The 83,501-nt window shown below is 71.5% G+C and carries 66 protein-coding genes and 1 pseudogene (1 of these 67 cut by a window edge); 39 read left to right on the forward strand and 28 right to left on the reverse strand.

Annotated features, from left to right (window positions below; all coding sequences use genetic code 11):
• On the forward strand, positions 1–1,976 hold the 3' portion of the coding sequence (locus GWK25_RS12565) for a S8 family serine peptidase (RefSeq protein WP_308404222.1). It extends 1,414 nt beyond the left edge of the window; the window shows 1,976 of its 3,390 coding nt (coding positions 1,415–3,390); its start codon lies beyond the left edge, outside the window; the stop codon is at positions 1,974–1,976.
• Between the two features lie 84 nt (positions 1,977–2,060).
• Here GWK25_RS12565 and GWK25_RS12570 read toward each other — a convergent pair whose 3' ends face one another.
• Both GWK25_RS12570 and GWK25_RS12575 read right to left on the reverse strand, forming a co-directional pair.
• Positions 2,061–2,645, reverse strand: coding sequence for a TetR/AcrR family transcriptional regulator (locus GWK25_RS12570; protein ID WP_215449964.1), 585 nt, complete (start codon positions 2,643–2,645; stop codon positions 2,061–2,063).
• A 92-nt stretch (positions 2,646–2,737) separates the two neighbouring features.
• Entirely contained in the window at positions 2,738–4,057 is a 1,320-nt protein-coding gene (locus tag GWK25_RS12575; RefSeq protein ID WP_215449966.1) for a jacalin-like lectin, read from the reverse strand.
• Positions 4,058–4,304: 247 nt separating this feature from the next.
• Between GWK25_RS12575 and GWK25_RS12580 the strand changes: the two genes are divergently transcribed.
• Together GWK25_RS12580 and GWK25_RS12585 are read left to right on the forward strand one after the other, a co-directional pair.
• Positions 4,305–6,017, forward strand: coding sequence for a PHP domain-containing protein (locus GWK25_RS12580; protein ID WP_215449969.1), 1,713 nt, complete (start codon positions 4,305–4,307; stop codon positions 6,015–6,017).
• 14 nt (positions 6,018–6,031) lie between these two features.
• Entirely contained in the window at positions 6,032–6,538 is a 507-nt protein-coding gene (locus tag GWK25_RS12585; protein WP_215457344.1) for a hypothetical protein, read from the forward strand.
• Positions 6,539–6,643: 105 nt separating this feature from the next.
• Here the strand turns inward: GWK25_RS12585 and GWK25_RS12590 are convergent, their stop codons facing one another.
• The 6 genes from GWK25_RS12590 to GWK25_RS12615 all read right to left on the reverse strand — a co-directional run bounded on the left by GWK25_RS12590 (position 6,644) and on the right by GWK25_RS12615 (position 15,610).
• Positions 6,644–9,541, reverse strand: coding sequence for a glycoside hydrolase family 2 TIM barrel-domain containing protein (locus GWK25_RS12590; protein ID WP_215449972.1), 2,898 nt, complete (start codon positions 9,539–9,541; stop codon positions 6,644–6,646).
• A 20-nt stretch (positions 9,542–9,561) separates the two neighbouring features.
• Positions 9,562–10,437 (reverse strand): carbohydrate ABC transporter permease, encoded by an 876-nt coding sequence (locus GWK25_RS12595; protein WP_215449974.1) that lies wholly within the window; start codon positions 10,435–10,437, stop codon positions 9,562–9,564.
• Entirely contained in the window at positions 10,434–11,402 is a 969-nt protein-coding gene (locus GWK25_RS12600; protein ID WP_215449975.1) for a carbohydrate ABC transporter permease, read from the reverse strand. Before GWK25_RS12600 ends, GWK25_RS12595 begins: the two co-directional genes overlap by 4 nt.
• Positions 11,403–11,422: 20 nt before the next feature.
• On the reverse strand, positions 11,423–12,682 hold the full coding sequence (locus GWK25_RS12605; RefSeq protein WP_215449976.1) for an ABC transporter substrate-binding protein: 1,260 nt from the start codon (positions 12,680–12,682) through the stop codon (positions 11,423–11,425).
• A gap of 248 nt (positions 12,683–12,930) precedes the next feature.
• The gene (locus GWK25_RS12610) at positions 12,931–14,232 is read right to left on the reverse strand and encodes an ROK family transcriptional regulator (RefSeq protein WP_215449977.1); all 1,302 of its coding nucleotides are present in this window, start codon (positions 14,230–14,232) and stop codon (positions 12,931–12,933) included.
• Positions 14,233–14,362: 130 nt separating this feature from the next.
• Complete coding sequence (locus GWK25_RS12615; protein WP_215449978.1) at positions 14,363–15,610, reverse strand: FAD-binding protein; 1,248 nt, start codon at positions 15,608–15,610, stop codon at positions 14,363–14,365.
• A gap of 179 nt (positions 15,611–15,789) precedes the next feature.
• On the opposite strand from GWK25_RS12615, the gene GWK25_RS12620 reads away from it, so the two are divergent.
• Both GWK25_RS12620 and GWK25_RS12625 read left to right on the forward strand, forming a co-directional pair.
• The gene (locus tag GWK25_RS12620; protein ID WP_215449981.1) at positions 15,790–16,797 is read left to right on the forward strand and encodes a hydroxyacid dehydrogenase; all 1,008 of its coding nucleotides are present in this window, start codon (positions 15,790–15,792) and stop codon (positions 16,795–16,797) included.
• A 166-nt stretch (positions 16,798–16,963) separates the two neighbouring features.
• Positions 16,964–17,335: a hypothetical protein gene (locus GWK25_RS12625; protein WP_215449983.1), complete on the forward strand. Its 372-nt coding sequence runs from the start codon at positions 16,964–16,966 to the stop codon at positions 17,333–17,335.
• A gap of 221 nt (positions 17,336–17,556) precedes the next feature.
• Here the strand turns inward: GWK25_RS12625 and GWK25_RS12630 are convergent, their stop codons facing one another.
• The gene (locus GWK25_RS12630; RefSeq protein ID WP_215449986.1) at positions 17,557–18,945 is read right to left on the reverse strand and encodes an erythromycin esterase family protein; all 1,389 of its coding nucleotides are present in this window, start codon (positions 18,943–18,945) and stop codon (positions 17,557–17,559) included.
• A gap of 338 nt (positions 18,946–19,283) precedes the next feature.
• A complete protein-coding gene (locus tag GWK25_RS12635) occupies positions 19,284–19,496 on the reverse strand; it encodes a hypothetical protein (protein WP_215449989.1) in 213 nt (70 codons plus the stop codon).
• 166 nt (positions 19,497–19,662) lie between these two features.
• Here GWK25_RS12635 and GWK25_RS12640 point away from each other — a divergent pair, with 166 nt between their 5' ends.
• Complete coding sequence (locus GWK25_RS12640) at positions 19,663–20,985, forward strand: sensor histidine kinase (RefSeq protein WP_215449992.1); 1,323 nt, start codon at positions 19,663–19,665, stop codon at positions 20,983–20,985.
• A 43-nt stretch (positions 20,986–21,028) separates the two neighbouring features.
• Positions 21,029–21,688, forward strand: coding sequence for a response regulator transcription factor (locus GWK25_RS12645; protein ID WP_215449995.1), 660 nt, complete (start codon positions 21,029–21,031; stop codon positions 21,686–21,688).
• Positions 21,689–21,700: 12 nt separating this feature from the next.
• On the opposite strand, the gene GWK25_RS12650 is transcribed toward GWK25_RS12645, so the two are convergent.
• Together GWK25_RS12650 and GWK25_RS12655 are read right to left on the reverse strand one after the other, a co-directional pair.
• On the reverse strand, positions 21,701–21,868 hold the full coding sequence (locus GWK25_RS12650) for a TetR/AcrR family transcriptional regulator C-terminal domain-containing protein (protein WP_308404223.1): 168 nt from the start codon (positions 21,866–21,868) through the stop codon (positions 21,701–21,703).
• 40 nt (positions 21,869–21,908) lie between these two features.
• Positions 21,909–22,070, reverse strand: coding sequence for a hypothetical protein (locus GWK25_RS12655; protein ID WP_215449997.1), 162 nt, complete (start codon positions 22,068–22,070; stop codon positions 21,909–21,911).
• Between the two features lie 304 nt (positions 22,071–22,374).
• Between GWK25_RS12655 and GWK25_RS12660 the strand changes: the two genes are divergently transcribed.
• From GWK25_RS12660 to GWK25_RS12680, 5 genes are all read left to right on the forward strand, one after another.
• Entirely contained in the window at positions 22,375–23,700 is a 1,326-nt protein-coding gene (locus tag GWK25_RS12660; protein WP_215449999.1) for a radical SAM protein, read from the forward strand.
• A 213-nt stretch (positions 23,701–23,913) separates the two neighbouring features.
• Positions 23,914–25,446: a cellulose-binding domain-containing protein gene (locus tag GWK25_RS12665; protein ID WP_215450000.1), complete on the forward strand. Its 1,533-nt coding sequence runs from the start codon at positions 23,914–23,916 to the stop codon at positions 25,444–25,446.
• A 270-nt stretch (positions 25,447–25,716) separates the two neighbouring features.
• Complete coding sequence (gene rsgA / locus GWK25_RS12670) at positions 25,717–26,832, forward strand: ribosome small subunit-dependent GTPase A (protein WP_215450001.1); 1,116 nt, start codon at positions 25,717–25,719, stop codon at positions 26,830–26,832.
• Between the two features lie 146 nt (positions 26,833–26,978).
• Positions 26,979–28,355 (forward strand): AlkA N-terminal domain-containing protein, encoded by a 1,377-nt coding sequence (locus GWK25_RS12675; RefSeq protein WP_215450003.1) that lies wholly within the window; start codon positions 26,979–26,981, stop codon positions 28,353–28,355.
• A 5-nt stretch (positions 28,356–28,360) separates the two neighbouring features.
• Positions 28,361–28,879: a methylated-DNA--[protein]-cysteine S-methyltransferase gene (locus GWK25_RS12680; protein WP_215457345.1), complete on the forward strand. Its 519-nt coding sequence runs from the start codon at positions 28,361–28,363 to the stop codon at positions 28,877–28,879.
• A 34-nt stretch (positions 28,880–28,913) separates the two neighbouring features.
• On the opposite strand, the gene GWK25_RS12685 is transcribed toward GWK25_RS12680, so the two are convergent.
• Entirely contained in the window at positions 28,914–29,396 is a 483-nt protein-coding gene (locus GWK25_RS12685; protein WP_215450005.1) for a DUF456 domain-containing protein, read from the reverse strand.
• A gap of 45 nt (positions 29,397–29,441) precedes the next feature.
• Positions 29,442–30,425 (reverse strand): LuxR family transcriptional regulator, encoded by a 984-nt coding sequence (locus GWK25_RS12690; RefSeq protein WP_215450007.1) that lies wholly within the window; start codon positions 30,423–30,425, stop codon positions 29,442–29,444.
• 350 nt (positions 30,426–30,775) lie between these two features.
• Here GWK25_RS12690 and GWK25_RS12705 point away from each other — a divergent pair, with 350 nt between their 5' ends.
• Positions 30,776–33,151: a protein phosphatase 2C domain-containing protein gene (locus GWK25_RS12705; protein ID WP_374200608.1), complete on the forward strand. Its 2,376-nt coding sequence runs from the start codon at positions 30,776–30,778 to the stop codon at positions 33,149–33,151.
• A 446-nt stretch (positions 33,152–33,597) separates the two neighbouring features.
• Positions 33,598–34,083: an ATP-binding protein gene (locus GWK25_RS12710; protein ID WP_215450011.1), complete on the forward strand. Its 486-nt coding sequence runs from the start codon at positions 33,598–33,600 to the stop codon at positions 34,081–34,083.
• Between the two features lie 169 nt (positions 34,084–34,252).
• On the opposite strand, the gene GWK25_RS12715 is transcribed toward GWK25_RS12710, so the two are convergent.
• A complete protein-coding gene (locus GWK25_RS12715; protein ID WP_215450014.1) occupies positions 34,253–35,314 on the reverse strand; it encodes a DUF2637 domain-containing protein in 1,062 nt (353 codons plus the stop codon).
• 338 nt (positions 35,315–35,652) lie between these two features.
• Positions 35,653–36,471, reverse strand: coding sequence for a (2Fe-2S)-binding protein (locus GWK25_RS12720; RefSeq protein WP_215450017.1), 819 nt, complete (start codon positions 36,469–36,471; stop codon positions 35,653–35,655).
• Between the two features lie 246 nt (positions 36,472–36,717).
• On the opposite strand from GWK25_RS12720, the gene GWK25_RS12725 reads away from it, so the two are divergent.
• Positions 36,718–37,608, forward strand: a complete 891-nt coding sequence (locus GWK25_RS12725) for a GntR family transcriptional regulator (protein ID WP_374200609.1) — start codon at positions 36,718–36,720, stop codon at positions 37,606–37,608.
• 198 nt (positions 37,609–37,806) lie between these two features.
• On the opposite strand, the gene GWK25_RS12730 is transcribed toward GWK25_RS12725, so the two are convergent.
• Both GWK25_RS12730 and GWK25_RS12735 read right to left on the reverse strand, forming a co-directional pair.
• A complete protein-coding gene (locus GWK25_RS12730; RefSeq protein WP_215450023.1) occupies positions 37,807–38,583 on the reverse strand; it encodes a hypothetical protein in 777 nt (258 codons plus the stop codon).
• Between the two features lie 150 nt (positions 38,584–38,733).
• Positions 38,734–40,410, reverse strand: coding sequence for a PucR family transcriptional regulator ligand-binding domain-containing protein (locus GWK25_RS12735; RefSeq protein WP_215450024.1), 1,677 nt, complete (start codon positions 40,408–40,410; stop codon positions 38,734–38,736).
• Between the two features lie 274 nt (positions 40,411–40,684).
• On the opposite strand from GWK25_RS12735, the gene GWK25_RS12740 reads away from it, so the two are divergent.
• From GWK25_RS12740 to GWK25_RS43405, 6 genes are all read left to right on the forward strand, one after another.
• The gene (locus GWK25_RS12740; RefSeq protein ID WP_215450025.1) at positions 40,685–41,575 is read left to right on the forward strand and encodes a xanthine dehydrogenase family protein subunit M; all 891 of its coding nucleotides are present in this window, start codon (positions 40,685–40,687) and stop codon (positions 41,573–41,575) included.
• A complete protein-coding gene (locus tag GWK25_RS12745) occupies positions 41,575–42,204 on the forward strand; it encodes a (2Fe-2S)-binding protein (RefSeq protein WP_215450027.1) in 630 nt (209 codons plus the stop codon). The genes GWK25_RS12740 and GWK25_RS12745 overlap by 1 nt, the downstream gene beginning before the upstream one ends.
• A gap of 2 nt (positions 42,205–42,206) precedes the next feature.
• Complete coding sequence (locus GWK25_RS12750; protein WP_215450029.1) at positions 42,207–44,594, forward strand: xanthine dehydrogenase family protein molybdopterin-binding subunit; 2,388 nt, start codon at positions 42,207–42,209, stop codon at positions 44,592–44,594.
• A 325-nt stretch (positions 44,595–44,919) separates the two neighbouring features.
• Positions 44,920–46,365 (forward strand): NCS2 family permease, encoded by a 1,446-nt coding sequence (locus tag GWK25_RS12755; RefSeq protein WP_215450031.1) that lies wholly within the window; start codon positions 44,920–44,922, stop codon positions 46,363–46,365.
• 69 nt (positions 46,366–46,434) lie between these two features.
• A complete protein-coding gene (locus tag GWK25_RS12760) occupies positions 46,435–47,589 on the forward strand; it encodes an XdhC/CoxI family protein (protein ID WP_215450032.1) in 1,155 nt (384 codons plus the stop codon).
• A gap of 94 nt (positions 47,590–47,683) precedes the next feature.
• Positions 47,684–48,790 carry a hypothetical protein gene (locus GWK25_RS43405; protein ID WP_251828841.1) on the forward strand — a complete coding sequence of 369 codons (1,107 nt, stop codon included), beginning with the start codon at positions 47,684–47,686 and terminating at the stop codon, positions 48,788–48,790.
• A 48-nt stretch (positions 48,791–48,838) separates the two neighbouring features.
• On the opposite strand, the gene GWK25_RS12770 is transcribed toward GWK25_RS43405, so the two are convergent.
• From GWK25_RS12770 to GWK25_RS12780, 3 genes are all read right to left on the reverse strand, one after another.
• The gene (locus tag GWK25_RS12770; RefSeq protein ID WP_215450034.1) at positions 48,839–49,492 is read right to left on the reverse strand and encodes a class I SAM-dependent methyltransferase; all 654 of its coding nucleotides are present in this window, start codon (positions 49,490–49,492) and stop codon (positions 48,839–48,841) included.
• Between the two features lie 76 nt (positions 49,493–49,568).
• Complete coding sequence (locus tag GWK25_RS12775) at positions 49,569–50,024, reverse strand: SRPBCC family protein (RefSeq protein ID WP_215450037.1); 456 nt, start codon at positions 50,022–50,024, stop codon at positions 49,569–49,571.
• A gap of 503 nt (positions 50,025–50,527) precedes the next feature.
• Positions 50,528–51,877 carry a Gfo/Idh/MocA family protein gene (locus tag GWK25_RS12780; RefSeq protein WP_215450038.1) on the reverse strand — a complete coding sequence of 450 codons (1,350 nt, stop codon included), beginning with the start codon at positions 51,875–51,877 and terminating at the stop codon, positions 50,528–50,530.
• 65 nt (positions 51,878–51,942) lie between these two features.
• On the opposite strand from GWK25_RS12780, the gene GWK25_RS12785 reads away from it, so the two are divergent.
• From GWK25_RS12785 to GWK25_RS12805, 5 genes are all read left to right on the forward strand, one after another.
• A complete protein-coding gene (locus GWK25_RS12785; RefSeq protein ID WP_215450040.1) occupies positions 51,943–53,238 on the forward strand; it encodes an ABC transporter substrate-binding protein in 1,296 nt (431 codons plus the stop codon).
• The gene (locus GWK25_RS12790; protein WP_215450043.1) at positions 53,235–54,176 is read left to right on the forward strand and encodes a carbohydrate ABC transporter permease; all 942 of its coding nucleotides are present in this window, start codon (positions 53,235–53,237) and stop codon (positions 54,174–54,176) included. The genes GWK25_RS12785 and GWK25_RS12790 overlap by 4 nt, the downstream gene beginning before the upstream one ends.
• Positions 54,173–55,045 (forward strand): carbohydrate ABC transporter permease, encoded by an 873-nt coding sequence (locus tag GWK25_RS12795; protein ID WP_215450046.1) that lies wholly within the window; start codon positions 54,173–54,175, stop codon positions 55,043–55,045. Before GWK25_RS12790 ends, GWK25_RS12795 begins: the two co-directional genes overlap by 4 nt.
• 14 nt (positions 55,046–55,059) lie before the next feature.
• Positions 55,060–55,704 (forward strand): hypothetical protein, encoded by a 645-nt coding sequence (locus GWK25_RS12800; RefSeq protein ID WP_308404224.1) that lies wholly within the window; start codon positions 55,060–55,062, stop codon positions 55,702–55,704.
• A 77-nt stretch (positions 55,705–55,781) separates the two neighbouring features.
• Entirely contained in the window at positions 55,782–56,207 is a 426-nt protein-coding gene (locus GWK25_RS12805) for an ankyrin repeat domain-containing protein (RefSeq protein WP_215450048.1), read from the forward strand.
• Between the two features lie 3 nt (positions 56,208–56,210).
• On the opposite strand, the gene GWK25_RS12810 is transcribed toward GWK25_RS12805, so the two are convergent.
• Positions 56,211–56,585 carry a DoxX family protein gene (locus GWK25_RS12810; RefSeq protein WP_215450050.1) on the reverse strand — a complete coding sequence of 125 codons (375 nt, stop codon included), beginning with the start codon at positions 56,583–56,585 and terminating at the stop codon, positions 56,211–56,213.
• 152 nt (positions 56,586–56,737) lie between these two features.
• On the opposite strand from GWK25_RS12810, the gene GWK25_RS12815 reads away from it, so the two are divergent.
• Positions 56,738–57,229 carry a MarR family winged helix-turn-helix transcriptional regulator gene (locus GWK25_RS12815; RefSeq protein WP_215450052.1) on the forward strand — a complete coding sequence of 164 codons (492 nt, stop codon included), beginning with the start codon at positions 56,738–56,740 and terminating at the stop codon, positions 57,227–57,229.
• Between the two features lie 75 nt (positions 57,230–57,304).
• On the opposite strand, the gene GWK25_RS12820 is transcribed toward GWK25_RS12815, so the two are convergent.
• A complete protein-coding gene (locus GWK25_RS12820; RefSeq protein WP_215450054.1) occupies positions 57,305–58,321 on the reverse strand; it encodes a LacI family DNA-binding transcriptional regulator in 1,017 nt (338 codons plus the stop codon).
• A gap of 111 nt (positions 58,322–58,432) precedes the next feature.
• Here GWK25_RS12820 and GWK25_RS12825 point away from each other — a divergent pair, with 111 nt between their 5' ends.
• Positions 58,433–59,584 carry a Gfo/Idh/MocA family protein gene (locus tag GWK25_RS12825; protein ID WP_215450055.1) on the forward strand — a complete coding sequence of 384 codons (1,152 nt, stop codon included), beginning with the start codon at positions 58,433–58,435 and terminating at the stop codon, positions 59,582–59,584.
• Between the two features lie 28 nt (positions 59,585–59,612).
• Here the strand turns inward: GWK25_RS12825 and GWK25_RS12830 are convergent, their stop codons facing one another.
• The 3 genes and pseudogenes from GWK25_RS12830 to GWK25_RS44725 all read right to left on the reverse strand — a co-directional run.
• Positions 59,613–60,383 carry a GntR family transcriptional regulator gene (locus GWK25_RS12830; RefSeq protein WP_215450058.1) on the reverse strand — a complete coding sequence of 257 codons (771 nt, stop codon included), beginning with the start codon at positions 60,381–60,383 and terminating at the stop codon, positions 59,613–59,615.
• 105 nt (positions 60,384–60,488) lie between these two features.
• Positions 60,489–62,366, reverse strand: a complete 1,878-nt coding sequence (gene iolD, locus GWK25_RS12835) for a 3D-(3,5/4)-trihydroxycyclohexane-1,2-dione acylhydrolase (decyclizing) (RefSeq protein ID WP_215450061.1) — start codon at positions 62,364–62,366, stop codon at positions 60,489–60,491.
• 52 nt (positions 62,367–62,418) lie between these two features.
• A pseudogene (locus GWK25_RS44725) lies at positions 62,419–62,516 on the reverse strand (5-dehydro-2-deoxygluconokinase); the annotation flags it as partial.
• 328 nt (positions 62,517–62,844) lie between these two features.
• Between GWK25_RS44725 and GWK25_RS12840 the strand changes: the two are divergent.
• The 8 genes from GWK25_RS12840 (at position 62,845) to fxsT (ending at position 74,907) form a co-directional block, all read left to right on the forward strand.
• A complete protein-coding gene (locus tag GWK25_RS12840; RefSeq protein WP_215450072.1) occupies positions 62,845–63,861 on the forward strand; it encodes a sugar ABC transporter substrate-binding protein in 1,017 nt (338 codons plus the stop codon).
• Positions 63,862–63,868: 7 nt separating this feature from the next.
• Positions 63,869–64,945 (forward strand): ABC transporter permease, encoded by a 1,077-nt coding sequence (locus GWK25_RS12845; protein ID WP_215450075.1) that lies wholly within the window; start codon positions 63,869–63,871, stop codon positions 64,943–64,945.
• A gap of 8 nt (positions 64,946–64,953) precedes the next feature.
• Positions 64,954–65,853: an ATP-binding cassette domain-containing protein gene (locus GWK25_RS12850; RefSeq protein WP_215450078.1), complete on the forward strand. Its 900-nt coding sequence runs from the start codon at positions 64,954–64,956 to the stop codon at positions 65,851–65,853.
• 195 nt (positions 65,854–66,048) lie between these two features.
• A complete protein-coding gene (fxsA, locus tag GWK25_RS12855) occupies positions 66,049–66,204 on the forward strand; it encodes an FxSxx-COOH cyclophane-containing RiPP peptide (RefSeq protein WP_215450081.1) in 156 nt (51 codons plus the stop codon).
• A 33-nt stretch (positions 66,205–66,237) separates the two neighbouring features.
• Positions 66,238–68,826, forward strand: coding sequence for an FxsB family cyclophane-forming radical SAM/SPASM peptide maturase (locus GWK25_RS43415; RefSeq protein ID WP_308404225.1), 2,589 nt, complete (start codon positions 66,238–66,240; stop codon positions 68,824–68,826).
• Between the two features lie 126 nt (positions 68,827–68,952).
• Positions 68,953–69,663, forward strand: a complete 711-nt coding sequence (locus GWK25_RS12870) for a TIR-like protein FxsC (RefSeq protein ID WP_251829731.1) — start codon at positions 68,953–68,955, stop codon at positions 69,661–69,663.
• A gap of 4 nt (positions 69,664–69,667) precedes the next feature.
• Positions 69,668–70,921 (forward strand): FxsC protein, encoded by a 1,254-nt coding sequence (gene fsxC / locus GWK25_RS12875; RefSeq protein ID WP_215450084.1) that lies wholly within the window; start codon positions 69,668–69,670, stop codon positions 70,919–70,921.
• Positions 70,918–74,907 (forward strand): FxSxx-COOH system tetratricopeptide repeat protein, encoded by a 3,990-nt coding sequence (fxsT, locus tag GWK25_RS12880; protein WP_215450086.1) that lies wholly within the window; start codon positions 70,918–70,920, stop codon positions 74,905–74,907. Before fsxC ends, fxsT begins: the two co-directional genes overlap by 4 nt.
• Before the next feature lie 24 nt (positions 74,908–74,931).
• Here fxsT and GWK25_RS12885 read toward each other — a convergent pair whose 3' ends face one another.
• Positions 74,932–75,897: an alpha/beta hydrolase gene (locus GWK25_RS12885; RefSeq protein WP_215450088.1), complete on the reverse strand. Its 966-nt coding sequence runs from the start codon at positions 75,895–75,897 to the stop codon at positions 74,932–74,934.
• A 670-nt stretch (positions 75,898–76,567) separates the two neighbouring features.
• Between GWK25_RS12885 and GWK25_RS12890 the strand changes: the two genes are divergently transcribed.
• A complete protein-coding gene (locus GWK25_RS12890) occupies positions 76,568–78,073 on the forward strand; it encodes a hypothetical protein (RefSeq protein WP_215450092.1) in 1,506 nt (501 codons plus the stop codon).
• Here GWK25_RS12890 and GWK25_RS12895 read toward each other — a convergent pair.
• Entirely contained in the window at positions 78,045–79,841 is a 1,797-nt protein-coding gene (locus GWK25_RS12895) for a serine/threonine-protein kinase (RefSeq protein ID WP_215450095.1), read from the reverse strand. The genes GWK25_RS12890 and GWK25_RS12895 overlap by 29 nt on opposite strands.
• 159 nt (positions 79,842–80,000) lie before the next feature.
• Between GWK25_RS12895 and GWK25_RS12900 the strand changes: the two genes are divergently transcribed.
• Together GWK25_RS12900 and GWK25_RS12905 are read left to right on the forward strand one after the other, a co-directional pair.
• Positions 80,001–82,505 carry a SpoIIE family protein phosphatase gene (locus GWK25_RS12900; protein WP_215450098.1) on the forward strand — a complete coding sequence of 835 codons (2,505 nt, stop codon included), beginning with the start codon at positions 80,001–80,003 and terminating at the stop codon, positions 82,503–82,505.
• Between the two features lie 220 nt (positions 82,506–82,725).
• Positions 82,726–83,391, forward strand: coding sequence for a TetR/AcrR family transcriptional regulator (locus GWK25_RS12905; RefSeq protein ID WP_308010707.1), 666 nt, complete (start codon positions 82,726–82,728; stop codon positions 83,389–83,391).
• The last annotated feature ends 110 nt before the right edge of the window (positions 83,392–83,501 follow it).

Below are 83,501 nucleotides of genomic sequence, written 5' to 3' on the forward strand. Positions count from 1 at the left end.
AGCAGCATCCGAACTGGAGCGGGCAACGGATCAAGGCGGCGCTGACCGGCTCCGCGAAGCCGGGCCCGTACAGCTCCTTCCAGCAGGGCACCGGCCGCACCGATGTCGCCCGTGCGACGGAACAGACCGTCGTCGTGGAGCAGGGCCCGCTCGACTTCGGCCTGCGGCCGTGGCCGCACCACAACGACCAGCCGGTGACGAAGGAGATCACCTACCGCAACCTCGGCTCGGAGCCGGTTGTTCTCGACCTGTCCGCCGAGGCCGCCGGGGTGGACGGCAAGCCGGCCGCCGAGGGCATGTTCACGGTGGCGGAGCGGCGGCTGACCGTCCCCGCGGGCCGTGAGGCGAGCACCACGGTGACCGCCGACACCCGCGTCGGCGAGACCGACGGCTCGTTCGGGGGCGCGGTGAGCGCGGTCTCGTCGGACGGCCGGGTCTCGGTGCGGACCGCCATCGGTGTGGAGCGCGAGGTCGAGTCGTACAACCTCACAGTCAAGTTCATCGGTGACGACGGACGGCCGGCCACAGGCGGCTGGGCGGCGGTCGACGGCCGGGACAGCAACTCCTATGCGGAGCTGGCCGACGCCGAGGACGGCGAGGCCACCGTGCGCCTGCCCAAAGGCGGCTACGGGCTCACCGGGATCATCGACGGCGACGACGAGAGCAGGTCCCCCGCATCCCTGTTGCTGGCACCGGCCATCCGGCTGGCCGAGGACACCACGGTCGTGATCGACGCCCGCCGAGCCGAGCCCACCCGGATCACCGTCCCCGATGCGACGGCCGAGAACACCTACGCCCATCTCATCCTCGGCTACACCCGCTCGGACCGGAGCTCCATCCCACCGTTCCTCTTCGACTTCCCCGGGTTCGACAGTTTCAAGGTCGGACACCTCGGTCCCGAAGCCGCGCGGGAAGAGGCGTACGCCCAGTACGCCGGCTTCTGGCAGCGCCGGACCGATGGCGAGCTCCCGGTGAACTACCGCCTGGCGTGGAATCGTACAGGCGATCTGGCCGGATTCACCGACGACGTCGCAGCCAAGGAACTCGCCCGGATCGACCTCTCGGTCGGCAAGCCCGGAAGGGACACGGCCGCGCAGCTGGCCGCGGCACCCCAGCCCCCGCTCGACGGCCCGGCGATCGACTTCAGCACCCCCACCGCCCTCGAACTGCCGCTGCGGACCACCGAATACGTCCTCGGCAACGGCGTCCGATGGCTGTACTCCGTACACCCGCGTCAGTCGGGGAGCAGCCTTCTGGGCAGGTACAAGGCATACACGGCGGGCAGACGCTACACCGAGCGGTTCAACGCCGGCGTCTTCGGCCCGGCGCTGCCCAAGGGCCAGGACGAGCCGCGGTGGGGCAGCCCCGGCGCGGCGCGCAGCGGGAACACGATGCTCGCCTACCTGCCGGTGTTCGGCGACGGCGCCGGCCATGTCGGCATCGGCCCGGTCATCAGCGAGGAGACCTCCCTCCACGCCGACGGCAAGGAGATCACCGCAGACTCGCGCGATGGGAACGGCATCCTCCACTACACCCTCCCCGAGCGGGACAGCGGGTACAAGCTGACCGTCGACGTCACCCGGGACCCCGAGCTGTTCCCGGTCAGCACCCGCGTACGGGCGCAGTGGACGTTCCGATCCGCGCGCACGTCCGAGGGCAGCTGGACCCGGCTGCCGCTCTCCGCGGTCCGCTTCTCGCCCCGGCTGTCGCCGACCGGCACGGCGAAGGCAGGTGAACGGTTCGAGGTCCCCTTCATGGTGGAGGGTGCGGCCACGGCACGAACCGTCAAGAAGCTTTCGTTCGAGGTGTCGTACGACGACGGAAGGACCTGGACCCCGGCCAAGGCGGTCGGCGGTACGCATCTGTCGCTCGGCCATCCGGCCCGGCCGGGCACCGTCTCGCTGCGGGCCAGGCTGACCGATCGGGACGGCAGCACCCTGGTTCAGACGATCAACCGCGCCTACATCACCGAGTAGGCCCGACCTGTCCGTTCATCCGGGGGCCGGCCTCCATCGGTGTCGAGGAGGCGCTCACCAGCACCATGATCCGACTGCGGAGGGCTACGCCCGTTCCTGGTCGTCTCCGGGCCAGTGGGTCAGGGCCACGTGCAGCGCCTCCACGGCCCTGTCCCAGGACAGGCCCACGTCCCGGGCCGCGCCGAAACCGCCGCCGGCCTCCAGGGCGCAGTAGCCGTGGAAGGTGCTGCGCAGCAGGCGTACGGCGTCGGTCAGGTCGGGTTCGTCGAGGCCGTAGGCACGGAGCATTCCGTACGTGATCTCGGCGGTGCGGCGCAGGGCGGGGGAGTCGGTGACGAGGACCTGGTCGACGGGGAGCTGTGTCGCCGCGTACCGGCCGGGGTGGTCGAGGGCGTACTCCCGGTAGGCCCCGGCGAATGCGGCGAGCGCGTCCCTGCCCGCGCGCCCGGCCACGGCCTCGGCGATCCGGTCGATCATCTCGCCGCCCGCCAGCAGGGCGACCCGCGTCCGCAGGTCCTGGAGGTTCTTGACGTGCGAGTAAAGACTCGCGTCCTTCACCCCGAAGTGCCGCGCGAGGGCGGACAGGGTGACCTTCTCGAACCCGATCTCGTCCGCGAGATCGGCCGCGGCCTCCACGACCCGGTCGACGGTGAGCCCGGCACGGGCCATGGAGACCACCTCTTCACCTCGGGGACCCGGAACGCCAAGGCTACCGCCCGGCGATCAAGGGCCCGGAGGCCGTGCGACGGCTGGAGCGCAGGTCAGCCGATCGGCGCGTACAGGACGCCCAGCTTGTCGATCTCGTCGCCCGCGCGGCCAGTGAAGCCCACGATCTGCCAGCCGGACGGGGCCGTGAAGGTCTTCGTGTCCGAGGTGGCCGTGCCGGAGGCGAGGGTGCGGCCCTTGTCGGTGCCGAAGGAGGCGGAGAAGATCCGGGTACGGCCGTCCTTCTGGCCCTGCGTCAGCTTCACGGAGGTGAGGTGCTCGCCGGCGGCCAGGGTGAGGGAGGTCGCCGTGCCGCCGGTGCCGCCGTGGCTCAGCGTCGTACCGCCGTCGTGCGTGAGCGAGACCGCGTCGAGGCGGGAGGCGCCGCGCAGGGTCAGGGTGCGGGGCGAGACCGTCGAGGGCAGATTGTCGGCGTCGGTGTACGCGGTGCCGTGCGGGCCGCCGAAGAAGTCGCTGGCCCGCAGGTTCGAGTTGAGCTTCCAGGAGAAGTCGACCGTGTGCGGGAAGTGGTCGGAGAGGTTGCCGCCCGCGGAGTCGAGGAACTTGGCCCAGTCGTTGTTGTAGCGGTTCGCGGTCAGGTTCACCACGTTGCTGTCGCGGAAGAAGACCTTGTCGACGACCTCGCAGTCGTTGGTGGGGGCGGTCGTCGGGCAGACCAGCGCGTCGGCGCCCAGAGCGGGGGCGACACCGCCCTTGACCAACTGCACCCACGGGTCCGTGAGCCCGTTCTCCGACACGAGGGAGCGGATGTTGTCGCCGGTGCGCGTGTAGCGGGTGTTGGTGTCACCCATGACGATCACCGCGTTGCCCGCCGAGTTCGCCTTGATGAACTCCGAGAGCTGGGTGACGTTGGCGCGGCGGGCGGCGAGGGCCGCGTCGTCGGAGTCGGCGTTGGTGTGCACGTTGTAGAGGTCGACGAACACGCCTTCGGCGAGCCGGACCCGGGCCAGCGAGAAGCCCTTCGGGGTCAGGCAGTTGGTGCCGGTGCAGTTGTTCCACTTCACGCGCTGGAAGTCCTCGAACGCGTAGTCCGACAGCGTGTTGAGACCGTCGCCGAAGGGCACGCCGCCACTCGTGGCGGTGCGGTGCGGGTGGTCGTCGCCCGCGTACAGAGCCGCGTGGTAGTTGAAGTCCTCCTGGACGTTGACGATGTCGTACGCCCCGAGGCGCGGGGAGATCAGCGGGGTGTTCGTCGCCGGCTTGCCGGAGCTCAGCCCCTCCGGGAGACCGGCGACGTTGTACGTGAGCACGTTGAACGTGCCGCTGGTGGCGGCCGCGGCGGGGGTCGCGCCGGTGGTCGCGAGGCCGGTGACGGCGAGCGCGGCGGCCGCGAGGGCGCCGATCAGTCTTCTCATGGGGACTCTCCGAGGGCAGGGCAGGGGTGAGGAGAAGTTGAACGGTGTTCAGGTTCAATGTCAACTAGTGTGACGTGCAAGGTAAGTTGGGGAAACAGTGAGAGGCGTGGCGATTCGCCGTATCCCGGGAACCGGACGGCAACTCCCTGATCGTTTAACGTTCATGTTTCACCTCGATCCTCCACAGGCGGCGCGATCGCGTCGCGGAAGGCGGCCGCGGAAGGCAGCGGCATCCAGGAGGCGTTTCATGGGACACGGGCACGCGCACCACGGCCACGGGCATCACCACCACGGGCACGACCACGATCACGGGGCGGCGGCAGCCCTCCCCGCCGCCTTCGACACCTCCGTGCCCGACGAGGCGCTGACCCCCGAGCAGCAGTCGCGCCGCACGCTGCTGCGCCGTGCCGGTCTGCTGGGCGCGGGCCTGACCGCCGCGAGCGTCCTCGCCCCGGCGGCGACGGCCCCCGCGTACGCCGCCCCGAACAGCCGCAGACGCGGTGGCTTCCTGTGGCTGGCCGGCGACCACCACATCCACACCCAGTACAGCAACGACGGCAAGTACCGCGTCGTCGACCAGGTCCGCCAGGGCGCCAGGCACGGCATGGACTGGCTGGTCATCACCGACCACGGCAACGATACGCACGCCAAGATCGGTGTGGAGAAGGTCAACCCGGACATCAAGGAGGCCCGGGCCGCGTACGAGGACACCCTCGTCTTCCAGGGCCTGGAGTGGAACATCCCGGCCGCCGAGCACGGCACCGTCTTCGTGCACCCCGGCAGGAACGAGGTCTCGGTCCTCAAGCAGTTCGAGACCGACTACGACGGCGGTGTGAAGAAGGCCACCGACTCGACGCCCGCCAACGAGGCCCTCGCCATCGCGGGCCTCGACTTCCTCGCGGAGCAGGTCCGGCGGCGCAAGGTCAAGGACATCCTGATGCTCGCGAACCACCCCGCACGCAAGGGCATCGACTCACCGCACGAGATCCGCGCCTGGCGCGACGCCACGTCCGCCCGCCACCGGATCGCCGTCGGCATGGAGGGCGCGCCCGGCCACCAGGCCGCCGGCATCGAGAAGTCCGTCGGCATGGGCCGCGCCCGCGGTCTGTACGACGGCAGCCCGGGCGCCAACTCCTTCGCCGGTTACCCCCTGGAGAGCTACCGCACGTGGGGCGGCTTCGACTGGATGACCGCCACCGTCGGCGGCCTGTGGGACAGCCTCCTCGCCGAGGGCAAGCCCTGGTGGATCACCGCCAACTCCGACTCCCACAACGTCTACACGGACACCACCGAGCGCGGCGGTCCCGACAGCGACTACACCGCCAACGGCAAGCACACCGACCCCGTCTACAGCGGCAAGATCGACCTCACCGAGGGCGACTACTGGCCCGGCCAGTACAGCCGCACCCACGTCGGCGCCGACGGCTTCAGCTACGCCGCCGTTATGGAGGGCATCCGCGCCGGCCGCATCTGGGTCGACCACGGCCAGCTCATCAGCGGCCTCGACGTCCGCGTCCTGGGCGGCGGCCGCTGGGCCACCCTCGGCGGCGCCCTGCACGTCAAGAAGGGCACCAAGGTCACCCTGAGCGTCGACGTGGCGCTCGCCGGCGGCCCCAACTGGGCCGGTTTCGTCCCCGAGCTGGCTCGCGTCGACGTCATCCAGGGCGATGTGACGGGTGCGGCCGCCGACAAGGACACCTTCACAGCGCCGACCGCGAAGGTCGTGAAGTCCTACGAGGTGAACAGGTCCACCGGCACGGTCCGGCTCACCTACGAACTCGGCAAGGTCGACCGCCCGCTCTACGTCCGGCTGCGCGGCAGCGACGGCAACCGCTCGGCGGTCGGCGCGCTGGGCGCGGCCGTCGACCCGGCGGGCCCCGCGATCGACGTCGTCGGCGACGCCGACCCGTGGCGCGACCTGTGGTTCTACTCCAACCCGGTATGGGTCCTGCCCTCGTGAACGCGATCGTGGCCATGGACGCTCTCACCGTGGACGCCGGAGTCAGGGACCTGCGCGCGGCCGACCACCTGCTCCACTCGCTGGCAGCCGAACTCGACCTCCCCGAGGGCACGTTCGGCTGCACCCACCTCGTACGGGGGGACCGGCCACGGGTCGTCCTGTCCCTCGCGGTGCCGTCCCGGCAGCTCCTGAGCACCGTCCGGGAGCGGCTGACGGCCCGTGCCCCCGAGGTGGCGCCCGGCCTCCCGGACGCCATGGGGCGTGCCGTGATCTACCCCGGCGTCACGGCCCTGACCGGCACCCTGACGGTCGCGGACGTCCTCGACCGCTCCGCGATCACCCGGGTGGCGGTGCTGGGCACGCCCACCCGACCGTCCCCGGACACCCCGCTGATGACGCAGGACCACGTGCGCCCGTACTGGCAGGACGGCGAACTGGTCCTCACCACGATGCCGGCCGTCGGCGGCACCCTCGTCCCCTTCGAGGTCCCGGAACCGACACCGTGCTGCGCGGACCACTGAGCGCACCCGGAAACGCGGTGCCAGGGACGGGACGCGTCGTTCACCGGGCGAGCGTGAAGAGGGTGGGAGGCGGCCGACCCCGGCCGCCTCCCGCCCCTCGCCGCCCTACGACCTCGTCGCCGAGAACACGAACGAGAACTCCGTCGGCTCCGCCGGCAGGTGGTACTGCGGCAGGGGGCCCGGGCCGCAGGACTGGGAGCCGATGCCCATCTGGTCGTGGTCGAGGGTGACCCAGACCGTGTCGCCCGCCTGAAGGTCGGTCAGGTGCGCGGCAGCGTCCAGCTGTTCGGTGGTCCAGCGGCGGGCCGTGAACCCGAACTCCGGGTCGCCGTCGATCCGCAGACCGCCCAGCTCCACCCAGCGGACGTCGGGCCGGACGCCGTTCTCCTGCGGGCGGACGTACGGAGTCTGGAGGTCGTCCACCGTGGAGTGGTAACGGCTCACCATGGACGCCGACTTGGTGTCGGGGTAGCCCTCGCCGGGGCCGCCGCCGTACCACCTCACCGCGTTCGCCGACGACAGTCCGAAGCGGATGCCGAGCCTCGGCAGCGGGACGGTCCAGTCACCGTCCGGCTCCACCGACACGGTCAGCCTCAGCCGGGTGTCGTCGGCCGTCCACCGGTACGTCGCGCGCAGGCCGACCTCCCGCGCGGCCGGCGCCACCCGCGTCCGCACCGTCAGTGCCTCGGCGCCCAACTCCACTCCGTCCAGGCGGTGTTGCATGCGATGCAGGCCGAGATCCCGCCACAGCCTGCTGTAGCAGGTGTTGCCGTTCCACGCGCCCTCGTCGTTGTCGGTGGTCGCCCGCCACACGTCCAGGCGCAGCCCCGTCACCTCGACGCCGCCGATGGTCTTCAGCGCACCCGTGCGCACGTCGAAGGAGGCCGGGCCGAGATAGATCAGCCTCTCGCTCGCCGCAGGACCGTCACCCGGCACCACGGTCGGCAACGGCCGCTCCACCGCCGGGAGTTGGGTCCAGGCCACCTGGTGGTCCTTCCGCCCCCAGGCCGTGTCCTCGGCCAGCAGTGCCCGGACGGTCCACAGCGCCTCGCCCGCCGGTCCGCCGGCCGGCGGCTGCGGCAGCTTCACCTCGGCCGACTCACCGGGCCGGAGGTCGGGCACCGAGAGGGTCCCGGCCTCGATCGTCTTCCCGTCCACCTCGTACGCCCACTCGAAGGCCAGCGAGGACAGATCCTGGAAGTCGTACGCGTTGCGCACCCGGACCGTACCCGTGCCGTCGCCCTCGATCCGGACCGGCTCGATGACCTTCTTGAACTCGATCAGGCCGGGGGAGGGCGTCCGGTCCGGGAAGACCAGGCCGTCGCAGACGAAGTTGCCGTCGTGCAGCTCCTCACCGAAGTCACCGCCGTAGGCGTAGCCCAGCGTCGGGTGCTTGATGCCGTGGTCGATCCACTCCCAGATGAAGCCGCCCTGGAGGCGCTCGTGCGCCTCGAAGACGCGCTGGTAGTCGGCGATGCCGCCGGGGCCGTTGCCCATGGCGTGCCCGTACTCGCACTGGATGAAGGGCAGTTGGCGGCGCTTGTGGGTGCCGCCGTCCAGGCGCTTGCCGATGCGTTCGACCTCGGCGTGGTCGGCGTACATGCGGGAGTAGACGTCGGTGTCCCGGCAGTCCCAGTCGCCCTCGTAGTGCACCAGGCGGGAGCCGTCGCGGCCGTGGATCCACTCGGCCATGGCGGTCAGGCCCCGGCCGGTGCCCGCCTCGTTGCCGAGGGACCACATGACCACCGAGGGGTGGTTCTTGTCGCGCTCGACCATGCGGGCCGCGCGGTCCAGCAGGGCCGGGGTCCAGCGGTCGTCGTCGACGGGGTTGTCCCGCCAGTTCTGCTCGGTGAAGCCGTGGGTCTCCAGGTCGCACTCGTCGATCACCCAGAGGCCGTACTCGTCGCACAGGTCGAGGAAGGCGGGGTGCGGCGGGTAGTGCGAGGTGCGCACGGCGTTGAGGTTGTGCCGCTTCATCAGCAGCACGTCCTCGCGCATGGTCTCCAGGTCCAGCGCGCGGCCCTTGACGGGGTGCCACTCGTGCCGGTTGACGCCCTTGAAGAGGATCGCCTTCCCGTTGACCTTCAGCAGGCCGTCCTCCAGCACCACGGTACGGAAACCGATCCGCAGCGGGACGCGCTCGCCCGCCGTGACCAGCTCACCGTCGTACAACCGGGGCGTCTCGGCGGTCCACGGCTGGACCGGGACCGTCACCGGCTCGCCGGTGGCGACATCGATGTCGAGGGCGGGCACGAGGACCCGGCCGTCGACGTCGGAGTCGACGCGCAGGGTCCCGATGCCGCCGACGTGGTCGTAGGAGGCGTGCACGAAGAAGTCGGCGGCGCTGCCCGCCGGGCGGTGCAGCAGGGTGACGTCCCGGAAGATGCCGGGCAGCCACCACTGGTCCTGGTCCTCCAGATAGGAGCCCGCGGACCACTGATGGACCCGGACGGCGAGGACGTTCCCCGCCGGCTTCAGCAGGTGCCCGACCGCGAACTCGTGCGGCAGCCGGGACCCCTTGAACTCACCGATGTCCGTGCCGTTCAGCCACACCCGGGCGCACGACTCCACACCGTCGAAGCGGATCACGGCGCCACCGTCCGAGGGCCACCCGTCCGGCAGGTCGAAGTACCGCAGATGGTCACCGGTCGGGTTCTCCGACGGCACCCTGGGCGGGTCCACCGGGAACGGGTACAGGTGGTTGGTGTAGATCGGCGACCCGAAGGCCCCGTCACCCTGCATCACCCAGTGACCCGGGACGGCCACCCGGTCCCAGCCCCCGGCGTCGTACCCCTCGGCGGCGAACGAGTCGTCCTCCGCGTCGGCGGTCGGCGACAGCCTGAAGCTCCAGTCGCCGTTCAGCGACAGGGTCCGGGCGTCGGAGGACGCGTACCAGGCGCGGGGCGCGAGGGCTCCGCGGCCGGGCGAGACGTCCTCGACGTAGTCGACGGACGGGGTGGCGCCGCCGGACGTGGCGGTGGTGCCGCTGGTGCGGAAAGACATCGGTCTCCTTGCTTTGTTCCCTAGCCCTTGATGCCAGTCTGCGCGATGCCCTGCACCAGCCAGCGCTGGAGGAAGAGGAAGACGAACACCAGGGGCAGGATGGAAATGGCCGTCGCCATGAAGATCAGGTGGTAGTTGACGGTCTGGTTGGTCGCGTACGACGACAGGGCCACCTGGACCGTCCACGCGCTGGGGTCCTGGCCGATGACCAGGGGCCAGAGGAAAGCGTTCCACCCCGCGATGAACGTGATCGTCGCGATCGCCGCGAAGAAGTTCAGCGAGTTGGGCACGACGACCCGCCAGTACGCGCCCATGTAGCCGAGCCCGTCCACGCGCGCCGCCTCCTCCAGCTCCTTGGGGAACCCCAGGAAGTACTGCCGGAACAGGAAGCAGGTGAAACCGCTGAAGAGGCCCGGAATGATCAGACCGCGGTAGGTGTCCACCCAGCCGAGCGACGAGACGAGCACGAAGCTCGGCACGAAGGTCACGGCCGTGGGCACCATCAGGGTGGCCAGGACGGCGTAGAAGACCTTGTTCGCGTGCTTGTAGGGGATACGCGCGAGGCCGTACCCCGCGAGCGAGCAGATCAGCAGGATTCCCACCGTGTGCAGGACGGCGACGACCAGCGAGTTCCACATCGACTGGGCGAAGTCGACCGTCACGTCGTCGAACGGCTCGCTGACGTTGCCCCACTGGATGTCGGTGGGGAACCACTTCCACTCCTCGCCCGTGATCTCCGGGTCCGTCATGAAGGCGTTGCGGACGATCAGGTAGAACGGGACGAGGAAGAGCAGGGCGGCCACACCGGTCGCGATGTACAGACCGGTGTTGCCCATGACACCGCCGAGACGCTTGGTCCTCGCCGGCTTCCTGACGTCGGGTGCAGTGGTGGTCACTGGGACTCGTCACCCCTTCCGAAGCCCATGATCTTGCCCTGGAGCAGGGTCACGAGGCAGATGAGGGCGGTCAGGATCAGCGCACCCGCGCTGCCCGCGCCGTAGTTCTGGTTCTCGCCCAGTGCCATCTTGTAGAGCTCGACCAGCGGGGGCATGCCCCAGGTGGCCTTGCCGAGGAGGATGAAGAACTCGTCGAACGCCTGGTAGGCGGCGATGAGCAGCAGCAGGATGACCGCGGTCGACGTCGAGCGCAGCTGGGGCAGGGTGATGTACCGGAAGGTCTGCCAGCCCGGCTTGGCACCGTCGAGGGAGGCGGCCTCGTAGAGCTCCCGGGGGATGTTCTGGAGCGCGGCGAGGAAGAGGATCATGTAGAAGCCGGCCTGGAGCCACAGCCGGACGGTCACGATGACCAGCCAGTACCACGGCGGGTCGGGGTTGCCCAGCCAGGCGATGTTGTCGACACCGAACCAGCTGAGGACCGTGTTGGCGAGGCCGAAGCGGACGCCGTTGAAGATGGACATCTTCCAGATCAGCGCGGCGGCCGCGTAGCTGACCGCGGTCGGCAGGAAGAAGACCGAGCGGAAGAAGGCCCGCATGAACCGCAGCCGGTTCACCAGCAGCGCCAGCCCGAGCGACATCGCCCAGGTGGTCGGCACGATGAACGCGGCGAACACGGTGAAGGTGAGCAGGGAGTTCCTGAAGTCCGCGTCCGACAGGATCTGCCGGTAGTTCTCCAGGCCGATGAACTCGCTCGGCGTGACGGTGAAGCGTGCCTCGAAGAAGCTGAGGTACAGGCTCCAGCCGATGGGCACGAAGACGAAGATCACCAGGCCGATGAGGAAGGGCCCGGTGAAGAGCCAGAAGTTGAAGGTGCTGTTCGCCCGCAGGCCCCGCCGCGGCCGGTCCTGGGAGACCTTGGCCGGGGCGGGGGAGGAGGCGACCCCGCGTGTGGTGGTGGTCGACATGTCGAGATCCGTCCGGCGGCCTATCCGAAGAGCTTCTTGAGCTCGGTGTCGACCTTCTTCTCGGCGGCGGCGAGCTGGGCCTTGGGGTCCTCGTCCTTACGGACGGAGTTGGCTATGACGTCGTTGACCGCGGCGATCATCGCCTGGGTCCAGCCGATGTTGTCGAAGTGGCCGAACTCGTTGAAGAGCTTGACGCCCTCGGCCGGCAGACCGGTCTTCAGCTTGGTGGCGGACTCGGCGATGGAGGTGCGCGGCGGGATGTGGAAGCCGTAGGAGAGCGCCCAGTCCTCCTGGTACTTCTTCTGGTCGATCCACAGCCACTTGACGTATTCCTTGGCGGCCTCGACGTTGTCGCCCTTGGCGTTGACGAACATCGACCAGCCGCCGTTGGTGACCGACTGCTTGCCCGCCGAACCGACCTTCGGGAAGGGGAAGATGCCGATGTCGTCGCCGAGGGCGTCGATCATCGCGGGCATAGCCCACATGCCGCACCACTGGATCGCGGTCAGGCCCTGGGTGAAGGCCGACGGGTCCCACCAGTCGGTGGGTGCGTCCAGCAGCAGGTTGCCGCTGGTGAACAGCGAACGCAGCTGCTTCAGGCCGTCGGCGACCGCGTCCGTGTTGAAGGCGGGCTTGTTGTCCGCGGTGAGGGTGTCCGCGCCGGCCGACCAGATCAGCGGGTTCTGCACCGTGGTCATGTCGTTGCCGAGGAACGCACCCTTGACCTTGCTGGTGGTGAGCTTGTCGGCGGCCTCGATCAGCTCGTCGAGGGTCTGCGGCACCTCGATCTTGGCCTTCTCGAAGACCGAGGGACGGTAGAAGAAGAACTGCGGGTCGTCGATCATGCGGACGCCGTAGATCTTGCCGTCGACCGTGTGCGAGGCGATGTCGGCCTGGTTGAAGTCGTCCTTGACTGGCTCGATGATGTCGGTCAGGTCGGCCACCTGACCGCTCTTGATGAGCTGGATCTGCGGGTGGAACTCGAAGACGTCGGGCGCGTTCTTGGTGAGCAGCGCGGCGAACAGCTTCTGCTCGAAGTTGTTGCCCGTGATCCACTGCGTGGTCACGTTGGTTTCCTTGTAGGCCTTCGCGTACCGCTTGATCGCCTGCTCGGTGCCCGCCTCGCCGTACGCGTGGAAGTACTGCGTGAGGCCGGCGCCCCCGCCGCTGCTTCTGCCGGTGTTGCTGCCGCACGCGGCCAGTCCGCCGGCGGCGGCCAGACCCAGCGCGGCCCGCAGGGCGGTACGGCGGTCGAAGTTGCTGTTCCTGAATGCCGACATGCTGACGTCCTTGTCTCGAGTACGGCTGGGGCTCTACGCCCATGGCTCGGCGGCTCAGTGCCGAACGGCTCAGTGGCTCAAAGAGGCTTGCGGTGCGGGACGTTAACCTTCGACTAAGCCTTCGGCAAGGGGTTGGACGAAGTCTGTTCGAAGCGTTGTATTCGGTTCGGTGGCCCGAACGCCCGTGTGGCGCAAGGGGGTTGACGTGGGGGAGAGGGCCGCCGGGTCAGGGTCCGGCGGCCCTCGGCTCAGGGGTGTTCGGGCAGGTGGGCGCGGCCTTCGGGCTGCCCTCGGCGGCGTACGGCGGGCCGGCTGCGCGACGCGGTCGGCGCCGCCCGGGTGCCCGGTTTCTGTCCGACCGACTGCAGTGCGCCCTCCAGCGCGAACGTCGCCGCGCCCAGGCACGCCGGATCGCTCGGGATCGGGGAGAGCACGATCTCGGTGGCCGCCATCGGACGCGGCAGCGCGTGCCGGGCGACGGCCTCGCGCACCTCCGTGACCAGCGGCTCGCCCAGGGCGGCCGCGACCCAGCTGCTGAGCACGACGACCTCGGGATTGAAGAGGTTGACCAGGTCGGCGATGCCCGCGCCGAGATATCGGGCGGTGTCCCGCACCACCTTGACCGCCACGGGGTCGCGCCGGGCCACGCCCTGCGCCAGGGCCGCGATGGTGGCCGTCTGGTCCTCGGGGTGCAGCAGGGTGCTGCGCGGGCTCAGCTCCCGGAGGTTCAGCATGATTCCCGGGGCGCCCACGTACGTCTCCACGCAGCCGTGGTTGCCGCAGTGGCACAGCCGCCCGTCCAGCACGATCGTCGTGTGGCCCCACTCGCCGGCGCTGTTGCTCACTCCCCGGTGCAGCCCGCCGTCCAGGACGAGCCCGGCGCCCACGCCGGTGCCGAGGGTGATCACCGCGGCGTCCCCGCGTCCGCGGGCCGCCCCGAACCACAGCTCGGCCACCGCGACCGCCCGCAGCGGATTGTCCAGGTGGAGGGGGTAGGCGATGTGCTCGGTCAGCAGATCGAGCAGCGGCACGTCGTGCCAGTCCCAGTTGGGCGCGTACTCCGAGATCCCGGTGGCGCGGTCGACCTGACCCGGCACGCTCACCCCGACGCCGAGCACCCGGGCGCCCTCGGTGCCGGCCTGCGCGACCACGGAGCCCACCGCGGCGGCGACGTGCCCCACCATCTGCTCGGGCAGGCTCTCGCCGGGGCGGACGTTCTCCTCGGCGCGGGCCAGCACGTTCAGCGCCAGGTCGAACAGCTCGACGCGGACGTAGGTCTCCGCGATGTCGACGCCGATCAGCGCGCCCCCGGACGCGTTGACGGCCACCAGTCCACGGGGGCGCCCGCCCGCGGAGTCCTCGAACCCGACCTCGGTGATCATGCGGAGGTCGAGCAGTTCGCCGACGAGCGTGGCGACCGTGGCCAGACTCAGGCCGGTGGCCGCCGCCAGCTCCTGCCGGGAGGTGGGAGACTTGGCGATGATCTGGCGCAGCACCTCGTAGCGGTTGGCGGTGCGGATGTCGCGTGAGGTGCGCTTCACCGACGACATGATCCCCTCGATCCCTCCAGGCCATGACGAGGCCTGTCGCCCCGGCGCGGCGCCAAGGCTATGGGCAGGAGGTGCTTTCTACAAGGGGTTAGGAAAGGGGGTTTACGAAGTCCCCGACGGCTCGCTCGCCTCACATGCCGAGCAGGTCCCGTACGAAGGCGTTGCGGAACTTCCCCGCCGGGTCCAGGACTTCGGCCGACGCCCGGAAGTCACCCAGCCGGGGGTACAACGCCCGCAGCTCCGCCGCCGGAACCGTGAACACCTTGCCCCAGTGCGGCCGGGCCTCGAACGGCGCGAGCACCTCCTCGACCCGCCGGACCACGGGCAGCACGGGCGCCGGGTCCGCGATCCAGGTGAAGTGGAGCGCGACCGTGTCCCGGCCGTGGGCGGGACTCAGCCACTGCTCGTCGGCGGCGACCGTACGCACCTCGCACACCTGGAGCACCGGCGCGACGACATGCCGGACCCCGTCGAGCGCCCGCAGCGCCTCCCCGGCGAACGAGCGCGGCAGCAGATACTCGGACTGCAACTCGTCCCCGCTGCTCGGCGTGAACTCGGCCCGGAAGTGCGGCAGCCGCTCGTGCCAGGGGCCGGGCACCCCGAACTGCTCGGTGCAGTTCACCGCAGGCATCCCCGGCACCGGATGCATCGCCTCGGTCGCGGGCGCCGCCCACGGGAAGTCCGCGGCGGCCCGGTCCACGCGCTGCTTGACCCACGCCTGGTCGAAGCCGGAGTGCCGCCAGCGGGTGAAGAGACTGACGCTGTACGCCGCCCCCGAGACGGCGGCGAAGTCCAGCCCCGCCAGCGGGAGTTCACCGTAGACCCGCTGGCCGACCTCGAAGGCGGGTTCGAGGTCGAGGGTGAGCGCGGTGACCACGCCGAGCGCTCCGAGCGAGGTCACCGCCCCGCCGAAACGGTCGTCGCCGCGCGCGAGCGTCACCGTGGTGCCGTCCGCCGTGACCAGCTCGACCTCGCGCACCGCCGCAGCGAGCGGGCCGTTCGCGTCGCCCGAGCCGTGCGTACCGGTGGCCACCGAGCCCGCGACGGAGATGTGCGGCAGGGAAGCCATGTTGTGCAGGGCGAGACCGTGGGCGTGCACCGCGCGGGCCAGCTCCGCGTAGCGGACACCGCCGCCGACGCGTACGGTCCGGGCCGCCGTGTCCACCTCGATCTCCGGGGCCAGCCCGGTCAGGGACAGCAGCACGCCCCCGGGTCCCGGTTCCGCGATCTCGTTGAACGAGTGGCCGCTGCCCAGCACCCGCACCCTCTCGCTGCCCGCGACCAGGGCCCGCAGCGCGTCCACGGACCCGGGCCGGTGCAGCTGCCCGGCGGTGTATGTGATGTTCCCGGCCCAGTTGGTGATGGTCTCGGTCGTCATGCCTGATGCCCTCCGCTGGCCGTAGCTGTCGAGGCCATCCTCTCCGCCCCGCGCCGCCGCCGGTTCATTGACCTCCCCACGAGCCCCTGCCTACCGTAGAGACCGCTTACTGTCTCCCTGACCTCGCCCTCTCCGAGCCCGCCCAGCCCGCCCAGTTTCCCCAGCCGGAAGGCCCTTCCTTGCCCGAGCGTCCCCGCGCACTGTTCGCCATGACGGCCGAGAACGTTCCGCAGGTCTTCCCGCCGGACGTGCTGGCCCGCCTGCGGGAGACCGTGGACATCGACCCCGCCCTGATCGCCGAGGACTTCACCGATCCCCGGGTCCGGGCGGCGCTGGCCCGGACCGAGGTGCTGGTGACCGGCTGGGGCTGCCCCCGCATCGACGCGACGGTCCTCGACGCGGCTCCCCGGCTGAGGGCCCTGCTGCACTCGGCGGGCTCGGTGAAGGGATTCGTCACGCCGGCCGTCTGGGAACGCGGCATCACCGTCTCCACGGCCGCCACCGCCAACGCCCTGCCCGTCGCCGAATACACGCTGGCCATGATCCTGCTCGCCGGCAAGGACATCCTCGGCCGCCGCGAACGCCTGCGCGCCGAGCGCGTCTCGCCGGGCTGGGGGTTCGTCCCCGGCATCGGCAACCACGGCCGCCGCGTCGGCGTCATCGGCGCCTCCCGCATCGGCCGCCGCGTCATCGAACTGCTGCGCCCCTTCGACCTGCGCGTGAGCCTCACCGACCCCTACGTCGACGAGGCCGGGGCCACGGCCCTCGGCGTCCCCCTGCTTCCGCTCGACGACCTGCTGCGCACCTCGGACATCGTCACCGTGCACGCCCCCGACACCCCGGAGACCCACCGCCTGATCGACCGCCGCGCCCTGTCCCTGATGCCCGACGGTGCCGCCCTGATCAACACCGCGCGCGGCGCCCTCGTCGACCACGACGCCCTCGTCGACGAGCTGCGCGCCGGGCGTCTCTCCGCGATCCTCGACGTCACCGACCCCGAGCCGCTGCCCGCCGACTCGCCCCTGTTCGACCTCCCGAACGCATTCGTCACCCCGCACCTGGCGGGCTCCCAGGGCAACGAGGTCGCCCGCCTCGGCCTCGCGGTCACGGAGGAGGCGGAGCGACTGGCCGCCGGGGAGGAGTTGGCGTACGCGCTCGACCGGGCGGCGCTGGAGCGGACGGCCTGAGCGCTGGCCCCGGAGGCCGCGCCGCGGCCGTCGGCCGACGACTGCCGACTGCCACAAAGCTCTCACCAGCGGCTTTCGACCCTGGTCGAAAGGGGGCGCGAGCGTGCCTCGTGAGTCGGCAGGCTTCGGCGCGGGACACGCACGTACTGAGGAAAGGAACACGTCCATGAGGTTTCGATGGCTGGTCGCCACCGCCGGCCTGGCCGCCGCGCTCGGCACCACCCTCGCGGCGCCGTCCGCGTCCGCCGCGACCAACTGCTGGCGGCACGAGGACGGCATCAGGTGGTGGTGCAACAACGTGTCCGGCGCCTCGGTGTACGGATCGGTGGGCAACAACCACCTCTACCCCAACCCGAACCAGGTCGTCGGGACCATGAACACCAACCCGAGCTGGTTCTACTGCAAGCTGGACAACCAGGCATGGGTGGGTGGACCGCACCCGACCCGCTGGCTCATGACGGTCGCCGACAACGGCAAGCTCGGCTGGATGAAGGACACCGCCATCTACAGCGAGACGAACCCGCTGCGCGACTGCTGACTCCCGCGAGGCGCACCCGTCCGGGCCTGTGCGAGCGGCTGGGCCACCATGTCGTAGGACCCGTCCTCGGCCCGGCGGGCCAGGTCGTCCAGCACGGTGTCGCCGTCGAGGACCTGCGCGGTGAGCCGTTCCGTCAGCGCCGGGTCGGTGTCGCTGCCGGGCCCGTGATGCGGGTGCGGACCGGACGGCGCGGGCCGATGGATGTGCCGGGGACGGAGGTGTCAGGGAGTACCGAGGTAGGTGGTGGCCCGGACGTCGTGCAGGTGTATGAGGATGTCGTGGCCCTTGCCGAGTGCGGCCGTGTATTCCACGGGGTCGGGCCATCCGGCGCCGATGTTCCAGGTGACACGCTCCTTGTCCAGCCACTGGCGCACCGGCTCGGGAGCCGTGCGCATGTCGAGGATGTAGTCGTCCAGGCGGGCCTTGTCCAGGGTCTGTTCGTTGGAGTCCGGCTTCGCGCCGTCGACGTGGTAGGTGCGGATCACGTTGTCGTCGGTGCCGAACGCTTTGAAGGAGCCCTCGTAGAACGAGAAGCCGATGCCGGCGTAGCGGCTGCCCAGTGCGTCGCGGAGAAAGGCGCCCTGCGTCTTGGGGTACCGGGCGTCGAACGAGTCGTAGGACACGTGGGTGTTGTGGGCCGACAGCAGGACCTTGTTCCCGGTGTGTCGGTGCCACCACTCGACGTTCTCCGCCATCACCTGGTCGCGGAGCCTCATCATCGGGGCGATCTGGGCCTCGTCGCCGAAGTCGAAGGCGAAGCCCCTGGCCATCTGGTGGATGGCCAGGGCGTGCTGTGTCATCCACAGGTGGTTCTGCGTGTCACCGGGACCCGGGCGCTGTGCGCGCAGGAGGTCGTACACCTTCCCGGTCTGCTGCGCCCGCTCCTTGCGCTCGGAGAGTGGCAGCTTGGCGTACTCCTCGGCGAAGGTGCCGGCGTCGGTGGTCGGGGCCAGACCGCGGTACAACTCGGTCACCTGCTTCAGCAGTCGCGGGTATTTCCGGGACACGTGGTCGATGACCCGTGTGTACAGTTCCGGGCCGGCGTAGCCCATGTCGTCTCCCATGAAGCGGACCGGGTCGCCGGGGTGCTGGAGGTTGTAGTCCCGCATCCACGTGATGAGATCGATGTAGTCCTGGTTGTTCCAGATCCGGTAGGAACCCTGGAACTCCTCACGGGCGATGTCCTTGAGGTTGCCCCTGCCCAGTACCACGTACTCGTCTATCCGTACGCCGCTGCTCCAGGGGAGTTCCAGGCTGAAGGTCCGGAAGCCCTTCTTCTCGACCAGGTAGCGGAACACCCGGTGCTTCATGCGGAAGAAGTCCCGTGAACCATGGGTGGCTTCGCCCAGTCCCACCACCTCGGCGCTCTTGAGCATACGGCCCAGCACGTCGAGGTCCCGCAGACTGCCTGTGGGGTTCGTGGTCCGCAGAGGGTGGGAGCTGCGGTCGATCCCGGCCACGACACTCTCGCCATGCTGCCGGGCAGCGAATGCCTTCGAGGCCGGGGCCGGCGAACCGTGCGCCGTGGCGCCCACGGCGGGCGTGGTGGCCGCCAGCGCACAGAGGGACAGGAGGACCGAGGGAATGATCACTGCCTTGCGTTGCGTCATGCCCATAGATTTCCGTGCGCACGGGGTCCGTCACCAACCCATGTGCTGCCCATCTCCAGGTATCGCAGGCACTACCCGCGGACTGGGGCCACCGCCCGTACGCCGTGGCCTTGCCGCCCGGCGAAGCGGCTCCCGGGCGAGGAAGAGATGCCGCGCACGGCAAAGGGCCGGGCCCGCAGTACTGCCGGGCCCGGCCTGGGATCACGGCGCCGACGGCGCGCCGCACCCGCCACGGGTCGGAACGGCTGTGACGGCTCCGAAGAGGCTGCCGTCACAGCCTGATCAGCTGTTCTCCCATGGTTGGTTCTCGCGCGTCAGCCGATGCTCGCTTGCACAGTTCATCGCCGGCCCCGCAGGTTCCGTACGACGAGCGTGCCCACGCACAGGACGGTGACCGCGCCGCACACCAGGTGCACCCAGGTGTCGGCGTCACCGAAGGAGGCCGCCATGTTGGCGAGCCCACTGGCCACCACCACCGTCCACAGGAGAGCGCGGGCGATGTCCCTGGAGCCGAGCCGGTCGGCGGGATCGGGGGTTGTCGTGTGCTGCATGGGCTGCTCCCGGTGTCTCGTGGGGTGGTTCCGTCGTCGTCACCGACGCTATGGATCAGCACCCCCGGCAGCCGATCCCGCAGCCCGCCCGGTTCGGGGTACAGCAGGCTGTACTTCCTCGCCGCCCGGATGACGTCGAACTCGGCGACGGCATAGGGTCGTTCGTATGACGAGGGGCACGAGCGGGGCAGGCGGTGGAGCGGTGGAGCGACTCGACAGCCGCGAGAGCCTCAAGGACATCGCGCTACGGACCCTGAGTGCCGCCGGCCAGGCGATCGCGCAGCTCGCGTCCGGGCTCAACACGGCTCTGCTCGCCCTGCTGTTGCTGCTGTGCCTGACGCTCGCCGCCGTGACCGGCGTCGTGGGTGTCGGCCTGGTGACGGCGCCCGCGCTCCTGCGCACCCTGCATGCCCTGGCGGGCCGGGAACGGGCTCGACTCGACCGCTGGGGCCCCGAGGTCGCCGCCCCCGGGCCCCCGCCCGAGCGGCTGCGGGCCGCGCTCGTCGACCCCACCACCCGCCGTGAACTGGGTTGGCTGGTACGGCACTCGACTGTAGGGACGCTGCTCGGACTGCTTGGCGTCCTGCTGCCGGTCCTCGCCGTGCGGGACACCGCGTTCCCGCTGTACTGGACGCTCATGCCCGACGGTGCGACCGCCACCTCCGTGGGCATCGGGCACGCGCGCACCTGGCCGGACGCCTTCGCCGTGATGCTCCTGGGCGTGGGCTGGGTCGCCATCATTCTGGGCCTGGGGCCCGGTATGGCACGGCTCCAGTCGGGCCCCGGCCGGCGGCTCCTGTCAGCCGGCCCTGACGCGGACCTCTCCCTGCGTGTCGCGGAACTGACCGCCACCCGTGCCGCCGCCCTGGACGCCCACGCCACCGAACTGCGCCGCATCGAACGCTCGTTGCACGACGGCGCGCAGAACCGGCTCGTCTCCGTCGCCGTACTGATCGGGGCGTCCCGTCGCATGGTGGCCCGCGACCCGGCGGGCGCCGACGAACTCCTCGAACGTGCCCAGTCCGCAGCCGAACAGGCGCTGGCCGAACTGCGTACCGTCGCCCGCGGCATCCTGCCGCCGGTGCTGGCCGACCGGGGCCTCGCGGGCGCGCTCTCCGGGCTCGCCGCGGACTGCGCTGTGCCCTGCCGGATCGACGTGGACGTGCCCGAGCGCTGCGCCGCCTCCGTCGAGGCGACCGCCTACTTCGTCGTCGCCGAGGCCCTCACCAACATCGCCAAGCACAGCGGCGCCCGGCATGCCGTCGTCACGGCACGCGGCGGCCGGGGCCGGCTCCGGCTGTCGGTCGAGGACGACGGAAAGGGCGGCGCCGGGGCCACCCCCCGGGGCGTCGGCGCCGGTGCAGGAACCGGCGGCTCCGGGCTCGCCGGCATCCGTCGCCGGATCGCCGCGCACGACGGCGCCCTCACCGTGACCAGCCCGCCCGGTGGCCCGACCGTCCTGACTGTGGATCTTCCCTGTGGAATGTGACGGCCGAAGCCCGACCTGCGGAATCCGAGCCATGGAGCCTGACGTGCGGATTGTGATAGCTGAGGACGACGCCCTGCTCCGCGAGGGGCTCGGCCTGCTGCTGCGTGCCGAAGGGCTCGACGTGGTGGCCACTGCGGGGAACCCCGACGAGGCGCTGGATGCCATCGACGTACACAAGCCGGACGTCGCCATCCTGGACGTACGGATGCCGCCGACCCATACCGACGAGGGGATCGTCGCCGCGGTCGAGGCCCGGCGTCGACGGCCCGACCTCGCCGTGCTCGTGCTGTCCGCGTACGTAGAGCAGAGCTTCGCCACCGAACTGCTCGGCAACGGGGTGAACGGCCTGGGCTACCTGCTCAAGGAACGTGTCGGCCGTGTCGAGGAGTTCATGGATGCGCTCCGCCGCGTCGCCGGTGGCGGCACCGCCATCGACCCGGAGGTCGTCTCCCAGCTCTTCACCCGCTCCCGCCAGGACACCCGCCTGGAACGGCTCAGCCCTCGCGAACGGGACGTACTCGCCCTGATGGCCGAAGGGCTGGGCAACTCTGCCATCGCCGAGAGGCTCGTCGTCACCGACGGCGCCGTCCACAAGCACATCCGCAGCATTTTCGCGAAGCTCGACCTGTCCCCGACGGACCAGGTGGACCGCCGTGTCGCGGCCGTCCTGCGGTATCTGGAGGATGTACGGCGGTTGGCCTGAGGCGGTGGGCGGCTACGGCCACGATGTCGACGTTCCGGCTTCGGGACAGGGCCGGCAGGTCGGGGTGTACCTGGCGGGCATGGTCTGGACGGCCTGTTCGACGGCGTCGTGGATGTCGGAGGCTGCGGGGTTGCAGTCGGTCAGCAGCATGCGGGGCCACAGGACGCAGTTGGCGATCACGCCGAGGAACCGGTTCGCGGCGCTCGCCGCGTCGGGGACATCAGCGTTGCCCGCCGGTCTCCTCCGTCCGCCGCAGCCGCAGGGCGATCAGGTCACGGTCGTCGTCGAGGAAGAAGAACCGCTCCAGTTCCGGGCGGGTGGGCACCTCGGTGAACGTCCCGTACGCCTCGGCCCGCTCATCAGTTACCAATTCCACCGGCATGCGGCGGACGGCAGCCATGCCCCGACAGCGATCGAGGATCTTCCTCCGAACCCCCGCACCATGCCGATCGCGTGTGCTGGACGACCATGATCGTTATCGCCGGGATTCCTGTACCTCAACTACTCGCACCCCCACTCCCACCCGCACTCCCACCCGCACCCGCCGACGCACCCCTACCTCCCCGAGCTGGAAGGCGCCACGCCCCGAACCACCCCCCACCCCCTCCGCCCGACCGCCGGAGGCATACCGTGGGGAATGCGCGCGGGCGATCCCCGCGCGTCGTCGGGAGCGAGGAGACAACGGGATGGGTGGCAGCCGCACCGCACTGGTGGAGGACCTGATGGAGAGGTTCCCGCACGTGCCACGGGAAGCCGTCTTCAAGGAGGACCTGCTCAGGGGCGGCGTGGCATTCGACGCCTCCGCGCTGAGCGACAACGAGAAGGGCGAGGTCAAGCCGAAGTCGTACTTCATCTTCTCCTTCGACCACGGCACCCTCCCCGAGCTCGGCGAGGCCGCCCTGCGCCGCCCGCCGGAGGAGATCATCCTCACCGGCGGACCGTACGACCTGCGGCGCACGGTCGTCTCCGTACGCGTCAACCCGTCCTCGCCCTACCGGGTGGCCGCCGACGAGGACGGCCTCCTCGGCCTGTACCTCGACGGCAAGCGCATCGCGGACGTCGGCGTCCCGCCCATGCCGGAGTACTACAAGCACACCCTCTCCAACGGGAAGTCCGTGATGGAGGTGGCGCCGACCATCCAGTGGGGCTACCTCATCTATCTCACCGTCTTCCGTGTCTGCCAGTACTTCGGCGCGAAGGAGGAGTGCCAGTACTGCGACATCAACCACAACTGGCGCCAGCACAAGGCGGCGGGCCGGCCGTACACGGGCGTGAAGGACGTCGACGAGGTCCTCGAAGCCCTGGAGATCATCGACCGGTACGACACGGCGAAGACGTCCACCGCGTACACGCTCACCGGCGGCGCCATCACCAAGACGGTCGCGGGCCGTGACGAGGCCGACTTCTACGGCCACTACGCCAAGGCCATCGAGGAGCGCTTCCCGGACCGCTGGATCGGCAAGGTCGTCGCGCAGGCGCTGCCGCTGGACGACGTCAAGCGTTTCCACGACTACGGCGTGAAGATCTACCACCCCAACTACGAGGTGTGGGACGAGTACCTCTTCAAGATGTACTGCCCCGGCAAGGAGCGGTACGTCGGCCGCGACGAGTGGCACAAGCGGATCCTGGACTCGGCCGGTGTCTTCGGCGCGCGCAACGTGATCCCCAACTTCGTGGCGGGCGTGGAGATGGCCGAGCCCTTCGGGTTCAAGACGGTCGACGAGGCGATCGCCTCGACCACCGAGGGTCTGCGTTTCTTCATGTCGCACGGCATCACGCCCCGCTTCACCACCTGGTGCCCGGAGCCCACCACCCCGCTCGGCAAGGCCAACCCGCAGGGCGCGCCGCTGGAGTACCACATCCGGCTGCTGCAGGCCTACCGCGCCACGATGGACGAGTTCGGGCTGTCGTCGCCGCCCGGATACGGTCCGCCCGGACCCGGCCGTGCCGTCTTCTCCGTCAGCTCCTTCATGGACAGCCTCCCGGCCGTCGAGGAGGCTTCCGCCGAGTAACTCCTGGGGCGGTTGAGTCGATCGGGGTCGGCGTACGTACAACTCAACAGTGTGACCACTGGTAACCGCGTTTGAAGACGTAGCTTGTCAGTTGTGCGGGAAGCGTGAAAAGCTCTGGGCCATCGCAAGGTGGTCCCCCCAACTCCCTTGGATTTAAAGGGCAGTTGACTACTTTTGCCCACTTCCCCCCGCTCTGTTGGATGCAGGAGACCCATGCCCGACCTGCCGAAGCCCCAGGACGCCGCCGAGGCCGCGCTGTTCTCGGAGTGCTGGGACGCGGTCCTGTCGTACGCCGACCTGTGTACGTCCGGGTCGGCCGCGGCGACCCAACTGGCCACCGAGGCCTTCACGAACGGCATGCACGAGGCACAAGCCCTGGAGTACGAGTCGGGGGCCGACCGCGGTGCCGGACGGCGTGCCCTGCGCCTGCCTCGAATACCGTTCCTCCTGACCTGGGTCAGGACCAGCGCCGCCGCCTGGGAGGCGGGCGGCCAGGGCCACCGGCTCGACCCCGAGCTGCGCCTGTGGCTCAACTCGGACAAGGCCGCCCGCTACACCGGCCCGCCGCTGTACCGCCCCCTCGCGCTGCGTGCCCTGCGGGACATGCAGGAACCCGACGCGGCCCTGCTGTGGCTGGCCGAGGTCGAGTCGCTGCCGCTGGGCTCGGTGGCCCGCCGGCTCGGCCTCGACCCGGCGGTCGTCAAGACCGAACTCGACCAGGTACGGGCGCTGTTCCGGGACCGCTGCCACCGCGGCCAACTCGACGCGCCCCTGCACGCCGACTGCCGCACCTACGCCCGGCTGCTGGACGCGGTCACCCGCTCGCCCGGCACCGACACCCCCGAGGACCTCTCCCGCCACCTCGCCACCTGCGTGCAGTGCGCCGAGGCCGCGGCCTGTCTCGGCCTGCACGGCGGCGGACTGCCCGCCGCCCTCGCCAACGGTGTGATCGGCTGGAGCGGACTCGCCTACCTGGAGCGCCGCCGCCGCGCGGCCGATGCCGGACTGCTCCCCGGGCGCGCGGACTCCACCGGCACCGACCGGGGACTCTCGCCGGGCAGGGAGGCCAAGCCCCGGTTCAGCCGCAACGGGATGCTCGTCGGAGCCGGCCTCGTCTCCGTGCTGGCGCTCGCGGTCTCCCTCATGCCGTTCGGCGACGACGAGACCCTCGCGGAAGGCTCGTCCGCCGGGGACTCGTCGGTGGTGCAGCAGGACCCGAGGTTCCCGGTGACCGGGGCGCCGTCCGACGGCGGGTCGTCGGAGCTGCAGAGCACGACCCGGCCCGACGAGACCGGTTCCGGCGACACGGACGACGAGCAGGGCGAGGACAAGGACGGCGGCAACAGCAACGAGGAACCGCAGGGCGACGCCTCGACTCCGGCCCGGGTCACCCACCGGCCTGTGGACCCCGGCAAGCCCTCCGACGCCACCTGCCACGTCCGCTACAAGGTCGTCAACGAATGGCCCGGCGGCTTCCAGGGCACCGTCACCGTCACCTCCACCAAGGCCCTCGACGGGTGGCACATCGCCTGGACCTACGCGGCCGACCAGCGCGTCACCCAGATGTGGGACGGCACCTTCGACCAGGAGGGCACCAAGGTCACCGCCACCTCCGCCGACTACAACAAGACCGTCGCCGCCGGCGGCACCTTCGGCGTCGGCTTCCTCGGCATCTGGGAGGGCTACGACAACCCCGCCCCCGTGGACTTCACGCTCAACGGGGAGAAGTGCGACCGGGCGAAGTGAGCGCGGAACGCGACGCACGGAACGCGGCGCGGAAATTCGATTGACGGGGGCCCACGGGCCCCCGCTAGGGTGAGATCACCGAGCACGGCGGCCGTTCCGGCCGCCGTCGCCACGACGAGTGAGACAGGAGGTGTCGACCGATGGCTGTCATTGCGATGGGCGCTGCCCGCATCCAGGAATCCATCCAGTCCACCTCCGTGGCCACCGGCTGACTTCTCTCTTCTCCCGCGTCCGCGGACGCCGCCGGGCCACCCCTGTGAAGGGTCCCCCTTGTCTCTCTCCTCTTTCCCGGGCTCGTCCCTGTCGTCCTCCTCCCACCCCCTCGTCCCGTACGGCTGGGACACCTCCTGGGCGGACGCCTTCGCCCCGTACGACGCCGAGGGCCTGATCGCCGGGCGGGTCGTGCGGGTCGACCGCGGGCAGTGCGACGTCGTCACCGCGGACGGTCCGCTGCGGGCCGACACCACGTTCGTCACCCCCCACGACCCCATGCGGGTCGTCTGCACGGGCGACTGGGTCGCCGTGGAACCCGCGGGCGACCCCCGCTACGTCCGTACCTACCTGCCGCGCCGCAGCGCCTTCGTCCGCTCCACCTCCTCCAAGCGCGCCGAGGGACAGATCCTCGCCGCCAACGTCGACCACGCGGTCGTCGCGGTGTCCCTCGCCGTGGAACTCGACCTCGGCCGTGTCGAACGGTTCCTCGCGCTGGCCTGGGAGTCCGGGGCTCAGCCCGTGGTCGTGCTGACCAAGGCCGACCTCGTGCCGGACGCCGTCACCCTGGGGCATCTCGTGCAGGACGTGGAGACCACCGCGCCCGGCGTCCCCGTGCTGACGGTCAGCTCCACCCACGGCGAGGGCCTCGACGTCCTCGCGGCGGTGATCTCCGGCGGCACCTCCGTCCTCCTCGGACAGTCCGGCGCCGGCAAGTCGACCCTCGCCAACGCGCTGCTCGGCGACGACGTCATGGACGTCCAGACCACCCGCGACGTGGACGGCAAGGGCCGGCACACCACGACCACCCGCAACCTCCTCGCCCTGCCCGGCGGCGGAGTCCTCATCGACACCCCCGGGCTGCGCGGGGTCGGCCTCTGGGACGCCGAGACCGGGGTCGGGCAGGTCTTCGCCGAGATCGAGGAACTGGCCGCGGACTGCCGATTCCACGACTGCGCGCACCTCGCCGAGCCCGGCTGCGCGGTCCTCGGCGCCGTCGAGTCCGGTGAGCTGCCCGAGCGGCGGCTCGACAGCTACCGCAAGCTGCTCCGCGAGAACCAGCGCATCGTCGCCAAGAGCGACGCCCGGCTGCGGGCGGAGATCCGCAAGGAGTGGAAGCGGCGGGGCGCGCAGGGGCGCGCGGCGATGGAGGCGAAGAGGGGTGGTCTGCGGTGAGCTCCGGGTGCGGGTGAGTGGGGGCTTGTCGCGCAGTTCCCCGCGCCCCTGAAGGGCAGGGGCCGCGCCCTCTGCCCTTCAGGGGGCGCAGCCTCATGTCCGAATTCCGCCAGACCGGTGCCTGCGCGTCCTCGACACTTGAGGGCATGAAGGACGAGGACACCAGGTACGAGGCCGTGCGGAGCAGGGACGGCCGGTTCGACGGGGAGTTCTTCTTCGCCGTCGGGACGACCGGGATCTACTGTCGGCCGAGCTGCCCGGCAGTCACGCCGAAACGGGAGAACGTCCGCTTCTACACGACCGCGGCCGCCGCCCAGGGCGCCGGGTTCCGGGCCTGCCGACGCTGCCGCCCGGACGCCGTGCCCGGCTCGGCCGAGTGGAACGTGCGCGCGGACTCCGTGGGCCGGGCCATGCGGCTCATCGGGGACGGCGTCGTGGACCGGGAGGGCGTCGCCGGGCTGGCCGAGCGGCTGGGCTACAGCGCACGGCAGGTCCAGCGGCAGCTCACCGCCGAGGTCGGCGCCGGGCCCGTCGCCCTGGCCCGAGCCCAGCGGGCGCACACCGCCCGCGTCCTGCTGCGGACCACCACCCTCCCGGTCACCGAGATCGCCTTCGCGGCCGGCTTCGCCAGCGTGCGCCAGTTCAACGACACGATCAGGGCGGTGTACGCCATGACACCCAGCGCCCTGCGCGCCGACGCACCCCGGCGGCCCGCCGGCCCGCGGACGGCCGGAATACCGCTCCGGCTCGCGTACCGGGGCCCGTACCAGTCCACCGCCCTCTTCGACGTCCTGGCCGCCGAGGCCGTCACCGGCGTCGAGGAGACGACCGGCGAAACGGGTCACCGCACGTACCGGCGCACCCTCCGTCTCCCGTACGGCACCGGGATCGCCGAGGTCGACGAACGCCCGGGGGGCCGCCCCACCGGCCGTTCCGGCGGCTGGCTCGACGCCCGGCTCCATCTCACCGACCCCCGGGACCTCACCACCGCCGTGCAGCGGCTGCGGCGGCTGTTCGACCTGGACGCCGACCCGTACGCCGTGGACGAGCGCCTCGGCGCGGACCCCCGGCTCGCCCCGCTCGTCGCCGCCAGACCGGGGCTGCGTTCGCCGGGCACGGCCGACCCGGAGGAGTACGCCGTACGGGCGCTCGTGGGCCGCGCCGAGGTGGCACGGCTCGTACAGACGTACGGCAAGCGGCTGGACGCCCCGCAGGGGACGCTGACGCACCTGTTCCCCGAGCCCGTGGCACTGGCCGACGCCGACGGCCCGCTCGGCGCTCTCGCCACCGCCCTCACCGACGGCACCTGCCGCCTCGACGTCGGCGCCGACCGGGACGCCACCGCGGCGGCCCTGCTCGCGCTGCCGGGCCTGGACGCCCGTACCGTCGCCGCGATCCGCACCCGCGCGCTCGGCGACCCCGACGTGGCACCCCCGGGCGGGACCGCGCCGGACACCTGGCGGCCCTGGCGGTCGTACGCCCTCAGACATCTTCGGACACCGGAACAGGGAGTTCAGTCGTGAGCATCGTGAGCACCGAGCAGCGGACCTACTACACCGTCGTCGACAGCCCCGTCGGGCGGCTCCTCCTCACCGCCGACGAGTGCGGCGCCCTCACCTCCCTCTCCGTACCGGAGCAGAAGGGCGGCAGGGTCCCGCTGCCGGGCTGGCTGCGCGACCCGGCACCCTTCCGGGCGGCCGAGGAACAGCTCGCCGCCTACTTCGCCGGTGAGCGGAAGGAATTCCAGCTGGAGTTGCGCGGGGAAGGCACCGAGTTCCGGCGCCGGGTCTGGGCCGCGCTCGACGACGTCCCCTACGGCGCGACCATCACGTACGGGGCCGTCGCCGCCCGGATCGGCGCACCTCGCGCCGCCGTGCGGGCCGTGGGCGGCGCGATCGGCGCGAACCCCCTCCTCATCGTCCGCCCCTGCCACCGGGTGATCGGCGCGGACGGCACTCTCACCGGCTACGCCGGCGGCCTCGACCGCAAGCGCCTCCTCCTCGGTCTGGAGGGCGTGCCGGGCATCGCGGGGCGGACGGGAAGGTGACCGACAGGTCCTGCTCGCGGCTGCCCCAGCCGGTTCAGCCGCCGAACACCGTGCCCACCCACGCCCCCGTGACCAGCAGGCAGGCGAAGAGCTCCGCCAGGACGCTCGAACCACCCGAGCGCATCGCCGTACGGGTCGCGGCCCGTGCCGCGCCGGGGTGCCCCAGACGGAGCCGCTCGGACAGATAGATGCCGCCGACGAAGCCGGGGATCGCGCCGAGCACCGGGAGCAGGACGAAGCCCAGGAAGGCCCCGGCCCCCGCGTACACGCCCATCCGGGGGGTCGCGCCGCTCTCGGCCAGGCGCCGGGGCGGCAGGCCCCAGCGGACCGCCCGGGACAGGAGCAGCACGGTGGTCGCGCCCACCAGCACCCACCAGGCGATCGGGCGCGGTTCCTCCAGGGCCCACCACATGACCCCGGCCCAGACGAGCCAGGACCCCGGAATCCCGGGCACCAGCACTCCGCACAGGCCGAGCAGCAGTACGACCCCGACCAGCAGGAGTTCCCACGCTCCCATCTGCCCAGAGTGCCGGACCGCGGGAGAAATCGCAGGTCAGTGCTGTCAGTCCCGGGTCACCCAGGCCCGCTCGTAGGCGTGCCAGCCCAGCTGCAGCCGGGTCGTCACCCCGGCCAGCTCCATCAGACGTTTCACCCGGCGCTGCACGGTCCGCAGGCCCAGGTCCAGCTGTTTGGCGACGCTCGCGTCGGTCATGCCGGCCAGCAGCAGGGAGAGGATCTCCAGATCGGTGTCGTCGGGGGCGTCCGGGACGTCCTCGGTGACCCGGCCGGAACCCAGGCGCAGCGGGAGCGCCTGCCGCCAGACCGACTCGAACAGGCCCGACAGCAGCTCCAGCAGACCGCTCGCGTGGACGACGAGCGCGGCGGGCTCGGCAGTGTGCGTGGTGAGCGGGACCATGGCGAGCGTCCGGTCGGCGATGACGAGCTTCGTGGGCACCTCGTCCATGACCCGCACCCGCTCCTCCCGGCCCAGCGCGGCCGACAGCTCGGTGAGGCCGGCGTCCTCGTCCAGGACGGCCCGCTCCACCACCACGCGGTAACCGACGCCGCGACCGGTCGCCTGCTCCTCGGCGGGGTTGTTCTCCGGTCCCGAGACCGCGATGGGAGCGCCGGTGACCATCGCGCAGACCTCCTCCGAGGCCCCGAGCTGGAGCTGCAGGAAGCGCTGCGCTATCGCCGCCGAGCCGATCACCACCTCCACCAGGTCGTGCGCCGCGGGCTCGGCCGCGCTCGCCCGGTACTCCTCGGCGAGCAGCGCCGCCGTCAGTTCGGCCTTCTCCAGCTCGTGCCGCCGCTGGGTGAGCAGGGCGCCCAGGGCCACACCGGGGGGCGCGGCGACCCAGCGGCCGGGGCGCGCGGAGGACTGGGCGGCGAGACCGTGCCTCTCCAGTCGGCGCAGCGCGCGCTCGGTGTCGTGCTCCCCGAGCGTGAGCCGGCGCGCCAGGTCCGGTACGTCGGCGGCGCCCACGGCCACCAGGGCCCGGTACGCCGACTCGTGGGTCTCGTCGAGACCGATCGCTCCCAGCATCCGGCGACGCCGCCCCTCACTCGCCGCGCCCCTTCGGCGCACTTCCGCGTCGGCCCATCATCACCGCACCGGGCGTCCCGTCGGCAGGCGGGGTCACACTGCGCAATTCCCGGGCGCGAGCGAAGGGCTCCGCGGCGCGCTCCTGGACGCCGCCCTGCCCACCGGTTCCCGCATCCCCCGTATTTCCCCTATCTCCCCCATGTCCTCCCATCTCCCGTCCTCCTCCCGACTCCCTTGTCTCGCACCGGAGTTCGGCATGTAGTCCGACACGCCGACGGGCCGTCGGCTGCGTGGCCCGATTTTCCGGATGCCCCGTTTTCATACGGCTCCCGAGGTGGACAATTAGGGGCATGAGCCAGCAGGGGGAGAGGCCGACCGGTCACGAGGACGACTGGTGGCGGCAGTTGTACGACGACGCGAGCGGGGACACGGGCCCCTCGGTGGCGGCCGATTCCCTCGACGACCGCTTCGCCTCCGCGGCGAACACGGTCGGGGACGGGATGCCGGGTTCCCCGGGTGAACCCGGTGCGTCGACGCCGACGGATCCGGCCGACGCGTCGAACGCCTCGGGTACGCCGCCGCATGCGCGGGGAGCCTGGGGGGCGGTCCCGGGGACATCGGGAGCCTGGGCGGCCGTGCCGGGCACATCGGCTGCCAGAGGCGAGCCGGGAGCAGGGCCGAGCCGGACGGCCGGCTCGGGAAGCGGGCCGAGTGGATCGGGCGGTCCCGAGGGCGGCCCGGCCAGGGAGGGTGCCTCGGACACCGGGTCGACCCCGCCGAGCGTCCCGCGCACGACCCCCTACGGCTCGAACCGGCCTCCGGGGGCCCTCTCGGACCGGGTGCCGCCCCAAGGCTCACCGGGTGCTCCCACGGACCGGGTGCCGCCTAGGGAATCGCCGGGCGGCCTCGACGGGCGCGAAGGTCAAGGCCGAGGTGATGCCCCGGGCGACGGTGTCGGCGTAGGCGGCCGGGACGGCCTGAGCGGTCGTGGTGGTCTGGGTGGGCGTGCCGGTCGAGGCGGACAGGATGCCCCGGCCGGGCGGGACGGCCAAGGGCGTGACCCGAGCGGTCGGGACGCCCCGGCCTCCCGACCGGTCACCCCTCCCGACCCCGTACCCGCCCCGCCCACAGTCCCTCCGCGCCCCTCGTCGAGCCCTGCTGCCGTGTCGCCGGTCGATGCCGGCCCCCGTGGGTCCTCCGGGAGCGGGACCGGGACGGGGGCCGGGGCCGGCGCCGGTGCCATGCCGCCCGCAGGCCCTCCGCGTCCGCCGTCCGGTTCTGGTGCCGCGTCGTCCGTGGACGACGGCGGCTCACGTGCGCCGGCAGGCCCCGGCGCCGACTCCGCTCCCTCCGCCGGACCCCGCTCCGCTTCGTCCGCCGAGCCCCTTCCGCGGGCGTCCTTCCCCTCCGTCCCGCGTCGACCCCTCGACCCGTCGGCCTCCGTGCCGGTGCGGGACCCCCGGCTCGGTGGGCTCACTCCGCAGCCCGCGCCCTGGGAGCCGCCGTCGGTCCAGCCCTCGGGTCCCCTGACCTTCCCACCGGGGCCCACACCGCCGGGCTTCCGCGCGGCCATGCCCTGGCGCCGGCCGCCCGCCCGGAGCCCGCGGCAGCCGCAGCCGCCCATCCCCGCGCAGCCACCCTCCGGACCCGGCGAAAGGCCCTCCCCGGCTCCCGAACCGGCCGACGCCCCGCCCGCCACCGAGCTCGACCTCCCCACCCTCCAGGCGGACGAGGTGTCGCTCGTCGGGGAGAGCGGGCGGGTGCGGGTCGAGTACGTCGGCTCCGGCCCGCCCACCTACGACGCGGAGCCGACCGCGTTGCCGCCCGCGGACCCGGAGGACCTGGGGGACCTGGTGGCGGACACGGTGCTGGACGGCGCGCGCTACGGGGCGTGCACGCTGCGCGCCGCGTCGCTGCGCGGGGACTCCGCGCGCTACCGGGGCGAGCCGCGCCGCGACGCGCTCCTCACCGCCCGCTTCGGCCTCGGCGAACAGGCCCTCGTCCTGGTGGCCATGGCCACCGGTGCCCGGGCCACTCCGGGAGCCCACCGCGCGGCGGCCGAGGCGTGTCGCTGGATCGGCCGGGCCGTCGGGCTGAGCCATGTGCGTCTGGTGGAGGACATCCGGGCCGCCCGGCGAGGCGATCTGAAGTCGGGGCTGCACCGCCTCACCGACCGCAGCCTCGGCAAGCTCCGCGCCAGCGCCGTGGAACAGGGGCTCGACCCGGACGAGTACACGGCCAGCCTGCGCTGTCTCCTGCTCCCGGCGGACCCGGGATGCCGTACACGCGTGTTCTTCGGGGTCGGCGCGGGTGGCCTGTTCCGGCTGCGGGGCGGCGAGTGGCAGGACATAGAGCCCCGCGTCGCCGACACGCCCGGGGCCCCGGTGGTCGGTTTCGGCTCGCTGCCGCACGAGACCCCCGAGGGCGACCGCCTCACCATGGACCTCGGCATCACGACACCCCCGAGCCCGTACGAACCCGCTCCCGCCCCGCCTCGCGAACCCTTCCGCTTCCGTGCCTCCGTGGCCCGCGAGGACGACGTCCTGCTGCTGTGCACCGGCGGTCTGGCCGAACCGTTGCGCGGAGAGCCGCCGCTCGCCGAGCATCTGGCGGCCCGCTGGACAGCCGCCGAACCGCCCGGACTCGCCGCCTTCCTGGCCGACGCCCAGGTCAGGGTCAAGGGATACACGGACGACCGTACGGCCGCCGCCGTGTGGGAGGCCTGACGGCGTCCACCGACGGACGGGGAGGGGCGTCAATCAGCTGCGCCGGGCCGTGAGTTGGCCTGTACCAGCGCTCGATTCCGGCCAATCAACATCATCAGGGGGAGTGGCCCGGCCCGGTCGGGGCATACGGCGCTCCGATGTCAGTCGTGTCCCGCTGGCACACGACTGGATCGGCAGCCCCGCATGGGCAGTTGGGGTCCCTGGGCGGGGTCGCTCCGGGGTGCCCGGAGAAGGGCGGGGCGCCGGGTTCGTAGGGCTGTGCGGTGGCTTCACGAGACGGGAAGCGCTGTCACACGCCACCGGCAGCTGGCTTGACTCTGTGCGTTTGAAAGTGAACGGACGGTCGTTGACGATTCGACATGAGTGCCGCGATCCGGACGGGGCATGGATCCCCGTGTACGTGTTCGAGCAGGAGGGGACTAGTCATCGGCGCGTGGGCGGGGGTCATGAAGAGGCAGGCACGAGGGGGCGGTCCCACAGTGACAGGGGCCTCCTCGGCAGAGGTGGAGGAGACGGTCGGCGACGCGGCGGACAAGGCCGGCGCCGAACAGCTCAGGCACAGACTCGGGCGGGCCGACCTGAGGGCCGTGCCCGAGGCCCGCAGGGCACTGCGGGAACTGCTGCGGCAATGGGGGCGTCCGGGAAAATCCGAGATAGCGGAGCTGCTGACGAGCGAGCTGGTCACCAACGCGATCATCCACACCGACCATGACGCGGTGCTGACCGCGACCGTCTCGTCCGACGGACTTCACGTGGAGGTACGTGACTTCGTGGGACGCAGGCCCAAGCCGAGGGTGCCGCCCGCCGACGACAGCACGAACGGCCGCGGCCTCCTTCTCGTCCAGTCCCTCGCCGACGCCTGGGGCGTACGGGCGCACGGAGTGGGCAAGGCGGTGTGGTTCGACCTCGACGGCGGGCTGACCCAGAGCTGACGGGCGCCACCGCACGGACATCGCTCGTCGTACTCGCAGCGCAACGCGCAACGCGCATGGCACATCGCACTCGCATGGTGGACGACGGACGACGACAACGGACAACGGACAGGGGCGCGGCTCGCTGCCGCGCCCCTGTCCGATGTGTCGCTCGTACCGCTCAGCCGGCTCAGCCGAACTGCTGCTCCAGGTCCTTGAGCTTGCGCTCCAGGGAGTCGAGCCGCGGCAGGGCCATGGTGTCGTCCTCCGCGGTGAGGTCGACCGTGATCGACTTGTCAGCGCCGTTGCGGACCGGCTGGAGGGAGGGGCGCGTACGCACGGGCAGTTGCTCGGGCGTGGATATGGCGGAGTCCGAGGCCACCTGGGCCGCCGGGACACGCTCCACCGTGGTGTCGACCTGGCGTCCGCCACCGCCGCCACCGCCGCCGCCACGACCGGGCAGACCCCGGTGGCCCCGGCTGATCGCCTTGAGGTGGGCACGCTCCAGACGCTCCTGCTCGCGCTTGCGCGTCCGGGTCTCTTCCTTGATCCGCTTGTCCTCACGCACCTCGTCCACGGCCTCGTCGAGGCTGCGCACGCCCTCCAGGAGCATCAGCGACCACGCCTTGTACGTCTCACGCGGGGCCCGCAGCCAGCGCACGACACGGATCTGGGGCAGCGGACGCGGTACGAGGCCCTGCTCGCGCAGCGCGGCACGGCGGGTCTGCTTCAGCGCGCGGTCGAAGAGCACCGCGGCGGACAGGGACATGCCGGCGAAGAACTGCGGGGCGCCGTCGTGGCCGAGACCCCTGGGCGCGTGCACCCAGTTGAACCAGGCGGCCGCACCGGCGAACGTCCACACGAGTATGCGGGAACCGAGGGCGGCGTCACCGTGGCTGGCCTCGCGCACCGCGAGGACCGAGCAGAACATGGCGGCACCGTCCAGGCCGAACGGAACCAGGTACTGCCACCCGTTGGTCAGGCCCAGGTTCTGCTCACCGAAGCCGACCAGGCCGCGGAAGGAGAGCGCGGCGGCGACCGCGGCACAGCAGAAGAGGAGGATGTAGGAGGCGGTGCCGTACAGGGCCTCCTTGCGCCTGCGGCGCTCCTCACTGCGTTCCCATGAATCCTCTGTCTTCGCGTGCTCCCCGGAGCGCTTGCCGCGCGCGAGCACCGCAACCGCCGCCAGCATGCCCAGGAGCAGTACGGCGCCCGGAAGCAGCCAGTTCAGCGATATGTCGGTCAATCTCATCAGGGGTCCCTTGCATTGGGATAGGGCGTAACGCCCGCCATAGTGGCCCAATCCTCGCGGCCCTCAGGGGGTTTCGGGGCAAGAGACCGCCAAAGAAGTGCAATGAGTGACGCCAGGCGGCATTCTGCTCGAACTACCGCGCGAGGGACGGGAGTTGAGTGCGAGTGAGATTACCCGTTCGAGTGGTTCCACGGAAAGTTCCTGCGACAAGTGAGGAATTCGTGAACTACCTGTAACCCAACGGGGCTCCCACCCGCAGTGGATCTTACGGCACATGCCCCGGGCGATCGCCGGGGGGTCGCCCGACGGGGCCGCCGCCCGTCGGTGTTGAGGAGCCGTCAGCCGGTGGCGGCGGCCGTCAGTTTGGAGATCCGCTCCGACTCGCAGGTGCGCGGGCAGGTGACGCAGGTGTCCTCCGGGGCCAGCGTGTAGAACATGCAGCAGCTCGCCCGGTCCCGGGTGGGCAGCGACTCGCCGCCCGGACCGGTCAGTTCGCGGAAGCCCGCGGCGCCCACGTACGGCCGGGTCGCGCCCGGGAGGAGCAGTTCCAGCTCTCGGCGGCAGCGCTCCTGCTCGTCCGGGCCGAGGAGTTCGGCGACGTACCAGATGCCCTCGACGACCTCGTCGGTCGCCATGCCCCACAGTGCGCGCCCGCGCCGCCGCATCCGCGGGCCGAAGCCGCCGAGGACCGGTTCTATGTGCGCGGCGAACGCGGCGCGCAACTCGGCCCGCAGGGCCTCCTCGTCCGCGACCACCCGGGCGCCGGGGTCGCCGGCCGCTGGATCGTCCGGCAGGCAGCTGAACGTTTCACCACGTACCACCAGCCGGCTCTGCTCGCGCTGGAACGCCACGTGCTCGGCGGGGAAGCGCGGTACCCGGCGCTGGAGGAACCAGGGGACGGTGAAGAGCAGGCAGGCGTACCAGGAATAACGGTGCAGTCCGAAGGTCGCCACCACGTCCGGACGGCCCTTTCGGCCGTGGTCCCGGAGTATCTGGGCCTCGTCCCACGCCAGAAACGCGTCCAGCTCGGCTCCCGCCGCCGCGAGTCCGGCGGCGGAGACCCACCCCTCACCTTCGGGCAATGGATCGGTGAGAGAGAGTTCTGTCACGCTGATCATGGGCAGGACCTCGGTTAGGCGTGCGTACGCCGCCCCCATGGGCGACCTGCGTGAAGTGGGTGCCGGTGCCGGTGCTGACTGGGGCATACGGGGACCGCCGTTTCACCATCGCTGCCAAGTAAGGCTTACCTTACCCGAGGTGGTGGAGGTTTGAACTGAGGGCATGTGCGCCTATGGTGCTTTACGACCGGTAACAACCCGAGTAATGACCTAACCGCCCCCATGTACCCCGTCGGCCGTTCCGCTCGGCCCACCCGACACTCGACTCGGCTCGGAGGAGGACCCGTGAAGCAGGCCGGACCGCGCCCGCGCGAGGCCACGGCCGTGAGCGCGCCGGACCCCGCCGCCGCTCGTCCGGCGCCGGCGTATCGCGTTCCCGCGCAGCCCGGAGTCGCGGACGTCGACCGTGAGCGGGGCATCGCGGCGGAGGGTACGGCGGCCGCGGTGCGCGGTGACGGCGGGCCCGGCGCCGACGCCGCCCGGGGCGAGCACACGCACAGCGAGGTCCCGATCCCGCTGCCGCGGGGGCAGGGGCGCCCGGTCGTCCAGCGGGCCTCCGTGCGGGGGCAGATCCTCGACGCGCTGCGGGCCGCGCTCGCGGGCGGGGAGCTGACGCCGGGTGAGGTGTACTCCGCGCCCGCGCTGGGCGAGCGGTTCGGGGTCTCCGCGACCCCCGTGCGTGAGGCGATGCAGCAACTGGCCATCGAGGGCGCGGTCGAGGTCGTGCCCAACCGGGGCTTCCGTGTCGTACGGCGGGGCGCCCGGGAGCTGGCCGAACTGGCGGAGGTGCGCGCGCTGCTCCAGGTGCCGGTGATCATGCGGCTCGCACGCAGCGTGCCGGCGGACCGCTGGGGTGAACTGCGGCCCCTCGCCGACGAGACGGCCCGGGCGGCCTCCTCCGGGTGCCGCGCGACGTACGGCGAGGCGGACCGGGCCTTCCACCGGGGGGTCCTGGGGCTGTCCGGCAACGAGCAGCTGCTGCAGATCACGGACGACCTCCACCGGCGTACGCAGCTGCCGTTGGGCGGCGGTCACGTGGGGGTCGCCGGGAACGGTGGCCGAGTGGAGCTGATGGCGGACGCGGCGGAGCACATCGCGTTGCTGGACGCGTTGGTGGCACAGGACCTGGAAGCGGCGTGCTGTCTGGTGGAGAGGCATTTCGGGGCGGGCGGCTGAGAGGCGTCGGCGGCCGCGGGTCCGGTGGGGCTTCCCGCGCAGTTCCCCGCGCCCCTCAAAGACCAGGCCGCCCTGCGGGGCCACGGGCCTGAGAAGCCAGGGGCGTCAGCCCCGGCTTCTCAGGGGCGCGGGCAACTGCGCGACCAGCCCCCACGCACCCGCACGCAGCCCTCGCCGGTCAGCTCACCTCGTCCCGCGTCACGCCGTCGCCGCCGGCGGCGGGGCCAGCTGCCGTGCCAACCACGTCGGTACACCCCCCAGGAGCCGGAACAGCCGCCCCGCCTCCTCCCGCAGCCGCGACGCCTCCGGCTCCGTCTCGGTCTCGGCGAGGGAGACGAGCGCCGGAGCCGTACCCACGAGGTAACCCAACTCCTCCCGGATGCGCAGGGATTCGGCGAAGCCGTGTCGTGCTTCGGCCAACTCCCCCTCCCGCAGCGCGAGTCCGGCGAGATGTCGCCAGGTGAAGGACTGCAGAAGCAGGTCGTCATGGGCGGTGGCGCCCGCATGGGCCCGGCGGTAGGCGGCGCGCGCTGCCTGCGGCGAACGGGCGAGGTTCTCGGCGATGAGACCCCGCCGGAAGTCGAGCAGCGCCCGGCCGGGCGCGCCGGGGGCGATCAGGGCCGCCGCCCGGCCGAGCGCGGCCCGCGCCTCGTCGGAGCGGTCCCGGATCCCCAGCAGCGTGGCCGCGTACGCCAGTTGGCCGCGTTCGCAGGCCGCCGCGCCGCGCTCGTCGTCGGTGCGGGCCTGCGCCTCCGCCGTGCGCAGCGCGTCCTCGGCGTCCTCCCAGCCCTGCTCGGTGTAGAGGCAGCGCTCGACGAGCAGCGCGGTCCGCTGCAGGGACGCCTGTGGGCCGTCGGGTTCGATCAGGGCGGCGGCGTCGACCCAGCAGGCGCGTGAGCGCAGCCGCCATACCGCGGTCTGGAGTGGATCGTCACCGGCTGTCGTTCCGTCACCAGACATGGCGGTATGCGCCACGTTGCCCTCCCCGAGCACGCCCTTGAGCTTTGAGTGGTGGCGGCATCTCAGCATGAATCCCGGGGCCCGGCCAAGAGGGTGGGTGAATAAATTCACAAAGTCATGGGGTGCGGACGGCGCACTTCGATCTTCGTCCACCACCCCCTGGCCTCAACTCATGCGCAGGGCCAGGAAGAAGTCCAGTTTGTCCTCCAGCCGGGAGAGGTCCCGGCCCGTCAACTGCTCGATACGGCCCACTCGGTACCGCAGTGTGTTGACGTGCAGATGGAGGCGCGCGGCGCAGCGCGTCCAGGAGCCGTCGCACTCCAGGAACGCCTCCAGGGTGGGGATCAGCTCGGCGCGGTGCCGCCGGTCGTAGTCGCGCAACGGGTCCAGGAGCCGGGCGGTGAAGGCGCGGCGCACATCGTCGGGGACGAAGGGGAGCAGCAGCACGTGCGAGGCCAGTTCCTGGTGGCCGGCCGCGCACACCCGGCCGGAGCGGGCCGCCGCCACTCGGCGGGCGTGCCGGGCCTCCTCCAGGGCGCCGCGCAGCCCCTCGGCGGAGTGCACGGCCGCGCTGACGCCCAGGGTGAGCCGTCCGTCGTCGTCGAGTCCGGCGCCCAGCGGGTTCCGTACGGCCGCGAGGAGGGCGTCGGCGTGGATGCCGGACTCGGAGCCGTCGTGCTCGGAGGAGACCGCCGGGAGGGGGACGAGGGCGATGGCCTCCTCACCCGTATGGGCGACCGCGATGCGGTCGGAGGGTTCGGGGCCCGTGGACAGCGGGTCGACGAGGATCTCCTCCAGGAGCGCCTGGGTGACCGGGCCGCTGTGGACCTCGCCGCCCTCCCACTCCACCCGGGCCACGACGACCTGCCAGTGCGGCGCCGCCCCGAGGCCGGGCAGCAGCACCGGCGCGGCCACCCGCAGCCGGGCCGCGATCTCGGCCGGGGCCGCCCCCGCCTGCACCAGCTCCAGGACCTCCTGGGCGAGCCGGCGCCGTACCGTACGGGCCGCGTCGCGGCGGTCGCGCTCGACCGCGATCAGCTGGGTGACGCCGTGCAGCAGGTCGAGCCGTTCGGCGGGCCAGTCCCCGGCGTCGGCCTCGACCGCGAGGAGCCAGTCCGACAGCAGGTTCTCGCGCACGTCGCGGGCCCCGGAGCCCGAGCCCCGGCCCGTGCCGCTGATCGGGAAGAGCGAGTACGTGCTGGTGCCGACGGCCACGCGGTGCGGTCCGCGCCGCCCGGTGCGCGTCGCCGCCAGATGCTCGGCGGACAGCCGCGCGCGCAGCTCGGCGGGCAGGGCGCCCCCGGCGTCCTCGGGGCCCGCCACGAGCCGCCCGGCGGGGGAGAGCACCCAGGCGCGCAGGTCGAGGTCGGAGCCGAGCAGGTCCAGGACCACGTCCGGGCCGCCTCCCGCCGGGCCCGAGGTCATCATCCGGCGGTGCCGGTCCACCACGGCCGCGAGGTCCCCGGCGCGCTCGCCGGACACCTGGCGTACGACGTGTTCGGTGATGGTCGCGAAGGCGACCGACTCGTTGACCGCGAAGAGCGGCAGCCGGTGGCGCGCGCAGGCCACGACGAGGTCCTCGGGGACGTTGCCCAGCTCGGCCTCCCCGGCGGCCAGCGCGGCCACCCCGGCGCCGGTCAGGATCCGGACGAAGGGCTCGGAGTCGGCGGCGTCGCGGCGCCAGGCGAGGCCCGTGAGCACCAGCTCGCCGCCGGAGAGATAGCGGCTGGGATCTCTGAGGTCGGTGGTCATCACACCGCGCACGGCGCGGTCCAGCTCGTCCTCGCCGCCGAGCAGCCTGAGGCCCAGCGCGTCGGTGTCCAGCAGTGCGCGCAGGCGCATTCTCGTCGCCGCCGTTCCTGTGTCGAGACCTGTCGGGAACAAGGATGTTTCCGGGGGAATACCAAGAGGTTGCAGTGGGCCTCTGTTCATACGAATCTACAAGATGCGGGCCCTGGCCAGCCAACTCCTTCATGGTTTCCGTGACTGACCGGGGTGGAGGAGGGCGCTGTGTACTGAGTCCCAGAACACATGAACAGCACATGAACGAGCCGGGCCCGCCGCACACGATCTGGCTCGAACAGAACGATTCGAGACCAAGAAGAGAGCCGGTCAGATGGACTTCCTTCGCCCCGCCAGTTGGGAGGAGGCGCTCGCCGCGAAGGCCGAGCACCCCACCGCTGTGCCGATCGCCGGCGGCACCGACGTCATGGTCGAGATCAACTTCGACCACCGTCGGCCCGACTATCTGCTCGACCTGAACCGCATCGGCGAACTCTCCGAGTGGGAGGTCGGCGAGGAGACGGTGCGCCTGGGCGCGTCCGTCCCGTACACCCGGATCATGGAGGACCTCCGTAGCGAGCTGCCCGGCCTCGCCCTGGCCTCGCACACGGTCGCCTCCCCGCAGATCCGCAACCGCGGCGGCGTCGGCGGCAACCTCGGCACCGCCTCCCCGGCCGGCGACGCCCACCCGGCCCTCCTCGCGGCGGGCGCCCAGGTCGAGGCCGAGTCCGTACGGGGCTCTCGGCTCATTCCCATCGACGACTTCTACACCGGCGTCAAGCGCAACGCCCTCGCGCCGGACGAGCTGATCCGCGCGGTGCACATCGACAAGGCGGACGGGCCTCAGCAGTACTCGAAGGTCGGCACCCGCAACGCCATGGTCATCGCCGTGTGCGCCTTCGGGCTCGCCCTGCACCCGTCGTCGCGCACGGTGCGTACCGGCATCGGCTCGGCCGCGCCGACCCCCGTCCGGGCCCGGGCCGCCGAGGAGTTCCTGAACGCGGCGCTCGACGAGGGCGGCTTCTGGGACAACGGCCGGATCATCACCCCGTCGGTCGCCAAACAGTTCGCGGACCTGTGCGCCGGCGCCTGCAACCCGATCGACGACGTACGCGGCACCGCGAGCTACCGCCGTCACGCGGTCGGCGTCATGGCCCGCCGCACGCTCATGTGGACCTGGGAGTCGTACCGCGGCACCGCCCGCGCCACGGAGGGAGTCGCGTAATGCGCGTCAGTTTCACGGTCAACGGCCGTCCGCAGGAAGCCGACGACGTGTGGGAGGGCGAGTCCCTGCTGTACGTGCTGCGGGAGCGGATGGGGCTGCCGGGCTCCAAGAACGCCTGCGAGCAGGGCGAATGCGGGTCCTGCACGGTCCGCCTCGACGGCGTCCCGGTGTGTTCGTGCCTGGTGGCCGCCGGACAGGTCGAGGGCCGCGAGGTCGTCACGGTCGAGGGGCTCGCGGACTTCGCCAAGCAGCGGGCGGAGCACGGCGGTTGCGCGGCCGGGGCGTGCGGTACGACCGGTACGACGGGCGAGGCCGGTACGGCGGGTACGGGCGGCACCTCGCTCGACGAGGCCAGGCGGTGGGCGGCCGGGGGCACCGACTCGCAGACCGGCGAGGGCACCGAACTCTCCCCGATCCAGCAGGCGTTCATCGACGCCGGAGCAGTCCAGTGCGGCTTCTGCACCCCGGGTCTGCTGGTCGCGGCCGACGAGATGCTGGAACGCCACCCGAACCCGAGCGACGCGGACATCCGCGAGGCGCTCTCGGGCAACCTGTGCCGTTGCACCGGCTACGAGAAGATCATGGACGCGGTCCGCCTCGCGGCCGCCCGGCAGTCCGAAGGGGTCTGATCATGGGAACCACCGGCCTGCCCACCAACCTGACCCAGGGCTCCCGCACCAAAGGCGGCATCGGCGAGTCAACGCTCCGTCCGGACGGCACCCTCAAGGTCACCGGCGAGTTCGCGTACTCCTCCGACATGTGGCACGAGGACATGCTCTGGGGCCAGATCCTGCGCTCCACGGTCGCCCACGCCGAGATCCTCTCCATCGACACGGCCGAGGCCCTGGCCACCCCCGGCGTCTACGCCGTGATGACGTACGACGACCTCCCCACCGAGGTCAGGAACTACGGCCTGGAGATCCAGGACACCCCGGTCCTCGCCCACGGCAAGGTCCGCCACCACGGCGAACCCGTCGCGATCGTCGCCGCCGACCACCCGGAGACCGCGCGCCGCGCCGCCGCCAAGATCAAGGTGGAGTACCGCGAACTGCCGGTCATCACCGACGAGGCCTCCGCGACCGCGCCGGACGCCGTCCTCGTCCACGAGGGCCGCGACGACCACCACGTCGCGCATGTCGCGCACCCCAACATCGTCCACCGCCAGCCGATCATCCGCGGCGACGTGGCGGCGGCCCGCGAGCGCGCCGACGTGATCGTCGAGGGCGAGTACGTCTTCGGCATGCAGGACCAGGCCTTCCTCGGCCCCGAGTCAGGCCTCGCCGTACCCGCCGAGGACGGCGGCGTCGACCTCTACATCGCCACCCAGTGGCTCCACTCCGACCTGCGTCAGATCGCGCCCGTGCTCGGCCTGCCCGAGGACAAGGTCCGCATGACCCTGGCCGGCGTCGGCGGCGCCTTCGGCGGCCGCGAGGACCTGTCGATGCAGATCCACGCCTGCCTGCTGGCCCTGCGCACCGGCAAGCCCGTGAAGATCGTCTACAACCGCTTCGAGTCCTTCTTCGGGCACGTCCACCGCCACCCCGCGAAGCTGCACTACGAGCACGGGGCCACGCGCGACGGCAAGCTCACCCACCTCAAGGCCCGCATCGTCCTCGACGGCGGCGCCTACGCCTCCGCCTCCCCGGCCGTCGTCGGCAACGCGGCCTCCCTCGGCGCCGGCCCGTACGTCATCGAGGACGTCGACATCGAGGCCATCGCCCTCTACACCAACAACCCGCCCTGCGGCGCGATGCGCGGCTTCGGCGCGGTCCAGGCGTGCTTCGCCTACGAGGCGCAGATGGACAAGCTGGCGGCGAAGCTCGGCATGGACCCGGTGGAGTTCCGGCAGATCAACGCCATGGAGCAGGGCACCGCCCTGCCGACGGGCCAGGTCGTCGACTCCCCTGCCCCGGTCGCCGAACTCCTGCGCCGCGTCAAGGCGATGCCCCTGCCGCCCGAGCAGCAGTGGCTCACGGCGGGCGAGGCGGCGGACGTACGACAGCTGCCGGGCGGCCTGTCCAACACCACGCACGGCGAGGGTGTCGTCCGGGGCGTCGGCTACGCGGTCGGCATCAAGAACGTCGGCTTCTCCGAGGGCTTCGACGACTACTCGACCGCGCGGGTCCGCATGGAGGTCGTCGGCGGTGAACCCGTCGCCACCGTCCACACGGCCATGGCGGAGGTCGGCCAGGGCGGCATCACCGTCCACGCGCAGATCGCCCGCACGGAGCTGGGCGTCACCCAGGTGACCATCAACCCCGCCGACACACAGGTGGGTTCGGCCGGATCGACCTCCGCGTCCCGCCAGACGTATGTCACGGGCGGCGCCGTCCGGAACAGCTGCGAGCTGGTCCGCGAGAAGGTGCTGGAGATGGGCCGCCGCAAGTTCGGCACGTACCACCCCGCCTGGGCCACGGCCGAGTTGCTGCTGGAGGGCGGCAAGGTCGTCACCGACGCCGGTGAGGTCCTGGCCGACCTGGTGGACGTCCTCGGGGACGAGGCCGTCGAGATCGAGGCGGAGTGGCGGCACCGGCCGACCGAACCGTTCGACCTGCGCACCGGGCAGGGCTTCGGCCACGTCCAGTACTCCTTCGCCGCGCACCGTGCCGTCGTCGAGGTCGACACCGAGCTGGGCATGGTCAAGGTCGTCGAACTGGCCTGTGCCCAGGACGTCGGCAAGGCGCTCAACCCGCTCTCCGTGGTGGGCCAGATCCAGGGCGGTACGACCCAGGGGCTGGGCATCGCGGTGATGGAGGAGATCGTCGTCGACCCGAAGACCGCGAAGGTGCGCAACCCCTCCTTCACGGACTACCTCATCCCCACGATCCTCGACACGCCGACCATCCCCGTCGACGTGCTCGAACTCGCCGACGACCACGCGCCGTACGGGCTGCGTGGGGTGGGCGAGGCGCCGACCCTGTCGTCGACTCCCGCCGTGCTCGCGGCGATTCGCTCCGCGACGGGGCTGGAGCTGAACAGGACGCCGGTACGGCCGGAGCATCTGACCGGTACGGCGTAGGGGCCGCCGGGCGCCTATGAGCTCGGGGGTGCGGGATCTATGGCGACCGCGGGCCCGGTGGGGCTTCTCGCGCAGTTCCCCGCGCCCCTGAAAGCAACGGCCCCTGCGGGCCGTTGAAAAAGCACGGGGCGCAGCCCCTGCTTTTTCAGGGGGTGCGGGGAACTGCGCGACCAGCCCCCACCGGACCCGCACCCCACAAGCACACCCCACAAGCACACCCCACGTTCGTCTCGGGCCGTCCCCCGCGTCGGGCGCACCTTCCCAAATCCCGCCGAAGCCCAGTGCAACGGCCGGGTGTCCCTGTGAACCTTGGGAGAACGCCCCCATGACCCAGCAGTCGCTCAAGCCGAGGACGGCCCCCGACGGCACCCCCGACCCGGTCGGCCGGTCCCGTCTCGACCGGTACTTCCACATCACCCACCGAGGATCCACGCTCGCCCGAGAGGTCCGCGGCGGCGTCACCACCTTCATGGCGATGGCGTACATCCTGCTGCTCAACCCGCTCGTCCTCTCCGGCCCGGACGCCGCCGGCGCCACCCTCGGCCAGAAGGCCCTGATCACGGCGACCGCGCTCGCCGCGGCCGTCAGCACGCTCCTCATGGGTGTCGTCGGCCGGGTCCCGCTCGCGCTCGCCGCCGGCCTCTCCGTCTCCGGCGTCGTCGCCTCGCAGGTCGCCCCGCAGATGACCTGGCCACAGGCGATGGGCATGTGCGTGATGTACGGAGTGATCATCATGCTCCTGGTCGTCACCGGCCTCCGCGAGATGATCATGAACGCCATCCCGCTGGCCCTGAAGCACGCGATCACCATGGGGATCGGTCTGTTCGTCGCGCTGATCGGCTTCTACAAGGCCGGATTCGTGCACCAGGGCAAGGCGACCCCGGTCAGCCTCGGCCCCGCCGGCGAACTCGCCGGCTGGCCCGTCCTCCTCTTCGCGGTCACCCTCCTCGCGATCTTCATGCTCCAGGCGCGGGGCGTCCCCGGCGCGATCCTGCTCGGCATCGTCGGCGGCACGGTCGTCGCCGTGCTCCTCAACGCCCTCGACGTCATCGACCCGAAGCAATGGGCGGGCGGCGCACCGGAGTTGCACGGCAGCGCGGTCTCGATGCCGGACTTCTCGCTCTTCGGGCACGTCGAGTTCGGCGGCTGGGGCGACGTCGGCGCGATGACGGTCGGCATGATCGTCTTCACCCTCGTCCTCGCCGGGTTCTTCGACGCGATGGCCACCATCATCGGCGTCGGCACGGAGGCCGGGCTCGCCGACGACAAGGGCCGGATGCCCGGCCTGTCCAAGGCGCTGTTCATCGACGGTGCGGGCGGCGCGATCGGCGGTGTGGCCGGCGGCTCCGGCCAGACGGTGTTCGTCGAGTCGGCGACCGGCGTCGGCGAGGGCGCCCGCACGGGCCTCTCCTCCGTCGTCACCGGCCTGTTCTTCGCGGCCTGTCTGTTCTTCACCCCGCTCACGGCGATCGTGCCCGGCGAGGTCGCCGCGGCGGCGCTCGTCGTCATCGGCGCCATGATGATGATGAACGCCCGGCACGTCGACTGGTCCGACCGCGCCACCGCTGTCCCGGTCTTCCTGACCGTCGTGATCATGCCGTTCACGTACTCCATCACCGCGGGCGTCGCCGCCGGAGTCGTCTCCTACGTCGCCATCAAGCTCGCCCAGGGCCGGGCGAGGGAGATCGGCGCCTTCATGTGGGGCCTGACGGCGGTGTTCGTCGTCTTCTTCGCCCTCAACCCGATCGAGAGCTGGCTGGGCGTCCACTAGGCGGACCGGGCCTCGCGGCCCGCCACCGAGTATCGTCCGCGCAAGCGTTGCCTGTGAGGAGACCGAGAGATGCTGGACATCGCCGAAGAGCTGCACCGGTGGGTCAGGCAGGGGCGTGACTTCGCCGTGGCCACCGTGGTGGCCGTCGGCGGCAGCGCCCCCCGGCAGCCGGGCGCCGCCCTCGCGGTGGACGCGGACGGCACGGCGATCGGCTCGGTCTCCGGCGGCTGCGTCGAGGGCGCCGTCTACGACCTGTGCCGCCAGGCGCTGGAGGACGGCGAACCCGTCCTCGAACGCTTCGGCTACAGCGACGAGGACGCATTCGCCGTCGGTCTCACCTGCGGCGGGATCATCGACATCCTGGTGACACCGGTGCGGACCGGCGACCCCGTCCGCCCGGTGGCCGCCGCGGCCCTCGCCTCGGCGGCGGGCGGGGAGGCGGCGGCCCTCGCCCGCATCGTCTCCGGCCCGGCGCACCTGCGGGGCCGGGCCCTGGTGGTCCGCCCGGACGGCTCGTACGACGGCGGGTACGGCGCCCACCCCGAACTGGACCGGACGGTCGCCGCCGAGGCCCGCGCTCTCCTGGACGCCGGCCGCACCGGCACCCTGGAGATCGGAGAGCAGGGGTCCCGCTGCGGAGCGCCGCTCACGATCCTGGTCGAGTCCTCGGTCCCGCCGCCCCGGATGATCGTCTTCGGCGCGATCGACTTCGCGTCGGCGCTCGTCCGGATCGGCAAGTTCCTCGGCTACCACGTGACCGTCTGCGACGCCCGGCCCGTGTTCGCCACCCGCACCCGCTTCCCCGAGGCGGACGAGATCGTCGTCGAGTGGCCCCACAGGTACCTGGAGCGCACCTCCGTCGACGCCCGTACGGTCCTCTGCGTCCTCACCCACGACGCCAAGTTCGACGTCCCGCTCCTGCGTCTCGCCCTGCGGCTCCCCGTCGCCTACGTCGGCGCCATGGGCTCCCGCCGCACCCACCTCGACCGCAACCAGCGCCTGCGCGAAGTCGGCGTCACCGAGCTGGAGTTGGCCCGGCTCAGGTCGCCTGTCGGGCTCGACCTCGGCGCCCGCACGCCGGAGGAGACGGCCCTGTCGATCGCCGCCGAGATCGTCGCCGACCGGCGTGGCGGCAGCGGGGTCTCCCTGACCGGCGCGCACACCCCGATCCACCACGACGCCCCACGCTCCCTCATGGAAGTGCCGAGCCTCCGCGTCTCCTGAAACTCCCGCCCGTACCGACGACTTGACCGCCGGGACGACAGGCCCGACCGTTGCGACAGGACAACAGCGCGACGGGGGCGGACAGTTGACCACGATGACCGGTGGGGGGCGCCCGCACGGGGGCGGCGCCGAGGGGCAGGACGGCGAACTCGCGACGGACGCGGAGGCGGAGACGGACATGCGGGGGCGGGGCGCCGCCACCGGGCCCGCCGCGGATGACGGCATGCGGTCGGGCGGCAGCACGGCCGGGAACCCCGGCACCGGGACCGCCGAGCGAGTCGAGGGCGGTGACGCGAGGGCGGGAGTCCGCGCCGGACCCGACGAGGCGCGTTCGGCCCGCGAGCTCTCTGGCGGTGACGCGTCCTCAGGCCGTGACGCCGAGGGCGGCGATGCCCCGAGCACGGGCGGTGGCACCGATGGCGGTGACGAGCCTCGCACCGCTGATGGCGATGGCGATGGCGATGGCGAGGGCGAGGGCGACGCGGCTGCCGGAAGCTCGGGTGGCGACGACGGGTTGGACGGCGACGGCTCGCATCACGACGGGTCGGGTGGCGACGGCTCGCATGACGACGGCTCGGGTGGCGGCTCCGACGCTGCCGCCCCCGGAAGCGACGGCACCGCTGACGACCGCCGACTCTCGACCGTCGCGACGGCGATCCTGGGCCTCTTCCTCCTGGCGGACGTCGTCTTCGTCTGCGGAGCCCTGGTGACCCTCTGGCCGGCGGTGCTGGCGACGGTGGAGCCCGGGGCGGAGCCCACGGCCACCGCGCGCTGGTCGCCGTTCGGGCTGGGGGACTGGTCGCTGACCGCCGACACCGCGATGCTGCTGGCCGTGGTCGTGTGCAGCGCGCTCGGCAGCTTCGTCCACGCGGCCACGTCCTTCGCGACGTACGTCGGCAACCGGCGGCTCTACGCGAGCTGGCTGTGGTGGTACCTCCTGCGCGCCGGCATCGGGGTGGCCCTCGCGCTCCTGGTCTATCTCCTGCTGCGCGGTGGCCTGTTCGCCGGCAGCTCCGGGGCCGGGGCGACCAACCCGTACGGCTTCTCCGGCATAGCCGGGCTCTGCGGACTCTTCTCCAAGCAGGCCACCGACAAGCTCCGCGAGATCTGCGACACCCTCCTCAGCACGAAGGGCGACGGCGACCGCGACCGCCGCGACGGCCTGTCCACGTCCCGCAACGGCGACCCGGGCCCGTCCTGACGACGGTCGGCCTCGTGCCTCCCGGCACCCTGCCGGGCGCCCGGTGGTTCACTCCGGCTTGCGCGCCAGCACATACGCCTGTGGGGTGCTCGCCGGTGTGCCGGGCCCGTCGGCCTCCCGCACCAGCCGCGCCGACTCCAGCAACCCGGCATCGCCGAGCAGTTCGGCGATCCGATCAGGAGGGAAGCGGTACACGTCGAGGTCGAGGGGGTGGCCGTAGGCGTGCCCCAGGTGGACGGACTCGTCGCCCACCTTGTACGCCAGCGCGAGGAGGCCCCCAGGGGCCAGCACCCGGTGGAACTCCTCGAAGACTTCAGGCAGTTCGGCGAGCGGGGTGTGCACCGTGGAGTACCAGGCGAGGGCTCCCGCCAGGCAGCCGTCCGCGAAGTCGAGCGCGGTCATCGTGCCCACGTCGAACCGGAGGCGCGGGTGGGCCCAGCGGGCCACGGCGACCATCTGGGGCGAGAGGTCGATCCCACAGATGTCGAGCCCCAGCGAGGCCAGATGCCCGGTGATCCGCCCCGGCCCGCATCCCAGATCCGCGACGCGTCCGCCCCCGGCAGCCAGCACCCGTTCGGCGAACACTCCCAGCATGGCCCGCTCGAACGGGCTCTTCGCCAACTCGTCTCTCAGCAGCATCTCGTAGTCGGTGGCGACCGTGTCGTAGGACTCCCGTGTGGTGGTGTGGCGGTGTGTGGTCATGGTTCGAACGGTAGGCGGAGGGTCTGACAACGATGTTCGAACGGCGCTCCATGAGGGGCTTTTCGGGGCGAGCGGCTCAGCGCGGCGGTCGGCCGTCGTCCCCGAGCAGTCCGTCCATGGCTCGGCCGAACATTCGTCTCGCCGTCCACGCCAGTGGGCGGTCGAAGAGGCGCGGCAGCCATCGCACCCGCAGGTCCTCGCGCCAGACCGTGCGGGACGCGTCCTCACCGTACGGATGCACCTCGATCTCGGCCCACCCGGTGACGAACCGACCGTGCTTGACGAGACGGCACTTCCCGGGAGCCCCGGACTCCGGTGGCTGCCAGACCGTGACCTCCATCGGGTCGTCGAAGGAGAGCGGCCCGACACCGCTGCGGGCCACGAACACCGTGCCCGCACCGGTCGGCGCGGGCGGGCGCACGGTGACGCGGGTCAGCGGCACGACGTCCGCGTGCCGGGGCCAGTCGGTCAGAAGCCGCCAGGCGCGGTCCACGGGGAGCGGAGTGAGGCGTTCCAGGAGGAAGAGAACCACTGGGCGAGCGTAAGGGAACAGCCGGGGCGGAGGCGGGTGCCGGGGGCGCGCGGAGGGTCGCGTCGCGCCCGGATGCCCCGACACCCACCGGCCCTCCCCAGCCCCTTCGGCTTCGGCACCTACCCGGCCCCTTCGGCTTCGGCACCTACCCGGCCCTCCCCGGCCCCTTCGGCTTCGGCACCCACCCGGCCCTCCCGGTCCCTTCGGCTTTCGGCACCCGTCCGGCCCTCCCGGCTCCCTCGGCTTCGGCACCCGCACCTGCCCCGGCTCCCAACTCGCCCGCGAACAACTCCGCCTGACCCTGGAGGTGTTGACCAGCCCCGTGCCGGGCCTGCGCATGGCGGACCGCCAACGGATCACCATGCGACCGACCGTGATCCACCGCTCCCCGGAGCGCCTCGAACTCCCCGGTGACCCGCCGCACCTCCTGAACGGCTCGCCGCCCCCGGCCGGTCGAGGGCGAGACACTCGTGCCGCCCCGCCCCGCCCGCCCCGGCGCGCGCTCACACGTCCAGCAGTTCCCGCGCCACCACCGGCACCCCCGTCTCCAGCGACCGGTTCGCCGCCAGGCCCGTCACCAGGGACCGTGCCCCGTCCACCGCGTCGGCCGCCCGCCCCAGCGCGTCCGGCACACGCTCCCCGAACAGGTCGGCCAGCATGCGGACATCGCCACCGCCGTGCCCTCCCTCGGCCGTCTCGACCCTCACTTCACGCGGCGGCTCCCAGAACCGGCGTACGAGCAGCTGGGTCCTGCCCGGTTCCTCGCCCGCCTCGGCGCCGTGCAGGACCGGGCTCGCCCCCGTGACGGGGACGTGCGGCCGGGTCCACGTCGACTCCTCCACCAGCAGCTCCACACGCCCCTCGCTGCCGTTGAAGGCGATGCGGTAGCCCTCCCAGGGGGAGTAGGCCGTCAGGTGGTAGGTCAGGGTGGCGCCGGACGCGTAGCGCACCAGGACCGCCATGTCGTCCTCGATGGTCACGCCGGGGCCGAAGACGTTCTGGTCGCGGTGGTAGCCGTCCGCCCCCTCGGCGTCCAGATAGAGCGCGCTGAGGACGGGGGAGTCCGCCAGACGCAACGCGAAGGGGTCGTTCTCGGCGGCGGGGGAGCCGTGGGCGCGGGCGTAGTCGCGGGCGATGCCGCGGCGCCGGCCCGCCTCGTCGCCGTAGAAGAAGAGGCCGCCCTGGGCGAAGACGGTCTCGGGGCGGGTGCCGAGCCACCAGTTGACCAGGTCGAAGTGGTGGCTCGACTTGTGGACCAGCAGCCCGCCGGAGTCGGCCTTGTCGCGGTGCCAGCGGCGGAAGTAGTCCGCGCCGTGCCGCAGATCCAGCAGCCACTCGAAGTGCACCGAGCCGACCTCGCCGATCTCCCCGCTCGCGAGCAGCTCCCGCACGGCGCAGTGGACGGGGTTGTAGCGGTAGTTGAAGGCCACCCGCACCTCGCGGCCCGTCCGGCGGCACGCGTCCAGGACACGGCGGGCGCGCTCGGCGTCGGTCGTCATCGGCTTCTCCGTGACGACGTCGCAGCCCGCCTCCAGGGCCCGCACGATGTAGTGGTCGTGGGTCCGGTCCACACCGCACACCACCACCAGGTCGACCCGCTCGCGCCGCAGCATCTCTTCGAACTCCCCGGGAGCGTAGGCGGGTACGGGTGTGCGGTCCGGGTGGTCGGCGGCGATCCAGGCGTTGTGGACGGCCATCCGGTGCGCGTTCGGGTCGCAGAGGCCGACCAGTTCGATCCGCTCCGCGAAGCGACCCGTCAGGGCCTCGGTGAACATCCGTGCCCGGGCACCGAGACCCACCACGGCCGCACGGCGGGGTTGTAGGGAGGTGGTGCAGGGGTCTTGTTGTGACATCCGGACCTTCCCTAGGGTCACTACAGGGGGTGGAAGCGCTTTCTAGTGAAAGAGGTGACGCACTCATGCCCCGAATCAGGACGAAGGAGTCCTGGAAACCCCGTGCGGTGGCCACCGCGCTCGCGCTCTGCGCGCTGCTCACCGGCTGCTCCGGACCGGACGGGTCGGGCGGCGTCGACGGCGAGGTCGTCCTGCGCTACACCTGGTGGGGCAACCCCGATCGGGCCGCCAGAACCCAGGCGGCCGTCGAGCTCTTCGAGAAGAAGAACCCGGGGATCGACGTCCAGACCTCCTTCGCCGGCTACGAGGCGTACAAGCAGAAACTCGCCACCCAGGCGGCCGGCGGCGACGCCCCGGACGTGATGCAGCTCGACTACCGGATGATCGACCAGTACGCGTCCGGTGGCGTGCTCCTCGACCTCGCCGAACAGCGACGCGCCCTGGACACCGCCGAGTTCGAACCGGGACTGCTCGCCACCGGCAGGGTGAACGGCAGGCAGTACGCCGTGCCGCAGGGCCGCGGCACCGAGACCATGGTCTACGACACCGAGAAATGGCGGGCGGCCGGACTCGCACCGCCCCGGGTCGGCTGGACCTGGAGCGAATGGGCCGACGCCATGCGGACGGTGGCCGAGAAGACCGGGGAGCCGGGCGGCACCGACCCGGGCCAGAGCGAGGACGCCTTCGAGATCTGGCTGCGCGGCCAGGGCAAGGCCCTGTACACCGAGGACCGCCGACCGGGCTTCGACGCCGATGACCTGACCCGCTGGTGGACCTTCACCGACCGGCTGCGCAGAGAGGGCGCCGTCTCGCCGGCCGAGCAGACGACCCAGCTCGACGGCTCGGTCGAGAACACCCCGCTCGGCCGGGGCACGGCCGCCTCCGACGTCAACTGGGACGCACCCGCGAGCGGTTACCTGGCGCTCGTGCCCACCGGGATCTCCCTCGCCCCCATGCCGGCGGGCGAGGACGGCACCCCGGGCCAGTACTTCAAGCCCTCCATGTTCATGGGGGTGGCCGCCGACTCCGGCCACCCGGAGGAGTCCGCCCGGCTCGTCGACTTCCTGCTCAACGACGACGAGGCCGCGAAGATCCTCGGCGCCACCCGGGGCATCCCCGTCAACGAGTCGATCCGCGAGGACATCGCGGCCGACCTCAAGGACTTCGACAGAACCATCTACGAGTACCAGGCCACGGTCGAAGGAAAGCTCGACCCGCCGCCCCAGGCGCCCCCGTCGGGCGACAGCGCCCTGCAGACCACGTTCCAGCGCGACTACGACCAGGTGTCCTACGAGCGGATGTCCCCCCGCGAGGCCGCCGAGAACTACCTCACCGAGGCGAAGGCGGAGCTGAGGTCATGACCACCACACACCTGCCGACGACCGTACGGAAGAAGGGAGTTCCCCCGCCGGACCGGCCCGGACGCCCCCGGCGGCGCGAGGGCGCGGCCTGGGTCTTCCTGTCCCCCTGGGTGCTCGGGGCCTGTGTCCTGACCCTGCTCCCGATGGCCGTCTCGCTCTACCTCTCCTTCACCGACTACGACCTCTTCAGCGCCCCGAACTGGGTGGGCCTGCGCAACTACACCCAGATGTTCACCGAGGACCCGCGCTATTGGCGCTCGGTGGCGACGACCCTGATGTACGTCGTCATCGCCGTCCCGCTCCAACTGGCCCTCGCCCTCCTGGTCGCCCTGGCCCTGAGGAACATGAAACGCGGGCGGGGCTTCTACCGCTCCGCCTTCTACGCACCCTCCCTGCTCGGCGCCTCCATGTCCATCGCCCTGGTCTGGCGGGCGATCTTCAACGACGGCGGCACCGTCGACAACCTCCTCGGCACCGGCGGCTGGGTCAACCGCCCCGGCTGGGCGCTGCTCGCGGTGGCCCTGCTCACCGTCTGGCAGTTCGGCGCCCCGATGGTCATCTTCCTCGCCGGACTCCAGCAGATCCCGGGAGAGTTGTACGAGGCGGCCGAGGTGGACGGCGCGAGTGCCTGGCGCCGCTTCCTGTCGATCACGGTCCCGATGTTGTCACCCGTGATCTTCTTCAACCTGGTCCTCCAGACCATCCAGGCCTTCCAGGTCTTCACGCCGGCCTTCGCGATCAGCGCGGGCAAGGGCGGCCCCGCCGACTCCACCCTCTTCTACACGCTCTACCTCTACGACCGGGGCTTCGTCGCCTCCCACATGGGCTACGCCTCCGCCATGGCCTGGGTGCTGCTGCTCGCCATCGGCGCGGTCACCGCGATCCTCTTCCGCACCTCCCGCTCCTGGGTCTTCTACGCCTCCGAGGGGGACCGATGACCAGCACCACACCCGCAACGCCCCTGCTGCGCAAGCCCGTTGCCTGGCGGCGGGTGGCGCTGCACGCCGGCTGTCTGGCCGCGCTCCTCGTCATGCTCTACCCGCTGGCCTGGCTGCTGGCGACCTCCGTGAAGCCCGCCGACGAGGTCATCGCCAGTCTCGACCTGCTGCCGAGCCGACTTCAGTGGTCCAACTACGAGACCGCGCTCGACGGCGTCAACGACGTGTCGGTGGGCCAGCTGCTCGGCAACTCCCTGCTGATCGCCGGTGGCGCGGTCGTCGGGAACGTCCTGTCGTGCTCCCTGGCCGCGTACGCCTTCGCCCGGCTGCGTTTCCGCTTCCGGGGGCCGCTCTTCGCCTTCATGATCGCGACGATCATGCTGCCGCACCACGCCGTGCTGATCCCGCAGTACATCATCTTCAACCAGCTCGGCATGGTGAACACCTACTGGCCGCTGATCCTGCCGAAGTTCCTCGCCACGGAGGCCTTCTTCGTCTTCCTCATCGTGCAGTTCATGCGCGGACTGCCGAGGGAGCTGGAGGAGGCGGCCCGTATCGACGGATGCGGCCCGTTCCGGAGTTTCCTCTCGGTGATCCTGCCCCTCACCCGGCCCGCTCTGATCACCACCGCGATCTTCACCTTCATCTGGACCTGGAACGACTTCTTCACCCAGCTGATCTACCTCTTCTCGCCCGAGAAGTTCACCCTGACCCTGGCCCTGAGGTCCTTCGTGGACGCGTCCAGCACCTCCGCGTTCGGCCCGATGTTCGCCATGTCCGTCATCGCCCTCCTCCCGATCGTGCTGTTCTTCCTCGCCTTCCAGCGGTTCCTGGTGGAGGGCATGGCCAACTCCGGGATCAAGGGGTGACGGGGGTGCGCCCCGTGCGGACGAGGAGGGAGCCGGGCGAGATCTTCGGCCCCCGGATGACGCTGTTCGCGGACGTACTGAGCCTGGGCGTCGCGGTGGCGGTGGTGAGCCTTCCGCTGGTGACCCTGCCGGCCGCGCTCTCCACCGCCTGCGCGGTCCTGCGGGGCGTACGGGAGGACCGCCCGGTCACGGCCGCCCGGTTCCTCGGGGTGCTGCGCCGGCGACTGCGGCCGGGCGACCTGGCCGCCGGGTTCCTGGCCCTCGCGGGCCTGGCCCTCGCCCTGGTCGATCTGGCCCTGGCCGGTGCCGGGCTCCCCGGTGGCCGGGCCTTCGCCCTCCTCGCCGCCGCGCTCGGCACCGGCGCCGCCGTGATCGGTCTGCGGGCCTGCGCCCGTCCCGAGTCGGTCGACGACTGGCCCGGGGCGGTACGGGGCGCGGCCCGGGACGCGGTGCACGATCCGGGCGGCAGCGCCCTGGTCGTCCTCGCCGTGGCCACAGCCGTGGCGAGCGCCTGGATGCTGTTGCCGCTCGTGTTCCTCGTACCGGGGCTGCTGGCGCTGGCGCTCACGGCCGTCGACGTACGTGGAGAGGTGCAAGGAGAGGTGCCCGGACCAGTCGAGGGGAGCGAAAAAACGGTCGCCCCTCGGGAGCGCCTGTGATGGGCTGACCCCCTTGACGGGCCGACGCCGTGTGACGTGCCGACGCCCCGGGCGTACCGAGAAAGGACAGCGCGAGGGTGAACAGACGGCGGCGGAAGAAACTGTCGCACCGGCTGGTGTCGGCCGCGTCGATCGGCGACACCGCCACCGTCGCCGCATTGCTGCGCGCCGGTGCGCCCGCCGAGACGACGGACGCCGAGGGGACGACGCCGCTGTACGCGGCAGCCGTCCACGGGGCCGCCGACACCGTGCGCCTGCTGCTCGCGGCCGGGGCCTCGCCCGACACGGAGAGCGGGCACGGCGCGGAGGGCACCCCGCTGTGCGGCGCCGCGTGCTGGGGGCACATCGAGGCGGTGCGCGAACTCCTCGCCCACGGCGCCGATCCCGACCTCCGTGAGGACCACGGCACGGGCCGCACCGCGCTCGACTGGGCGGCCGTCGGCTTCCACACCGAGACGGCGGCCGTGCTGCTCACGGGCGGCGCCAATCCTGACGCGGAGTAGGACTCAGAACGCGTACGGCCCGAACCGGCCCCAGGCCACCACGATCGCCAGGACCAGCAGCACCAGGCTCGGTGCCGTCTCCTTGGTCTCGCCCCGGCGGAGGTGGAAGACGACCGCGCCGAGCATCGTGACGGCGAGGCCGGTCGCCGCGAGCGGGACGAACACCGTGGCCACGTCGAGGACCGCCGGAAGGATCAGCCCGACGGCGCCCAGGGCCTCCAGCGCTCCGATGGTCTTGACCATGCCCGGGGAGAAGGAGTCGACCCACGTCATGCCGGAGGCCGACAGCTTCTCCTTGGACTGGGCGGTCTTCATCAGGCCGGCGGCGAGGAAGGCGGCCGCGAGCAGGCCCGCGATGATCCAGAGGGTGACGTTCATGGCAGGTTCTTCCTCAGGGGAGACGAGCACGGATGGGTTGAATGTTCAAGAGAAGTGAAGGCTCAACCTAGGCTGATCGACTTGAAGCGTCAAGTCATTCGACGGGGTCGGAACGGGCCTTGTCGATGGCGGCTGCACGTAGAGTGGGCGCCATGGAGACACCGCAGCAGTCGCGTTGGCTGTCCGACGAGGAGATGGAGACCTGGCACGCGCTGGCGGGCGTGATGGTCAGGCTGCCGAGCGCGCTGGACGCGGAGCTGCAGCGGGACGCGGGCGTCAGTCACGTCGAGTACGTGGTGATGGCGATGCTGTCCCAGGCCGAGGGGCGCACGCTGCGGATGAGTGACCTGGCCGGGTACGCCGGTTCGTCCCTGTCCCGGCTCTCCCACCTGGTGAAGCGGCTGGAGAAGAGTGACTGGGTGCGCCGCGAGCCGGATCCCTCCGACGGGCGCTACACCCTGGCCGTCCTCACGGACGCCGGACACGCCAAGGTGGTCGCGAGCGCGCCCGGCCACGCCGCCGCCGTACGCCGCTATGTCTTCGACGCGCTCACCCGGGCCCAGCAGCGGCAGCTGCGGGACATCGGACGGCGCATCTGGCAGAGCGTCGCGCCCGACGACCACTGCCTGCCGCCGCCCAGCTGACGGCTCGTCATGCCGCCCCGGCAGGGAGGTGGACACCGACGAGCCCGGTGGCCACCCACGAGCCCGGACGATCTCTCAGCGGCCGCCCGGCGGACCCGTGGTCCCCCGGACCTCCAGCGTCGGCGTGGTCAGGACGACCTTGGCGGGGCGGGCCGGATCGGCGATGCGGTCCAGCAGGCACTGCGCGGCGGTGCGGCCCACGTCGTGGCTGCCGTTGTCCACGGTGGTGAGCCAGAGGTGGCGCAGCCGGGAGACGTACGTGTTGTCGTAGCCGACGAGGGACAGGTCGTGCGGCACCCTCAGGCCCAGTTCCTCGGCGGCGGAGAGCGCGCCCACACAGGCCATGTCGTTGAACGCCACGACGGCGGTGGGCCGTTCGGGGCGGTTCAGCAGCCGGACCGTGGCGCGGTAGCCGCCCTCCTCCGTCAGGTCGCCCCGTTCGACGGCCGCCAGAGCGCCCAGCCCGTGCTCGCGCATCACCGTCTCGAAACTGCGGCGGCGCAGCGCCCCGACCACACCGTCCCCCGCGATGTGCGCGATGCGCCGGTGCCCGAGGCCGATGAGGTGCTCGGTGGCGAGACGGGCGCCGTGCTGGTCGTCGCCCGCGACGACGTCCACCCGCGGGAGCGCCGGCTCGCGGGCACCCGCCACCACGGTCGGGACGAGCCCGGCCGCCGTGCGCAGCGCCTCGGAAGGCGGCAGGGTGCCGACCGCGACCAGCCCGTCGACCCGCAGCTCGGTGAAGGTGCGGGTCAGGTCCTCGCCGAGCCGCCGGTTGAGATGGCCGTCGGCCAGCAGCATGCGCAGACCGTTGTCGTGCAGCCGGGAGTTGAGGCCGTCGAGCAGCTCCACGAACCAGGGGTTGCGCATGTCGTTGAGGAGGACACCGACCGTGCGGGTCCGCCGCTCGCTCAGGCTGCGCGCGGCGGCGTTCGGCCGGTACCCCAGCTCGTCCACGGCGGCCAGCACCGCCTGCCGCTTCTCCTCGCGCACCTGCCGCGAGCCGCGCAGCACCAGCGAGACCAGCGACTTGGACACGCCGGCCCGCTCGGCGACGTCGCGGATCGTCGGGGTCGCGGGTCCGGGTCTCATGGGCTGGACCGTTCCACAGCGGGGTGCCCGTGTCAAAGGGCTTGACAGTGCCGGAGCAGGCCCGCAGTGTGAGCGGCGTACGCTTTTGGAACGGTCCAAAGAAGGGCAGTCATGGTGAGTGGGCTCGGTGTCGCCGTCGTGGGGTTCGGCTGGATGGGACGGGTGCACACCCAGGCGTACGCCCGGGTGCCGCACCACTTCCCGCGGCTCGGCCTGCGGCCCGAGCTGGTCACCGTCGTCGAGGAGGTTCCCGGGCGCGCCGAGGAGGCGGCCCGGCAGTTCGGGTTCGCCGGCACCGCCCGGGACTGGCGTGAGGTGCTCGACGACCAGCGGATCCAGGCGGTCAGCATCACCGCGCCGAACTTCCTGCACCGGGAGATCGGCGTCGCCATGGCCGAGGCGGGCAAGCACATCTGGATCGAGAAGCCGGTCGGGCTCACCGCCGCCGACGCGCGCGCCGTCGCCGACGCGGTCGCGAAGGCCGGCGTCCAGGGCACCGTCGGCTTCAACTACCGCAACGCGCCCGCCGTGGAAGCCGCCCGCGAGCTGATCGCCGCCGGGGAGATCGGCAGGATCACCCATGTCCGCGTCCGCCTCTTCAGCGACTACGCGGCCCACCCGGAGGGGGCCCTGACCTGGCGGTACGAGCGGCAGCGCGGGGGCAGCGGGGTCCTCGGCGACCTCGCCTCGCACGGGGTGGACCTGGCGCGCTTCCTGCTCGGCGACATCGCCTCGCTCATCGCCGACACCGCGATCTTCGTCCCCGAGCGGGCCCGCCCCGCCGGCGCCACCGCCGGACACACCCGTGCCTCGGGCGGCGAACTCGGCCCCGTCGAGAACGAGGACTATGTCAACTGCCTGCTCCGCTTCACCTCCGGCGCCCGGGGGGTGCTGGAGGCCTGCCGGGTCTCCGTCGGCGAGCAGAACAACTACGGTTTCGAGATCCACGGCACCGACGGCGCCCTCTTCTGGGACTTCCGCCGCATGGGTGAGCTGGGCGTCAGCAAGGGCGACGCCTACCAGGACCAGTCCGTCCACACCCTCTACGTCGGCCCCGGCCACGGCACGTACGCCGCGTTCCAGCCGGGCTCCGCCAACGCCATGGGCTACGACGACCTCAAGGTGATCGAGGCGTACAACTTCCTGAGCTCCATCGCCGACGGCACCCCGCACGGCACCACCCTCGCCGACGCCGTGCACAGCGCCACCGCGCTGGACGCGATGAGCCGCTCCGCCGAGTCGGGGGCCTGGGTGAACCTCTGAGGACCGTTGAACCGCCCCTGTTTCGAGGTCAGTTGCGGACGAGCAGCTGGAAGTCGAAGGAGTAGCGGGAGGCCCGGTAGACATGGGTGCCGTACTCGACGGCGCGCCCGGTGTCGTCGTACGCCGTGCGCTGCATGGTCAGCAGTGCGGCGCCCTCCGGCTCACCGAGGCGGTCGGCCTCCTCGGCCGTGGCGATACGGGCGCCGACGCTCTGGTGGGCGCTGTGCAGGGTGATGCCGGCGTTGCGCATCATCCGGTACAGGCCCGTCGACTCCAGGCGTTCGGTGTCCAGCTCCAGCAGCCCGGCCGGGACGAAGTTGGAGAGGAACGCCACCGGCTGCCCGTGGGTGAGGCGCAGCCGCTCGAAGAGGTGCACGTCGGCGCCCTCGGCGATGCCCAGGGCGGCCGCGACCTCGGCGGAGGCCGGCCGGATCTCGCTCAGCGACACCCTGGTCGTGGGCTGCAGGCCGGCCGCCTCCAGGTCGTCGTACAGGCTGCTCAGTTCCAGCGGCCGTTTGACCTGGCTGTGCACCACCTGCGTGCCGACGCCCCGGCGGCGTACGAGCAGGCCCTTGTCGACGAGTGACTGGATGGCCTGCCGTACGGTCGGCCGGGACAGGCCGAGACGACCGGCGAGCTCGATCTCGTTGCCCAGGAGGCTGCCCGGGCCGAGCGCGCCCTGCTCGATCGCCGACTCCAGCTGCCGGGCCAGCTGGTAGTACAGCGGCACTGGGCTGCTCCGGTCGACACTGAGGCCGAGATTCCCTGTGCTCCCCGTAGTCGCGCTGGTCACGCCCATGAGAGTAACCGTCCGTCCGGATGACAGGAACCCCTGTCAACGCATTGTCCTTACATGACCCGCGGCTGTGGCCGACCGCCGCCGCCTGGAGGGCGGCCCGCTCCCTCAGAGGTGGCGGCGCTGCCGGGCCACCTCGCGTTCGTACGTCGTACGTGCCTCCACGGCCGCGGGCCGCGAGGCGGCCTCCGCGACCGGGACGTCCCACCACGCCTCGGCCGGGGGAGCGGTGGGCGTCGGGTCGGTCTCGACGTACACACAGGTGGGGCGGTCCGAGGCGCGGGCCGCCGCCAGCGCTTCGCGCAGCTCCTTCACGGTCCTGGCGCTGATGACGTCCATGCCGAGGCTGGCCGCGTTGGCGGCGAGGTCCACCGGGAGCGGGGCGCCGGAGAAGCTGCCGTCGGCGGCGCGGTAGCGGTAGGCGGTGCCGAAGCGCTCGCCGCCGACCGACTCGGAGAGGCCGCCGATGGAGGCGTATCCGTGGTTCTGGACGAGGACCAGATTGACCGGCAGGCCCTCCTGGACGGCCGTCACGATCTCCGTCGGCATCATCAGATAGGTGCCGTCCCCGACCAGCGACCAGACGGCTGTGCCGGGCGCCGCCTGCTGGACACCGATCCCGGCGGGGATCTCGTAGCCCATGCAGGAGTAGCCGTACTCCAGGTGGTACTGGCGGGGGCCGCGGGCCCGCCACAGCTTGTGCAGGTCGCCGGGGAGCGAGCCGGCCGCGTTGATGATCACGTCCTCGTCGCCCACGACCGAGTCCAGGGCGCCGAGCACCTGGGTCTGGGTGGGCACGGCGTGCTCGTCGGCGGCGGCGTAGGCGGCCTCGACGACCCGCTCCCAGCGCTCCTTGCCGACCCGGTACTCGGCCTCGTACACCTCCTGCACCCGGTGGCCGGCGAGCGCGTCCGTGAGCGCTTCGAGCCCCGCCCGCGCGTCGCAGACCACCGTCCGGGCGGCCAGCTTGTGGGCGTCGAACGCGGCGACGTTGAGGTTGACGAAACGGACGTCCGGGTTCTGGAAGAGGGTGTGGGAGGCGGTGGTGAAGTCGGTGTACCGGGTGCCGACACCGACGATCAGGTCCGCCGTCCGGGCCAGGTCGTCGCAGACCGCGGTGCCGGTGTGGCCGATGCCGCCGAGGTCGGCCGGGTGGTCGTGGCGCAGGGAGCCCTTGCCCGCCTGGGTGGAGGCGACCGGGATGCCCGTGGCGTCGACCAGTGCCTTCAACGCCTCCTCGGCCTCGCTGTGGTGGACCCCGCCGCCCGCGACGATCAGCGGCCGCCGCGCGGCACGGATCGCCCGCACCGCCTCCGCCAGCTCGACCGGGTCGGGCAGGGGGCGGCGTACGTTCCACACGCGGTCGGCGAAGAACTCCTCCGGCCAGTCGTACGCCTCGGCCTGGACGTCCTGCGGCAGCGCGAGCGTGACGGCGCCGGTGTCGACGGGGTCGGCGAGCACCCGCATGGCGTTCAGGGCGGCCGGGATCAGCGCCTCGGGGCGGGTGATCCGGTCGAAGTACCGGGAGACCGGGCGCAGGGTGTCGTTGACCGAGACATCGGCCTCGGTGGGGTGCTCCAGCTGCTGGAGCAGCGGGTCGGCGGTGCGGGTCGCGAAGTAGTCGCCGGGGAGGAGGAGTACGGGCAGGCGGTTGATGGTGGCGAGGGCGGCGCCGGTGACCAGGTTGGTGGCGCCGGGGCCGATGGAGGTGGTGACCGCCTGCGCGGAGAGCCGGTTCAGCTGGCGGGCGTACCCGACGGCGGCGTGCACCATGGACTGCTCGTTGCGGCCCTGGTGGAACGGCATCGTCTCCTCACCGGCTTCGAGTAGCGCCTGGCCCAGCCCCGCGACGTTGCCGTGGCCGAAGATGCCCCAGGTTCCGGCGATCAGCCGGTGGCGCACACCGTCGCGCTCGGTGTACTGCGCGGACAGGAACCGCACCAGGGCCTGGGCGACGGTCAGCCGGCGGGTGGGGGACTGGGACATCGGGACCTCACGGGTTGGGGTGGCGGTGGGGATCTCGTACGGGTGGGCTCAGCTCGACACGCGCGACGGGGACGCCGGTCTGCAACGGATGGAGATCGATTCCGATACGGCCGTCGTGATCGGATCGAAGAATCCGGCGGGCTCGGGCATGCGCGTCGCTCCTCGGGTGGGGATGCGGGCCGGTGGAGACCCGCCGCGCGTGGGGGTGCGCGCGCCCGGGTCCGGATGTATCCCAGGTTCAGGACCGAACCGACCCCTGTCAAGGGTTTGTACTGACATCCTGACCTGCTCGTGAAATGATGTCTTAACAAAGTCTTGACAGGGGGGTCCGGCAGGGGTTTGTATCCCGTCCCAACGAAACAGCGCAGACGGCCTACCGGCACAATGATCCGGACTTCGAACGTCCGGGCTCGCGCGGGCACCCGCCCGACGCTGTCCCGTTCCCTTTCCCCCTGTCGCACAGTGAGGTGCAGGAAAGATGGACCGCACGTACTCCCGCTCGCGCAGAGTGGCCCCCTTCTTCGCCATGGCCGCGGCCTCCGCGCTGTTGATAGCCGGCTGCTCCAGCGACTCCGGCGGCAAGAAGGCCGAGGAGGGCGGGTCGAACGCCGCCGCGGGCAAGGCCGACACGCCGCAGATGACGGTCGCGATGGTGACCCACGCGGGGCAGGGTGACACCTTCTGGGACATCGTCCGCAAGGGCGCCCAGACGGCCGCCGACAAGGACAACGTGAAGCTTGTCTACTCGAACGACCCGAACGCGGCCAACCAGGCCAACCTGGTCCAGAACGCGATCGACCAGAAGGTCGACGGCATCGCCGTCACCCTCGCCAAGCCGGACGCGATGAAGGACGTCATCGCCAAGGCGGAGAAGGCCGGTATCCCCGTCGTGGGTCTCAACTCCGGTATGGAGGTGTGGCAGGAGCAGGGGCTGCTCTCCTTCTTCGGCCAGGACGAGCAGGTCTCGGGCGAGGCCTTCGGCAAGAAGCTCAACGAGACCGGCGCGAAGCACGCGGTCTGTGTCATCCACGAGCAGGGCAACGTCTCCCTCGAGGCGCGCTGCGCCGGCGTGAAGAAGACGTTCAAGGGCAAGACCGAGAACCTCTACGTCAACGGCACGGACATGCCGTCGGTGAAGTCGACCGTCACGGCGAAGCTCAAGCAGGACACCTCCATCGACGAGGTCGTCACGCTCGGCGCCCCGATCGCCCTGACCTCCGTGCAGTCCGTGGACGACGCGGGCAGCAAGGCGAAGGTCGCGACGTTCGACCTGAACAAGGAGCTGACGGACGCGATCAAGGCGGGTGACATCGAGTTCGCCGTGGACCAGCAGCCCTACCTCCAGGGTTACCTGGCCGTGGACTCGCTGTGGCTCTACAAGGCCAACGGCAACTACAGCGGCGGTGGCGAGGCTCCCGTGCTGACCGGTCCGGCGTTCGTGGACAAGGACAACGTGGACCAGATCGCCAAGTTCGCCGCGAAGGGCTCCCGGTGATCCGATCATGACCCAAGCAACGGCACCGGCGGCGGGGTCCTCCTCGTCGCCGGCTCCGCCGGCCGCCCAGAAGGACGGCCGTACCGCACAGCGTTCCCTGGGCCGGCGGCTGCTGGCCCGCCCCGAGGTCGGCGCGCTGATCGCCGCGATCGGTGTCTACATCTTCTTCTTCGCCGTCGCGCCCTCCTTCCGTGAGGCGAGCTCGCTGGCGACGGTGCTCTACCAGGCCTCCGTGATGGGCATCATGGCCCTGCCGGTGGCGCTGCTGATGATCGGCGGGGAGTTCGACCTGTCCGCCGGTGTCGCGGTGACGACCTCCGCGCTGACGGCGGCGATCCTCAGCTTCCAGCTCACGGTGAACGTGTGGACCGGCGTGCTCGTCGCCCTGGTCGTCTCCCTGGCGGTGGGCGCGTTCAACGGCTGGCTGCTGATCAGGACCGGCCTGCCGAGCTTCCTGGTCACCCTGGGCTCGTTCCTCATCCTCCAGGGCTCCAACCTCGCGGTGACGAAGATCTTCACCGGCAACGTGGCCTCCGACTCGATCGCCGACATGGACGGCTTCGACCAGGCCAAGAGCATCTTCGCCTCCGAGATCTCCATCGGCGGCGTCGACTTCAAGATCACGATCTTCTACTGGCTGGTCTTCGCGGCCATCGCGACCTGGCTGCTGCTGCGCACCAAGTTCGGCAACTGGATCTTCGCCGTCGGCGGCAACAAGGACAGTGCGCGGGCCGTCGGCGTGCCCGTGAACTTCACCAAGGTCGCCCTGTTCATGGGCGTCGGCGCGGGCGCCTGGTTCGTCGGCATGCACCTGCTGTTCTCGTTCAACACGGTGCAGTCCAACGAGGGCGTGGGCAACGAGTTCCTCTACATCATCGCCGCGGTGATCGGCGGCTGCCTGCTGACCGGCGGTTACGGCTCGGCGATCGGCCCGGTCATCGGCGCCTTCATCTTCGGCATGGTCAACCAGGGCATCGTCTACGCCAACTGGAACCCGGACTGGTTCAAGGCATTCCTCGGCGTGATGCTTCTGATCGCCGCCCTCGTCAACTTGTGGGTCCGCGCCCAGGCCACCCGGAGGTGAACCACCCCATGACCACCGACAACGACACCAGCACCCCCGAAGCGGCGGCCGACGACCGGGCGCCCGTGGTCGAACTGCGGAACACCGGCAAGGCCTACGGCAACGTCCGCGCCCTGCACGGGGTGAACCTCGCCGTCCACCCCGGCCGCGTCACCTGCGTCCTGGGCGACAACGGCGCCGGCAAGTCCACCCTGATCAAAATCATCTCCGGTCTGCACCAGCACACCGAGGGCGAGGTCCTCGTCGACGGGAACCCGGTGCGGTTCACCACCCCGCGCGAGGCCCTGGACGCGGGCATCGCCACCGTCTACCAGGACCTGGCGACCGTGCCTCTGATGCCGGTCTGGCGCAACTTCTTCCTCGGCTCGGAGTTCACCAAGGGCCCCTGGCCGATCCGCCGCCTCGACATCGAGAAGATGAAGAAGACCGCGGACGAGGAACTGCGGAACATGGGCATCGTCCTGGACGACCTAGACCAGCCCATCGGCACCCTCTCCGGCGGCCAGCGCCAGTGCGTGGCCATCGCCCGTGCCGTCTACTTCGGCGCCCGCGTCCTCATCCTGGACGAGCCCACCGCCGCGCTCGGGGTCAAGCAGTCCGGTGTGGTGCTGAAGTACATCGCCGCCGCCCGCGACCGCGGCCTCGGCGTCATCTTCATCACTCACAACCCCCACCACGCCTACATGGTCGGCGACCACTTCAGCGTCCTGCGTCTGGGCACCCTCGAACTGTCCGCCCCCCGCGACCGGGTCAGCCTGGAGGAACTCACCAACCACATGGCGGGTGGCACCGAACTGGCCGCGCTCAAGCACGAGTTGGCGCAAGTCCGCGGCGTCGACGTCGAAGAACTCCCCGAGGAGGACGACCTCACCGCACCCGTGGTCTCCTCGAAGGACGGGGCTGCCTGACCCCGGCCGTTCCTCGGGAGCGGCCACGCGGCCGACGACATGGCGAGGGCGCCTCTCGCGAAGGCCCCCTCGCCGGTCGGCGAACGACTTCCCGCCGGTCAGCGGACTTGGCTTGCGATCGCCTTGCTGTTCGGTTACCGGGCCGTCACTATGAGGTGTGCCGCCCGGAGCCGTACGCCCGAGGAGACGACGCCTATGGACAGGTACGAGCAGCCCTTCGCCACGAGCGTGGTCAGGGACCTGCACGACACCTCACTGGACGAGGTGCCCGAGTCCGCGCAGGAGTCGGTCATGGCAAGGATGCTCGCAGGTGGCGGAGAGCCGGTGGCCGCCTTCCAGTCGTCGCTCTGACCGGCCTGGCCGGAACGACGAGGGATCGTACCGGTGACGGTGGCGGCGCGGCCCTTCCGCCAGTTCGTGATCAAGGTGCACAGCCGTTGCGATCTGGCCTGTGACCACTGTTATGTCTACCAGCACGCCGACCAGAGCTGGCGCGGGCGGCCGGTGACGATGTCCGACGAAACGTTCCGTCGGGCGGCCGGGCGGATCGCCGAGCACGCGGCCGCGCACCGGCTCACCCGGGTGCACGTCGTGCTGCACGGCGGTGAGCCCCTGCTCGCCGGCCGGGAACGACTGCGCGGCTTCGCGCGCTCACTCCGCTCGGCGCTGCACGGGGTGGCCGAACTCGACCTGCGCATGCAGACCAACGGCCTCCGGCTGGACGACGAGTTCTGCGCGATGCTCGTCGACGAGTCCATCGTCACCAGCATCTCGCTCGACGGCGACGAGGCGTCAAACGACCGCCACCGGATCAGACGGGACGGCTCCGGCTCCTACCGCGATACGGTCCGCGCCGTGCGTCTCCTCGGCACACCGCCCCACCGAGCAGCCTTCGGCGGACTGCTCTGCACCATCGACGTCGAGAACGACCCGGTGGAGGTGTACCGGGCGCTGGCCGAACTCCGCCCGCCGGCCGTCGACTTCCTGCTGCCGCACGCCACCTGGGAGTTCCCCCCACCCCGCCCCGGCGGTGAGACCGACTACGCGGACTGGCTGATCGCGGTGCACAAGCGGTGGATCGCCGACGGCATGCCGATGCGCATCCGCATGTTCGAGTCCATCGGCCGGCTGACCCGGGGCCGTGGCAGCCTCACCGAGGCGCTGGGACTGGGCAGTTCGGACCTGCTCGTGATCGAGACCGACGGTGCCCTCGAACAGGCGGACTGGCTGAAGACGGCCTACCCGGGAGCCCCGGCGACCGGCATGCACCTCGCCACCCACCGCCTGGAGGAGGCCGCCGAGCACCGTGGCATCCAGGCCCGCCGCGCCGGACTGGGCGGACTGAGCGCACAGTGCCGAGCCTGCCCCGTCGTGTCGGTCTGCGGCGGCGGCCTCTACGGACACCGCCACCGCGCCTCCAACGGGTTCGACAACCCCTCCGTCTACTGCGCCGACCTGCTGAAGATCATCGAGTACGTCCAGACCACGGAGCGCAACGACGCCGACGTCCGCCACGGCTGGCACGGCCTGTCCTGGACCCACTTCGACGAACTGGCCGCCGGATACGGCAGCGCGGCGGCCGTCCGTTCCCTGGCGGCGGCCCAGAACAGCCAGCGCAGGGCACTGCTGGCAGCGGCTCGCCGCGCGGACACCCAGGATCCGGGGCCGGGCCGGGCGCCGGCACCCGGCCGAGGGCCGGCCTCCGGCACCCGCTCCGGCCCAGGACTGACCGCCGGGCCGACTCCGGCGAACGCGGGCGCGGCGACGGGTGTGGCCGCAGGTGTGGACGCGGGTGTGGACGGGGCCGCGAGCATGGGTGCGGGGGCGGGTGCGGGTGCGGGTGCGGGTGCGGGTGCGGCTGCGGGCGCGGGCGTGGGAATCGGTGATGCGGTCGACTCGGGACCCGGCTGGGAGGCCGTCCTGGCACTGCCCGCCGCGGCCCTGGACGTCCTGCTGGCCGACCCGTACCTGCGCGTGTGGGCCCTCGCATGCGGGCAGCCGGTACGCCGGCGGGCCGAGGGGAGGCCGGCGGAGGCCGCGCTGTCGGCCGTCGCGCGCGCCGGCGGTCGGCTGACCCTGTCCGTCCCGCTGCGGCACGAGCCCGAGGGGTCGGCGATCCATCTCCCCGGCCTGGGGCGGCTGTCGCTGGGTGCCGACAGCCGTCGTCGCCCCTCCGGAACGCTCACCGTGACGGCCGCCGACACCGCGCTCACCGTCGAAGGACGGACCCTGGGCCAGGAACTGCCCCCCGACGGCATGCGCTGGCAGCCCCTGCGCCATCTGTCCGCCGACGGACTGGAAGTGGCCCTCGACGACCTCGACCCCTCACGCGACTGCTACGGCTACAAGCCCCTGCCCCGGCTGTCCGAGGCCGAATTCCGACGCTGGGAGACGATGTTCGGGGAGGCCTGGCAGTTGATCAGGACCGAGTACTCCGAGTACGCGCCGGGGATCGCCGCAGGGCTGACCACGGTGACCCCGCTCGTGCCGGCCGCATCCGGTGACGACGTCAGTGCCACCTCGCGGCACGCCTTCGGGGCGGTCGGCATCGCGCTGCCCCGCTCGGCCGAGGATCTGGCCATGCTGATCGTCCACGAGTACCAGCACGTCAAACTGGGCGCCATGCTCGACATGTTCGACCTGCTCGACGGGTTCGACGACCGCCGCTACCGCGTGCTGTGGCGTCCCGACGCCCGGCCCCTCGACGCCATCGTGCAGGGCGCGTACGCCCACCTCGCGGTCGCCGACATCTGGCGGCTCAGGGTCCGCCGCGGAGCGGCCGGGGTCGGCCCGGCCCTGTACGAACGCTCCCGCGTCGAGGCGGACAAGTGGCGCACGGCGGTGCTGGACGCCCTCGACACGGTGGCCGGAACCGGCTCCCTGACCGCCCTGGGACACCGCTTCGTCCGCGGACTCCGGGGCGAGGCCGAGACCTTGGGCGGAGTGGCCGAAACCGGTCCGATCGCCGTCTGATCTCCGGTCAACTCCCCTTTTCGGCACGGGTTTGGCACGGGTGTCCGGTACAACTTGCTCGGGCCGACCCCTGGCACCCGCAGCGGGTTTCGCGTTCCAATGGATCCTGGAGGAGATTCAGCTGTGATGCTCGGGGCGGGGAGACCCGAGGTGGGCGACGGGGGAGGGAAAGGCGAGTCCATGATTCATCCGGCTTCTCAGGTGACACCGGCTTCGGATTCCTCCGATCCGTACGTGTTCTTCATGAGTTACGCACGGTTGCCGATGACGGGCACGAGGGCGAAGAAAGACCCTTCGGACGTGGCGCTGGAGCAGTTCCACGCCCATTTATGCAGCGACATCATGCAGCTGACGGATCACGACGGCGAGGAATCGCCGGGATTCCTCGACCAGAGCATCGATCTCGGCGAGGACTGGCAGAGCAGACTCAAGCACGCCCTGGCCACTTGCCGGATCTTCATGCCGATCTACAACACCCGGTACTTCACAAGGGAATGGTGCGGAAAGGAATGGGACGCCTTCGCCCGGCGTCAGGAGGAACAGCTTCGAACCCGGCCGTACACGGGCAATGCGATCATTCCCGTCCTCTGGGTGGGGCAGCAGCATCTGACACTGCCGCCGGTCGCGGCGAAGGTGCAGTACGCCCACCCGGTTCTGGGTAAGGATTACCTGCAGTCGGGCCTCTACGGACTGAAGCGGGCGGGCCGCCACACCAAGTACCGCAACTGTGTGTGGGAGCTCGCCCAGATTGTCGTCAAGGTGGCCCAGCAGACCAGCCTTGAACCGTGCGACACGGAGCTGTTCAAAGACCTCCGGAACGTCTTCGAGGGGGAGTAGCAGGATGCCGATGTTCTTCATGAGCTATGCGCGGGTTCCTGTTCCCCGACACCGGGACGCCGCACAGGATCCGAATCGTCTGGTCTTCCAGTTCTTCGACGAACTGTGCGGCAAAGTGGCGCGGCGCGCGAGAGTGACGCGGGAGGAGGCCGGTTTCGTCGAACGGCCGGGGACGCCGGGGGAGAAGTCGGTCCAGGCGCTGCTCGACTGCCAGGTCTTCGTTCCGCTGTACTCCAAGCGCTACTTCAGCAATCCCCAGTGCGGCCGGCAGTGGACCGCCGTCACCCAGGGGGCCACCCCGGAGGAGCGGCCGAGCATCGTTCCGGTGCTGTGGACGCCGTACTCGCCGACGTCGCTGCCGAAGAAGGTCAAGGAGCAGTACCCGCAGGTGCCGGACGGCATCGGCGAGGCCGCGGAGAACTACGCGTCCAAGGGGCTGCACCGGCTGCTCGACCAGGTGCTCGAGCTGTCCGAACGGCCGGACCCGGAGGACGAGGGTGCGGCGGACCGGGTCTCCGCCCAGGTCGCCCAGGTGACCGACTGGCTGGCCCAGAGCATCGTCGACCTGGCGGCCACGGGGCCCACGCGGTCGCGGCCGGCGGGCGGCGCGGGGAGGGCGCCGCAGCCGGAGACGCTGGCGGGCCTGGACGATGCCTTCGCCGATCCGCCCTTCGCCTCTCCGCTGCACATCACCGTGCTCGCCCCGACCGAGGAGGGATTACCGGTCGGCCGCGACAGCGCTCGCTACGGTCCGCGGGTGGACGACTGGCGCCCCTACGGCCCGGCCGTGGGACCGCTGGTCGAGCTGCTGGAGGCGCTGGCCCGCAATCTGGGCTTCGAGCCCACCGTGAAGCCGTTCGACAAATTCCAGACGGAGCTGCGGGACACCGAACTCCCCACCGCCCCATGGATCCTGGTGGTGGACCCCTGGGCCCTGGAGAACTCCCAAATGGCCCGCGAGGCAAGGGAGTTCGACCGGGCCCGGCGTCCATGGACGGCGGTGCTGAGTACTCTGGCGGGGGACGACCTCCAGACGAAGGAGCAGTCCGACCGGCTGCGCGGGCTGCTGGCTGCCAACTTCCCCCGGTTCATCAGCGAGGGCCGGGTGGGAGAGCAGGAAGCGGTACGGGGGCTGGCCGGGGCGGATGTCTTCACCCGGTGGTTCGGCGAACTGGCCGAGGCGACCAAGATCCGGTATTTGCGGTACATTCACTCACAATTACCCCGGGGTGACAGTCGCGTGGAGGGCGGGCCATGACCGGCGAGGACGCGCGCAGGATCATCACGTTCTACTCGTACAAGGGCGGTACGGGGCGGACGATGGCGCTCGCCAACACGGCCTGGATCCTCTCCTCCGCGGGCAATCGCGTCCTGGTGGTCGACTGGGACCTGGACGCCCCCGGTCTGGACCGTTTTCTGCACCCCTTCCTGAGTGAAAGTCAGCTGCGGACCACGCCGGGCGTGCTCGAACTGGTCAGCAGATCAACCCAGTTCGCACGCTCGATGCAGAGCAGGGGCGAGACCTTCCCGCAGTTCGAGCTGGGCTCCGACTACGCGAGCGGGTCCGACCTGGAGACGGCCGACGGGATCACCCTCAACAGCTGCCTCATCCAGGTCGACTGGAACTTCCCCTCGGGCGGCCAGCTCTACTACATGCCGGCGGGCACCAAGAACAAGGGCTATCTCTCGGCGTTCTCCCAGTTCGACTGGAAGGACTTCATGGACGGGCCCCTGGCCACCAGGTTCCTGGAAGGGCTCAAGCGCGAGTTCGTCGAGAACTTCGACTACGTCCTGATCGACAGCCGCACCGGGCTCAACGACATCTCCGACATCTGCACGGTCAATCTGCCGCACACCGTGGTCACCTGCTTCACTCCCAGCAGCCAGAGCATCGAGGGCGCCGCCGGGGTCGCCGAGCGCATCGACGGAATGCTGTACGGCAACCGGGACATCCGGATCCTCCCCGTCCCGATGCGGGTGGAGAACGCCGAGGCAGACCGGCTCGACGCCGCACGGGGACAGATCCAGTACCGCTTCGACCGCATCGTGCGCAAGCACATCCCCGACCGGGACCCGGAGAGCTACTGGGGGAGCGTGGAGATCCCCTACCGGCCCATCTACTCCTACGAGGAGACCCTCGCCCCCTTCAGGGAGAAGCCCGGGGACCCCAAGAGCCTGCTCGCGGCCTACGAGAGACTCACCGAGGTCATCACCGACGGCCAGGTCGAGTCGATGCCCCGCATCGACGAGGCGCTGCGCCACAAGACCCTCGACCGGTACACCCGCCACCGCCCGCCGCGGATCTCCGACGTGTACGTCAGCTTCGTCCCGCAGGACCGCAGTTGGGCCAACTGGGCGGGTGCCGTGCTGGAGCAGGCGGGCTTCAAGGTCCACCTGGCGCAGGAAGGCACCACGGAGAGCTCCCAGGTGCGGGAGGAGATCGAACGGGGCGTCGAGTCGGCCTCGCACACCCTGGTCATCTTCTCCGAGGCCTATCTCAGGTCGTCCCGTTTCCGCACCACCTGGGAGGCGGTCTACGCGGAGAGCGACCGGCGGACGCACCAGCTGGTCTCGATGCAGGTCGACGACCAGGTGTCCCTGGAGGCCCCCTTCACGGAGCAACTCGCCGACATGACGGGCTGCCACGACGGTGAGGCCGGCCGTGACGCCCTGCTGACCTGGTTCGGCCGGAGCGCCGATTCCCTGTCACGCAGCCACTTCACCGGCGACGAGCCGAAACTGCCCCGCTTCCCGAAGACCGAGCCCTCGGTCTTCGGCGTCCCCCTGCGCACGTCGTCCTTCACGGGCCGTACGGAGATCCTGGAGAGCATCCGGGAGAAGCTCTGGAAGGGCGACACCCGGGCGCTGGTGCTGAAGGGCATGGGTGGGGTGGGAAAGACCCTGCTGGCCCAGGAGTTCGCCCACCGCTACAAGAGCGACTACGACGTGGTCTGGCACATCCAGGCCGAGCAGAAGATCCTGGCCGTCGAGCAGTATGCGGGCATGGCCGAGGCGCTGGGCCTGCCCGCGCGCACCAACCCCACCGACACGGCCAAGATGGTGTACGAGGCCCTCAACCACGGTGACCGGTACGACAGTTGGCTGCTGATCCTGGACAACGTCCCGGAGGCGGACCACCTGCCCGAGTACATGATGGACGGCCGCAGCGGCCACATCCTGGTCACCAGCCAGCGCGCCGAGGGCTGGGGACGGTTCGTGGACACCGTGGACATCCCGGTGTTCGAGCGGAACGAGAGCATCGCCCACCTGCACAGCCGGCTGCCCGACTGCGGCTGGACGGAGGCCGACCAGATCGCGGAGGCCCTGGGCGACCTGCCGATCGCGATCGAACGGGCCGCGGCCTACATCGAGCAGACCCGGGCCGACGTACGCGACTACATCAAGAAGCTCCAGCCGCAGGCCACCGGAGCGCCCGACGACAACTCGGTGGGCGCGGTCGTCAAGTCCGGTACCAACACCTGGGAGTTCGGCCTGAGGCAGCTGCGGGAGAGCTTCCCGCCGGCGGTGAAGCTGCTGCAGATCTGCTCGTACTACAGCCCCGAGGAGATCTCCATGGATCTCCTGGAGGGCTACGAGGTCTCCCGCGCCCTGGGCGGGGTGCGCACGGTCTCGCGCGCCTACAAGGAACTTAGCAAGTTCTCCCTGGTCACCCTGGACCGCAAGGCCCGGAGCGTGACGGTGCACCGGATGATGCAGAGCGCGATGCGGGAGGAGATGACCGCCGCCGAGCGCGACGCCGCACAGGAGGCCGTCTACCGCTCGCTGATCGCCGCCCGGCCGAGCGGCGACGACCCGGAGAACCCCAACACCTGGGAGAAGTACCGCATCATCTGGCCCCACCTCGGTACCCCCTGGGCCGAGATGGCCCCGGACGAGGGCATCAAGGAACTCTACGTGGACCGGGTCCGTCAGCTGCGCCGCCGGGGCGAGCTGAGCCAGGCGATGGACTACAGCCTGCGCCGGGTGGCCGCCTGGTCGGCGGAGGAGTCGCCCGACGAACGCTGGACGCTGCACATGCGCTTCCAGATCGCCAACATCCTGCGCGCCCAGGGCAAGTACGAGGAGTCCCTCGCCCTGGATCAGGAGGTGCTGGAGCGGCAGCTGGAGGTGCTGGACGACATCGACGACCAGCACATCCTGATGACCACCAGCAGCATCGCCGCCGATCTGCGCGGCCTGGGCCGGCTGACCGAGGCCCTGCAGTACGACGAGGAGACCTACCGCAGATACGACCAGAACTACGGCGAGGACAACGCGCGCACGCTCAGCGCGGCCAACAACCTCGCCGTCGCGCTGAGGCTCTCCGGCAACTACTACCGGGCCCGCGATCTCGACCGCAGAACACTGGAACTCCGCGAGGCGATCCAGCTCCACGACCACCCCCTGACCATCGAGTCGGCGGTGAACCTCGGCCGTGACCTGCGTGACTGCGGTGACTACGACGAGTCGGTCGCGCTGCTGAGGCGCGCCTACGAGCGCTGTCTGCGCAATCCCCGCCTCACCCAGGGCTCACCGACCGTGCTGAACACGGCCAAGGGGCTGGCCGGTTCACTGCGCAGGGCGGGCCGGGCGGCGGAGGCCGAGGAACTCGTACGGCACGTGCTCAGAAGCACACCGGACGGTGAGAAGTCGACCTCGGAGGAACTGCTGCTGGAGATGAGCCTGGCCGGTGACATGGCCGCCCAGGGCCGGGTCGACGAAGGGCTCGACCTGATCCGCAGGGTGCAGGAGAACCTGAGGGACACACTGGGGGAAGGGCACTCCCACACGGTTGCCTGCTCGGTCAACCACGCGGTACTGCTCCTCCACGACATCGGGTCGATCCATCCGCAAGCCGCTTCCGAGGCACGGGAGTTGCTCCGTGACGCGCAGGCCAGGTTCACCGAACTCAACGGCGCGGGCCACCCGTTCGCGCTCATCTGCCACGCGAACCTGGCCGTCGCGGAGGCGGCGCTCGGCAGCTGGGACGAGGCCCGCAGGATCAGCGTCGGGTCGTTCGAGATGCTCAGGGAGGTTCTCGACCCGCTGCACCCGTCGACCTTGACCTGCGCCGGGAACCTCGCCGTCGTCCTCAGCCATCTGGGCCAGGCGGAGAAGGCTCGCACCACCCATCACGACGCGCTGGCCGCGCTCAGCAAGCGCATCGGCAGGGACCATCCCCGCGTGGTGGCCCTGAAGGACTGGAGACTCAGCTGTCTCGACCTGGAGCCGCACCCGATCTGATCCGCGGGGCGGGCGCCGCAGGCGCTAGGAGGGCCCGGCCTCGTCCCGGGCCCAGGCCAGCACCTGGGGCAGGGCGGGCAGTGCCGCGAAGTGCGCCGCGGAGGGCTGCAGCTTGGGCGTGGCCGAGGGGATCTTCTTGGTCAGCCAGTGGAAATGGGCGACGGGGGCGAAGACGTCGTGTTCGCCGTGCCACAGCATCACGGGCACGGAACGGTCGATGTCCTTGAGGTCGAAGCCCCAGGGCCGCCGGAACGCCACCAGGTCGTCCACCCAGCCCATCGGCGCGCGGGGGTCGACAGCCTCCCCCTCGCCCACCGCCGACAGGTAGTTCCTGAGGAGGGCTTGACGGATCCCGGCGTCCTCGACGATCACCCGGTCCACGCTCGGCATCTCGCCGCGGAGGGACGCGAGGAACACGGTGGGGTCGCGCCGGATGGTCTCGGCGTTGCGGGCCAGCAGCGCACCCAGCTCGGTCACATCGGGTGCGTGGCGCCGCAGCAGCTCGTAGGTCGACACATTGGACTCGGACATGTCCTTGTGCCACTCGGTCCAGTCGAGTCCGTCGGTGGCGGCGTCGCCCGGGCTGTCGTCCTCGTTGTCGGGCTTCGGCGGAGCGAGCGAGACCAACGCGGCGACACTCGCCACCTGGCTGCCGATGTTCCGTGCCGCGCATGCCAGGGCATGCGGAGCGCCGCCCGATCTGCCCACCACCGAGTACTTCTTGAGATCCAGGTCCTCGGCGATGGCGGCGACGTCCTCAGCGGCGTCGACCACTCTGCGACGCTCATGACGGTCGGAACCGCCGTACCCCGGCCGGTCGTACGCGATGAGGCGCACGCCGAGCTTGTGCAGGTCGAACGTGCGCAGTCGGGGCCCGAGCCGGCTTCCGGGAGTTCCGTGCAGCAGAAACACCGGGTGTGCGTCCGGATCGCCCCAGGTCTCGTAGGCGATCGTCCGTCCGCCGGACGGCGTCTTCACTGTCTTGACCACCCGATGCCCTCCCGTGCCAGCGGCTGTGGAGTGAAGCGCGGGACCTCCCAGCATTACGCATGGGAAGCCCCGCTCCTAGTAGCTGCTCAGCCGTTCTGGCTTCATGTGGCAAGAATTGGGTAAACGTGGGCCGCTCGGCTGGGCACGGCCCAAGGTAGTGCACCGGGACACGGGTCGCCGGACGAGGGACGAATTCGTGATGTCCGAGTGAGTCATGGGGTATGCCTCCTCACCGTGCTCCCGAGGTGCTTTCCGTCCCCGTGCGATGCCCGCACCTGGGTGAAGGAGCGACCACCCGTAAGGAGCAGTACGGACGCTGACGTTCCGGAAAGTGGTGTGTCTCACGCCCCGGCGGCCACAAGGGAGGGGTGACGTCCGCCGTTCCCGAAATGGGCGAGTACCCCGAGCTGTGTGAAGGAACCCTGGGTGAGCCGGTAGTGGCCGTTCTTAGCTGAGTGACCGTCATATCGCTTAGTGCGTACACCGGTTGGGGGTCCGGACCATCGCTCGTGCTGCGCGGCCCTGTTGCGCCGGACGGGTGAGGGCGGACCGCGGGAGGTGCGCCGGGGCATCGGGCAGCGGCGGGCGGCGACGGGCAGCACATCCTTTTGTCCCTTTGAATGCATATGTCGGTTCAGAGGTCTGTCGGTGTCGCCCCCGGGATGGGTCCATGCGCATGAGTTCGAACGCCGCTCCGGTCGTCGCGCCCGTCGCGGTCCGGGCGGCCGGGCCGTCGAGGCCCGGCCCCGTCGCCGTGGTCGCCGCAGCCTTCACGCTGGCCCAACTCCTGCTCGTGCCACCGGGGATGGGGCTCGGGTGGGACGAGACGGTGTATGTCAGCCAGGTCAGCCCGCACGCGCCGGCGGCGTTCTTCAGTGCCCCGCGCACACGGGGTGTGCCGTTGCTGGTGGCGCCGGTCGTCGTCTGGACGTCGTCCACCGGGGTGCTGAGGGTGTATCTGGCGGTGCTGTCGGGGGTGGGGCTCTACCTCGCCCTGCGCGCCTGGCGAGGACTCTTCCCGGCGCGTGCGCTGGCGCTCGCCGGAGCGCTGTTCGCCTCCCTGTGGATGACCCTCTTCTACGGGCCGCAGGCCATGCCCAACCACTGGGTCGCGATCGGCGCGCTCGGCTGTGTGGGGTGCTTCCTGCGGGCGCGGAACGATCCGGAGGACCGGACGGCGTTGTGGGGCGCGGGCGCGGCCACGGCCCTGATGGCGTGGATGCGGCCCACCGACACCGTGTGGGTGACCCTCCCGCTGTTCACCCTGCTGGTCCTCGTACGGCGGTGGTGGCGGCCGCGGCTCCTGGGGGTGATGGCGGCCGGCCTCGCCACCGGGGCGCTCGCGTGGGTCGTGGAGGCGTACGCCCAGTTCGGCGGACCGGCCCGGCGCCTGGCCGACGCCTCACGCATCCAGGGCGGGCTGGGCTGGAACATCGCCGTCGACGATCAGATGCGCAGTCTGGTGGGCCGTACGCTGTGCCGGCCGTGCACCGGCGACCTGCCGCACCCCGCGGTCATCGCCTGGTGGTTCGTCCTGCCGGTGCTGGCCGCTCTCGGCCTGGCCGTCGCGGTCCGGGCCGGACGGGCGACGCCCACGCTGGTCCCGCTGGTCTGTGCCGCCATGGCCGCCGTTCCGTACCTGTTTCTGATCGGGTATGCCGCCCCCCGTTTCCTGCTGCCCACGTACGCCCTGCTGGCGATCCCGGTGGCCGACGCGCTGTGGGATCTCGTCAGAGGTCCGGGCGGGGCCTGGCGACCGGTCGCGGGGGCCGTGGTGGCGCTCGGGCTCGTCGGGCATCTGGCGGTGCAGTACGTGGTGCTGGAGCGCACGGTCACCCGCACCACGGCCTTCCACCGCGACTGGGACCGTGTCGCCGCCGAACTGCGGCGCCTCGGTGTCCGGCCCCCTTGTCTGCTGACCGGCGACTACGCCATCCCCATCGCCTACTACGCGGGCTGCTCCTCCGGCCACACCAGCGGCAACAACGCCAACATCACCCGCGACGGCATCCTGCGCACCGCCGACCGCATGCCCGTGGCGGCGCTCGTCGCACCGGGCGGCGGACCACCGGAGTACGCGCGGGGGTGGCCGGCGCGCGAGGTCGCGGGGTTCCGTCTGCATGTGGCGCCGCCGGGAGGTCGGGCGCTCACGGGGGCGTGGCCGCGGCGCCCGTGACGAAGCCGTTCTTGGCCGTGTCGAAGACGGGGCGGTAGGTGTCCCAGTCCAGGGCCGGGGCCGAGAGGTAGATGTCGTACTCCCGTTCGCCCGCGCGGCCGTATCCGAGGTCGATGGCGCGGAAGGCCCGGGCCCGGCCCTGGAAGGTGAACTCCCAGATGGCCGCGGGCTCGCCGCGGAAGGTCGTCTTCTGCATCCGCAGCTTCCGGTACGAGCCGGGGTAGTTGACCTTGGTGTTGGCCTCGATGTCCTCGAAGTGGGCCATGGGGTGCGAGCCGGCGGGGTCCACGATGCCGATCGTGAGTTCGGCGAGGTCGCTCTCGTCGGTGTACGTGACCGACTCGGACGTCCGCTTGCTGGCCTTCCAGCCGTCCGGGACGGGGAAGGAGATATCGAGGGTCCGTTCCGTGACCAGGTGGAAGCCGTCGGGTACGGGAGAGGCGGAGGGGGACGGGGTGGCGGAGCCGCGGCCTCTCGGAGGCGCGGACTGCCCGCCGGGGTCCCCGTTCACGTAGAGCGTGGCGCCCACGACCGTCGCGGCCACGGTCACCGCGACGGCGACCGTGACGAGCCACCGGCGCTTCCTCCGGCCGGAGCCTGCGGGCCGCCCACCCTCCGCGGGGCCCCCGTCGGCAGTGGGGAGGCTCTCCCGGCCGGTGTGCCGACCGCCGGTCCGGGCACCGCCGGTGTCGTGCACACGGGTCGCGCGGACGTCGGCCTCGGCAGCGCCGGTCCCGTGCTCGTCGTGTGGGCCCCCGTCGTACGAGCCCTCGCCCCGCGCGAGCCCGTACGAGGGTCCGGTGGCCGAGCCGTCGGTGGACATGCCTCCTCCGGCCAGGGTTCCGGTCCCCGGCGTCGGCAACGGCAGCGCGGCGGCCGTCCGGCCGGAGACCACGGCGTGGAGGGCTCGTTCGGTCTGTTCGGTGGTGGGCCGGTCGGCGGGTTCCTTGGCCAGGAGGGCCTCGACGAGGGGACCCAGCGCGCCGCCCCGCTTCAGGGGCTCCAGGGGGTCCACGGCGATGGCGTACGCGGCCTCCATCGCGGTGAGGCGGCGGAACGGCGGCCGGCCCTCGAGCGCCTGGTAGAGCGTGGCCCCGAGGGCCCACAGGTCCGAGGCCGGGCCGGGTTTCCGGCCGCGGATGCGCTCCGGGGCCATGTAGTGGATGGAGCCGACCATCTCGCCGGTCCTGGTCAGGGTCGAGGCGTCCGCCGTCATCGCGATGCCGAAGTCGGTGAGGACGACCCGGCCCTCGGCCCCGAGCAGCACGTTGCCGGGTTTGACGTCGCGGTGCAGTACCCCCGCCGCGTGCGCGGCGCGCAGCGCGGCGACCATGCCCAGACCGATACGGGCCGCCTCCTCGGGCGGGAGGGTCCGGCCGTCGGTGAGGAGATCGGCGAGGGTGGGCGCCGGGACGTACTCCATGACGATGCAGGGCCTGCCGTCACCGGGGCCGGTCCCGGTGACGCCCCGGACACCGTCCACGGGGCCGCCGATGTCCGGGTCCAGGTGGTCGTCCACCACGTCGTGGACGACGATCACGTTCGGGTGCGCGATCCGGGCCGCGCTGCGTGCCTCGCGGCGCGTGCGCTCGTACAGGGTGAGAAGGTCGTCGGGCGACAGATGCGGCTGCACGTGCAGCCGCTTCAGCGCGACCTGGCGGTCCAGGACCTCGTCCCCGGCCCGCCACACCGTGCCCATGCCGCCACGGCCGATCTGCTCCGTGAGCCGGTAGCGCCCGGCGACGAGCCGCCCTACGTCCGACACCACGTGCCCTCCGCCAGCCCTGCGTACGTTCGATTCGCGACGCCACAATAACCGGACCCGGGTAAGGGGCCGGGAGGAGGACCGCTGCGGAGCGGCCGGGGCGCTCGGGGCCAGTGGGCGCGCGGTGGGGCGTGAGCGGTTGTTCGGCGTACCGTCGTGACTGTGGACTCCACGGCTGACGGTCTCGTGGCCCGTGTCGCGCGTGAGCTCCTCCCCAGAGCGGAGGAGCTGACCGCCGAGGTGGAGCAGTGCCTGCGCCGCGAGATGCCCGAACTGTGGGCGCACCCCGACGCCATGGCCTCGGACAACGTCGCCGACCACGTCGTCGCGGTGCTCTCCGCCCTGCAGTACGGCCTGGGCCCGGGCGGTATCGAGGTGTCGTCCGCCGAACTGGAGCGCGTACGCCGTGTCGCCCGGCACGGTGTCCCCGTGAGCGCGGTCCTGCGGGCCTTCCGGCTCGGCGAGGGAATCATCCTCGACCACCTGCTGGCGGAGATGCCCCGCTGCACCGACGACGCGGCCCTGGTCAGCGAGGCCGCGCGCCGTCTGATCGTGGCGGCGACCGGGTACGTGGACCGTACCTCCGAGCAGGGCGTCGTGGCCTACGAGCAGGAGCGCGACCGGCGGCTGCGCTGGCGGCTGTCCATGGTGAACGAGTCGAGCGTCCGCATCGGCACCACGCTGGACATCGCCCGCACCACGCAGGAGCTGGCGGACTTCGCCGCCGAGCACTTCGCCGACCTCGTCACCGTCGACCTGCTCGACTCCGCGCTCGGCGCACACGACGCCGCGCCGGACGCCCCGCCCGCGTCACCCGCGCTCCACCGGGTCGCCCAGCGGTCGGCGGCGCACCCAGGTCCGGCGCCCACGCCCGCTCCTGGACCGCCCCACACCTTCCCGCCCGGCTCCCCGGCGTCCCGCGCCCTGGCCACGGGCCAGCCGTCCAGGCACCGCCTAGACGACGGCCACCGGGGGCCGTACGGGGCCGCCGGGTTCGCGGGCGAGCCCGGCGCTGAGGGTGGTTGCGGCGCGGTGGGCGGTGCGGGCGCGCTGGAGACCGACGGGGACGGCGACGGCGGGGGCGGTGGTGGCCGGCGCCGACGGGTCCACTCCACGCTGGTGGTGCCGTTGCGGGCGCGCGGTGTCACGCTCGGGGTCGCGCAGTTCTGCCGGGACCGCAACCGGGACGCCTTCGACGACGAGGACCTGCTCCTCGCGCAGGAGATCGCGGCGAGGGCGGCGATCGCCGTCGACAACGCCCGCCGGTACACCCACGCCCGCGCCACCGCCCTCACCCTGCAACGCAGCCTGCTCCCGCGCCGCACGCCGAAGCAGTCCGCCGTCGACGTCGCCTTCCGCTACCTCCCCGCCGACGCGCAGGGCGGCGTGGGCGGGGACTGGTACGACGTCATCCCCCTCTCCGGGGCCAGGGTCGCGCTCGTCGTCGGCGACGTCGTGGGGCACGGCATCCACGCCGCCGCCACCATGGGGCGCCTCAGGACCGCCGTACGCACCCTGGCCGACATCGATCTGCCACCCGACGAACTCCTCACCCACCTGGACGACGTCGTGCTCCGCCTCGCCGCCGAGGTGGATGAGAACGACGAGAACGACGAGAACGGCGAGAACGGCGAGAACCACCAGAACGGCGAGAGCCACGCGGACGACGAGGCCGCGACCGTCCGGGGCGCGACCGCCGGGCCCACGTCCTACGGTCGGACCGCGTCAGGCCGGACCGCACCAGGTCGGACCGGGCCCGCGGCCCCCGCCGCGACGGGGGCCGTCGCGGGAGGCGGGGACATCGGGGCCACCTGCCTGTACGCCGTGTACGACCCCGTATCGCGCCGCTGCACCGCCGGTCGTGCGGGGCACGTGCTGCCTGCCGTGGTCGGCCGGGACGGCACCGTCGACATCCTCGAGCTGCCGCCGGGCCCACCGCTCGGCCTGGGCGGGCTGCCGTTCGAGGCGGCGGAGTTCGAGCTGCCGGAGGGCAGTCTGCTCGCGCTCTACACCGACGGTCTGATCGAGGCGCGGGACCACGACATCGAGGCGGGCCTGACCCGGCTCCGTGACGCCCTCGCCCGGCCGGCCCCCTCGCTGGAGGCCACCTGCGACGCCGTGCTCGAAGCGCTGCTCCCGGCCAGGCCGCCCGACGACGTCGCCCTGCTCCTGGCCCGGACCCACGCCCTCGGCGCGGGCCAGGTCGCCGCCTGGGACCTGGAGGCCGAGCCCGCCGCCGTCGCCCGCGCCAGGTCGCACGTCACCCGGCAGCTGGCGGAGTGGGGGCTGGAGGAGCTGGAGTTCACCGCCGAGCTGGTGGTCAGCGAACTCGTCACCAACGCCATCCGCTACGGCCGGCCCCCCGTCCGGCTGCGGCTCATCCACGACCGCGCCCTCATCTGCGAGGTCTCCGACTCCGGGGGCACCACCCCGCACCTGCGCCGCGCCCGGGTCTTCGACGAGGGCGGCCGGGGCCTCCTCCTGGTCGCCCAGCTGGCCGAGCACTGGGGCACCCGCCGCGCCCGCCGGGGCAAGACGGTCTGGGCCGAACTGAACGACTCCGCCGTCCTCACCTTCCCGGAGCCGGCCGACATCCAGGACCACCGCGAGGGCGACGGCGGGGTCGTGGACGGCGACACCGGCGACGAAGGTCGTCGGGCGCCCTGAGGCAGCCGTTGACGACGGGCGTCGTCTGACGACGGGCGTCTGACGACGAGCGCCTGACGACGGTGGCGACGGCGAACGTCCTGGCACGGCCCGCTCTGACGCTTGCCGGATGAGAGGCCGACGGTAATCTGACGACTGTCAAGTAATCAATCTGACGCACGTCAAATAACATGCCGGTGCGTCCCCGACACGGGTGCGCGCCCGAGCGATGGAGGCAAGCGTGGGAGCAAGAGCCGAATCCGCCCGTCGGCCGGGGCGTCCCGGCGCGGACACCCCCGCCCTGCCGGAGGAGGCGAGCATCCTGCAGCGCGGCCTGGAGGCATTCGCGGAGCTGGGCTACGACCGGGCGTCCGCCCGCGAGCTGGCCCGCCGCCTCGGCGTCAGCCACAACTTCATCAACGACCGCTACGGTTCCAAGGCCGCGTTCTGGCGCGCGGTGGTGGACGCGTCCCTGGGGGCGCAGGTGGCCCGCATGGTCGGGCCCGACCCCTCGCTCGACGACGAGGAGAACCTGCGGCGGCTCATCACCGACTTCTACCGGACCGCGGCCGACACCCCGCTGGTCGGCCGGCTCTTCGTCGACGAACTCAACCAGGACACCGAGCGGTTGGACTACCTCTACGACCGCTACATCGGCGTTCTCGTGGGCCATATGGCGTCCAGCATCGACCGGCTCGTCGCCGCCGGGCGAATGGCCCCCATCCCGATGGACGTCCTCTTCTTCGCCGTCTTCCCCACCGTCTCCGGCATGCTCGACGTGCCCCTCGCCCGCCGTCTCGGCCGCTCCGAGGGCTCCTCGCCGGAGCGGATCGCCGCCACGGCGGAGTCATTGGCGTCGCTCGTGCTCGACGGGTTGCTCGGCGCGGGCCTGAAGGGGCGTTCCTGAAGCGGCCGTGGTGTGTCGTTTCGGCAGGGCTGGGGCACCTTGATCCGCCGCCAGAACTCCTCACGGATCTGCGGGATCCGCTCCAGGGCCTTGCGCAGTCCGCCGTCGGT

It is taken from the genome of Streptomyces sp. ATCC 21386, assembly GCF_018728545.1.
GTDB lineage: Bacteria > Actinomycetota > Actinomycetes > Streptomycetales > Streptomycetaceae > Streptomyces.

What these genes read in the sequence shown, in the direction of transcription:
- GWK25_RS12580 (WP_215449969.1), top strand. Translation starts at nt 4,305, where the DNA reads ATGGGACACGGGCACGCGCACCACGGCCACGGGCATCACCACCACGGG.
- GWK25_RS12660 (WP_215449999.1), top strand. Translation starts at nt 22,375, where the DNA reads ATGGGTGGCAGCCGCACCGCACTGGTGGAGGACCTGATGGAGAGGTTC.
- GWK25_RS12655 (WP_215449997.1), bottom strand. Translation starts at nt 22,070, where the DNA reads ATGCCGGTGGAATTGGTAACTGATGAGCGGGCCGAGGCGTACGGGACG.
- GWK25_RS12585 (WP_215457344.1), top strand. Translation starts at nt 6,032, where the DNA reads ATGGACGCTCTCACCGTGGACGCCGGAGTCAGGGACCTGCGCGCGGCC.
- GWK25_RS43405 (WP_251828841.1), top strand. Translation starts at nt 47,684, where the DNA reads ATGACCGGTGGGGGGCGCCCGCACGGGGGCGGCGCCGAGGGGCAGGAC.
- fxsT (WP_215450086.1), top strand. Translation starts at nt 70,918, where the DNA reads ATGACCGGCGAGGACGCGCGCAGGATCATCACGTTCTACTCGTACAAG.
- GWK25_RS12665 (WP_215450000.1), top strand. Translation starts at nt 23,914, where the DNA reads ATGCCCGACCTGCCGAAGCCCCAGGACGCCGCCGAGGCCGCGCTGTTC.
- iolD (WP_215450061.1), bottom strand. Translation starts at nt 62,366, where the DNA reads ATGTCCCAGTCCCCCACCCGCCGGCTGACCGTCGCCCAGGCCCTGGTG.
- GWK25_RS12890 (WP_215450092.1), top strand. Translation starts at nt 76,568, where the DNA reads ATGCGCATGAGTTCGAACGCCGCTCCGGTCGTCGCGCCCGTCGCGGTC.
- GWK25_RS12750 (WP_215450029.1), top strand. Translation starts at nt 42,207, where the DNA reads ATGGGAACCACCGGCCTGCCCACCAACCTGACCCAGGGCTCCCGCACC.
- GWK25_RS12605 (WP_215449976.1), bottom strand. Translation starts at nt 12,682, where the DNA reads ATGTCGGCATTCAGGAACAGCAACTTCGACCGCCGTACCGCCCTGCGG.
- GWK25_RS12720 (WP_215450017.1), bottom strand. Translation starts at nt 36,471, where the DNA reads ATGGGGGCGGCGTACGCACGCCTAACCGAGGTCCTGCCCATGATCAGC.
- GWK25_RS12610 (WP_215449977.1), bottom strand. Translation starts at nt 14,232, where the DNA reads ATGTCGTCGGTGAAGCGCACCTCACGCGACATCCGCACCGCCAACCGC.
- GWK25_RS12625 (WP_215449983.1), top strand. Translation starts at nt 16,964, where the DNA reads ATGAGGTTTCGATGGCTGGTCGCCACCGCCGGCCTGGCCGCCGCGCTC.
- GWK25_RS12770 (WP_215450034.1), bottom strand. Translation starts at nt 49,492, where the DNA reads ATGACCACACACCGCCACACCACCACACGGGAGTCCTACGACACGGTC.
- GWK25_RS12735 (WP_215450024.1), bottom strand. Translation starts at nt 40,410, where the DNA reads ATGCGCCTGCGCGCACTGCTGGACACCGACGCGCTGGGCCTCAGGCTG.
- fsxC (WP_215450084.1), top strand. Translation starts at nt 69,668, where the DNA reads ATGCCGATGTTCTTCATGAGCTATGCGCGGGTTCCTGTTCCCCGACAC.
- GWK25_RS12715 (WP_215450014.1), bottom strand. Translation starts at nt 35,314, where the DNA reads ATGAGATTGACCGACATATCGCTGAACTGGCTGCTTCCGGGCGCCGTA.
- GWK25_RS12840 (WP_215450072.1), top strand. Translation starts at nt 62,845, where the DNA reads ATGGACCGCACGTACTCCCGCTCGCGCAGAGTGGCCCCCTTCTTCGCC.
- GWK25_RS12830 (WP_215450058.1), bottom strand. Translation starts at nt 60,383, where the DNA reads ATGGGCGTGACCAGCGCGACTACGGGGAGCACAGGGAATCTCGGCCTC.
- GWK25_RS12570 (WP_215449964.1), bottom strand. Translation starts at nt 2,645, where the DNA reads ATGGCCCGTGCCGGGCTCACCGTCGACCGGGTCGTGGAGGCCGCGGCC.
- GWK25_RS12600 (WP_215449975.1), bottom strand. Translation starts at nt 11,402, where the DNA reads ATGTCGACCACCACCACACGCGGGGTCGCCTCCTCCCCCGCCCCGGCC.
- GWK25_RS12785 (WP_215450040.1), top strand. Translation starts at nt 51,943, where the DNA reads ATGCCCCGAATCAGGACGAAGGAGTCCTGGAAACCCCGTGCGGTGGCC.
- GWK25_RS12690 (WP_215450007.1), bottom strand. Translation starts at nt 30,425, where the DNA reads ATGCTGGGAGCGATCGGTCTCGACGAGACCCACGAGTCGGCGTACCGG.
- GWK25_RS12755 (WP_215450031.1), top strand. Translation starts at nt 44,920, where the DNA reads ATGACCCAGCAGTCGCTCAAGCCGAGGACGGCCCCCGACGGCACCCCC.
- GWK25_RS12760 (WP_215450032.1), top strand. Translation starts at nt 46,435, where the DNA reads ATGCTGGACATCGCCGAAGAGCTGCACCGGTGGGTCAGGCAGGGGCGT.
- GWK25_RS12590 (WP_215449972.1), bottom strand. Translation starts at nt 9,541, where the DNA reads ATGTCTTTCCGCACCAGCGGCACCACCGCCACGTCCGGCGGCGCCACC.
- GWK25_RS12640 (WP_215449992.1), top strand. Translation starts at nt 19,663, where the DNA reads ATGACGAGGGGCACGAGCGGGGCAGGCGGTGGAGCGGTGGAGCGACTC.
- fxsA (WP_215450081.1), top strand. Translation starts at nt 66,049, where the DNA reads ATGGACAGGTACGAGCAGCCCTTCGCCACGAGCGTGGTCAGGGACCTG.
- GWK25_RS12635 (WP_215449989.1), bottom strand. Translation starts at nt 19,496, where the DNA reads ATGCAGCACACGACAACCCCCGATCCCGCCGACCGGCTCGGCTCCAGG.
- GWK25_RS12685 (WP_215450005.1), bottom strand. Translation starts at nt 29,396, where the DNA reads ATGGGAGCGTGGGAACTCCTGCTGGTCGGGGTCGTACTGCTGCTCGGC.
- GWK25_RS12845 (WP_215450075.1), top strand. Translation starts at nt 63,869, where the DNA reads ATGACCCAAGCAACGGCACCGGCGGCGGGGTCCTCCTCGTCGCCGGCT.
- GWK25_RS12820 (WP_215450054.1), bottom strand. Translation starts at nt 58,321, where the DNA reads ATGAGACCCGGACCCGCGACCCCGACGATCCGCGACGTCGCCGAGCGG.
- GWK25_RS12710 (WP_215450011.1), top strand. Translation starts at nt 33,598, where the DNA reads ATGAAGAGGCAGGCACGAGGGGGCGGTCCCACAGTGACAGGGGCCTCC.
- GWK25_RS12815 (WP_215450052.1), top strand. Translation starts at nt 56,738, where the DNA reads ATGGAGACACCGCAGCAGTCGCGTTGGCTGTCCGACGAGGAGATGGAG.
- GWK25_RS12615 (WP_215449978.1), bottom strand. Translation starts at nt 15,610, where the DNA reads ATGACGACCGAGACCATCACCAACTGGGCCGGGAACATCACATACACC.
- GWK25_RS12705 (WP_374200608.1), top strand. Translation starts at nt 30,776, where the DNA reads ATGAGCCAGCAGGGGGAGAGGCCGACCGGTCACGAGGACGACTGGTGG.
- GWK25_RS12810 (WP_215450050.1), bottom strand. Translation starts at nt 56,585, where the DNA reads ATGAACGTCACCCTCTGGATCATCGCGGGCCTGCTCGCGGCCGCCTTC.
- GWK25_RS12675 (WP_215450003.1), top strand. Translation starts at nt 26,979, where the DNA reads ATGAAGGACGAGGACACCAGGTACGAGGCCGTGCGGAGCAGGGACGGC.
- GWK25_RS12630 (WP_215449986.1), bottom strand. Translation starts at nt 18,945, where the DNA reads ATGACGCAACGCAAGGCAGTGATCATTCCCTCGGTCCTCCTGTCCCTC.
- GWK25_RS12780 (WP_215450038.1), bottom strand. Translation starts at nt 51,877, where the DNA reads ATGTCACAACAAGACCCCTGCACCACCTCCCTACAACCCCGCCGTGCG.
- GWK25_RS12825 (WP_215450055.1), top strand. Translation starts at nt 58,433, where the DNA reads ATGGTGAGTGGGCTCGGTGTCGCCGTCGTGGGGTTCGGCTGGATGGGA.
- GWK25_RS12795 (WP_215450046.1), top strand. Translation starts at nt 54,173, where the DNA reads ATGACCAGCACCACACCCGCAACGCCCCTGCTGCGCAAGCCCGTTGCC.
- GWK25_RS12740 (WP_215450025.1), top strand. Translation starts at nt 40,685, where the DNA reads ATGGACTTCCTTCGCCCCGCCAGTTGGGAGGAGGCGCTCGCCGCGAAG.
- GWK25_RS12745 (WP_215450027.1), top strand. Translation starts at nt 41,575, where the DNA reads ATGCGCGTCAGTTTCACGGTCAACGGCCGTCCGCAGGAAGCCGACGAC.
- GWK25_RS12575 (WP_215449966.1), bottom strand. Translation starts at nt 4,057, where the DNA reads ATGAGAAGACTGATCGGCGCCCTCGCGGCCGCCGCGCTCGCCGTCACC.
- GWK25_RS12870 (WP_251829731.1), top strand. Translation starts at nt 68,953, where the DNA reads ATGCTCGGGGCGGGGAGACCCGAGGTGGGCGACGGGGGAGGGAAAGGC.
- GWK25_RS12850 (WP_215450078.1), top strand. Translation starts at nt 64,954, where the DNA reads ATGACCACCGACAACGACACCAGCACCCCCGAAGCGGCGGCCGACGAC.
- GWK25_RS12790 (WP_215450043.1), top strand. Translation starts at nt 53,235, where the DNA reads ATGACCACCACACACCTGCCGACGACCGTACGGAAGAAGGGAGTTCCC.